The sequence below is a fragment of the Streptomyces sp. NPDC043427 genome (genome assembly GCF_056436655.1).
Genome location: NZ_JBWKCC010000008.1, coordinates 114,281 through 229,623 on the forward strand (window position 1 = coordinate 114,281; position 115,343 = coordinate 229,623).

Annotated in this window: 92 protein-coding genes and 1 tRNA gene (2 of these 93 running past the window's edge); 61 read left to right on the plus strand and 32 right to left on the minus strand. The window is 71.6% G+C overall.

Annotated features, from left to right (window positions below; translation table 11 throughout):
* On the plus strand, nt 1–55 hold the end of the coding sequence (locus AC067M_RS16350) for a maleylpyruvate isomerase family mycothiol-dependent enzyme (RefSeq protein WP_478697656.1). The gene continues 743 nt to the left of window position 1, outside the view; only the last 55 of its 798 coding nucleotides appear in the window; its start codon lies beyond the left edge, outside the window; it ends in the stop codon at nt 53–55.
* A 90-nt stretch (nt 56–145) separates the two neighbouring features.
* Here the strand turns inward: AC067M_RS16350 and AC067M_RS16355 are convergent, their stop codons facing one another.
* From AC067M_RS16355 to AC067M_RS16385, 7 genes are all read right to left on the minus strand, one after another.
* Nucleotides 146–880, minus strand: a complete 735-nt coding sequence (locus AC067M_RS16355; RefSeq protein WP_478697657.1) for an LAETG motif-containing sortase-dependent surface protein — start codon at nt 878–880, stop codon at nt 146–148.
* 160 nt (nt 881–1,040) lie between these two features.
* Nucleotides 1,041–2,162 (minus strand): LOG family protein, encoded by a 1,122-nt coding sequence (locus tag AC067M_RS16360; RefSeq protein WP_478697658.1) that lies wholly within the window; start codon nt 2,160–2,162, stop codon nt 1,041–1,043.
* Between the two features lie 24 nt (nt 2,163–2,186).
* Nucleotides 2,187–2,603 carry a VOC family protein gene (locus AC067M_RS16365; protein WP_478697659.1) on the minus strand — a complete coding sequence of 139 codons (417 nt, stop codon included), beginning with the start codon at nt 2,601–2,603 and terminating at the stop codon, nt 2,187–2,189.
* Nucleotides 2,604–2,707: 104 nt separating this feature from the next.
* Nucleotides 2,708–4,243, minus strand: coding sequence for a hypothetical protein (locus AC067M_RS16370; protein ID WP_478697660.1), 1,536 nt, complete (start codon nt 4,241–4,243; stop codon nt 2,708–2,710).
* Nucleotides 4,225–4,965 carry an ABC transporter ATP-binding protein gene (locus AC067M_RS16375; RefSeq protein WP_478697661.1) on the minus strand — a complete coding sequence of 247 codons (741 nt, stop codon included), beginning with the start codon at nt 4,963–4,965 and terminating at the stop codon, nt 4,225–4,227. Before AC067M_RS16375 ends, AC067M_RS16370 begins: the two co-directional genes overlap by 19 nt.
* A gap of 225 nt (nt 4,966–5,190) precedes the next feature.
* Nucleotides 5,191–6,555, minus strand: coding sequence for an aspartate aminotransferase family protein (locus AC067M_RS16380; RefSeq protein ID WP_478697662.1), 1,365 nt, complete (start codon nt 6,553–6,555; stop codon nt 5,191–5,193).
* A gap of 2 nt (nt 6,556–6,557) precedes the next feature.
* Nucleotides 6,558–7,076 carry an Lrp/AsnC family transcriptional regulator gene (locus tag AC067M_RS16385; protein WP_478697663.1) on the minus strand — a complete coding sequence of 173 codons (519 nt, stop codon included), beginning with the start codon at nt 7,074–7,076 and terminating at the stop codon, nt 6,558–6,560.
* A 164-nt stretch (nt 7,077–7,240) separates the two neighbouring features.
* Here AC067M_RS16385 and AC067M_RS16390 point away from each other — a divergent pair, with 164 nt between their 5' ends.
* Both AC067M_RS16390 and AC067M_RS16395 read left to right on the plus strand, forming a co-directional pair.
* Entirely contained in the window at nt 7,241–8,680 is a 1,440-nt protein-coding gene (locus tag AC067M_RS16390; RefSeq protein WP_478697664.1) for a gamma-aminobutyraldehyde dehydrogenase, read from the plus strand.
* A gap of 88 nt (nt 8,681–8,768) precedes the next feature.
* Complete coding sequence (locus tag AC067M_RS16395; protein WP_478697665.1) at nt 8,769–9,947, plus strand: polyamine ABC transporter substrate-binding protein; 1,179 nt, start codon at nt 8,769–8,771, stop codon at nt 9,945–9,947.
* Between the two features lie 311 nt (nt 9,948–10,258).
* Here AC067M_RS16395 and AC067M_RS16400 read toward each other — a convergent pair whose 3' ends face one another.
* Entirely contained in the window at nt 10,259–11,413 is a 1,155-nt protein-coding gene (locus tag AC067M_RS16400) for a serine hydrolase domain-containing protein (RefSeq protein WP_478697666.1), read from the minus strand.
* Nucleotides 11,414–11,709: 296 nt separating this feature from the next.
* Here AC067M_RS16400 and AC067M_RS16405 point away from each other — a divergent pair, with 296 nt between their 5' ends.
* Nucleotides 11,710–13,407 carry a sigma-70 family RNA polymerase sigma factor gene (locus AC067M_RS16405; protein ID WP_478697667.1) on the plus strand — a complete coding sequence of 566 codons (1,698 nt, stop codon included), beginning with the start codon at nt 11,710–11,712 and terminating at the stop codon, nt 13,405–13,407.
* On the opposite strand, the gene AC067M_RS16410 is transcribed toward AC067M_RS16405, so the two are convergent.
* Nucleotides 13,389–13,748: a winged helix-turn-helix transcriptional regulator gene (locus tag AC067M_RS16410; RefSeq protein ID WP_478697668.1), complete on the minus strand. Its 360-nt coding sequence runs from the start codon at nt 13,746–13,748 to the stop codon at nt 13,389–13,391. The genes AC067M_RS16405 and AC067M_RS16410 overlap by 19 nt on opposite strands.
* A gap of 78 nt (nt 13,749–13,826) precedes the next feature.
* Here AC067M_RS16410 and AC067M_RS16415 point away from each other — a divergent pair, with 78 nt between their 5' ends.
* Nucleotides 13,827–14,429: an NADPH-dependent F420 reductase gene (locus AC067M_RS16415; RefSeq protein ID WP_478697669.1), complete on the plus strand. Its 603-nt coding sequence runs from the start codon at nt 13,827–13,829 to the stop codon at nt 14,427–14,429.
* Nucleotides 14,430–14,528: 99 nt separating this feature from the next.
* On the opposite strand, the gene AC067M_RS16420 is transcribed toward AC067M_RS16415, so the two are convergent.
* Together AC067M_RS16420 and AC067M_RS16425 are read right to left on the minus strand one after the other, a co-directional pair.
* Entirely contained in the window at nt 14,529–15,212 is a 684-nt protein-coding gene (locus AC067M_RS16420) for a glycerophosphodiester phosphodiesterase (protein WP_478697670.1), read from the minus strand.
* A 20-nt stretch (nt 15,213–15,232) separates the two neighbouring features.
* The gene (locus AC067M_RS16425; protein ID WP_478697671.1) at nt 15,233–16,324 is read right to left on the minus strand and encodes an adenosine deaminase; all 1,092 of its coding nucleotides are present in this window, start codon (nt 16,322–16,324) and stop codon (nt 15,233–15,235) included.
* A gap of 453 nt (nt 16,325–16,777) precedes the next feature.
* On the opposite strand from AC067M_RS16425, the gene AC067M_RS16430 reads away from it, so the two are divergent.
* Together AC067M_RS16430 and AC067M_RS16435 are read left to right on the plus strand one after the other, a co-directional pair.
* Nucleotides 16,778–17,473, plus strand: coding sequence for a DUF4190 domain-containing protein (locus AC067M_RS16430; RefSeq protein ID WP_478697672.1), 696 nt, complete (start codon nt 16,778–16,780; stop codon nt 17,471–17,473).
* A 95-nt stretch (nt 17,474–17,568) separates the two neighbouring features.
* Nucleotides 17,569–18,021, plus strand: a complete 453-nt coding sequence (locus AC067M_RS16435; protein ID WP_478697673.1) for a DUF4190 domain-containing protein — start codon at nt 17,569–17,571, stop codon at nt 18,019–18,021.
* A 54-nt stretch (nt 18,022–18,075) separates the two neighbouring features.
* Here AC067M_RS16435 and AC067M_RS16440 read toward each other — a convergent pair whose 3' ends face one another.
* Nucleotides 18,076–18,639, minus strand: a complete 564-nt coding sequence (locus AC067M_RS16440; RefSeq protein ID WP_478697674.1) for an NADAR family protein — start codon at nt 18,637–18,639, stop codon at nt 18,076–18,078.
* Nucleotides 18,640–18,844: 205 nt separating this feature from the next.
* On the opposite strand from AC067M_RS16440, the gene AC067M_RS16445 reads away from it, so the two are divergent.
* From AC067M_RS16445 to AC067M_RS16475, 7 genes are all read left to right on the plus strand, one after another.
* Complete coding sequence (locus AC067M_RS16445; protein ID WP_478697675.1) at nt 18,845–20,380, plus strand: gamma-aminobutyraldehyde dehydrogenase; 1,536 nt, start codon at nt 18,845–18,847, stop codon at nt 20,378–20,380.
* Between the two features lie 61 nt (nt 20,381–20,441).
* On the plus strand, nt 20,442–21,689 hold the full coding sequence (locus AC067M_RS16450) for a polyamine ABC transporter substrate-binding protein (protein WP_478697676.1): 1,248 nt from the start codon (nt 20,442–20,444) through the stop codon (nt 21,687–21,689).
* Nucleotides 21,690–21,694: 5 nt separating this feature from the next.
* The gene (locus AC067M_RS16455) at nt 21,695–22,843 is read left to right on the plus strand and encodes an ABC transporter ATP-binding protein (protein WP_478697771.1); all 1,149 of its coding nucleotides are present in this window, start codon (nt 21,695–21,697) and stop codon (nt 22,841–22,843) included.
* The gene (locus AC067M_RS16460) at nt 22,843–23,772 is read left to right on the plus strand and encodes an ABC transporter permease (protein ID WP_478697677.1); all 930 of its coding nucleotides are present in this window, start codon (nt 22,843–22,845) and stop codon (nt 23,770–23,772) included. Before AC067M_RS16455 ends, AC067M_RS16460 begins: the two co-directional genes overlap by 1 nt.
* Nucleotides 23,773–24,579, plus strand: a complete 807-nt coding sequence (locus tag AC067M_RS16465; RefSeq protein WP_478697678.1) for an ABC transporter permease — start codon at nt 23,773–23,775, stop codon at nt 24,577–24,579. It abuts the gene before it with no gap.
* Nucleotides 24,580–24,591: 12 nt separating this feature from the next.
* Nucleotides 24,592–26,010, plus strand: a complete 1,419-nt coding sequence (locus tag AC067M_RS16470; protein WP_478697679.1) for an NAD(P)/FAD-dependent oxidoreductase — start codon at nt 24,592–24,594, stop codon at nt 26,008–26,010.
* A 132-nt stretch (nt 26,011–26,142) separates the two neighbouring features.
* Nucleotides 26,143–26,637 carry a bifunctional DNA primase/polymerase gene (locus tag AC067M_RS16475; RefSeq protein ID WP_478697680.1) on the plus strand — a complete coding sequence of 165 codons (495 nt, stop codon included), beginning with the start codon at nt 26,143–26,145 and terminating at the stop codon, nt 26,635–26,637.
* Here AC067M_RS16475 and AC067M_RS16480 read toward each other — a convergent pair.
* Nucleotides 26,576–27,253 carry a phosphatase PAP2 family protein gene (locus AC067M_RS16480; protein WP_478697681.1) on the minus strand — a complete coding sequence of 226 codons (678 nt, stop codon included), beginning with the start codon at nt 27,251–27,253 and terminating at the stop codon, nt 26,576–26,578. The genes AC067M_RS16475 and AC067M_RS16480 overlap by 62 nt on opposite strands.
* Before the next feature lie 365 nt (nt 27,254–27,618).
* Complete coding sequence (gene gabT, locus AC067M_RS16485; protein ID WP_478697682.1) at nt 27,619–28,953, minus strand: 4-aminobutyrate--2-oxoglutarate transaminase; 1,335 nt, start codon at nt 28,951–28,953, stop codon at nt 27,619–27,621.
* Between the two features lie 254 nt (nt 28,954–29,207).
* Between gabT and AC067M_RS16490 the strand changes: the two genes are divergently transcribed.
* The 3 genes from AC067M_RS16490 (at nt 29,208) to AC067M_RS16500 (ending at nt 34,009) form a co-directional block, all read left to right on the plus strand.
* Nucleotides 29,208–31,655, plus strand: a complete 2,448-nt coding sequence (locus AC067M_RS16490; protein WP_478697683.1) for a type IV secretory system conjugative DNA transfer family protein — start codon at nt 29,208–29,210, stop codon at nt 31,653–31,655.
* A gap of 138 nt (nt 31,656–31,793) precedes the next feature.
* Nucleotides 31,794–33,467, plus strand: coding sequence for a PucR family transcriptional regulator (locus AC067M_RS16495; RefSeq protein ID WP_478697684.1), 1,674 nt, complete (start codon nt 31,794–31,796; stop codon nt 33,465–33,467).
* A gap of 122 nt (nt 33,468–33,589) precedes the next feature.
* The gene (locus AC067M_RS16500; RefSeq protein WP_478697685.1) at nt 33,590–34,009 is read left to right on the plus strand and encodes a hypothetical protein; all 420 of its coding nucleotides are present in this window, start codon (nt 33,590–33,592) and stop codon (nt 34,007–34,009) included.
* Nucleotides 34,010–34,167: 158 nt separating this feature from the next.
* On the opposite strand, the gene AC067M_RS16505 is transcribed toward AC067M_RS16500, so the two are convergent.
* Nucleotides 34,168–34,548 (minus strand): hypothetical protein, encoded by a 381-nt coding sequence (locus AC067M_RS16505; RefSeq protein ID WP_478697686.1) that lies wholly within the window; start codon nt 34,546–34,548, stop codon nt 34,168–34,170.
* A gap of 427 nt (nt 34,549–34,975) precedes the next feature.
* Here AC067M_RS16505 and AC067M_RS16510 point away from each other — a divergent pair, with 427 nt between their 5' ends.
* Nucleotides 34,976–36,421, plus strand: coding sequence for an aldehyde dehydrogenase family protein (locus AC067M_RS16510; RefSeq protein ID WP_478697687.1), 1,446 nt, complete (start codon nt 34,976–34,978; stop codon nt 36,419–36,421).
* Between the two features lie 126 nt (nt 36,422–36,547).
* On the opposite strand, the gene AC067M_RS16515 is transcribed toward AC067M_RS16510, so the two are convergent.
* Entirely contained in the window at nt 36,548–39,385 is a 2,838-nt protein-coding gene (locus tag AC067M_RS16515; RefSeq protein WP_478697688.1) for a glycoside hydrolase family 3 C-terminal domain-containing protein, read from the minus strand.
* 326 nt (nt 39,386–39,711) lie between these two features.
* Here AC067M_RS16515 and AC067M_RS16520 point away from each other — a divergent pair, with 326 nt between their 5' ends.
* From AC067M_RS16520 to AC067M_RS16555, 8 genes are all read left to right on the plus strand, one after another.
* Nucleotides 39,712–41,400, plus strand: a complete 1,689-nt coding sequence (locus tag AC067M_RS16520) for an extracellular solute-binding protein (protein ID WP_478697689.1) — start codon at nt 39,712–39,714, stop codon at nt 41,398–41,400.
* A 27-nt stretch (nt 41,401–41,427) separates the two neighbouring features.
* Entirely contained in the window at nt 41,428–42,465 is a 1,038-nt protein-coding gene (locus AC067M_RS16525; protein WP_478697690.1) for an ABC transporter permease, read from the plus strand.
* The gene (locus AC067M_RS16530) at nt 42,462–43,400 is read left to right on the plus strand and encodes a carbohydrate ABC transporter permease (RefSeq protein ID WP_478697691.1); all 939 of its coding nucleotides are present in this window, start codon (nt 42,462–42,464) and stop codon (nt 43,398–43,400) included. The genes AC067M_RS16525 and AC067M_RS16530 overlap by 4 nt, the downstream gene beginning before the upstream one ends.
* 138 nt (nt 43,401–43,538) lie before the next feature.
* Nucleotides 43,539–45,752 (plus strand): 1,4-beta-glucanase, encoded by a 2,214-nt coding sequence (locus tag AC067M_RS16535; RefSeq protein WP_478697692.1) that lies wholly within the window; start codon nt 43,539–43,541, stop codon nt 45,750–45,752.
* Nucleotides 45,749–47,728: a beta-galactosidase gene (locus AC067M_RS16540; RefSeq protein ID WP_478697693.1), complete on the plus strand. Its 1,980-nt coding sequence runs from the start codon at nt 45,749–45,751 to the stop codon at nt 47,726–47,728. Before AC067M_RS16535 ends, AC067M_RS16540 begins: the two co-directional genes overlap by 4 nt.
* Entirely contained in the window at nt 47,725–49,917 is a 2,193-nt protein-coding gene (locus AC067M_RS16545; RefSeq protein WP_478697694.1) for a glycosyl hydrolase family 95 catalytic domain-containing protein, read from the plus strand. The genes AC067M_RS16540 and AC067M_RS16545 overlap by 4 nt, the downstream gene beginning before the upstream one ends.
* A 36-nt stretch (nt 49,918–49,953) precedes the next feature.
* A complete protein-coding gene (locus AC067M_RS16550) occupies nt 49,954–50,667 on the plus strand; it encodes a glycoside hydrolase family 12 protein (protein WP_478697695.1) in 714 nt (237 codons plus the stop codon).
* 65 nt (nt 50,668–50,732) lie between these two features.
* A complete protein-coding gene (locus tag AC067M_RS16555) occupies nt 50,733–51,329 on the plus strand; it encodes a chorismate mutase (protein ID WP_478697696.1) in 597 nt (198 codons plus the stop codon).
* Nucleotides 51,330–51,397: 68 nt separating this feature from the next.
* On the opposite strand, the gene AC067M_RS16560 is transcribed toward AC067M_RS16555, so the two are convergent.
* Together AC067M_RS16560 and AC067M_RS16565 are read right to left on the minus strand one after the other, a co-directional pair.
* Nucleotides 51,398–53,446 carry a glycoside hydrolase family 31 protein gene (locus AC067M_RS16560; protein WP_478697697.1) on the minus strand — a complete coding sequence of 683 codons (2,049 nt, stop codon included), beginning with the start codon at nt 53,444–53,446 and terminating at the stop codon, nt 51,398–51,400.
* A gap of 59 nt (nt 53,447–53,505) precedes the next feature.
* Nucleotides 53,506–54,522, minus strand: a complete 1,017-nt coding sequence (locus AC067M_RS16565) for a LacI family DNA-binding transcriptional regulator (protein WP_478697698.1) — start codon at nt 54,520–54,522, stop codon at nt 53,506–53,508.
* 249 nt (nt 54,523–54,771) lie between these two features.
* Between AC067M_RS16565 and AC067M_RS16570 the strand changes: the two genes are divergently transcribed.
* Complete coding sequence (locus AC067M_RS16570; protein WP_478697699.1) at nt 54,772–55,584, plus strand: GH12 family glycosyl hydrolase domain-containing protein; 813 nt, start codon at nt 54,772–54,774, stop codon at nt 55,582–55,584.
* A 137-nt stretch (nt 55,585–55,721) separates the two neighbouring features.
* Nucleotides 55,722–56,441, plus strand: a complete 720-nt coding sequence (locus AC067M_RS16575; protein WP_478697700.1) for a CDP-alcohol phosphatidyltransferase family protein — start codon at nt 55,722–55,724, stop codon at nt 56,439–56,441.
* Here AC067M_RS16575 and AC067M_RS16580 read toward each other — a convergent pair.
* Nucleotides 56,404–56,856: an FAD synthase family protein gene (locus AC067M_RS16580; RefSeq protein ID WP_478697701.1), complete on the minus strand. Its 453-nt coding sequence runs from the start codon at nt 56,854–56,856 to the stop codon at nt 56,404–56,406. The genes AC067M_RS16575 and AC067M_RS16580 overlap by 38 nt on opposite strands.
* A gap of 206 nt (nt 56,857–57,062) precedes the next feature.
* On the opposite strand from AC067M_RS16580, the gene AC067M_RS16585 reads away from it, so the two are divergent.
* Genes AC067M_RS16585 through AC067M_RS16595 form a run of 3 tightly spaced genes read left to right on the plus strand, consistent with a single transcriptional unit; the run spans nt 57,063 to nt 61,173 of the window.
* A complete protein-coding gene (locus AC067M_RS16585) occupies nt 57,063–58,322 on the plus strand; it encodes a glycosyltransferase (RefSeq protein WP_478697772.1) in 1,260 nt (419 codons plus the stop codon).
* The gene (locus tag AC067M_RS16590) at nt 58,319–59,953 is read left to right on the plus strand and encodes a P-loop NTPase family protein (protein ID WP_478697702.1); all 1,635 of its coding nucleotides are present in this window, start codon (nt 58,319–58,321) and stop codon (nt 59,951–59,953) included. Before AC067M_RS16585 ends, AC067M_RS16590 begins: the two co-directional genes overlap by 4 nt.
* Nucleotides 59,950–61,173: an MATE family efflux transporter gene (locus tag AC067M_RS16595; RefSeq protein WP_478697703.1), complete on the plus strand. Its 1,224-nt coding sequence runs from the start codon at nt 59,950–59,952 to the stop codon at nt 61,171–61,173. The genes AC067M_RS16590 and AC067M_RS16595 overlap by 4 nt, the downstream gene beginning before the upstream one ends.
* A gap of 62 nt (nt 61,174–61,235) precedes the next feature.
* Here the strand turns inward: AC067M_RS16595 and selD are convergent, their stop codons facing one another.
* Nucleotides 61,236–62,243, minus strand: a complete 1,008-nt coding sequence (selD, locus tag AC067M_RS16600) for a selenide, water dikinase SelD (RefSeq protein ID WP_478697773.1) — start codon at nt 62,241–62,243, stop codon at nt 61,236–61,238.
* Nucleotides 62,244–62,325: 82 nt separating this feature from the next.
* Here selD and AC067M_RS16605 point away from each other — a divergent pair.
* The 8 genes from AC067M_RS16605 (at nt 62,326) to AC067M_RS16640 (ending at nt 73,822) form a co-directional block, all read left to right on the plus strand.
* Nucleotides 62,326–62,420 (plus strand) — tRNA-Sec (locus AC067M_RS16605).
* 24 nt (nt 62,421–62,444) lie between these two features.
* Nucleotides 62,445–63,788, plus strand: coding sequence for an L-seryl-tRNA(Sec) selenium transferase (selA, locus tag AC067M_RS16610; RefSeq protein ID WP_478697704.1), 1,344 nt, complete (start codon nt 62,445–62,447; stop codon nt 63,786–63,788).
* Nucleotides 63,779–65,569 carry a selenocysteine-specific translation elongation factor gene (gene selB, locus AC067M_RS16615; RefSeq protein ID WP_478697705.1) on the plus strand — a complete coding sequence of 597 codons (1,791 nt, stop codon included), beginning with the start codon at nt 63,779–63,781 and terminating at the stop codon, nt 65,567–65,569. Before selA ends, selB begins: the two co-directional genes overlap by 10 nt.
* A 78-nt stretch (nt 65,570–65,647) precedes the next feature.
* Nucleotides 65,648–68,920 (plus strand): formate dehydrogenase, encoded by a 3,273-nt coding sequence (gene fdh, locus AC067M_RS16620; RefSeq protein WP_478697774.1) that lies wholly within the window; start codon nt 65,648–65,650, stop codon nt 68,918–68,920.
* Nucleotides 68,917–69,876, plus strand: a complete 960-nt coding sequence (locus AC067M_RS16625; protein WP_478697706.1) for a 4Fe-4S dicluster domain-containing protein — start codon at nt 68,917–68,919, stop codon at nt 69,874–69,876. Before fdh ends, AC067M_RS16625 begins: the two co-directional genes overlap by 4 nt.
* A gap of 31 nt (nt 69,877–69,907) precedes the next feature.
* Entirely contained in the window at nt 69,908–70,840 is a 933-nt protein-coding gene (gene nrfD / locus AC067M_RS16630; RefSeq protein ID WP_478697707.1) for an NrfD/PsrC family molybdoenzyme membrane anchor subunit, read from the plus strand.
* 395 nt (nt 70,841–71,235) lie between these two features.
* Nucleotides 71,236–73,050, plus strand: a complete 1,815-nt coding sequence (locus tag AC067M_RS16635) for an ABC transporter ATP-binding protein (protein ID WP_478697708.1) — start codon at nt 71,236–71,238, stop codon at nt 73,048–73,050.
* Between the two features lie 73 nt (nt 73,051–73,123).
* Nucleotides 73,124–73,822, plus strand: coding sequence for a hypothetical protein (locus tag AC067M_RS16640; protein WP_478697709.1), 699 nt, complete (start codon nt 73,124–73,126; stop codon nt 73,820–73,822).
* Between the two features lie 79 nt (nt 73,823–73,901).
* Here AC067M_RS16640 and AC067M_RS16645 read toward each other — a convergent pair whose 3' ends face one another.
* The 3 genes from AC067M_RS16645 to AC067M_RS16655 form a co-directional block, all read right to left on the minus strand.
* Nucleotides 73,902–74,432, minus strand: coding sequence for an SMI1/KNR4 family protein (locus AC067M_RS16645; RefSeq protein ID WP_478697710.1), 531 nt, complete (start codon nt 74,430–74,432; stop codon nt 73,902–73,904).
* A 36-nt stretch (nt 74,433–74,468) separates the two neighbouring features.
* Nucleotides 74,469–75,083, minus strand: a complete 615-nt coding sequence (locus AC067M_RS16650; RefSeq protein WP_478697711.1) for a dihydrofolate reductase family protein — start codon at nt 75,081–75,083, stop codon at nt 74,469–74,471.
* 91 nt (nt 75,084–75,174) lie between these two features.
* Nucleotides 75,175–76,650 (minus strand): hypothetical protein, encoded by a 1,476-nt coding sequence (locus AC067M_RS16655; protein ID WP_478697712.1) that lies wholly within the window; start codon nt 76,648–76,650, stop codon nt 75,175–75,177.
* 104 nt (nt 76,651–76,754) lie between these two features.
* On the opposite strand from AC067M_RS16655, the gene AC067M_RS16660 reads away from it, so the two are divergent.
* Both AC067M_RS16660 and AC067M_RS16665 read left to right on the plus strand, forming a co-directional pair.
* A complete protein-coding gene (locus tag AC067M_RS16660) occupies nt 76,755–77,321 on the plus strand; it encodes a WcaF family extracellular polysaccharide biosynthesis acetyltransferase (protein ID WP_478697713.1) in 567 nt (188 codons plus the stop codon).
* A complete protein-coding gene (locus AC067M_RS16665; RefSeq protein WP_478697714.1) occupies nt 77,318–78,451 on the plus strand; it encodes a glycosyltransferase in 1,134 nt (377 codons plus the stop codon). Before AC067M_RS16660 ends, AC067M_RS16665 begins: the two co-directional genes overlap by 4 nt.
* Here the strand turns inward: AC067M_RS16665 and AC067M_RS16670 are convergent.
* From AC067M_RS16670 to gmd, 4 genes are all read right to left on the minus strand, one after another.
* Nucleotides 78,430–79,107, minus strand: coding sequence for a hypothetical protein (locus AC067M_RS16670; protein ID WP_478697715.1), 678 nt, complete (start codon nt 79,105–79,107; stop codon nt 78,430–78,432). The genes AC067M_RS16665 and AC067M_RS16670 overlap by 22 nt on opposite strands.
* A complete protein-coding gene (locus tag AC067M_RS16675; protein WP_478697716.1) occupies nt 79,104–81,341 on the minus strand; it encodes a LamG-like jellyroll fold domain-containing protein in 2,238 nt (745 codons plus the stop codon). The genes AC067M_RS16670 and AC067M_RS16675 overlap by 4 nt, the downstream gene beginning before the upstream one ends.
* Nucleotides 81,342–81,440: 99 nt before the next feature.
* Complete coding sequence (locus tag AC067M_RS16680) at nt 81,441–84,194, minus strand: LamG-like jellyroll fold domain-containing protein (protein WP_478697717.1); 2,754 nt, start codon at nt 84,192–84,194, stop codon at nt 81,441–81,443.
* The gene (gmd, locus tag AC067M_RS16685) at nt 84,191–85,204 is read right to left on the minus strand and encodes a GDP-mannose 4,6-dehydratase (protein ID WP_478697718.1); all 1,014 of its coding nucleotides are present in this window, start codon (nt 85,202–85,204) and stop codon (nt 84,191–84,193) included. Before gmd ends, AC067M_RS16680 begins: the two co-directional genes overlap by 4 nt.
* A 115-nt stretch (nt 85,205–85,319) precedes the next feature.
* Here gmd and AC067M_RS16690 point away from each other — a divergent pair, with 115 nt between their 5' ends.
* Entirely contained in the window at nt 85,320–86,288 is a 969-nt protein-coding gene (locus AC067M_RS16690) for a GDP-L-fucose synthase family protein (protein WP_478697719.1), read from the plus strand.
* Nucleotides 86,289–86,332: 44 nt separating this feature from the next.
* Here AC067M_RS16690 and AC067M_RS16695 read toward each other — a convergent pair whose 3' ends face one another.
* Nucleotides 86,333–87,904 (minus strand): sugar transferase, encoded by a 1,572-nt coding sequence (locus AC067M_RS16695; RefSeq protein ID WP_478697720.1) that lies wholly within the window; start codon nt 87,902–87,904, stop codon nt 86,333–86,335.
* 337 nt (nt 87,905–88,241) lie between these two features.
* Between AC067M_RS16695 and AC067M_RS16700 the strand changes: the two genes are divergently transcribed.
* From AC067M_RS16700 to AC067M_RS16745, 10 genes are all read left to right on the plus strand, one after another.
* Nucleotides 88,242–90,176, plus strand: coding sequence for an acyl-CoA dehydrogenase family protein (locus tag AC067M_RS16700; RefSeq protein WP_478697721.1), 1,935 nt, complete (start codon nt 88,242–88,244; stop codon nt 90,174–90,176).
* A gap of 256 nt (nt 90,177–90,432) precedes the next feature.
* Nucleotides 90,433–91,701 carry a 1-deoxy-D-xylulose-5-phosphate reductoisomerase gene (gene dxr, locus AC067M_RS16705; protein ID WP_478697722.1) on the plus strand — a complete coding sequence of 423 codons (1,269 nt, stop codon included), beginning with the start codon at nt 90,433–90,435 and terminating at the stop codon, nt 91,699–91,701.
* Nucleotides 91,702–91,712: 11 nt separating this feature from the next.
* A complete protein-coding gene (locus tag AC067M_RS16710) occupies nt 91,713–93,005 on the plus strand; it encodes a M50 family metallopeptidase (RefSeq protein ID WP_478697775.1) in 1,293 nt (430 codons plus the stop codon).
* A gap of 170 nt (nt 93,006–93,175) precedes the next feature.
* Complete coding sequence (gene ispG / locus AC067M_RS16715) at nt 93,176–94,333, plus strand: flavodoxin-dependent (E)-4-hydroxy-3-methylbut-2-enyl-diphosphate synthase (protein WP_478697723.1); 1,158 nt, start codon at nt 93,176–93,178, stop codon at nt 94,331–94,333.
* 700 nt (nt 94,334–95,033) lie between these two features.
* A complete protein-coding gene (locus AC067M_RS16720) occupies nt 95,034–95,882 on the plus strand; it encodes a GNAT family N-acetyltransferase (RefSeq protein ID WP_478697724.1) in 849 nt (282 codons plus the stop codon).
* A gap of 65 nt (nt 95,883–95,947) precedes the next feature.
* Nucleotides 95,948–96,478, plus strand: a complete 531-nt coding sequence (locus tag AC067M_RS16725; RefSeq protein WP_478697725.1) for a GNAT family N-acetyltransferase — start codon at nt 95,948–95,950, stop codon at nt 96,476–96,478.
* A 72-nt stretch (nt 96,479–96,550) separates the two neighbouring features.
* On the plus strand, nt 96,551–98,254 hold the full coding sequence (locus AC067M_RS16730; protein WP_478697726.1) for a proline--tRNA ligase: 1,704 nt from the start codon (nt 96,551–96,553) through the stop codon (nt 98,252–98,254).
* 143 nt (nt 98,255–98,397) lie between these two features.
* Nucleotides 98,398–98,646 carry a hypothetical protein gene (locus AC067M_RS16735; RefSeq protein ID WP_478697727.1) on the plus strand — a complete coding sequence of 83 codons (249 nt, stop codon included), beginning with the start codon at nt 98,398–98,400 and terminating at the stop codon, nt 98,644–98,646.
* A gap of 79 nt (nt 98,647–98,725) precedes the next feature.
* Complete coding sequence (locus AC067M_RS16740; protein WP_478697728.1) at nt 98,726–99,133, plus strand: YciI family protein; 408 nt, start codon at nt 98,726–98,728, stop codon at nt 99,131–99,133.
* Between the two features lie 17 nt (nt 99,134–99,150).
* Nucleotides 99,151–100,296 (plus strand): RNA polymerase sigma factor, encoded by a 1,146-nt coding sequence (locus AC067M_RS16745; protein WP_478697776.1) that lies wholly within the window; start codon nt 99,151–99,153, stop codon nt 100,294–100,296.
* A 49-nt stretch (nt 100,297–100,345) separates the two neighbouring features.
* Here the strand turns inward: AC067M_RS16745 and AC067M_RS16750 are convergent, their stop codons facing one another.
* From AC067M_RS16750 to AC067M_RS16760, 3 genes are all read right to left on the minus strand, one after another.
* Nucleotides 100,346–101,245 carry an aminoglycoside phosphotransferase family protein gene (locus AC067M_RS16750; RefSeq protein WP_478697729.1) on the minus strand — a complete coding sequence of 300 codons (900 nt, stop codon included), beginning with the start codon at nt 101,243–101,245 and terminating at the stop codon, nt 100,346–100,348.
* Between the two features lie 56 nt (nt 101,246–101,301).
* The gene (locus tag AC067M_RS16755; protein WP_478697730.1) at nt 101,302–101,766 is read right to left on the minus strand and encodes a ferritin-like domain-containing protein; all 465 of its coding nucleotides are present in this window, start codon (nt 101,764–101,766) and stop codon (nt 101,302–101,304) included.
* 78 nt (nt 101,767–101,844) lie between these two features.
* Nucleotides 101,845–102,393 carry a hypothetical protein gene (locus tag AC067M_RS16760; protein WP_478697731.1) on the minus strand — a complete coding sequence of 183 codons (549 nt, stop codon included), beginning with the start codon at nt 102,391–102,393 and terminating at the stop codon, nt 101,845–101,847.
* A 204-nt stretch (nt 102,394–102,597) separates the two neighbouring features.
* Here AC067M_RS16760 and rimP point away from each other — a divergent pair, with 204 nt between their 5' ends.
* The 9 genes from rimP to AC067M_RS16805 all read left to right on the plus strand — a co-directional run bounded on the left by rimP (nt 102,598) and on the right by AC067M_RS16805 (nt 114,677).
* Nucleotides 102,598–103,101, plus strand: a complete 504-nt coding sequence (gene rimP, locus AC067M_RS16765) for a ribosome maturation factor RimP (RefSeq protein ID WP_478697732.1) — start codon at nt 102,598–102,600, stop codon at nt 103,099–103,101.
* Between the two features lie 2 nt (nt 103,102–103,103).
* A complete protein-coding gene (nusA, locus tag AC067M_RS16770; RefSeq protein ID WP_478697733.1) occupies nt 103,104–104,111 on the plus strand; it encodes a transcription termination factor NusA in 1,008 nt (335 codons plus the stop codon).
* Between the two features lie 116 nt (nt 104,112–104,227).
* Complete coding sequence (locus tag AC067M_RS16775; RefSeq protein ID WP_478697734.1) at nt 104,228–104,524, plus strand: YlxR family protein; 297 nt, start codon at nt 104,228–104,230, stop codon at nt 104,522–104,524.
* 148 nt (nt 104,525–104,672) lie between these two features.
* The gene (infB, locus tag AC067M_RS16780; RefSeq protein ID WP_478697735.1) at nt 104,673–107,759 is read left to right on the plus strand and encodes a translation initiation factor IF-2; all 3,087 of its coding nucleotides are present in this window, start codon (nt 104,673–104,675) and stop codon (nt 107,757–107,759) included.
* Between the two features lie 161 nt (nt 107,760–107,920).
* The gene (locus AC067M_RS16785) at nt 107,921–108,214 is read left to right on the plus strand and encodes a DUF503 domain-containing protein (RefSeq protein ID WP_478697736.1); all 294 of its coding nucleotides are present in this window, start codon (nt 107,921–107,923) and stop codon (nt 108,212–108,214) included.
* 46 nt (nt 108,215–108,260) lie between these two features.
* A complete protein-coding gene (gene rbfA / locus AC067M_RS16790) occupies nt 108,261–108,707 on the plus strand; it encodes a 30S ribosome-binding factor RbfA (protein WP_478697737.1) in 447 nt (148 codons plus the stop codon).
* Nucleotides 108,704–109,609: a tRNA pseudouridine(55) synthase TruB gene (gene truB, locus AC067M_RS16795; protein ID WP_478697738.1), complete on the plus strand. Its 906-nt coding sequence runs from the start codon at nt 108,704–108,706 to the stop codon at nt 109,607–109,609. Before rbfA ends, truB begins: the two co-directional genes overlap by 4 nt.
* Nucleotides 109,610–109,891: 282 nt before the next feature.
* Nucleotides 109,892–113,599 (plus strand): trypsin-like peptidase domain-containing protein, encoded by a 3,708-nt coding sequence (locus tag AC067M_RS16800; protein ID WP_478697739.1) that lies wholly within the window; start codon nt 109,892–109,894, stop codon nt 113,597–113,599.
* Nucleotides 113,600–113,729: 130 nt separating this feature from the next.
* Nucleotides 113,730–114,677 carry a bifunctional riboflavin kinase/FAD synthetase gene (locus tag AC067M_RS16805; protein WP_478697740.1) on the plus strand — a complete coding sequence of 316 codons (948 nt, stop codon included), beginning with the start codon at nt 113,730–113,732 and terminating at the stop codon, nt 114,675–114,677.
* Between the two features lie 91 nt (nt 114,678–114,768).
* On the opposite strand, the gene AC067M_RS16810 is transcribed toward AC067M_RS16805, so the two are convergent.
* Nucleotides 114,769–115,343, minus strand: the final stretch of a protein-coding gene (locus AC067M_RS16810; protein ID WP_478697741.1) for an SCO5717 family growth-regulating ATPase. It continues 2,998 nt past the right edge of the window; the window shows 575 of its 3,573 coding nt (coding positions 2,999–3,573); its start codon lies off the right edge, out of view — the gene reads right to left on this strand; its stop codon occupies nt 114,769–114,771.

Genomic DNA, 115,343 nt, shown 5'->3' on the forward strand with positions numbered 1-115,343 from the left:
CGTCGGGGAACGGGAGCTGCTGGAGTACTGGCTGGAAAGGGTCACCTTCGGCTGAGCGGACGTGCCTGTGGCCCGGCCCCGTGCGGGGCCGGGCCACAGACGCGTGCGGGCCGACGGGTGCCGGCGCCGCTACGGGCGTACGGGGTCAGCGCGTGCTGGCCCCGCGGCGGCGCATGCCGAAGAAGATCGCGCCGCCGCCGATCACGACCAGGGCGGCCGCGACGCCGGCGATCACACCGGTACGGGAGCTCGCGCCGGTCTCGGCGAGGTTCGACTCACCGGCCGCCGGCGAGGGGGCGCTGCTCACGGTGCCCGCGGGGGCGGAGCTGTCGCCCTCCGGGGCCGCCGGGGACGGGGGAACCGTCGGCTCGGCGGCCGGGGCCGACGCGGCGTCCGACGGCGACGCGCTGGTGGCCGACTGCGTCGGCGTGGGGGTCGGGGTGGAGGGCGGGGTGGGAGTCGGGCTCGCGCTTTCCTCGGCCTTGCAAGCGGTGGACGGCGTGGTCAGGTTGGGGGCGATGTCCACGTCGAGGTCCTTGCCGGCCTTGACGTGGATGCGGTAGACGGCGTTGGGCTCCCAGTCCTCCTCGAAGGTGACGGTGACGCCATCACTCGACCCCTTGACCTGCCGCTGGCCGACCTTCTTCACGTCGGCGCCGTTGTTCTCCAGGAAGACCGACACGATGGCCGGGGTGCCCTTGGGGTCCACGTCGGTGACCGTGATGACGCCCTTCGCGCCGTCGCACTTGGCTTCGGCGGAGAACTCGTCGATGGTGCTCGCGAGCGCGCTGCCGGCGGCACTGAGCGCGAGAGCGGACGAGGCGGTGGCGACACCGAGGATGCGCACGGAGCGTGCGACGGTACGGCGGGATATGGACACGTTTGTCCTTTACAGATGCGCAACTGCGGGGGGCTGAGGGGGTGATGACGCCCCGACTGGATGGAACAACACCGCCCCCACGAGTCTCCCAGGTCTATAAGCGTTCCATAAGGAGTGTCAATCCGAGCGCCCCTTTCAAGCCCCCGGTTTTGCCATCTCATTAACCTCCGAGGCGTTTCAGCGCGGCCGGAGCCTCCTCGATCCGGTCGACCAACGCGATGCGGGACTGCATCGACCGCTCCCGTGCCAGCGCCTGCAACAAAGGCCAGGTGGGCAGCCGTTGCGTCCAGTGCGCCCGGTCCACGAGCACCATGGGCGTGGGCTCGCCCCGCGACTCGTAGTAGTTGGGCGTCGCGTTGTCGAAGATCTCCTGTACGGTGCCGGCCGCACCGGGCAGGAAGACGACACCCGCGTTGGAGCGGGCCAACAGGCCGTCCTCGCGGGTCGCGTTGGCGAAGTACTTGGCGATGTGCGTGGCGAACGGGTTCGGCGGCTCGTGGCCGTAGAACCAGGTGGGGATGCCGACCGAGGCACCGCCACCCGGCCAACGCCCGCGCACCTCGAACGCGGTGCGCGCCCAGTCGGAGATCGACGGCGTGAAGGACGGGGACTTGGCGAGAAGCCGCAGCGCGTCGTCGAGCATCCCGTCGTCGAACGGGGCCGCGTACGCGCCGAGGTTCGCCGCCTCCATCGCGCCCGGGCCGCCGCCGGTGGCCACCGTGAAGCCGGAGCGGGCCAGTTCGCGGCCGAGACGCGCGGCACCGGCGTACGCCTCCGTGCCGCGCGCCATGGCGTGGCCGCCCATGACGCCCACCACCCGTGCGCCGACGAGGAGTTCGTCCAGGGCGTCCGACACGGAGTCGTCGTGGACCGCGCGCAGCATGGAGGTGAATATGTCCCGGTCCGCCTTCGTCCGCTGGAACCAGACGTACGCGAGCGCGTCGGGCGTGGACTCGTAGCCGTCCGACAGGGACGCGAACAGCTCGTCGGGGGAGTAGACCCGGCCCCGGTACGGATCGAAGGGCAGGTCCGGGATCGGCGGGAAGACCAGGGCGCCGTCCGCGCGGACCTTCGCCGCCGCGTCCTCGCGCATCGCGCAGCCGAGGAAGACGGCGCCCGCGGTGTCGGTGGTGAGCAGTTCGCGCGTACGGTCCGTCAGATCCACGGCCTGGACACGGAATCCGGTGAGGCTGCCGCGCGCCGAGACGGTCGCGTCGAACTCCTCCAGCGTCTCGATCTCACGGTCGTCGTGGTGGGCCGCATGGGCGGGCATCGTCTGCACCCGCCCATGCTGGCACAGCGGGGCTCAGCCCTCGATGGCCGCCGGGTTCATCCATACGACCTCCCAGGTGTGGCCGTCGAGGTCGTCGAAGGCGCGGCCGTACATGAAGTCCATGTCCTGGACCTTGTCCGACGCGGTGCCGCCGGCGGCGACGGCCTTCTCGACCAGCTCGTCCACCTTCTCGCGGGTCTCAGCGCTCAGACACAGCAGGACCTCGCTGGTCTTGGTGGCGTCCGCGATCTCCTTGCCGGTGAAGGTGGCGTAGAAAGGCTTGGTGAGCAGCATCGCCACGATGGTGTCACTGATCACGACGGAGGCCGCGTTCTCGTCGCTGAACTGCGGGTTGAGCGTGTAGCCCAGCTCCGTGAAGAACTTCTTCGAGGCGTCGAGGTCGTTCACGGGCAGGTTGACGAAGATCATCTGCTGGTACGTCGTGGTCATCGGAGTCTCTCCCGTCGGGCGTGTGCTGTTCGCTGGGGTAGACCGGGGGGTGGGGCGGAACTCATCGGCGGGCGGGGATTTTTTCGGGGTGATTTTTTGGGGCGTCAGCCGGCGAGGGGGAGGGCCGACAGTTCGGCCACGAGCAGGGTGAGTGGGGCGAAGAGGGCCAGGAGGGTGCCGGCGCGCAGGGCCGCGGCGCTGCGGAGCATCGTGGTGGGGGCGCCGAGGCGGAGCAGGGCGGCGGTGGTGTCGGCGCGGGCCTGGCGGGCCTCGATGGCGGCGGTGAGCAGCGTCGCGACCGTGCAGCCCGTCACGAGCAGCGTGCCGAGGGTGGTCAGAGGGCCGAACGCGGGGTCGTCCGGGGTGGAGAGGGCGGCCATCGTGTACGTGCCGGACGCGACCGCGCAGACCACGCCCAGGGGGCGGCCGATACGGGTGGCTTCCGCCATGAGGACACGGCCGGCGAGGAGGCGGAGGGCGCCGGGGCGGGCGGTCTGCAGGAGGCGGCCGCACAGGTGGGTGAGGCCGGGGCCGGCCAGGGCGAGGCCCACGGCGGTCAGGGTCCAGCCGATGAGGATGCTGAGGGGGCCGGAGGGCAGGCCGCCGGGGAGCGTGAGGTGGGTGGTCGCCCTGGTGTGGTTTCCGTACGCCTCCACGGCGAGGCCGGCGGCGAGGGTGGCGATGCCCCACGGGAGGCAGGTGGGGGCGGGACGGGGCGGTGGGGGGCCGTGAGGGTCCGGGTCCGGTGCTTGCGGGGGGCCGTCGTGCGCGGTGGCCGGGGGGTGGGTCGCGCCGCCCGGCGCCGGCGGGGGGCCGTCCTGTGGGACGGGAGCCGCCCCAGCGGCACGATGGCCCGCGGGATGACGGGAGGGGGTGGGAGCCGCGTCGGCGGCGCGGCTGTCCGCGCGGTGGCGGGAAGGTGCGTGGGCGGCGTCGGTTGCGGCGCGGCTGTCCGCGGGACGACGGGAGAGCTCGGAGGGCTCGGGGGCGGTGTCTGGTCTGGGCCTGACTCGGGGGCCCAGGGGCAGGTGAGTGCCGAATCTGGCGTATGTGCCGAAGGTTTCGCGGCTTGAGGTGCGGCTCCGGGTGCCGAAGCGGCCGGAGGTGGGGCGGCGGGTGGGGGTGTCGGGGTGTCGGGGGCGTAGGGAGAGGGCGACAGCGAAAGAAGCCGTGGTGGGGAGGAGGGAGAGGAGGGTCAGGGCCGCCGGGAGGGGGAGGGGGATGTCCGCGGCCAGGAACTCCGCGGCGGCGCCGTCGAAGGGCATGCCCGTGAGGTCGCCTCGCAGGTGGAGGAAGACCAGGAGCGCCAGCATCGAGCCCAGGGTGCAGGAGAGGGCTGTCGTCGTCGCCGCGACGGCCATCAGGCGGGCCGGGCCGAGGCCGATCGCCGCGAGGCCGGGGCGTGGGCGGGTGCCGGGGTCGGTGCGGGCCACGGCGAGGGCGAAGTAGACCGTGGCGGCGAGCGGGACGAGGCACCAGGCCAGGCGGAGCACCGAGCCGCCCGGGTCGTCGGGGTGGCTCATCGCGTAGCCGAGGGTGCACAGCAGAAGGAAGCCCGTGCCCGCCGAAGCCGCGGCCACCAGCAGGCGGCGGAGCTGGACGGCGGGATGGGAGCGGCGGGTCAGGCGGAGAGCGAGCACGAGGCCCGGCCTTCCGTCTCCTTGACCGGCGGCAGGTGCACCGTCCTGACGCACCGCCCGTCGAGCAGGGACACCGTACGGTCGGCGAGGGCCGCGGTCTCCGGGTCGTGGGTCGCGAGCACCACCGTGATGCCGTGCGAGCGGGCCGCCGTCGTCAGGGTGCGCAGGACGTGCGCGCGGTCCGCACGGTGCAGCGGCGCCGTCGGCTCGTCGGCGAACAGCACCGACGGCGCCGGGGCCAGCGCCCGGGCGATGCAGGCCCGTTGGCGCTCGGCCTGCGTCAGCTCGTGCGGCCGCTTGCGGGCCTTGTCGCCGACGTCGAGGCGCTCCAGCCACTCCACGGCGGCGACCTTGGCGCGCCGGCGGCTGGTGCCGCGCAGCATGAGGGGGAGCGCGGCGTTCTCCCAGACGTTCAGCTCCGGCACCAGCACCGGCGTCGTGTCGACCCAGCCGAAGCGGTCGCGGCGCAGCCGCTCACGGGTGAGGGGGCCCATGGTGTGCACGGGGACGCTGTTGAACCAGACCTCGCCGCGCCGGGCCGGCACCAGGCCCGACAGGCACCGCAGCAGCGTCGTCTTGCCGCTGCCCCGCGGGCCGCTGACGGCGAGGATCTCACCGTCGCGGACGCCGAGCGAGACGCCGCTGAGCGCGGGGGAGCCGTCGTCGTGGGTGAAGTGCAGCGACCGTGCCCAGAGCACGTCGTTGTCCGGCGGGGCCACCATGGGCAAACACCTCGTTCAGATCAGAAATGCCGTGCGCGATGCGCGAAATCCCCCGTGCGGGGGAACGAAGGCAGGGCCGATCGGTCACTGGCACGCTAGGCAGCCCATGACAGGCATTCGGACAGCACACGGCCCCGGGTCGCCGTTTCTCACTCGGACGGTCGACACCGGGGCCGGTGTTGATCACAGATTCAGTTGATCAGCTTCGTTGATCAGCCTCGTCGCTCACAGCTTCGTCCACGCCTCCGTCAGCGTCGCGCGCAGGATCTGCTCGATCTCGTCGAACGTTTCCTGGTGGGAGATCAGCGGGGGCGCGAGCTGGACGACCGGGTCGCCGCGGTCGTCGGCACGGCAGTACAGGCCGTTGTCGAAGAGGGCCTTGGACAGGAAGCCGTAGAGGACCCGCTCGGTCTCCTCCGCGTTGAAGGACTCCTTCGTCGCCTTGTCCTTGACGAGCTCGATGCCGTAGAAGAAGCCGTTGCCGCGGACGTCGCCGACGATCGGCAGGTCGTGCAGCTTCTGGAGGGTGGAGAGGAACGCGCCCTCGTTGTCGAGGACGTGCTGGTTCAGGCCCTCGCGCTCGAACAGGTCCAGGTTGGCCAGGCCCACCGCCGCGGAGACCGGGTGGCCGCCGAAGGTGTAGCCGTGCAGGAAGGTGTTGTCGCCCCTGTAGAAGGGCTCGGCCAGCCGGTCGGAGACGATGCAGGCGCCTATGGGGGAGTAGCCCGAGGTCATGCCCTTGGCGCAGGTGATCATGTCCGGGACGTAACCGAACTTGTCGCAGGCGAACATCGTGCCCAGGCGGCCGAAGGCGCAGATGACCTCGTCCGAGACCAGCAGGACGTCGTACTGGTCGCAGATCTCGCGGACGCGCCGGAAGTAGCCGGGCGGGGGCGGGAAGCAGCCGCCCGCGTTCTGGACGGGCTCCAGGAAGACCGCGGCGACGGTGTCCGGGCCCTCGAAGAGGATCTGCTGTTCGATCTGGTCGGCGGCCCAGCGCCCGAAGGCCTCCGGGTCGTCGCCGAAGATCGGCGCGCGGTAGATGTTGGTGTTCGGGACCTTGTGCGCGCCCGGGACCAGCGGCTCGAACGGGGCCTTCAGGCCCGGCAGGCCGGTGATGGACAGGGCGCCCTGCGGGGTGCCGTGGTAGGCGACGGCGCGGGATATGACCTTGTACTTGGTGGGCTTGCCGACGAGCTTGAAGTACTGCTTGGCGAGCTTCCAGGCGGTCTCGACCGCCTCGCCGCCGCCGGTGGTGAAGAAGACCTTGTTCAGGTCGCCCGGGGCGTAGTCCGCGAGCCGCTCCGCGAGCTCCACGGCCTTGGGATGGGCATAGGACCACACCGGGAAGAACGCCAGCTCCTGCGCCTGCTTGAAGGCGGTCTCCGCGAGCTCCGTGCGGCCGTGCCCGGCCTGGACCACGAACAGACCCGCGAGACCGTCGAGGTAGCGCTTGCCCTTGTCGTCGTAGATGTGGGTGCCTTCGCCCCGGACGATGGTGGGGACGGGTGCGTTCTCGTACGAGGACATGCGGGTGAAGTGCATCCACAGGTGGTCGTACGCGGACTTGCTGAGGTCCTTTGTGCTCACGGTTATCGGGTTCCCCACATGTAGGTCTGCTTCTTGAGCTTGAGGTAGACGAAGCTCTCGGTGGAGCGCACGCCGGGCAGGGCCCGGATGCGTTTGTTGATCACGTCCAGCAGGTGGTCGTCGTCCTCGCAGACGATCTCGGCGAGGATGTCGAAGGAGCCCGCGGTCATCACCACGTACTCGACCTCCGCCATGTCGCTCAGCGCGTCCGCGATGGACTCCACGTCGCCCTCGACGTTGATGCCCACCATCGCCTGCCTGCGGAAGCCCACGGTGAGCGGGTCCGTGACGGCGACGATCTGCATCACGCCCTGGTCGAGCAGCTTCTGCACGCGCTGGCGCACGGCGGCCTCGGAGAGGCCGACGGCCTTGCCGATCGCGGCGTACGGCCGGCGGCCGTCCTCCTGGAGCTGCTCGATGATGGCGAGGGAGACGGCGTCCAGGTGGGGGCTGCCGTTTTTTGACTCGCGCCCGGAGTCTCTCTGGTCTGCGCTTCGACTGGCCACGGCCTCACTGTGCACGAGGTCTCGTCGGTTCCGCAAGGTGCGACCGATGAAATTCGTTGTTACGAGCGTGCATCTCTGCGAATTCCGTAGCGGTGGCGCGATCAGGGGTGTTGAAAACGTCGAGGCACGGACTAGGCTGGTGTCTCAGTAACTGGACACCCGACCTTGGAGGGCCGGCAGTGAGCACCGAGCTGCGTCGTCTTCGCAATTACATCGACGGTGAGTTCCGGGACGCCGTCGACGGACGGACCACCGACGTGGTCAACCCGGCGACGGGCGAGGCGTACGCGACCGCGCCGCTGTCCGGGCAGGCGGACGTCGACGCCGCGATGGCGGCCGCCGCCGCGGCCTTCCCCGGCTGGCGCGACACGACCCCGGCGGAGCGGCAGAAGGCGCTGCTGAAGATCGCGGACGCCTTCGAGGAGCGCGCCGAGGAACTCATCGCGGCGGAGGTGGAGAACACGGGCAAGCCGATCGGCCTGACCCGCTCCGAGGAGATCCCGCCGATGGTCGACCAGGTCCGCTTCTTCGCGGGTGCGGCCCGGATGCTCGAGGGCCGTTCGGCCGGCGAGTACATGGAAGGGTTGACCTCGATCGTCCGCCGTGAGCCGGTCGGCGTCTGCGCGCAGGTCGCGCCGTGGAACTACCCGATGATGATGGCCGTGTGGAAGTTCGCCCCGGCGATCGCCGCGGGCAACACCGTCGTGCTGAAGCCGTCGGACACCACCCCCGCGTCCACCGTGCTGATCGCCGACATCGTGGGCTCGATCCTGCCCAAGGGCGTTTTCAACGTCATCACCGGCGACCGCGACACCGGCCGCCTCATGGTCGAGCACCCCACTCCGGCGATGGCGTCCATCACCGGTTCCGTGCGCGCGGGCATGTCCGTCGCCGAGTCGGCGTCGCGGGACCTCAAGCGGGTCCACCTGGAGCTGGGCGGCAAGGCGCCGGTCGTCGTCTTCGACGACACCGACATCGCCAAGGCCGTCGAGGACATCTCCGTGGCGGGCTTCTTCAACGCCGGCCAGGACTGTACGGCGGCGACCCGCGTCCTCGTCCAGGAGGCCATCCACGACGAGTTCGTCGCGGCGCTGGCGAAGGCCGCGTCCGAGACGAAGACCGGGCAGCCGGACGACGAGGACGTGCTCTTCGGCCCGCTGAACAACCCCAACCAGCTCAAGCAGGTCTCCGGTTTCATCGAGCGCCTCCCCGCCCACGCCAAGGTCGAGGCGGGCGGCCACCAGGTCGGCGAGCGCGGCTACTTCTACGCCCCGACCGTCGTCTCCGGCCTCAAGCAGGACGACGAGATCATCCAGAAGGAGGTCTTCGGACCGGTCATCACCGTCCAGTCCTTCTCCGACGAGGAGCAGGCGGTGGCCTGGGCCAACGGCGTCGAGTACGCCCTCGCGTCGTCGGTGTGGACCAGGGACCACGGGCGTGCCATGCGGATGTCCAAGAAGCTGGACTTCGGGTGCGTGTGGATCAACACGCATATTCCGCTGGTTGCGGAGATGCCGCATGGTGGGTTCAAGAAGTCCGGGTACGGCAAGGATCTTTCGGCGTACGGGTTCGATGACTACACGCGGATCAAGCATGTGATGACGTCTTTGGACGTGTAGTCCGGCTGCGGGTCCGTGGGGGCTTGTCGCGCGATTCCCCGCGCCCCTTCGGGGCGCGGGTGTGCGGCATGCTTTCCGGGTGCGCCCCTTGCTGAAGACCTCCCTGCCCCGCCGGTCCCTCCTGCGTGTGCTCGGTGGCGCCGCCGTTCTCGGTGGTCTCGGCGGCTGTGGGGTGCCCGCCGCCTATGTGCCGCCCCGGGAGCGGGCCGCCGTTGATCACTCAGGGGATGAGAAGCGGCTGAACTGGGCGAACTGGCCCCTCTATGTCGACACCGACGACGACAACCCGAACGTGCGGCCCACGCTGGAGGGGTTCGAGGAGCGGAGCGGGATTTCCGTCGACTATGTCGAGGAGATCAACGACAACGACGAGTTCTTCGGCAAGGTCAGCCCCGCGTTGATGAACCATCAGTCGACGGGCCACGACCTGATCGTCATCAGCGACTGGATGTGCGCGCGGTTCGTGCGGCTGGGCTGGGTGCAGGAGATGGACCGGGCGCGGCAGCCGAACGTCACCGAGCACCTCGACCCGCTGTTGCGGTCGCCCGCCTTCGACGCCGGGCGGCGGTTCACGGTGCCGTGGCAGTCCGGGATCACCGGGATCGCGTACAACCGGCGGAAGCTGGGCCGGGAGATACGCCATGTCTCCGACCTGTGGGCGAGCGATCTGAAGGGCCGGGTCACTCTCCTGTCCGGTCTCGACGAGGCGTTCGCGTTGCTGATGCAGGGCAACGGAGTCGACGTCACCCGGTGGACGGCCGACGACTTCCACGCCGTGTGCGACCAGGTGGCCGCGCAGGTGAGCACGGGGCAGATCCGCCGCTTCACCGGCAACGACTACACCAAGGACCTGGTCAGCGGTGATGTGCTGGCGTGCCAGGCCTACTCGGGTGACGTGATCCAACTCCAGGCGGACAACCCCGACATCCGCTTCGTCGTGCCCGAGGAGGGTGCGGAGCTGTGGTCGGACTCGCTGATGATCCCGAATCTGGCCCGCCACAAGGCGAACGCCGAACGGCTCGTCGACTACTACTACGAGCCCGAGGTCGCGGCCGGACTCGCGGCCTGGGTGAACTACGTGTGCCCCGTCCCGGCGGCCCGCGAGGTCCTGGCCGCCTCCGACGACGAGGACACGGCCGCCCTCGCCGACAACCCGCTGATCTTCCCGGACACGACGATGCGTGAACGCCTCGCGATCGCACGGGACATCACGGGCGCGGAGCGGCTGGAGTTCGCGAAGCGGTGGAACGCGATCGTGGGGTTGTGACTCCGCTGGTCGGAGAGCGCGACGCTCTCCAGCGGGCCCCGTCCCCCGCCTGGCCCGACGCCAGTTCCACCACCGTCACGTCCGAAGGTGCCCCGACCCGGGCCGGCGGGCCCCACGCGCCTCCCCGCCCCTGACCGAGGGCACGCCGGTGTGCGTCATCGCGGTCGCCGACCAGGGCCCGGGCTGCCGGAGAAGGAGGCCGAGCGGGCTCGCCCACGGCACCGGCCCCGCCTGACAGCCCTTTCCGACCGGCACGGCACGGACTGGCCGGCCTTCGTGGAGTGCTCACCCGAACACCGGCCCGGCGCTCGCTACTTGAGCGCCGCCTGCGCGATCCGCGTTGCCACCGGGTTCATGCCCTCACCCTTCGCGTCCGTGGAGTTGACGGAGTAGACGAGGGTTCGGCTCAGGTCGCGGGTGGCGCCGAGCATGGTGCTGTAGCCGTAGCGGGCGCCGGTCTTGAGCCAGTAGACGGTGCCCTTGTACTCGTAGCGCATCAGTCCGGCGGTCATCGTCGCTCCTTTGATGTCCGGCGGGAGCGTGAACATCTCGCGCAGCTGGGGCTCGGGAACGAGGTCGCCGCGGAACAGGCGCGTCAGCAGCCGCTCCAGATCGGCGGTCGTGGAGATCATGCCGCCCGCCGCCTCGTCGGCGGGGATCCAGTCGGTCACGTCGACGAACTCGGTCGTGCCGTCGGGGCGCTGCACCGCCTGGTACCCGTGGTGGTGCGGGCCCTTGATGCGGGCGTCGGTGCCGGGAAAGAAGGTGTGGTGCATTCCGGCGGGACCAAAGACGCGCCGCGCGGCCTCCGAGGCGTACGAGTGGCCGGTCACCTTCTCGATCAGCAGGCCCAGGACCGTGTAGTTGATGTTGAGGTAGTGCTGCTGGGCCCCCGGGGCGAACTCCGGGCCCTTCGCCGCCGCGGAGGCCACGACCGCCGGCGGGGTCCGGTACTCGAAGCGGTGCTCGTACAGCTCCTCGAAGGAGTTCCCGAGGCCGTCCCCGGGCTGGATGCCGCTGGTGTGGTTCAGCAGCTGCCGCACGGTGATCGGCTGGAAGCCCTCGCCGAGCAGACCGGGGAGATACCGCTGGACCGGCGCGTTCAGGTCGACCCGGCGCTCCGCGGCGAGCTGCAGGACGACGGCCGCCGTCACCACCTTCGTCGTCGAGCCGGCCCGGAAGCGTGCGTCGGGGTCGGCCGGGCGGCCGCTCTCCAGGTCGTGCACCCCCGCGCTGCCGTGCCAGCGGCCGCCGGTGCCGCCGACCCGGACGAGGGCCGCGGTCGCGTCCTTGTCCGGCAGCCCCTTCAGCGCGGCGCGCAGGGCCTCGCGGTCCAGTGCGTCCGTGCCCTGCACGGCGGTCCGGGGCGACGCCGACGCGGCGAACGCGGGGGCGGCGAGCGGGCCCGCCGAGAGGGCGAGGACGAGGGAGGCGGCGAGGACGGTGGTGCGGCTGCGTGCGTGCATCAACTGCTCCTGAGGAGGTCGGTGGAGGAATCGTGATCACCCTCCGGCCGTACGTCGCCGCGCGGATCGTCGCCGAGTAGGGTGCGCGCCCCTGGGTGAGCCCCGATCAAATGCCATGTGAGTCAAGGGGGTTGTCAGGGAGGCCCCCTACGGAGGCGAAAAAGTGTTATCGGCGCGGCCTTCACCCCGTCTCCTCACTGTGATGCCGGACATAGCCAACATCCCAGGTCGGCCTGAGAGGGTGCGTGCAGAAAAGTAGGGACATCAGCCACCGCACCAGCCACCGAAAGGGCCCCGTGGACACGCACGCCTGGCGCTCGACCATCGCCGCCGCGCAGGCCGGCGACCGGCAGGCGCTGGACGAGCTGGTCGAGGGCTGGCTCCCGCTCGTCTACAACATCGTCGGACGCGCCCTGAACGGTCACGCGGACGTCGACGACGTCGTCCAGGAGACGATGCTGCGGGCCGTCGACAACCTCGGTTCGCTGCGCGACCCGGACAGCTTCCGCTCGTGGCTGGTCGCGATCGCCATGCGGCAGATCCGGGACCGGGCCCGCCGCAGGACGCCCGACCGTCTGGAGGGGTCCGGGGCACAGGACGCCGCCGACTTCGCCGAACTCACCGTGCTGCGGCTCCAGCTGGAGGGGCAGCGGCGCGAGGTCGCGGAGGCGGTGCGCTGGCTGGACGACGAGGACCGGCAGCTGTTGTCGCTGTGGTGGCTGGAGGTCGCGGGCGAACTCACCCGGCGCGAGCTCGCCGCGGCCGTCGGGATCAGCCGGCAGCACGCCGCCGTACGCGTCCAGCGCATGAAGGAGCGCCTGGAGACCTCCCGCGGCATCGTGCGGGCCTTCGACGGCGCCTGCCCCGACCTCCGCGAGCTGACCGCCCGCTGGAACGGGCGGCCCGAATCGGTGTGGCGCAAACGGTTGGCCCGGCACATCCGGCGCTGCGGCCACTGCGGGGACACGCGGGAGTCGGTCGTACCGGCGGAGCGCCTGCTCGTCGGGATCGCGCTCGTCCCGGTCCCGGTCGGCTTCACCCTCTCGTTCGCCCTCGGCGGCAAGACGGCAGCGGCCGCCACCGCCGCCGGCACCTCGGCCGGCTGGTCCGCCAAGGTGCTGAGCGCGCTGACCAAGCCGGCCGTGGCGATGACCGCGGGCGCCACCATCGTGACGGGCGGCGCCTACGTCGTCGTACAGACCCCGGACGATCCGCCGCCCCGGGCCGCCGCCTCGCCCACGGCGGCGACCACCCCAGGACCGCCGTCGTCGCCCACCCCCCCGCCCAAGCCCTCGGCGTCACCGTCCCCCTCGCAGTCGCAGTCGCAGTCGCAGCCGCCCTCCACGGCACCGTCGAAGAAGGCCGACGTCTACGGCAGTGTCGTCGACGCGGTCGACCGGGCACCCGACCCGAACGCGAAGCCCGCGGCCCTGCCACACCGGCCGGAGACCGGCGTCACCAGCACCGGCGGCGCGCACGCCACCATGAACCACCGCGGCGACAACGTGACGCTCAGCGGCAAGGGCTACGTCCTCGTCCGCTGGCAGATCTCGCCGCAGTACCGGGCCGGCGGCCTGGTCATGCCGACCTGGACCGGCCTGAAGGGCAAGCTCTTCCACGTGGCCTCGGGCGGCGGCCGTCGCATGGACGACCCCGTCAGCAGCACCGACCCCTCCGCCACCGGCATGGGCAACTCGACCGTCGGCTACGCCGTCCCGCCCTCCGGCACCCAGCAGATGTGGCAGAACGAGTACTTCTACGTCGACGGCAGCGTCACCCTCACCGTGAACGAGCGGGGCGCCGACTACGGCCTGAGCGTCTTCCCCACGACCTGGGACAACGCGGAAAAGGACGTGCTGACCGGTCCCCCCGAGGGCGCCAGGCGCTACGGCCTCGTCCGCGACACCGGCGACGACGGCACCCCCGTGCCGCAGTACGTCACCCGTGCGACCCCGGCCGACCCGGCGACGGTGCCTCAGCGCTCGCGCGTGTAGCGGTCCTGGGCGGCCATCACCTCGTCCCCGTGGTCGTGCGCCCACACGCCGAAGGCTTCGATCGGCGCGATCAACGTCCGCCCCAGCTCGGTGAGTTCGTACTCCACACGCGGCGGCGACCCGCCGTACGCCCGCCGTGCGAGGAGCCCGTTGAACTCCAGTCGGCGCAGGGTCTGCGTCAGCACCTTCGGGCTGATCCCGCCGATGTGTGCCTGCAGCTCGCCGGGGCGCCTGGGGCCGTCCTTGAGGGCCCAGACCACCACGGGGTTCCAGGTGTTGGAGACGAGGTCGAAGGCGAGCCGGGTCCGGCAGTCGGCGAGGAACGTGTGGTCGATGGTCACTTACCGAATGGTGCCCGAGCGGCTTCCTAGTGTCGTGCGTGTCGTGCGGAACGTGCGGCACGGACTGGGGAGGCACGGATGCGCATAGGGATTCTCGGCACCGGTGGGATGGCGGACGCGCTGGGGACGCAGTGGCGGCGGGCGGGACACGAGGTCCTCGCAGGCGGCCGCCGCTCGGGCGGGCTGCGGGAGGCGGCGGAGTTCGGGACGGACGCGGTGCTGCTGGCGGTGCCGTACGAGGCCGTGGTCGACGTGGTCGCCGACCTCGCGGACGTGCTGTGCGGGCGGGTGCTGATCGACTGCACCAACCCCGTGGGCCCGGGCTTCCGCCTGCTCACCTCCGGCGGGCCCGCCGCGGCCGAACGCATCGCCGCCGCCGCGCCCAGCGCACACGTGGTGAAGGCCTTCAACCTCTGCCACGAGGACGTCTGGCGGCTCACCCCTCCCGTCTTCGACGGCCGGCCCCTGGCGGTACCGCTCTGCGGCGACGACCAGGGAGCGCTGTCGGTCGTACGCCACCTCGTCCGCGACCTCGGCTGCGAGCCCCTGGACGCGGGCGGCCTGGACCGGGCGGGCCTGGTGGAGGCGACGGCCGCATTGCTCATCGGACTGTGGGTGGGCGAGACGGCGGACGCCCAGGCGATCGCACCGCCGCTCTCCTTCGCGGTGCCGCGCGCCTAGGGCGCGACACGCGCTAGGTGTATTGACCCGCAGCGTTGTTCACGCGGCTGATCGCGCGGGCCGGGCCCCGTGTCTGCGGCGTGATCCACACGACAGGTCCTAGAGGTCCCGCAGTGCAAGGAGTACGTCGACGCGGTTGGTCGTGATCGAGTCGACGCCCATGTCCAGCAGGCGGCGCAGGGAGCGGCGGGTGTCCGGCGTCCAGACGGAGAGAAGGTGACCGTCGTGGTGGACGCGTTCGGTGAGGGTGCGGTCGACCAGCGTGAAGCGGTAGTTGAGCCAGCGGGGCCGTATCGCGGCGAGCAGCGCGGGTCGCGGTGGGGCCAGGGTCGTCCAGGTGAGGGCGATCTCGGCGGACGGGTCGGCGGCGCGGACGGCGAGCATGGCGGGGGCGCCGGCGCAGTAGTACACGCGGTCCTGCGCGCCGCTCTCGCGGATGACGTCCACGACCCGGCGGGCCGCCCGCACATCCGGCGTGCCCGGCAGGTCGAGCATCACCCGGCTGCCGTCGGTCGCCGCCAGCGCCTCCGCCAGCGTCGGCACCCCGCCCTCCGTCAGCTCGTGCACCTCGGCCGCCGACAGCGACAACAGCGGACGGTCCCGCTCCCACAGCCGCTTCAGCGTCTCGTCGTGCAGCAGCACCGGCACGCCGTCCCGGGTGAGCCGTACGTCGATCTCGACCGCGTCCGCGCCCCGTTCGAGCGCGGAACGCAGCGAGTCGACGGTGTTCTCACGGACGCGGTAGGGGTCGCCGCGGTGGGCCACGGCAGTCACGTTCTGCATGGGCCCCATTGTGGTGGTGGTCAGGAGGCGAGCCATCCGGAGGTGTAGGTCTTGATCTCGTCCTTGATACGGGACTTGCCGGCCGCGTCGAGGAACGACGCCTCCACCGCGTTGCCGGCGAGGTCCGCCAGGCCCCGCTCGTCGAGGTCGAGGAGGCGGGCGGCGACCGCGTACTCGTTGTTGAGGTCGGTGCCGAACATCGGCGGGTCGTCGGAGTTGATGGTGACCAGGATCCCGGCGCGCGTGAACTCCTTGATCGGGTGCTCGTCGAGGATGCGGACCGCGCGCGTGGCGATGTTGGAGGTCGGGCACACCTCCAGCGCGATCCGGTGCTCGGCGAGGTGCGCGAGGAGCTTCTCGTCCTGAGCGGAGCTCGTGCCGTGCCCGATGCGCTCGGCCCGCAGGTGGGTGAGGGCGTCCCACACCGTCTCCGGGCCGGTCGTCTCACCCGCGTGCGGCACCGAACGCAGCCCCGCCGCGATGGCCCGGTCGAAGTACGGCTTGAACTGCGGGCGCGGTACGCCGATCTCGGGCCCGCCCAGCCCGAAGGAGACCAGCCCCTCGGGGCGCAGGCGGTCGTCGGTGGCGAGCCGGGTCGTCTCCTCGGCGGCCTCCAGACCGGCCTCGCCGGGGATGTCGAAGCACCAGCGCAGCACGGTCCCGAACTCGGCCTCGGCCGCCTTGCGCGCGTCCTCGATCGCGTCCATGAAGGCCGCCTCGTCGATACCGCGCCGGGTGGAGGAGAACGGGGTGATGGTCAGCTCCGCGTACCGCACCTGCTGGCGGGCCAGGTCCCGGGCCACCTCGTAGGTCAGCAGCCGCACGTCCTCGGGGGTGCGGATCAGGTCGACGACGGACAGGTACACGTCGATGAAGTGGGCGAAGTCCGTGAAGGTGAAGTAGTCGACCAGGGCCTCGGGGTCGGTGGGGACCTTGGAGTCGGGGTGGCGGGCGGCGAGCTCGGCGACGATGCGGGGGGAGGCGGATCCCACGTGGTGGACGTGCAGTTCGGCCTTCGGCAGTCCGGCGATGAAGGCGTTCAGGTCACGCGGGGTCTGAGGGTCGACGAGGTGCTCGGTCAAGGGTGCCTCCCCGGGCAGGGCGCCGGGCACGTGTGGCGGTGCGGCGCGGGTGATCGGCTGATCGGTTGCAGGGTCATCGTAGGCCGGGGGCGAGGGGGCGAGGGGGCGAGGGGGCGAGGGGGCGAGGGGGCGAGGGGGCGAGGGGGCGAGGGGGCGAGGGGGCGAGGGGGCGAGACGGCGAGAGGGCGAGAGGGCGAGACGGCGAGACGGCGAGACGGCGAGACGGCGAGACGGCGAGAGGGCGAGGGGGCGAGAGGGCGAGAGGGCGAGACGGCGAGACGGCGAGAGGGTGAGACGGCGAGGGGGCGAGAGGGTGAGACGGCGAGGGGATGCGGTGGCGGGTGTGGAACCTCGCGGTGAGGTGCGGTCGTCCCGAGCAGTGAGGTGCGGTCGTCCCCGGGCGGTGAGGTGCGGTGGGACCAGGCATTCGAGCGTGTGTGGTGAGGCCGTAGCATGGCGGGACGATCGACAAGGGGGACGGACATGACAGACGCAGCGCAGCCGAGCGGGGATGCCGGGGGCGGTCACGACCCCTGGGCGCCGCCCGAGAGCAGGCCGTCCCTGAGCAAGGACCAGACGCCCGGCGCCCCGCAGCCGCCGTCCGTGCACGACCAGGCGACGATGGCCGCCCTGCCGACCGACGGTTTCGCCGCCCCTGGCCCCACCTCGGCCAACTACGCCCCGCCCGGCTACCCTCCGCCCGGTGCGACGCCTCCCGTCGGCGGCCCCGGCCCCGGCGTGCCGCCCCCGCCCGTCGCCCCCACGGGTCCCGCCACCTCCGGCGGATACGGCTACCCCGGCTACCCGCAGGGCTACGGCTGGTCCGGGATGCCGATGGCCCCGCAGAACGGCATGGGCCTCGCCGCGATGGTGCTGGGCATCCTGTCCTGCTGCCTGTTCTGCCTGTACGGCGTGGTCTCGCTCGTGCTCGGCATCCTCGCCGTGGTCTTCGGGGTCAAGGGCCGCCGCAAGGCTGAGCGCGGCGAGGCCAACAACCACGGCCAGGCCCAGGCGGGCCTGATCATGGGCGTCATCGGCATCGTCCTCGGTGTCGCCGTGATCGTCCTGCTGGCGATCGGGATCACGGCTGCGATCAACGACGATTCGAACTACGACGACGATGACTACTACGGCGCCTTCCAGCCCGCCGTGTCGGTGTCCGCACCCGTGAACCGCTGAGTACCGGCGGGTACCTTCGCAAGCTCCCCAAACGCTTTCCCCCGCGGTGAGCTGGGCCACTACGATGCTGGCTGTCAACGAGGGGAGAGCAGTTCATGTCTGACACCAATCCCGGCCCCGGTGGGTTCGGACCGCCGTCCCAGCCGCCGGCGGGGGGATACGCCTATCCGCAGCCCGGCCAGCAGCCCACCCCGGGCTACGGCTATCCGAACCAGGGTCCGTCCTACCCGGCCGCGCCTCCGGTTGGCTACCCGCAGGCGCCCGGCTACGGGATGCACCCGCAGCCGAGTAACGGTATGGGCACCACCGGACTGGTGCTGGGCATCATCGGCGTGGTGTGCAGCGTGACCTTCTTCCTGTGGTTCTTCGGGGTCATCCTCGGGATCCTGGCGATCATCTTCGGCGCAGTCGGCCGGGGGAAGGCCAACCGCGGGGAGGCGACGAACAAGGGCGCGGCGACCGCGGGGCTCGTCTGCGGCATCGTGGCCACGGTGATCCTGCCGCTGCTGGGGCTGCTGCTCTTCGCGAGCGTCATGAGCATGGCCTGACCTGCGCCCACGCGCGTATGTCAGCGGAGGGCCGGCCCATGGGCCGGCCCTTTCTCATGCCACCTGGCTCCGCAACCGCTCCCGCGCCTCCATCAGCGCGAACCCCAGCAGGTTCGGCCCCCGCCAGTGCTCGGGGTTTCCGGCACGCTCGTCGTCCGCGGCGAGCCCGATGCCCCACACCCGGTCCAGCGGGCTGGCCTCGACCAGCACCCGGCCGCCCGTCCCCAGCAGGAACTCCCGCAGGTCCGCGTGCGCGGCGAACTTGTGGACGCTGCCCTCGACGACGATCCCGAACCGCTCCCGCTCCCACACGGACTCGTCGAAGCCCCGCACCAGCCGCCCGGCCTTCTTGGCGACCGCGGGGCTCGCGGCGGCGACGGCTTGCCGCTGCGCCTCGGCATCCCCGAACAGCCGCGCCTTCGAGGCCATCATCCAGTGCTCCGCCGTCGCGTACTCCACCCCGTCCACCGTGAACGGCGACGGCCACCACTGGCTCAGGCAGCTCGCGCCCACCCGCCCGTCGGGCCGCGGCCGGTGCCCCCAGAAATGGAGGTACTTGACCCTCGCCCCCGCGCGGACCTCCCCGAGCAGGGTGTCCCAAGAATCGATCTTTCCCATGCCGGCGAGTCTGGCACGCACCACTGACACTCCGTCCTTTCTTTTCCGTGCCGACTCGACACCTGGTCGACAGATTCCGTCGCGTAACCAAAAGGCAACAACGGAATCCCTTGTTGCAGTGGCACGGCTCTGTCAGGATCGGCACTCAAATCGAGCTGGAGCTACGTCACCCGCCCCCGGACGGGGCGGCGGCGAGGAGAGCGACATGCAGAACCCGGGCACCGCCACCCCGGACCGATTTCCCGCCCAGGAGCGTTTCGCGGACGGCGCGCAGTACCTCGCGGGCCGCCTGACGAAGGGCACCTCGGGGCACACCCACACCGTGGTCGATCCGGCCACCGGCGAGGAGGTCTTCACGTACGACCTCGCGGGCGCCGACGACGTCGACGCGGCCGTCGCCGCCGCGCGCGAGGCGTTCCCGGGCTGGGCGGGTGCCACGCCGGGCGAGCGCTCCGACGCCCTGCACCGCTTCGCCGCGGTCCTCGCCGACCGCGCCGAGGACTTCGCCCGGGCCGAGTCGCTCCAGTGCGGCAAGCCGCTGAAGCTGACCCGCGAGTTCGACGTCCCCGGCACGATCGACAACACCGCGTTCTTCGCGGGTGCGGCCCGGCATCTCCAGGGGCAGTCCGCGGGCGAGTACTCCGGCGACCACACCTCTTATGTGCGCCGCGAGCCGATCGGCGTCGTCGGCTCCATCGCGCCCTGGAACTACCCCCTGCAGATGGCCGCCTGGAAGATCCTCCCGGCGATCGCGGCGGGCAACACGATCGTGCTGAAGCCCGCCGAACTCACCCCGCTCACCTCTCTGCTCTTCGCCCAGGCCGCCACCGACGCGGGCATCCCGGACGGCGTGATCAACATCGTCACCGGTACCGGCAGGGAGACAGGGGAGCACCTGGTCGGCCACTCCGACGTGGCGATGACGTCCTTCACCGGCTCCACCGCCGTCGGCAAGCGGGTCGCGGAGATCGCCACCGCCACCGTCAAGCGCCTCCACCTGGAGCTGGGCGGCAAGGCACCCTTCGTGGTCTTCGACGACGCCGACCTCGACGCGGCCGTCCACGGCGCGGTCGCGGGCGCGCTCATCAATACCGGCCAGGACTGCACGGCCGCCACGCGCGCGTACGTGCAGCGGCCCCTCTATGAGGCATTCGTCGAGAGGACGGCGGCCCTCATGGAGACCGTCCGGCTCGGCGACCCCTTCGCGCCCGGCACCGACCTCGGCCCGCTGGTCTCGCACGCCCAGCGCGACCGGGTCGCCGCCTTCGTCGACCGTGCGCGTGCCTACGCGCGCGTGGTCACCGGCGGTGAGGCGCCAGGAGGGGGCCTCGAGAAGGGCGCGTACTACCGGCCCACCCTCATCGCCGACGCACCCCAGGACGGCGAGGTCGTCCAGTCCGAGATCTTCGGCCCGGTCCTCGTCGTCCTGCCCTTCGACACCGACGACGAGGGCATCCGCCTCGCCAACGACACCCCGTACGGCCTCGCGGCCTCCGCGTGGAGCCGGGACGTCTACCGCGCGAACCGGGCCACGCGCGAGATCAAGGCGGGGTGCGTGTGGGTCAACGACCACATCCCGATCATCAGCGAGATGCCGCACGGCGGCTCCAAGGCGTCCGGCTTCGGCAAGGACATGTCCGCGTACTCGTTCGACGAGTACACCCAGATCAAGCACGTCATGTTCGACAACACCGCGGTGGTCCGCAAGGAATGGCACCGCACCGTCTTCGGGGACAGATAAGCACCGACAGCAGCGACAGGCCGCCGACCACGGCCGCTCCCTTGAAAGGGCAACCACGCGCATGGAGCAGTACGAGCCCGAACGCCTGTCCCCGGCCCAAGTGGCCGCCATCAGGCGCAGCTTGCGAAGCGGCCGGGCCGCCATGACCCGCCGTTCGCTGCTGCGCGCCTCCGCGGGCGGAGCGCTGGCGCTGGGCGGCCTGGGGACGCTGAGCGCCTGCGGGATCCCCGCGGCCGCCAAGACCGAGGGCGGCACGTCCGCCGAGGACCACTCGGCGAAGGAGAAGACGATCACCTTCTCCAACTGGACCGAGTACATGGACGTCGACGACAGCGGCAAGCACCACCCCACGCTGGACGCCTTCACCCAGCGCACCGGCATCAAGGTCAAGTACACCGAGGACATCAACGACAACAACGAGTTCTTCGGCAAGATCAAGCCGCAGCTCGCCGCGGGCCAGGACACCGGGCGCGACATCATCGTCCTCACCGACTGGCTGGCCGCCCGGCTGATCCGCCTGGGATGGGTCCAGAAACTGGACCCGTCCTTGCTGCCGCACGCCTTCGCCAACCTGTCCCAGCAGTTCCGCAGCCCCGACTGGGACCCGGGTCGCGCCTACTCGTACCCCTGGCAGGGCATCTCGACGGTCATCGCGTTCAACAAGAAGGCCCTCGACGGCGTCGAGGTGAAGTCGGTCTCCGACCTGCTCGACAACCCCCGGCTCAAGGGCCGCGTCGGCTTCCTCACCGAGATGCGCGACACCATGGGCATGACCCTGCTCGACATGGGCAAGGCCCCGGAGAAGTTCAGCGACGACGACTACGACGCCGCGATCGCCCGCCTCCAGAAGGGCGTCGACAACGGCCAGATACGCCGCTTCACCGGCAACGACTACACGTCCGACCTCGCCAAGGGCGACCTGGCCGCCTGTATCGCCTGGGCCGGTGACGTCGTCCAGCTCAAGGCGGACAGCCCCGACGTCGACTTCGTCATCCCCGACAGCGGCTATCTGACGTCCAGCGACAACATGCTGATCCCCAACAAGGCCCGTCACAAGACGAACGCCGAACGGCTCATGGACTACTACTACGAGCCGCGTCCGGCCGCCGAGCTCGCCGCCTACATCAACTACGTCTGTCCCGTCGACGGAGTGAAGGCCGAGCTTGCGAAGATCGACGAGGATGCGGCGACCAACCCGCTGATCATCCCCGACAAGGCCATGCAGGCGATGTCCCACGCCTTCCGCTCCCTGAGCGCGAAGGAAGAGACGGCCTACGAGGCGAAGTTCGCGAAGCTCACTGGGGCGTGACGACGATGAAGACGACCAACAGCGGCGGCGACGTCCGTCTCTCCGGGATCAGCAAGACCTACGGCTCCTTCACCGCCGTACACCCGCTCGACCTGACCGTGGCGCAGGGCTCCTTCTTCGCCCTGCTCGGCGCCTCCGGCTGCGGAAAGACCACCACCCTGCGGATGATCGCAGGGCTGGAGGAACCTTCCTCCGGGACCGTCCACCTCGGCGACCAGGACGTCACCGCGCTGCCGCCGTACAAGCGGCCGGTGAACACGGTCTTCCAGTCCTACGCCCTCTTCCCGCACCTCGACATCTTCGAGAACGTCGCCTTCGGTCTGCGCCGGCGCGGCATCAAGAGCGTGAAGAAGCAGGTCGAGGACATGCTGGAGCTCGTCCAGCTCGGTGAGCAGGCCCGCAAGAAGCCGCACCAGCTCTCCGGCGGCCAGCAGCAGCGCGTCGCCGTGGCCCGTGCGCTGATCAACACTCCCAAGGTGCTCCTCCTCGACGAGCCCCTCGGCGCCCTCGACCTGAAGCTGCGCCGCCAGATGCAGCTGGAACTCAAGCGCATCCAGACCGAGGTCGGCATCACCTTCGTGCACGTCACCCACGACCAGGAGGAGGCCATGACGATGGCCGACACGGTCGCCGTGATGAACGCGGGCCGCGTCGAACAGCTCGGCTCGCCCACCGACCTCTACGAGAACCCGCAGACCACGTTCGTCGCCAACTTCCTCGGCACGTCCAACCTGATCGAGGCCGAGGTCGACACCAGAAACGGCGACGACATCGTCCTGAAGGCGGGCGGCGGCAAGCTGGTGCTGCCCGAGGCGCGCTGCTCCGCGCCGACGACGACCGGCGGCAAGGTGCTCGTCGGCATACGCCCCGAGAAGATCACCCTCACCCACGCCGACGACGCCGGCGAGATAGCCGAGGGCCGCAACCGCGTCACCGGCCGCATCGCCGACTCCAGCTTCATCGGCGTCTCCACGCAGTACGTCGTCGACAGCCCGGTCTGCCCCGAGTTCGAGGTCTACGCGCAGAACATCGACCGCGACGCCCGGCTCGTCCCCGGCGCCGAGGTGGTCCTGCACTGGAACCCGGCCCACACCTTCGGCCTGGACGCGGCTCAGGACATCGACGCCGGGGTCGACGAGGGGGCGGCGGCCTGATGACGACCCTCACCGAGGCGCCACCGCCTCTCGCGCCGCCGGCACCGGAGAAGAAGCCCCCGCGCAGGAGGGGCCGCTGGACGCCGTACTGGCTGCTGCTGCCCGGCATCCTCTGGCTGCTGGTCTTCTTCGCGCTGCCGATGATCTACCAGGCCTCCACGTCCGTGCAGACGGGCTCCCTGGAGGACGGCTACAAGGTCACCTGGCACTTCGTGACCTACTGGGACGCCCTGAGCGAGTACTGGCCGCAGTTCCTGCGCTCGGTCGCCTACGCGGCCGCCGCGACCGTGCTGTGCCTGGTGCTCGGCTACCCGCTGGCGTACTTGATCGCCTTCCGCGCGGGACGCTGGCGCAACCTGATCATGATCCTGGTGATCGCACCATTCTTCACGAGCTTCCTGATCCGCACCCTGGCCTGGAAGACGATCCTCGCGGACGGCGGCCCGGTCGTCGGCGCGCTCAACACCCTGCACGTCCTCGACGTCACCAACTGGCTCGGCTGGACGGCCGGCGACCGCGTACTGGCCACGCCTCTCGCCGTCGTGTGCGGTCTGACGTACAATTTCCTGCCGTTCATGATCCTGCCGCTGTACACCTCGTTGGAGCGGATTGACGGGCGGCTCCACGAGGCGGCGGGTGACCTGTACGCGAGGCCGGTCACGACCTTCCGCAAGGTCACCTTCCCGCTGTCGATGCCGGGCGTGGTCTCCGGCACGCTGCTGACCTTCATCCCGGCGGCCGGCGACTACGTCAACGCCGAACTCCTCGGCTCCACCGACACCCGCATGATCGGCAATGTCATCCAGACGCAGTTCCTGCGGATTCTGGACTATCCGACGGCGGCGGCCCTCTCCTTCCTTCTCATGGCCGCGATCCTTCTCGTGGTCACCTTCTACATCCGCAGGTCCGGGACGGAGGATCTGGTCTAAATGCCCTTCGTCAACTGGCTCAAGAGAAATCTCGTCGTCATCGCGGGACTGCTCACGCTCGCGTATCTCCTGCTGCCCAACGTCGTCGTCACGGTGTTCTCCTTCAACAAACCGAAGGGGCGCTTCAACTACGAGTGGCAGCGGTTCTCCCTGGACGCCTGGAAGGACCCGTGTGGTGTCGCCGACCTGTGCGGCTCGCTGTCGCTCAGCCTCCAGATCGCGTTCTGGGCGACGCTCGGCGCCACCCTCCTCGGCACGCTGATCGCGTTCGCGCTGGTCCGCTACCGATTCCGCGCGCGGGGTGCCGTCAACTCGCTGATCTTCCTGCCGATGGCGATGCCGGAGGTCGTCATGGGGGCCTCGCTGCTGACCCTGTTCCTCAATCTGGGTGCGCAGTTGGGATTCTGGACGATCCTGATCGCGCACATCATGTTCTGCCTCAGCTTCGTCGTGACGGCCGTCAAGGCGCGCGTGATGTCGATGGATCCGAGGCTGGAGCAGGCCGCCCAGGACCTCTACGCCGGACCGGTGCAGACGTTCCTGCGGGTCACCCTGCCCATCGCGGCCCCCGGAATCGCCGCGGGTGCGCTGCTCGCCTTCGCGCTCTCCTTCGACGATTTCATCATCACCAATTTCAACGCGGGCTCGACCGTCACCTTCCCCATGTTCGTCTGGGGCTCGGCACAGCGCGGAACGCCCGTCCAGATCAACGTCATCGGCACGGCCATGTTCCTCGTCGCCGTGCTGTTGGTGCTGACCTCCATGGTCATCGGAAACCGCCGCAACAGAAGAGCATCGCACTTGTAGGGAGTTGAAATCATGGCCCCAAGCGCCATGAGCCGTTGGACGAAAGCACTTTCCGACGCCCGGCCGGTCCCGTACTGGCTCGAAGACCCCGGCAAACCCCACCCCGAGCCCGCGCTCACCGGCGCCGAGACCTGCGACCTGCTGGTCGTCGGCGGCGGCTACAGCGGGCTGTGGACCGCGCTCATCGCCAAGGAGCGCGATCCGCGACGGGATGTCGTCCTGCTGGAGGGCCGCGAGGCGGGCTGGGCCGCCTCGGGCCGCAACGGCGGCTTCTGCGCCGCCTCCCTCACGCACGGCCTGCCCAACGGCCTCGCCCGCTGGCCGGACGAGATCCACAAGCTGCAGGAGCTGGGCGCCCGCAACCTCGACGCGATCGAGAAGGCCGTCGCCCGGCACGGCATCGACTGCGACTTCGAGCGCACCGGCGAGATCGACGTCGCCACCGAGACGTACCAGGCGTGGGAACTGCGCGACTGGTACGAGGAGATGGAGCGCCGGGGCCTCGCCGACGGCGTGGAGTTCCTGGACGCCGACGCGGTCCGCGAACAGGTCGACTCACCGACCTTCGAGGCGGGCCTGTGGGACCGCCGCGGCGTGGCCATGCTCCATCCGGCCAAGCTCGCCTGGGGCCTGAAACAGGCCTGTCTGCGGCTCGGCGTCCGCGTCCACGAGCACACACCCGCCCTCACCCTGAAGTCGTACGGCGCCGGCATGGCCGTAAGCACTCCGTACGGCTCGGTCCGCGCCCGCAAGGTCGCGCTCGGTACCAACATCTTCCCGAACCTGGTCAGACGCGTCCGCGCGTACACCGTCCCGGTCTACGACTACGCGCTGATGACCGAGCCGCTGTCCGCCGGGCAACTCGGCTCGATCGGCTGGAAGAACCGGCAGGGCCTCGGCGACAGCGCCAACCAGTTCCACTACTTCCGCCTGTCCGCCGACAACCGGATCCTGTGGGGCGGCTACGACGCCGTCTACCCCTACGGCGGCCGGGTGCGCGCCGAATACGACGACCGCCCCGAGACGTACGCCAAGCTGGCCGGGCACTTCTTCACCTGCTTCCCGCAGCTCGAGGGCGTCCGCTTCACCCACGCCTGGGGCGGCGCGATCGACACCTGCTCGCGCTTCTCAGCGTTCTACGGCACCGCGCACCACGGCCGGGTCGCCTACGCGGCCGGCTACACGGGCCTGGGTGTCGGCGCGACCCGCTTCGGCGCGGACGTGATGCTGGACCTGCTGGCGGGGGAGCGTACGGAGCGCACCGAGCTGGAGATGGTGCGCAGGAAGCCACTGCCCTTCCCGCCCGAGCCGTTCGCCTGGACCGGGATCGCGCTCACCAAGTGGTCGCTGGCCCGGGCGGACGCGCACGGCGGGCGGCGCAACCTGTGGCTGCGGACCATGGACCGGCTGGGGCTGGGCTTCGACAGCTGACTGTGATCCAGGTCACGTGATCAGGCGGGGCAAACCCGCGTAATGCCTGCCGGGGACCTCCCTCTCTCCTCGTGACGCTCGTGACGCCTCAGGCGGCCACGAGAACCGCGAAAGATCAGGGAGGTCCCCGCCATGACTGGGGCGAAGACGGCGGTCGAGTGGCTCGCATCCGCCGCACCGGATCCCGAGGCCTGCCGCTGGGAGTGGGAGCGCAGTCCCCAAGGGGTCGCTCTGCTGCCTGCGGGAAGGGCCTGGGACGTGCTCATCCTGCCCGGTGACCTCGGCCACCCCACCCTGGACGTGCTCACCCGCATCCTCGACCGACCCGGCCCGGTGCTCGTCGACTTCGGCGACGCCCGCATGGGGTTCTTCGTGCCGCCGGGCATCGCGGCCTGCTGGCTCGGCACAGGCATCCGTACGGCCGGGGCCGGCACCTGGATCGTCGTACCGCACCCGGGCCGCTCGACCGGCGGAGTGCGCTGGCTGGTGGCACCGGACGGCTCCGGCACCCTCACCGACCCCTCGCTCCTCGAACTGGCCATGCACGAGGCGGCGGCGGAGCTGGTCACGAGGGAGGGGAGGCGGCAGAGGGAGTCGAGGCGGGACCGGGCGCAGTGGGAGGAGTGAGGCGGCGAGGGTGCGCACGGGAAGTGAGCAGCAGCCGCAAGGCGCCGAGCAGTACCGCGCACAGGCACCAACTGCCCACGACGTCCAGGGGCCAGTGATAGCCCCGCCTCACCAGCCCGAAGGACACGCCCAGCACCAGGGCGACGCAGGAGACGACGAGCGCGCGGCGGATCAGGGCCGAGCGCAGCCAGGGGAGCAGGAGCAGGGTCGCGCAGCCGTACGCGACGGCGGCCGTGGCCGTGTGGCCGGAGGGGTAGTAGCCGATGCCCGGCGGCATGACGGAGGTGCCGTGGCGGGCGGTCCAGTCCTTCAGCGGTACGACCAGCGCCGGAACCAGCGCCATCAGGACGGCCGCCGCGACGGGCGGCAGCCACCAGCGGTCCGTCCCCGTGGAGCGTCCTCGCCAGGCCGCATAGCCGATGGCGACGACCAGGACCGGGACCGCGACTGCGACGCTTCCGAGGTCGGAGAGGAAATCGGAGAGGCGGTCCGGGTGGAGAAGGGCACGGCTCACGTGCTCGTCGGCGCGCAGCAACGGCCCGTCGGCGAGGACCTGCCAGGTGATCAGGGCGAACAGGAGGGCCGGCGAGCCGAGCAGGAGGACGGCGAGGGACATGGGCCCCAGCCTGTCAGGCGAAGCGGAGAAGGAGGTCGGCCACCCCGGAACAGGGGGGTGGTTCCGGGGTGGCCGTCCGGATCGGAACGTCGCGCGCCCCGGGGGGTTTGGGGCGGGCGACTGTCCGATCGGTGAGGAGATCCGGAGCCGTCAGGTCCCGGTTGTGTGCGCGAGGGCACGACCAGGTCGAAGCTGGGGAGGCCCCGGCCTGGGGTTCGCCCACAGTCCCCTGTGAGCGGGTGTATCTCTCATCTCGGTAGAACCTACGGCAGTGAATGGCGCTACGACAGGCACATCCGCCTCCCGACATCCACCTCGCACACCTTCTTCACACGCTCTGCCGCTCGCCCCACCAGGCCCCGCGATCAGATGCGCGCGAAGGCCTGCTCGATGATGTCGAGGCCCTCGTTCAGCAGGTCCTCGCCGATCACCAGCGGGGGCAGGAACCGCAGCACGTTGCCGTAGGTGCCGCAGGTCAGGACCAGCAGGCCCTCCTGGTGGCAGGCCTTGGCGAGGGCGGCGGTCGCCTCCGGGTTCGGCTCCTTCGTCGTGCGGTCCTTGACCAGCTCGATGGCGATCATCGCGCCGCGGCCGCGCACGTCACCGATCACGTCGAACTTCTCGGCGATGGCGGCCAGACGCGCCTTCATGATCGCCTCGATGTTCTTGGCCTTGGCGTTGAGGTCGAGCTCCTTCATGGTCTCGATGGAGCCGAGCGCGCCCGCGCAGGCGACCGGGTTGCCGCCGTAGGTGCCGCCGAGGCCGCCCGCGTGCGCGGCGTCCATGATCTCGGCGCGGCCGGTGACGGCGGCGAGCGGCAGACCGCCCGCGATGCCCTTCGCCGTGGTGATCAGGTCCGGCACGATGCCCTCGTCCTCGCAGGCGAACCACTGGCCGGTGCGGCAGAAGCCGGACTGGATCTCGTCGGCGACGAAGACGATGCCGTTGTCCTTCGCGAACCGGCTGATCGCCGGCAGGAAGCCCTTGGCCGGCTCGATGAAGCCGCCCTCGCCGAGCACCGGCTCGATGATGATCGCGGCCACGTTCTCCGGGCCGACCTGCTTGGTGATCTGGTCGATGGCCTGCGCGGCGGCCTCCGGACCCGCGTTCTCCGGGCCGGTCGGCCAGCGGTAGCCGTAGGCCACCGGCACGCGGTACACCTCGGGCGCGAACGGGCCGAAGCCGTGCTTGTACGGCATGTTCTTCGCCGTCAGTGCCATGGTGAGGTTCGTACGGCCGTGATAGCCGTGGTCGAACACGACGACCGCCTGGCGCTTGGTGTACGAACGCGCGATCTTGACCGCGTTCTCGACGGCCTCGGCACCGCTGTTGAACAGCGCCGACTTCTTGGCGTGGTCGCCCGGGGTCAGCTCGGCGAGGGCCTCGGCGACCTCCACGTAGCCCTCGTACGGCGTGACCATGAAACAGGTGTGGGTGAAGTCGGCGAGCTGCGCGGACGCACGGCGTACGACGGCCTCGGCGGAAGCACCCACGCTGGTGACCGCGATGCCGGAGCCGAAGTCGATGAGGCGGTTGCCGTCGACGTCCTCGATGATGCCGCCGCCCGCGCGCGCGGTGAACACGGGCAGCACCGAGCCCACGCCCTGTGCGACCGCGGCGACGCGGCGGGCCTGCAGCTCCTGCGACTTGGGGCCGGGGATGGCGGTGACGACGCGGCGCTCCTGCGGAAGTGCGGTCATGAGGGGCTCCAGGGGTTTTCGCGGACGGGGGACGTGCGGATGCTTGCCTTCCTTTCCCGCAGGCTAGAACCGGGGGACGGGTGGAGGCATGCTCCATGTGGGCGTTGTCGGCGCATCCGGTTGTCCGTGGTGGACATGGCGCCGCCGGGGCGCTTACCCGCCGCATCGGCCGCGTAAGCGGTGAACTCCCCAGGGGACCACGTTAGATTGACTCGCTGACGGTGGACGGAACGGCAGGTCAGGGGGCAAGCCCGATGGAGAGCGACGGGACGCAGGACGCGCGGGGTACGCATGCGAATCCTGTGCCGCGCCCGGCGGCACCGCCGAACCCGCCCGCGGTGCCACCGCGGCCGGCCCGCGCGCCGCAGGGGGCCGAGCAGGGCGGACAGCTTCCGCTCGGTGGGCAACACCCGCAGGGCGCGCCGTCGCGTACGGCCGTCGCCGACTGGCTGGACGCGCCCCGGCCCGCCGTGCAGCCCGGCATCTGGCGTCACGGATACCGCCTGCCCAAGGCCGCGCAGTCCGCGGAGCGGCTGGCCCCGGTCACCATCGTCGGCCTGCTGATCCCGCTGGCGGTGGCGCTCCTGCTGTGGTCGCTGTGGCGCGACGGCGGCATGCCCTACCAGTGGGTGCTGCTGAAGCTGTTCACCCCGGACGACTGGTGGTGGACCGGCACCGTCTCGCCCAAGGGGATGGAGGGCGCCGAGGCCCGAGTGGTCTACGACGGCGTCTTCTTCGCCGTGCTCGTCTACGCCGCCGGCCACCTGGGCAGCTGGCCCGACGTCCTGCGCCACTTCATCGGACGCCGACCGCAGCCCGCGCGGGCGCTGCTCGCCGCCCTGGCCGCGCTGGTCGCGCTGAGTCTGGTCTTCCCGAACGCCTTCCCCGGTGTCGGCTGGGACGCCCTGCCCGTCGTCGACCCCGTCTTCTCCCTCGTCGTGCTGATCTCCGGCGGCTACGAACTGTTCCAGTCGCAGCTGTACACCAACCTCCTCTACACCCTCGTCACCCTGCTCGTGGTGTGGCCGTTCGCCCGGATCGGCGGCTGGTGGGGCTACGCGAAGGCCTGGCTCGCCGCCCGGCGCGCCCACCGCGACCCCACCGCGCCACCCGCCCCCGACCTGCCGCGCTCGCAGTGGCCCGACCTGCGGGAGGCCGGCCAGTACGAGGCGGCCGACCTGCTGACCGCCGAGGTGGCGGGCGGCCGGATGAACGACGTGGACTGCGCCCGGGTGGAGCACGCCTGGGCCGCGGCACGGCGCGGCGCGAACCTCGCCGCCTTCCGGGACACCGTGCTCCGACAGGGCGGCGCGGCCTGGACCCACCCGTCCGGCGCCCGCGACCTGCCCCACCGCACCGCCCGCCACGACCTGCTCGCCGGCCAGGTCCGCATCGGACGGTGGACGCCCGCCGAGCGGACCCCGCGCGCCTACCACGACGCGGGCGCGGCGCTCGGCCCCGAGGTGCTGGGCACCTCGCTCCTCGCGGTCGGACCCTCCGGCTCCGGCAAGACCCGCAACCTGATCGAGCCCCTGACCGAGGCGCTGGCCCTGCAGGCCCTCACCGGACAGTGCGCCCTCGTCGCGGTCTCCGCCGCGGGCAGCCCGCTCGCCTCCGACGCCACGTTCGACGTGATCGTGCGGCTCGGCGACCGCGCCTCCACCCACGACCTGGACCCGTACGCCGACAGCGACGACCCCGACGAGGCCGCCGCCCTCCTCGCCGAAGGACTCGTGGGCGACCTCGACACCGTCACCGGCCAGAGCGCCGCCACCGCCCTCGCCCAGCTGCTCGCCCCCTACCGCGCCGTCCACGGCCGCTTCCCGGCCCTGCCGGTGCTGCGCGAACTCCTGGAGGGCGAGCCGACCGCGCTGTCCGCCCTGCGCGACGCCCTCACGGGCGACGAGCACGCCGTGCTGCGCCGCGAACTCGACGCCCGCGTCCGCCAGGCGGGCACCCCCGGCGACGCGGGCCGCGCCCTCGCCGACCGACTCGCCCTGCTGAACCGGCCGGCCTTCGAGAGCTTCTTCGGCGGGGGCGGGGAAAGGGCCCGGGAGGACGGGCCCCGGCTGTTCTCGCTGCGCTCGACGGCCCACCACCCGCTGCGGGTCCGCATCGACCTGCCCGAGCAGGGCCACGAGGAGGCCGCCCGGCTGATCACGCGGCTCGTCCTCGCCCAGTTCGCCGCCGTCGTACGGGACGGTCGGCGCCCCCACTTCGCCTGTCTGCTCCTCGACGACGCCACCGGCGCCGTCACCACCGACTCGGTGCGCCGCATCCAGCGCATGCGCTCCCAGAACGCCGGTGTCGTCCTCGCCCTGCGCAGCATCGCCGACGTCCCGGAGGCGCTGCACGGCCCGCTGTACGGGGCTGTCGGCTGCCGGATGGCGTTCTCCGGCGTGACGACGTGGGACGGCGGCCGGTTCGCCCAGGCCTGGGGCACCGAGTGGGTGGAGACACGGGACGTGGCCAAGCACACCGTCTTCGCCGACCAGCCGATGACCCGCGCCCTCCACGCCCTGCGCAAGCTCGTCACCGGCAAGGCCGTGACCACGGACGCGGTGACCGTGCGCCAGGTCGAGCGGGAGCGCTGGTCGGCGTCCGAACTGGCCCACCAGGTGCCGCCCGGCCACGCGGTGCTGTCGCTGACGACGGTCCAGGGCGAGCACGCGCCGCCGCTGCTGCTGGACCTGCGTGGCTGAGCGTCACGTTCCGGCCATGACGGCGGATGGGGTCGGCCGTGGGGTCACGCCGGGACCGTACGGTGAGGCAGAATCGACACAGGTCGTTCATACGTGGCGGCCAAAAGGTCACAGAGTTCTCACCGACATGAAGGCCCCATGCCTCCCACGCTCGCCTCGCTCGTCCACCACTCCGCGCTCAAGCTGACGGTCCGCGCGGGCGAGGACCGCCTGGACGTGCCCGTGCGCTGGGCGCACGTCAGCGAGCTCGCCGACCCCGTGCCCTACATGGAGGGCGGGGAGCTGCTGCTCATCACCGCGCTCAAGCTGGACGCGGAGGACCCCGCGGCGATGCGGCGCTATGTGAAGCGCCTGGTCGCGGCGGGCGTCGTCGGACTCGGTTTCGCCGTCGGGGTCAACTACGAGGAGATTCCGAAGGCCCTCGTCGACGCGGCCCGCGAGGAGGGACTGCCGCTGCTCGAGGTGCCGCGCCGCACCCCCTTCCTGGCGATCAGCAAGGCGGTGTCCGCGGCGATCGCGGCCGACCAGTACCGGGCCGTCACGGCGGGCTTCGCCGCCCAGCGCGAACTGACGAGGCACACGCTCACCGACGGCCCCGAGGGGCTGCTCGCCGCACTCGCCGCCCAGGTCGACGGCTGGGCCGCGCTCTACGACGCCTCGGGTGCCGTCGTCGCGGCCGCGCCCGAGTGGGCGGGGCGGCGGGCCGCGCGCCTCACGGCGGACGTCGAGCGGCTGCGGGAGCGGCCCGCACCGGCCTCTTCCGTGGTCGGCGGACCCGAGAACGACGACCGCGTCGAACTCCACTCCCTCGGCACCGGGCGCCGCCCGCGCGCCGCGCTCGCCGTCGGCACGGCGGCCGCCCCCGGCACCGCCGAGCGGTACGCCGTCCACTCGGCCATCGCCCTGCTGACCCTCACGACGGAACGATCGCGGTCGCTCCAGGAGGCGGAACAGCGGGTGGGCGCGGCGGTGCTGCGCATGCTGCTCGCGGGCGAACCGGACCATGCCCGCGCGGTGGCCGGCAGCCTCTACGGCGGTCTGCTGGACGCGCCGTTCCGGGTGATCGTCGCCGAATCGGCGTCCGCGTCGGCCGCCCGGGCCCACGCCGAGGGGCAGACACGCGCGCGCGTGCCCGCCGCCAAGCCGTCGGCCGCCGCGCTGGCCGCCGCCGACGCCGGGGGCGATCCGCTGGGCGGGCTCGGCGAGGTCGCCGAGGCCGCGGCGGCGCGCGCCGGGGAGGCCGTGCTCGTCGTGCCGGACGGGGAGCGGCTGGTGATGCTGGCCGCGGACGGGGGCGCCGCGGTGGCCGCCTGCGCGGAGTACGCGGCGGCGTTGGAGGCGGCGCGGGCCGGTGGGGACGTACGGGAGGTGGCGGGTGGCGAGGAGGCCGAACTGGTAGTCGGCGTGTCCACGCCGGCCGGGCCGATCGCCGCGGCCGCGGCCTACAAGCAGGCCGAGCAGTCCCTGTCCGTCGCCCGGCGGCGGGGGCGGGTGCTGGTGGAGCACGAGCAGTTGGCGGCGGGGTCCGTGGTGCCATTGCTCGCCGACGACGCGGTGAAGGCGTTCGCGGACGGGTTGCTGCGTCCGCTGAACGAGCATGACGCGACCGGGCGGGGGGACCTGGTCGCGTCCCTGCGGGCGTGGCTGTCCCGGCACGGCCAGTGGGACGCCGCCGCCGCGGACCTCGGTGTGCACCGGCATACCTTGCGGTACCGGATGCGGCGCGTGGAGGAGATCCTCGGGCGTTCGCTGGACGAGGCGGACGCGCGGATGGAGCTGTGGCTGGCGCTGAAGGCCACGTCGGCGGAATAGGCACCCTGTGCTGGTGAGGGCGCCCCTGGGGGCTCCGCCCCCAGAACCCCGGCCGGCAAGCGCGGCGGGTCCGATCGAAAAGAACACGCGCTGCCACCAGGGCATCTGTCACTCTGAGGCCCATGCCCGCCCGTAACCGCCGCCTGCCGCGCGATCTGTCGTGGCCGCTCACCACATCGGACATCCGCGCCGCTCTCGGTGAGCAGGTGACCAGTGCCACCGAACTGGTCTTCGACAACCGCCCACACAGCGACGGCACTCTCCTGCACGTCGAGTGGATCCCACCGATCTCCTCCAACTACGGCAGCGGCATCCACCCCACCTTGTGGTCCAGCGTGCGGATCCGCGTCGCCCCGCTTCCGGCTGCCGAACGGGCCGCCGCCCGCCACGCGCTGCGGCAGCACGCCCTGCCCGAACTCGTTGCATGGATCGTTGCCGCGCGGCACGCGCCGGAGGCCTGGACCCTGACCCGGCGCAGCCGCTCCTGGCGACTGACCGCGAACACCCCTGCCTATCGGGACGACTGGCAGCCATACCGATGACGAACCGTCGCGCGGTCGACCCTTGTCGAGACAGAGCAGCTTCGCGAAATGATTTCGCTGAAACCTCAGTGGCTACGGAGCCGACTCCTTACAGCCGATCACAAGCCCGCATGCCGAAGAAAGGTCAGCAGGTCCGCGTCAGAAACTCCGCCAACTCCTTAGGGCCGTTGGTTGCTGAGGGCCGAGAGCGGGACGGGATTGCGGTTCAGGGCACGCGTCGCGTCGAGGTTCGGCACCGCGGGGAACTCCCACAGAAACCCGTCAGGGTCATCCTGGATCTCGTACGGTCGGCCCTCCACTTCGGCCATGGCAGCGACGATGCCACGGGGGAGTCTGAAGTACACCCAGAGGCGGTCACCGGGCTTGATGTGACGCTTCACCCTGAGCCCCCAGTACTGCGTGTGTCCCGTCTCGGCGCACTTCAGGTAGCGGTCCGGCGTGGGCGGTTCTCCGTCCCTGTCCGCCGTCTTCGGGTCCACTGGGTAGAGCCATTCCCGCATCGTGTCACCGTCCTCTCCCGCACGGTTCTCTGCGCCCATTGAACCGTGCTGATGGCACGTTGGTCCCCTCTGTACTGCGTCACAGAGAGGACGCGGCCCGCCCGGGCCGACCAACTCGTCGGCATCGGGATGCGGCCAAATCGCTTTCTGACTCATCAGAACGGCTCACGGCGGCAGAGCACGTGATGCTGTGGCGCGCGGTCGTTCTCTCGTTGCCGTCGTGCTGGTCGGTCGCAGACCGCTGACGGCCTGAATTGTCCTGGGGGACGCGCAGGTACTCGCGGCCACTGAGTGGGGCTGTGCGCGTGCCTCCCCGGAGCCCCAGGATGCCCACGCCGGCGCGCAGTGCCAATTCGGCGCACAGCAACCCCCCACTACTCCACCCCGGACAAACGACCCTCCGCCCCCACACCCCTACCGTGGACCCCGAGAACCACGCACCCCGACGGAAGGGCCGGACCCGAACATGACTTCCACCCACGCCTTCTGGCTTGCCGGCCGCCAGGTCACCGGCGAGGACACCTTCGACGTGACGTCCCCCTGGGACGGCCGGCTCGTCGCCCAGGTGAGCGTGCCGACCGACGCCCAGGTGGAGGAGGCCGTCGCCGCCGCCCACGCCGTCCGCGAGGACTTCGCCGCCACCCCGGCCCACGTCCGCGCCGCCGCCCTCGACCACGTGAGCCGCCGCCTCGTCGAACGCACCGAGGACATCGCACGGCTCATCTCCGCCGAGAACGGCAAGCCGATCAAGTGGGCCCGAGGCGAAGTGGGGCGGGCCGTGTCCGTGTTCCGGTTCGCCGCCGAAGAGGCCCGCCGGTTCAACGGCGGCGAGGCGCAGCGGCTGGACACCGACGCCGGAGGACAGGGCCGCCTCGCCCTCACCCGCCGCTTCCCCAAGGGCGTCGTCCTCGGCATCGCGCCCTTCAACTTCCCGCTCAACCTGTGCGCCCACAAGATCGCCCCGGCGATCGCGGCGGGTGCGCCGATCATCCTGAAGCCCGCGCCCGCCACCCCGCTCTCCGGACTGGTCATCGGCGAACTCCTCGCCGAGACCGACCTCCCGGCCGGTTCGTGGAGCATCCTGCCGGTCTCCAACGACCGCATGCCCGCGCTCGTGCAGGACGAGCGGCTTCCGGTCATCTCCTTCACGGGATCCGAGAAGGTCGGCTACGCGATCATGGACTCGGTGCCGCGCAAGCACTGCACCCTGGAGCTGGGCGGCAACGGCGCGGCCGTCGTCCTCGGCGACTACGCGAGCGACGCCGACCTCGACTGGGCGGCCACCCGCATCGCCACCTTCTCCAACTACCAGGGCGGCCAGTCCTGCATCTCCGTGCAGCGCGTGATCGCCGACGCCTCCGTGTACGACCGGTTGCTGCCGCGCATCGTCGCCGCCGTCGAGGCCCAGGTCGCCGGCGACCCGTCCGACGAAAAGACCGACGTCGGCCCGCTGGTCAGCGAGGACGCGGCCAAGCGCGTGGAAACCTGGGTCCAGGAGGCCGTCGACGCCGGGGCGAAACTGCTCACCGGCGGCAAGCGCGACGGCGCCTCCTACGCGCCGACCGTTCTCACCGACGTACCGGCATCCACCACGCTCTCCTGCGAGGAGGTCTTCGGGCCCGTCCTCACCGTGCAGAAGGTGGACGGGGAAGCGGCGGCCTTCGCGGCCGTCAACGCGTCCAAGTACGGCCTCCAGGCGGGCGTGTTCACCCACGACCTCCAGGTCGCCTTCCGTGCCCACCGCGCCCTGGAGGTGGGCGGTGTCGTCATCGGCGACGTGCCGTCCTACCGCGCCGACCAGATGCCGTACGGCGGCGTCAAGCAGTCCGGCGTGGGTCGCGAGGGCGTGAAGTTCGCGATGGACGACTACACCTACGAGCGGGTGCTGGTCCTCACCGGGCTCGCCCTCTAGTCCACCCCTGCCCGCGAAGGGACCTCTAGCACATGGGAACCATTTTCAGATAAGGTCCCGGAAGAGGGCCCGGCACCGATGCCTTCCGGTGCCGGGCCCCTTCTTGTGTCGGATTGTTCCGGACCCTCAACCGGAGAAGCCGACACGCGCGAGCCGCAGCGGGCCGCGCAGCCTGAGGTGGACGTCGTGCACGCCCCGGGCGGTGATCCCGGCGCTCAGGGTGGTGTAGTCGTACGGTCCCGATGTCGCGGTCTGCGGCGACAGCGTGGCCAGGGCCGGGCCGCCGTCGAGGGACACCTCGACCGTGCCCCCGCCCGACACCTCGACCGTCACTCGCGTGGCATCCGAGCCGAAGTCGCAGGCCCGGTAGACCAGTTCGCCGGAGCCGCCCGCCACGGGTGTCACCGCGTCGCCGGACACCTTGGTTCGGTCGACGATCTCCGTGCCGCTCTGCTCGTCGAAGTCGGCCGCGGCCAGGCCGTGCTCCAGCACAGGCCGCGGTGCGCCGGGCTCGCCGTCCAGGAGCACGCTCGTCCGCAGGCGGACGTCCTCGCTGGAGGCGCCGGCCAGCAGCTCGTACGGGCCCGGCTCCACACGCCACCGGCCCTGGGCCACGTCCCAGAAACCGAAGGCGGCCGGCGGGAGCACGAAGGACAGCTCTTCCTTCGCGCCGGGGGCGAGCGTGACGCGGCGGTGGTCCACCAGCTCTCGGCGCGGGCGCACCACCGACGGTTCGACGGCGCGGGTGTAGAGCTGAGCCACCTCGTCGGCGGCCGTGTCACCGGTGTTGGTGACCGTGAACGAGACATGCACCGCGTCGCCGTCGACCCGCGCCGACAGGTCCCCGTAGGTGAAGGACGCGTAGGACAGGCCGTGTCCGAAGGGGAAGAGCGGGGTGCCCTCGAAGTAGAGGTACGTCTGCCGGGCGCCGATCACGTCGTAGTCGAGCAGGTCGGGCAGGTCGGAGTCGTCGGCGTACCAGGTCTGCGGGAGGCGGCCCGCGGGGGAGACGTCGCCGGCCAGGACGCGGGCGAGGGCGGTGCCCGCCGCCTGGCCGCCGTGCGCGGTCCACAGCACCGCGGGCAGCTGCCCCGTATCCACCGCGTACGGGTAGGCGGACACCAGCGCCAGCACGGTGTGGGGGTTCGCGGCGCGGGCCGCGCGCAGCAGACGCTCCTGGTGGGCGGGCAGGCGCAGCGTCGTACGGTCCTCGGTCTCGCGTCCGTTGATGTGCGGGTCGTTGCCCGCCACCACCACGACCACATCCGCCTGGGCCGTGACCTGGGTCACTGCGCTTTCGCCGCTTTCGGTGACGATGAGCTCGAAGACCTGCGGATTCTCCTCGGCAACCTTGACGCCGTCGGCGGCGACACAGACGTGGCGACCCGTGCCGACATGCCGGAGGAGGTGACCGTCGTCGTGGGGTTCCAGGCGGAACGTCTCCTGGACGATCCAGCCGCCGGGCCGGTCCGCGGAGGCGCGGAGGTAGCCGTCGTCGGCGACCGAGAGATAGCGGCCGTCCGGCGCGCGCAGCGTGAGGATGCCCTCGCCCCAGTCGACGAGTGCGAGCTCCGTGCCCGTGGCGTCGGTGGTCAGCGGCGGCAGGTCGGTGCGGCCGGCGAGCAGCGCCGGGTCCAGGGCGCCCTCGGCGCCGCGTGTCTCGTCGGCGGCGTCCTGCGCCTCGGGCACCTTCAGGAACGTGCCCTCGGCGGTCTTCAGCAGGACCCGGTCGACGCCCTCCGCGAACTCGACACGGTCGGCGCCGAACCGCTCGTACAGGCCCTCCAGCGGGGTGGAGCGGTGGATGAGGGTGCCGCTGTACCAGTCGAGCTTGCACTCGTCGGCGAGCAGGCCGACGACGGCGATCCGGGTGGCCGGGGCGAGCGGCAGCAGGCCGTCGTTCTTGAGCAGCACGATCGCCTGCTCGGCCGCCTCCTGCGCGAGCGCCCGGTGGGCCGGGGTGTCGAACTCCCCGGTGCCCGCGTGCGGGTCGTAGAGCGGGTCGAACTCGCCGAGGCGGAAGCGGACCGAGAGCTGGCGGCGGACCGCGAGGTCGATGTCGGCCTCGGTGAGGAGCTTCTGCTCGTGGGCGCCGCGGACGCGCGCGACGATCTGCGAGCCGTCCGTGCCGTGGTCGGTGAAGCTGTCGACGCCCGCCCTGAGTGCGGCCGCGGTGGCCTCCTCATGGGTGTCGAAGTAGTGCTCGGAGTCCACCAGGTTGCTGGGGGCGCCGGCGTCGGAGCAGACCAGCAGGTCCTCGTCGGTCCAGGCGCGCAGGTGCTCGTCCAGGTACGGCGAGACGTGGTTCGGGCGGCCGTTGACCAGGTTGTACGCCGGCATCACCCCGGCGACCGCGCCCGCCTCGACCGTCTCGCGGAAGGCCCGCAGGTCGTACTCGTGCAGCACGCGCGGGCGCACCGAGCTCGACGACGTGGCCCGGTCGGTCTCGTTGTTGTGGGCCAGCCAGTGCTTGAGGACGGGGGCCGTGCGCCAGTACGTCGGGTGCTCGCCGCGCAGGCCGTGGGTGTAGGCGGTGGCGATGGCGGAGGTCAGCTTCGGGTCCTCGGAGTAACCCTCCTCGTTGCGGCCCCACAGGGGGTGGCGCAGCAGGTTCACCGTGGGCGACCAGACGTTGAGGCCGACGCGGTCGTCGCGGGCGCGCATCGCGCGGGTCTCCTTCGACACCGCCTCGCCGACCCGGCGTACGAGGTCGGTGTTCCAGGTCGCGCCGAGGCCGACGGCCTGCGGGAACACCGTCGCCGGGCCCATCCATGCGACGCCGTGCAGCGCCTCCTGGCCGGTGCGGAACTCGGCGATGCCGAGCCGCTCGACGGCGGGCGCGAACTGGTGCAGGAAGGAGATCTTCTCGTCGAGGGTGAGCCGCCCCAGCAGATCGTCGACGCGCTTCGCGAACGGCAGCTGCGGATCGCGGAACGGCTCGGTGGGCGGTGTGTGTGCGGTCACGTGGGGATCCCCTTGCGATGGATCGGCGAGGCGCTTTCGAAGCGCTTCGATGCTCATTCGACGAGGGGCCGGGTGTCAAGGGACTCACGCCGCCACTTCAAGCAGCGCATAAGGAAAGGTCGCATCCCATACCTCCGAGGAAACTTGGAAACGACCCTTGTGCACCCCGAGGTGTTCACTTAACCTCACAGCAACATCGAAGCGCTTCGACTAGAGAAACCCCAGTGAGGTCGAAGGCGCGCTTCAGCTCAGCCAGTTCCACTCAAGACACCGCAGCCGACGGCTCCACCGCCGGGTGTCCTGGTGCGCCATGAAGGGTTGACGCAATGACGCCGAACGCCGCTTCCGCTTCCTCCCCGAGCCGGAGAAGCTTCCTCGCCTCCACTGCGGTCGCCGCCGCAGCGGTGGCGGGCGGGATGCCGCTGCTCGCCGCCTGCGGCGGATCGGACAGCGGCTCGCGCGACGGCACCACGTCGGGCAAGGACGCGAAGAAGCTGTTGCCGGCCTTCGTCGCCAGCAACGTGGTGACCCCGGACCTCCCCTCGAAGAACGGCTCACCGCTCGGCTTCACCAGCAAGCTCGACCTCGCGGACCTGAAGACCTCGGTCCCCCAGAAGCTGGGCAAGGGCAGCAAGGTCACGATCATGTCGCCGTTCTGGGGCTCCCCGCCCAAGGGGGACAACCCCTACTACCAGGGGATGAACGGCCTGATAGGCGTCGACGTCGTCTGGCAGAACCAGGACGGCAACACCTACGACCAGAAGCTCGGCGCGGTCCTCGCCTCCAGTGACATCCCGGACGTGGTGGTGGTCCCGAGCTGGAACATGAGCGGCCGGATACCCACCGCCATCATCAACAAGTTCGCCGATCTCGGCCCCTACCTGTCGGGCGACGCGGTCAAGGAGTACCCGAACCTCGCCGCCATCCCGACCGACGCCTGGCAGCGCTGCATCATCGGCGGCAAGCTGCGCGGCCTGCCGCAGCCCTCCCCGCCCATCACCGGCATTGTGCCCCTCTACCGCAAGGACATCTTCGACAAGGAGGGCTACGAAGTCCCGCGCTCCGCCGACGAGTTCATGTCCCTCGCCAAGGAGATCACCAACGCCAAGGCCCGGCGGTGGGCCTGCCTGGACATGAAGTGGACCGCCTTCCAGATGTTCAGCGTGTTCTCCGGCAGCGAGAAGCCGCTGTGGTGGAACCTCCAGGACGGCAAGATGGTCTGCCGCGTCGAGACCGAGCAGTACCTCGAAGCGCTGGAGTGGACGCGCAAGCTCTTCGCCGCAGGTGTCGTGCACCCCGACTCCATGATGGGCAAGAACGCCCCCGACCCGGGCCCCAAGTTCGCGGCCGGCGAGTTCCTGATCTACCCTAACAACATCAGCCAGTGGTGGAGCCGCACCGCCGAACAGGCCACCCAGAACCCGGACTTCAAGATCTGGGGCATGGACGTCTACAACCACGACGGCGGCGACCCGACCATCTGGGCCGAACAACCGGCCGGCATCTTCGCCTATGTCAACAAGAGCGCCTCGGAGTCCGTGATCCGTGACGTGCTGGCCGTCGCCAACGTCACCGCCGCGCCGTACGGCACCAAGGAATACATGATGACCAACTACGGTGTGGAGGGCACCCACTACACCGTCAAGGACGGCGTGCCGGTCAAGACCACCGCGGGCAACAACCAGGTCCTCAACGCCTACGTCATGGTCGCGAGCCCCGCCGCCACCCTCGCCCACCCCGACTTCCCCGACGTCGCCAAGGCGCAGGTGGAGTGGTACCAGCGGATGGGCTCCTTCACCAAGAAGTCCAGCTTCTACGGCCAGATGATCACCGAGCCGACCCGCTACACCAACCTCGGCAACGACTTCGAGCAGCTTGAGGACGACATCACCCGCGGCCGCAAGAAGATCAGCGACATGCAGCAGGCCGTGTCCACCTGGAAGAGCCAGGGCGGCGACAAGCTGCGCGACTGGTACCACAAGCTCCTCGACGAAAACGGCTCGGCGGCGAGCTGACCAGGCGCTGAGGCAAGGAGAACAACCGTGTCACACAGCACGGTGCCTCGCAGCAGGGCCGAGGCAGACGACAGGGCGCAGAAGACTCCGGCGGCGTCCGGCGGCGCTGCCGGAACCCCGCGGGAGAAGAAGAACGGGAAGCTGCGTCTGCGGCTGAGATTCAGACGCGACCGCGTCCTGCTCCTGATGACGCTGCCCGCCGTCCTGCTCCTGCTGGTCTTCAACTACCTGCCGATCCTCGGCAACATCGTCGCCTTCCAGGACTACGACCCCTACGTCAGCAGCAACGGCATTGTCGCCATGCTGCACAGCCCCTGGGTCGGCGTCGAGAACTTCCAGCGAATGTTCGAGGACCCGGACTTCTGGAACGCGGTCCAGAACACCCTGGTGCTGTTCTTCCTGCAACTCGTGCTGTTCTTCCCGATCCCGATCGGGCTCGCGCTGCTCATCAACAGTGTGGTCAGGCCACGGGTGCGGGCGATCTCCCAGGCGATCCTCTACCTCCCGCACTTCTTCTCCTGGGTGCTGGTCATCGCCGTCTTCCAGCAGCTCTTCGGCGGCGCGGGCATCCTGTCGCAGCTGCTGCGCGACCACGGGTACGACGGGCTGGCCATCATGACCGACCCGTCCACCTTCAAGTTCCTGGTGACGGCGGAGGGCATCTGGAAGGACGCCGGCTGGGGGGTCATCGTCTTCCTCGCGGCCCTGTCCTCGGTCAGCCCCGACCTGTACGAGGCGGCGGCGATGGACGGGGCCGGACGTTGGCGCCGGATCTGGCATGTGACGCTGCCCGCGCTGCGCCCGGTGATCGCGCTGCTGCTGGTGCTGCGCGTGGGTGACGCGCTGACGGTCGGATTCGAACAGATCCTGCTCCAACGCGACGCCGTCGGACCAGGGGCCGCGGAGGTCCTCGACACCTTCGTGTGGTGGAACGGCGTGCGCAACCAGGACTTCGGCTACGCGGCCGCCGCCGGCCTCGTCAAGGGCGTGGTCAGTCTCGGACTGGTCCTCGCCGCGAACAAAGTGGCCCATCTCATGGGCGAGCAGGGGGTGTACAAGAAGTGACCGCCGTCATCGACAAGCCGCCCGTACCCCAGCGGTCCCGGTGGGCCGCCCCGCCCCGCCCGACATGGGAGGAGGAGCCCAGCAAGGCCGGTGTCGCCGGCAAGGGCCTCGTCCTGGGCCTGGCCTGCTTCGCGATCCTCTTCCCGCTGTGGATCGTGCTGGTCACCAGCCTGTCCTCCCGCAAGACCATCGACGAGGCGGGCGGACTGGTGATGATCCCCAAGGGCATCACGTTCATCGCCTACAAGGAACTGCTGAGCGGCGGGCAGGTCACCCGGGCCGCGATCATCAGCGTGCTGATCACCCTCGTCGGCACGCTGTTCTCGATGGCCGTGTCGGTGCTGTGCGCCTACGGCCTCTCGCGCGTCGGATCGCTCGGACACCGCTGGCTGCTGATGCTGCTGCTGGCGACGATGTTCTTCAGCGCAGGGCTGATCCCCACGTATCTGCTGGTGCAGTCACTGGGCCTGACCGACAGCTATCTCGCGCTGATCCTGCCGAGCGCGATCAGTGTCTTCAACATCCTGGTGCTGCGCGGGTTCTTCATGGGGATCTCGCAGGAACTCACCGACAGCGCGCGTATCGACGGCGCCGGTGACCTCCGCATCCTCTGGCAGATCGTCATGCCGCTCTCGCGTGCCGTGCTCGCGGTGATCACGCTGTTCTACGCCGTCGGGTACTGGAGCGCCTGGTTCAACGCGTCCCTGTATCTCAACGACCAGGGCATGATGCCGCTCCAGAACGTCATGATCCAGCTGGTGCAGAAGCAGGAGGCGCCGGTGGGGCTGGGGCAGGCGATCAAGACCGGTGAGCTGTCCGGGCTGGCGATTCAGATGGCGGTCATGGTCATGGCTCTGCTGCCGGTGGCCGTGTTGTCTCCCTTCGTGCAGAAGCACTTCAAGAAGGGGATGTTGACCGGCGCGGTCAAGGGCTGACGCCCTGGCAGGACAGGCCGCCTTTCGAGTGCGGTTGTGTGCGGAGGGTCGCGCCCACGCGGCGGAGCCCGTGGTCAGGGCCCCGCGCCCCTGAGGTATCTCCCCCCGATCTCCTTCTTGTACAGCGAGGTATGTGTCATGTACGCGTCCCGTCTTAGTCGTCGTGCCGTCCTGGCGGGTACCGCGGCCGCCGCGGCCCTCACCACCGTCTCCGCGCTCGAAGGCCGCGCCCACGCCGCCGAGCCGGCCGCCCCGGCCTACCGGTGGCGCAACGCCGTCATCGGCGGGACCGGGTTCGTCACGGGTGTGTTGTTCCACCCGGCCGTGCGGGGGCTCGCCTACGCCCGCACCGACATCGGCGGCGCCTACCGGTGGGACGAACGGGCCGCCCGCTGGATCCCGCTCATCGACCACCTCGGGTGGGACGACTGGAACCTCACCGGCGTCGAGGCCATCGCCGTGGACCCGGCGCACCCGAAGCGGGTCTACCTCGCGCTGGGCACCTACGCCCAGACCTGGGCCGGCAACGGGGCGGTGCTGCGGTCCGAGGACCGGGGGGCCACCTGGGCCCGTACCGATCTCACCGTGAAGCTCGGGGGCAACGAGGACGGGCGGGGGGCGGGGGAGCGGCTGCTCGTCGATCCCCGGGACAGCGACACCCTGTGGCTGGGCACTCGCCATGACGGGCTCCTGAAGTCCACCGACCGGGGGGCCACCTGGTCGGCCGTCACCGGGTTCCCGGCGACGCCCAGCGCCTCCGGGCAGGGCGTCACCCTCCTCGTCGCCGCCGGGCGCACCCTCTACGCCGGGTGGGGCGACTCGGACGGGACCTCCGCCAACCTGTACCGCACCAGCGACGGCACCACGTGGGAGGCCGTCCCCGGACAGCCCTCCGGCGCCTCGGCCAAGGTCCCGATCCGGGCCGCGTACGACTGCCACACGCGTGAGCTGTACGTGACGTACGCCAACGCGCCCGGGCCCAACGGGCAGTCCGACGGCAGTGTGCACAAGCTCGCCACCGTCGGTGGCAAGTGGACCGAGGTGACCCCGGCCGCGCCGGGCGGGACCACCAGTGACGGCTCCGCCGACACCTTCGGCTACGGGGGTGTCGCCGTCGACGCCCGGCGCCCCGGCACCGTCGTCGTGTCCACCAACAACCGCTGGGCCGCGGTCGACACCCTGTACCGGAGCACCAACGGGGGCCGCACCTGGACGTCCCTGAAGGACTCCGCGGTTCTCGACGTGTCCGAGACGCCGTTCCTCACCTTCGGCGGTGAGCGGCCGAAGTTCGGCTGGTGGATCCAGGCCCTCGCCGTCGACCCGTACGACTCCCGGCACATCGTGTACGGCACCGGCGCGACCCTGTACGGCACCCGGGACCTGAAGCACTGGGCGCCACAGATCCGCGGCCTGGAGGAGACCTCCGTACGCCAGCTGATCTCGCCGCCGACCGGCGAGGCACACCTGATCAGCGGGCTTGGGGACGTCGGCGTGATGTACCACGAGCGGCTCACGGCGTCGCCGTCGCGCGGCATGGCGAACAACCCCGTGTTCGGTACGGCGACGGGACTCGCGCAGGCCGCGGCCAAGCCGTCGTACGTCGTGCGCACCGGCTGGGGAGACCACGGCAACGGCGCGTATTCCAACGACGGCGGCAGGACCTGGGCGCCCTTCGCGGCCCAGCCGGCCATCGCCAAGGACGCGCCGGGGCCGATCGCCACCAACACCGACGGCAGCGTGCTGCTGTGGACCTTCGTGCACTGGGACGGCACCAAGTACCCCGGCCAGCGCTCCACCGACAACGGAGCCACCTGGTCCGAGGTCTCCTCCTTCCCCAAGGGCGCCACACCGCTCGCCGACCCCGCCGACCCGAAGCGCTTCTACGCCTACGACACCGACACGGGGACGCTGTTCGCCAGCAGCGACGGCGGCGTCACTTTCACCAGGGGCGCGACCGGACTGCCCGCGGGCGACAGCCAGTTCCAGCTGGCCGCGGCCCCGGGGCGCTCCGGCGACCTGTGGCTGAGCACCAAGGGGAACGGGCTGTACCGGTCCACCGACGGCGGCGCGAGCTTCTCGAAGGTCACCAGCTGCTGGGCCTCGTACACCCTGGGCTTCGGCAAGGCCGCACACGGTGCCGACTACCCGGCGATCTACCAGGTCGGCTCGACGGAGACCATCACCGCCGTGTACCGCTCGGACGACGGGGCGAAGAGCTGGGTGCGGATCAACGACGACCAGCACCAGTGGGGGTGGACCGGCGAGGTCATCACCGGCGACCCGCGGGTGTACGGCCGGGTCTACCTCGCCACCAACGGGCGCGGCATCCAGTACGGGGAGCCCGTCCGATGACCGCCCGGAAACAGCCGGGGCTCGCGGACGCCACGCGCGGCCGTGTCCTCTTCGGGGGCGACTACAACCCCGAGCAGTGGCCCGAGGAGACCTGGCACGAGGACGTCCGGCTGATGCGGGACGCCGGCGTCAACTCCGTCACCCTCGGCGTCTTCTCCTGGTCCAAGCTCGAACCGCACCCGGGGGCCCGGGAGTTCGGCTGGCTGGACACGCTGATGGACCTGATGCACGACAACGGCATCGGCGTCGTCCTGGCCACCCCCACCTCCTCGCCCCCGCCCTGGATGGGCCGCCTGCACCCGGACACCCTGCCGGTCACCGAGGACGGCCGCACCGAGTGGTGGGGCGGTCGGCAGCACTTCTCGCACTCCAGCGCCACCTACCGCCGCTACGCCGCCGCCATCACCGAGGACCTGGCCGCCCGCTACGGCAACCACCCCGCCCTCACGATGTGGCACATCAACAACGAGTACTGCACCTTCGACCACGGCGACGAGGCGGCCGCCGCCTTCCGCCGCTGGCTGCGCGAGAAGTACGGCACCCTCGACGCCCTCAACACCGCCTGGGGCACGGCCTTCTGGAGCCAGGGCTACGACAGCTGGGACGGCATCCTGCCGGCGCGCGCCCCGCACTACCTGAAGAACCCCGCCCAGGTGCTGGACTTCCGGCGCTTCACCTCCGACATGCTGCTGGAGTGCTGCGTCGCCGAACGCGACATCGTCCGCCGCCACACCCCGCACATCCCGGTCACCAGCAACTTCATGCCGCTGTGGATCGGCCAGGACGCCTGGCGCTGGGCCGAGGAGGAGGACGTCGTCTCCGTCGACCTCTACCCCGACCCGCGCGATCCCCTCGCCGCCCAGTACGCGGCGATGGTCCAGGACCTGACCCGCTCCCAGGCACGCGGCCCGTGGATGCTGATGGAGCAGGCGGCCGGACCGGTCAACTGGCGCGGGGTGAACCACCCCAAGCCGCGCGGCATGAACCGCCTGTGGTCCCTGCAGGCGGTGGCCCGGGGAGCGGACGCCGTCTGCTACTTCCAGTGGCGGCAGTCCCGGCAGGGCGCGGAGAAGTTCCACTCCGGGATGGTCAGCCACGCGGGCGAGGAGGGCCGCACCTTCCAGGAGGTCAAGCAGCTCGGCGCCGACCTCGCGAAGCTGGGCCCGCACGCGGCGGACCGGCACATCACCTCCGACGTCGCCGTCCTGCACGACTGGCACGCCTGGTGGGCCGGCGCACAGGACGGCCGGCTGTCCACGCGGGTCGACCACCCCGAGCTCCTGAAGGCCTGGCACCGCGCCCTCTGGGAGAGTCACCTCACCACCGACTTCGCCCACCCCGAACACGACCTGTCCGCCTACAAACTGGTCGTCGTCCCGCAGCTCTACCTCCTCACGGACACGGCGATCGACAACCTCCTGGCCTACGTGCGCGGCGGCGGCACCCTCGTCAGCGGCTTCCTCACCGCAGTCGCCGACCAGGACGACCGGGTGCGCCCCGGCGGCATGGACGCCCGGCTGCGCGAGCTGTTCGGCATCCGCACGCTGCACGAGTGGTGGCCGCTGGACGCCGGGGAGAACGTCGAGTGCGACGGCTTCCGGGGGACGCTGTGGTCGGAGGAGATCGAGGCCGACGACCCGGACCACACCGTCCCCTACAAGGGCGGGGAGCTCGACGGACTGCCCGCCGTCCTGCGCCGGGGCCGCGCCTGGTACGTCTCGACCCTCCCGGAGCCCGAGGCGCTGAGCGAGCTGCTCGCCCGCGTGGCCGCCGACGCCGGTGTCAGGCCGGTGCTCGACGGCCTCCCGGCCGGCGTCGAGGCGGTGCGCCGAGGAGAGCTGCTGTTCGTGCTCAACCACGGGCGCGAGCCGGTCACCGTCGAGGTGCCCGGCACCCGCACCGACCTGCTGACCGGAGCCGCCCACGAGGACCGGCTCACCCTCGGCCGCTACGGCGTCGCGGTGCTGACCTCATGACCGGCGGCCCCGTCCACGGCACCTGGGAGCCGCAGCCGGCCGCCCGCTGGGAGGACGGCTTCCTCAGCGGCAACGGCCGGCACGGCGCCCTGGTGTTCGGCGATCCCGACGACGACCGCGTGATCGTCACGCACCACACCCTCGTCCGCCCCAACGGCGGCGAGGACGCCCGCCCGCCACGGCTCGCCGACAGCCTGTCCGAGCTGCAGGACCGCCTGCTCGCCGGTGACCTCACCGCCGCCGAGGGCTTCACGGACGGACGGCCGTTGCAGTGGGTGCAGCCCTTCCACCCCGCCTTCCAGACCCGGCTGCGCGGGCCCGGCGGAACCCGCGGTCGCTATCGCCGCTCCGTGGACTTCACCACGGGCGAGACCGTGGCCGGGTGCGCGGGCTGGAGCAGCCGTGTCTTCGTCTCCCGCGCCGACGACGTGATCGTCCAGCACGTCACCGCCCCCGACCTGGACATCTCCCTCGACCACCGGCTCCCGGGCGCACCGGCCGACCTCGCCGTCGGCCACGGCGCCGTCCTGACCACCGACGGCGCCCTGCTCACCCTGCGCGCCCGCTATCCCGGCAGCGACCGCGCCTACACGGGGGCCACCCTCGTCGTCGTCACCGGTGGCCGCACCGAGCTGGCCCGGCCGGGCCTGCGTGTCACCGGCGCCGAGTCCGTGCTGCTGCTGACCCGCGTGCGACGCCACACCGGCCGCCTGGACGTCACCGAGGAACGGCGCGCCCTGACCGCCCTGTGCGCAGGCCGTTCCTACGCCGACCTCCTCGACCGCCACCTCGCCGGGCACCGCACGGCCTATGAGCGTGTCACCCTCGACCTGCACGCCGACCCGGCGGACCGCGCCCTCCCAGGCTCCGACCTGCTCAAGCGCCCCGACAGCCCGGCCCTCCTCGAACGCCTCTTCGCCGCCGGCCGCTACCACCTGCTGTCCTCCTCCGGCCTCAACCCGCCCCGCCTGCCCGGCCTGTGGACCGGCGACTGGGACACCGCGTGGGCCGGCGCGTTCACCAACGACGCCAACGTCAACCTCCAGACCGCCTCCGCCACGGCCGCCGCCCTCCCCGAAGTCACCGAAGCCCTGGCCTCGCTGATTTACCGTCAGATACCCGACTGGCAGGACAACGCCCGCGCGGTCTTCGGCGCCCGGGGCGTGGTCGCGCCCGCGCACACCGACGGCGAGTCCGGGCACGCGTACCACTTCAACCGCGAGTACCCGCTGCACCTGTGGACCGCGGGCGCCGACTGGCTGCTCAAGCCCCTCGTCGACCACGACGAGACCCGCGGTGAACAGGACCCGCGCACCGCCGCCGCCCTCGCCGAAGTCGCCCGGTTCTACGAGGACTTCCTCACCCGCACCGACGACGAAGGGCGTGTGGCCGTCGTCCCCTCCTACTCGCCCGAGAACCGGCCCGCGAACGCGAGCTGGGGCGCGATCAACGCCGCCATGGACCTGTCGGCCGCCCGGCACGCCCTGCTCACCGCCACCGCGTACCACCCGGACACCCCGCGGGCCGACCGCTGGCGCGCCCTCGCCGACCGCCTCCCCCCGCACCGGACCAACGCCGACGGCGCCCTCGCCGAATGGGCCTGGCCCGGCCTCGACGACACGTACGACCACCGCCACCTCAGCCACCTCTACGGCGTGTGGCCGCTCGACGAGATCAACCCCTACGACACCCCCCACCTCGCGGCCTCGGCCCACCGCGCGCTCCAACTGCGCGGCGCCGAGAACGACTCCGCGCACGGCCACCTCCACCACGCCCTGATCGCGGCCCGCCTCCGGGACGGCCACCGGGTCGCGCACGCGCTCGCCAACGTGCTGGAGGGCGACTTCTTCCACGCCTCCCTGATGAGCGCCCACTACCCGAAGCGCGACGTCTACAACGCGGACGCCGCCCACACCCTGCCCGCCGTCGTCATCGAGACGCTGGTGCAGTCCACCCCCGACCGCCTGGTCCTGCTGCCCGCGCTCCCGGCCGCCCACCCCAAGGGGCGACTGCGGGGCGTCCGCACGAGGTTCGGTGCCACGCTCGACCTCGACTGGACCCCGGACGGTCTGCGGGCCGTCCTGAGACCGACGCGCACCCACCGCGTCGAACTCCGTACTTCCTCCGGCGTGCGGGAGCTCGACCTCGTCGCCGGAGAAGACCACGTCCTCACGTCGGGGGCGTGGTAATCCCCCCATCTCCCCCCACCCATGGAAAGGGACACCATGGCATCACGCACGCTGAGCAGAGTCACCAAGGCCCTGCTCGCCCCCACACTCGCGCTCGGCGCCACCATAGGCCTCGCCTCCGCCCCCGCCCAGGCCGCCGTCTGGAACACCTGCGACCAGTGGGGCAACACCAGCCTGAACGGCTACACGCTCTACAACAACATCTGGGGCTCCGGCGCGGGCAGCCAGTGCATCTGGGCCAACTCCGGCACCAACTGGGGCGTCTGGGCCAACCACCCCAACACCGGCGGCATCAAGTCCTACCCCGACGCCAAGAAGGTGATCAACAAGTCGATCACCTCCCTCGGCTCGCTCTCCAGCAGCTACAACGTCACGGTCCCGTCGTCCGGCGCGTACAACACGTCGTACGACATCTGGGACACCGACTACGACTACGAGATCATGCTCTGGGTCAACAAGACCGGAGCCGTCGGGCCCCTCGGCACCTCGCAGGGCAATGTGACGCTGGGCGGTCACACGTGGACCGTCTACAAGGGCACCAACGGCGCGAACGAGGTCTTCTCGTTCATCCGCACCTCCAACTCCAGCTCCGGCACGGTGAACATCCTGCCGATCCTCAAGTGGATCAAGGACACCAAGCGCTGGTTCGGCGACGAGACCATCGGTGACGTGCAGTTCGGCTACGAGATCACCTCGTCGAACGGCGGGCTGAACTTCACCACCAACAACCTGACGGTAAGCAGTAGTTGAGAATCCGGGGAGCCGTCCGTGGGGCGGCTCCCCACCCGAGTGCGGGGTGCGGTTTCATGGGCCCCATGCGTATCGCAGCCCCCCTCCGCCACACGCTCCTCGCCGCAGCCGCCACGGCCGCCCTCCTCACCGTCCCGGGCACCGCCACCGCGGCCCCCTCCCCCCACTCCGCACCCGTCGCGGCGTCCGCCCTGCGCCCCGTGGCCGGCTTCGCCGCCGAACGCCTCGCCACCGCCGACCTGGTCGCCGCCGCCAAGTGGGGCACCGACAGCCCCATCGACGACCCCGCCCGCGAGCAGCAGGTCCTCGACACCGTGGCCGCGCAGGCACAGGCGATCGGTGCCGATCCGGACGAGGTCCGGCGGATCTTCCGGGACCAGATCGAGGCGAACAAGATCGTCCAGCGCGGCCTGTACCAGCGGTGGACCGCCCACCCCGAGCAGGCCCCGACCACCAAGCCGGACCTGGCCGTCGTCCGTCAGACGATCAACCGCATCAACACCGGCCTGGTCCAGGCCCTGGCCGACTCGGCCCCCGTGCGCACCGCGCCCACGTGCCGGCCGGAGCTCGCCCTGGCGGCCCTCCAGGTCCACCACGAGCAGCACCCGGACGGACTGCACACCCGCGCCCTCGTCCGCTCCCTGGCCTCCGTCTGCCGCTGACTCGCGACACGAGTGTGCGGCCGGTCCCTCCCCTACGGGGACCGGCCGCACACCCGCGCACGACGCGGCTACTCCGCTACAGGCAGCCGCGCCCCGTCCCGCAGGAACAGCGGGATCCGGTCCAGTGGGGCGTCGACCGTCACGGTCGCACCGCCCTCGTACGACTCACCCGTCCACGCGTCGGTCCAGCGCGCACCCGCCGGCAGGTACACCGTCCACTCCGTGGCGCCCGCCGCGAGCACCGGGGCGACCAGCAGATCGCGGCCGAAGAGGTAGGCGTCGTCGACGCTCCAGGCCTTCGGGTCCTCGGGGAACTCCAGGAACAGCGGCCGCATCGGCGGCAGCCCCTCCTCGTGGGCCTCGCGCATGACCTCGAGGACGTACGGCTTGATGCGCTCACGCAGCCGCAGGTACTGCGCCAGGATCGCGCCCGCCTCCTCCCCGTACGACCACACCTCGTTCGGCCCGCCGGTCATGTCCGGACCCAGCGGCATGCCCGGGTCGCGGAAGCCGTGCAGGCGCATCAGCGGGGACAGCGCGCCGAACTGGAACCAGCGGACCATGACCTCGCGGTACGCCGGGTCGTCCGGATCGCCGCCGTGGAAGCCGCCGATGTCGGTGTTCCACCAGGGGATGCCGGACAGCGAGGTGTTGAGACCGGCGGCGATCTGGCGGCGCAGGGTCGGGAAGTCGGTGCCGATGTCGCCGGACCACAGGGCGGCGCCGTAGCGCTGGCTGCCCGCCCACGCCGAGCGGTTGAGGGTGATGATCTCGTCGTCGCCGGAGCCGGACGCCCGCAGGCCCTCGTAGAAGGTGCGGGCGTTCTCGACGGGGTAGATGTTGCCGACCTCCAGGCCGGGGCCCGCCCAGTAGCGCAGGTTCTCCTGGAAGCCCGGCTTCAGCTCCGGCTCGCAGGCGTCCAGCCAGAACGCGGTGATGCCGTACCGGGTCAGGTAGTTGTCGCGGACGCGCGACCACACGAACTCGCGGGCGTCCGGGTTCGTGGCGTCGTAGAAGGCGACCTGGACGGTGGAGGCGACCTCCTTGTCCGGCCAGTCGGCGTGCGCCATCGGGCCGTACTGGGTGCCGATGAAGTAGCCGCGCTGCTCCATGACGGGGTGGTTCTCGCTCAGGGGCGACACGGACGGCCAGACGCTCACCACCAGCTTGATGCCGAGCTCCTCCAGCTCGCGCACCATCGCCGCCGGGTCCGGCCACTCGTTCAGGTCGAACTTCCACTCGCCCAGGTGGGTCCAGTGGAAGAAGTCGCAGACGATGGCGGTGATGGGCAGGCCCCGCCGCTTGTACTCGCGGGCCACCGACATCAGCTCGTCCTGGGTGCGGTAGCGCAGCTTGCACTGCCAGAAGCCGGCCGCCCACTCCGGCAGCATCGGCGTCCGGCCCGTCACCGCGCTGTAGCGGCGCTGGGCCTCGGCCGGGGCGCCCGCGGTGATCCAGTAGTCGATCTGGCGGGCGGAGTCCGCCACCCAGCGGGTGCCGTTGTGTGCCAGCTCCACACGGCCGATCGCCGGGTTGTTCCACAGCAGGGTGTAGCCGCGGCTGGAGGTGAGGACCGGGATGCCGACCTCGGCGTTCCTCTGGACGAGGTCGAGGACCAGGCCCTTCTGGTCGAACCGGCCGTGCTGGTGCTGGCCGAGGCCGTACAGCTTCTCGTCGTCGTAGGCGGCGAAGCGCTGCTCAAGGCGGTGGTAGCCGTTGCCGACGGCCGTGTAGAGACGCGGGCCCGGCCACCAGAAGTGGGCGCGCTCCTCGGCGAGGATCTCGACGCCGTCCTCGGTGCGCAGGAAGCGGACCATGCCCTCGGCGTCGACCATCACGGTCAGCGCGCCGACGGTCAGCGTGCCCAGGCCGTCCTCGATCTTGACGCTGCTCTCGGTCGGCGGGGCGTCCTCCAGCAGCGCGCCCGGCAGCCCCTGCAGGACCGGCCCGCCGAGCCGGGCACGGACCCGGACCGCGTCCGGCCCCCACGGCTCGACGAGCACGGTCTCCTGGCGGCCGCTCCACTCCAGCGCGCCGTCCCGCTCGCGGAACGTGCCGACGGTGGGAGACGACTGCGCGAGGCTGACCTGGGACTGGTTTTCGGCAGGCTGATTCACGTGGGGTGCTCCTGGAGGAGTGCAGACAGGGGATGCCCCATGGGGCAGCGTAAGTCGGATCAGGAAGCGGTGGCCGGGGCCGGACCCGTGCTCGACCGGACGGTCAGTTCGGGGGCGATCAGCACGACGTCGTCGCTGCCGCGCCCGTCGAGCTTGGCGACCAGGCGTTCCACGGCGTGCCGCCCCATCTCCTGGGCGGGGATGGCGACGGACGTGAGTCGGACGGAGGCCTGGTTGGCGACCTGGTCGGGGCAGATCGCGACCACGGACACGTCCTCGGGCACGGCCCGGCCCTGCTGGCGCAGCAGGGCGAGCAGCGGCTCGACCGCCGACTCGTTCTGCACGACGAAGCCCGAGGTGCCGGGGCGTTCGTCGAGGACACGGGCGAGGGTCGCGGCCATTGCGTCGTACCCGCCCTCACAGGGGCGGTGCAGCACCCGCAGGTCGAGCTCCCGGGCACGCGAGCGCAGGCCGTCGAGGGTGCGCTCGGCGAACCCGGTGTGCCGTTCGTAGACCGCGGGGGCCTCGCCGATGACGGCGATGTCACGGTGGCCGAGCTTCGCCAGGTGCTCCACGCACAGCGCACCCGTCGCGTTCCAGTCCAGATCGACGCAGGTCAGGCCGCTGGTATCGGCGGGGAGGCCGATGAGAACCGACGGTTGGTCGGTGCCGCGCACCAGCGGCAGCCGCTCGTCGTCGAGCTGGACGTCCATCAGGATCATCGCGTCGGCGAGCCCGCTGCCGGTGACGCGGCGCACGGCGTCGGGGCCCTCCTCGCCGGTGAGCAGCAGGACGTCGTAGCCGTGGGTGCGGGCCGTGGTGGCGACCGCGATGGCGATCTCCATCATCACCGGCACGTACATGTCCGTGCGCAGCGGGATCATCAGCGCAACGATGTTCGACCTGCTGCTCGCCAGGGCGCGGGCGCCCGCGTTCGGGTGGTAGCCCAGCTCGCGGATGCTCTGCTCGACCCGCTGCCGGGTGGTCGCGGAGATCGACCGCTTGCCGCTGAGGACATAGCTCACCGTGCTCGCCGAGACTCCGGCGTGCTGGGCGACCTCGGCGAGGGTGACCATCCAGCTCTCCAAGCTTTGTGAAGCGCTTCGACAGTGCGCAGTATGGACAAGGGCGGGTGAGGGTGGTTCGACAGTAGCTCTAGCGGGGGTGGGTGTCCATAGGTTGTCGAAGCGCTTCGACGGAATCTCCGGGAGCGGTTTCCCGCGGTGACTTTCCGCGGAGAACACGGCGGAGAGTACGGCAACCGTCCGGGGCGTCGGCGGCCACTGAGGAGCGGTAACACGAACCGTCCCCCGGAAGGACCCCCGATGCAACACCGTCGTCCCCGCCTGACGAAGAAGACGAAGACCCTCACCGCCGCCGGGGTCGCCCTCGCGGCCGCCGCCGGGGTCACCGTCGCCCAGGCGGGCGAGTCGAGCAAGAAGTGCACGGCCTTCGACACGATCACGCTCGGCAAGTACTACGTGAACAACAACCTCTGGGGCCAGGACAAGGCCACCGGCAGCCAGTGCGTCTGGGACGACGACACGGCTTCCGGGTCCGCGATCTCCTGGGGCACGGACTACACCTGGGCCAACAACAGCAAGGGCAAGGACTACGACGTGAAGTCCTACGCCAGTACGGTCCTCGGCTGGCACTGGGGCTGGAAGGTCGACAAGGCGAAGACCGGTCTGCCGATCCGGGTCGGCGACCGCAAGCCGGTGAAGACCAGCTGGGAGTTCTCGGTCAGCTCCCACCCCGGCACCATGAACGTCGCCTACGACCTGTGGCTGCACGCCAAGAACACCGCCGACTGGCAGGACCAGCCCACCGACGAGATCATGATCTGGCTCAACCGCCAGGGCGGCGCGGGCCCGCTGGGCACCAAGTACGGCAGCGTCCGCCTCGGCGGCGCGATGTGGGACGTCTACCGGGGCGACATCGGCTGGAAGGTCTTCTCCTTCGTCCGCCGCGCCAACACCACCAAGGCCACGCTCGACCTGGACGACTTCACCCAGGCCCTCGTCCGCCGCAAGCTGCTGAGCAACGACAAGTACGTCTCCGGCATCGAGTCCGGCACCGAGGTGTTCAAGGGCGCGGGGCGGCTGGACACCAAGACGTACTCGGTCGGCGTCGGCTGAGGAGACCCGGCTTCGGGGTGGGCGCCTGTCGTTCCGAGTGCCCCCTCGAACACCCGCCCGCCCCTGTTCGCCGCGTGTCATCATTGCGTTCACTGTGGCGCCGGGGGCGGTGCCGCACGGGGACACGAGGGGGGCTCGTGAGTACATCCGTGTTGGGGGCACTGCGGGGGGCACAGAAGTCGGCGAAGGGTGTGTCGCTCTACTCGCGGTACGTGAACCGGCCGGCCGGGCGGGTGCTGGCGGCGGGCGCGTACCGGATCGGGCTGACGCCCAATCAGGTCACCCTGGTCAGTGCCGCGTTCACCTTCGCCGCCATCGCGTCCGTCGCGCTCGTACGACCCTCCTGGCCGCTCGCGTTCGCGGTGTACGCCGCCCTGGTGGTCGGCTTCGCCTTCGACTCCGCCGACGGGCAGCTCGCCCGGCTCACCGGCAAGGGCGGCCCGGCGGGGGAGTGGCTCGACCATGTCGTGGACTGCGCCAAGATGGTCGCGCTGCACACCGCCGTACTGATCGCCTTCTACCGCTTCTTCGACCTCCCCGGCGACGGCTGGCTGCTGCTCCCGCTCGGCTTCCAGCTCGCCGCGGTGCTCACCTTCTGCGCCGGCCTGCTGACCGAACAGCTCAAGCGGGGGCGCGCCGGGGGGAACACCCCGGCCGCTCCGCCCTCCCGGCTGCGGGCCATCGCCCTGCTGCCCGTGGACTACGGGGTGTTCTGCCTGGTCTTTCTCACGCTGGGCGCGCCACAGGTCTTCCGGGCGGCCTACGCCGTCCTCGCCGTCGTCCACGGCCTGTTCCTGCTGGCGTTCCTCGCGAAGTGGTTCAGGGAGCTGTCCGCGCTTCCCCGGAACCCGGTGTGACCAGCGCGGCCAGCGCCCTGCCCAGCAGGGTGCTGGACGTGTGGACGGTGTACGGGAAGTAGACGACCTCGACGCCGACGCTCGCGAAGTCCCGCTCGAGCTTCTCGCCCCTCTCGGTGCCCCGCCAGTCGTCGCCCTTGAAGATCACGTCGAAGCGGACCTGCTGCCACGTCTCCAGCTTGTCGGGGACGGTCTCCACGAACGCGGCGTCCACGTGCCGGACGCTGCGCACGATCTCCAGGCGCTCCGGCAGCGGGATCACCGGCCTGCGCCCCTTGGCGCGTTCGGCCATCTCGTCCGAGACGACCCCGGCGACCAGATAGTCGCACTGACTGCGCGCGTGTCTGAGGATGTTGAGGTGCCCGATGTGGAACAAATCGTACACACCGGGTGCATAACCGACACGATGGACCATGCGTTCTCCCCCCACGGATGAACGTCAACCCCCGCTGACGGCAGTTGATGGTCCGCAGACTCTACTGTGAAGCCCACCTGGAGATCCGGTGAACGGTTAAGGTGGGCAAGCATCACTTTCCGGGGGGAAGGGGACCGGCTTTGACCGGATTCGAGCCCGCGCATGCCCTGACGCCGCACAGCAGCTTCGCCGGACGCTGCCTGCTGCTGGTGTCCACGAACTACGCGCCCGAGCACACGGGCATCGGCCCCTACGCCACCCAGCTCGCCGAACACTGGGCGGCCCGCGGCGCCGACACCCACGTCCTCGCGGGCATGCCGCACTACCCGTCCTGGCGGCTCGACCCGGAGTACGCGCGACGCTGGCGGGTGCGAGAGCAGCGCGGCGGGGTCACCGTGCACCGCCGTGCCCACACCGTCCCCGCCCGGCAGACCGCCCTGCGCCGGGCCCTGTTCGAGGCCTCACTGCTCGCCCACCAGCTCGCCGCCCCGCCCCGCATGCCCCGCCCGCACGCGGTCGTCGCCCAGATGCCGAGCCTGGCGGGCGCGGTCGTGGCGGCCCGGATCGCCGCCCGGCGCCGGGTCCCTTTCGTGCCCGTCGTCCAGGACCTCATGGGCGCCGCGGCAGCGCAGAGCGGCATCAGCGGTGGCGACAAGGCGGCCGCGGTGGCCGCGCGCGCCGAGCGGTACGCGCTCGGCCGGGCCACCCTCGTCGGCGTCATCCACGACACCTTCCGGCCCCGCGTCGAGGCCATGGGGGTCGACCCCGGGCGCATCCGGCTCGTCCCCAACTGGTCTCACGTGGCCCGCCCTTCGCGTCCACGCGCCGAGACGCGGGCCCGGCTGGGATGGGCCAAGGATCGCCAGGTCGTCCTCCACTCCGGGAACATGGGCCTGAAGCAGGGCTTGGAGGTGCTCGTCGACGCGGCTCGGCTCGAACCGGCCGTCGACTTCGTCCTCATGGGCGACGGCAATCAGCGCACGGAGTTGCAGAAACGTGCCTCCTCGCTGCCCAACCTGCACTTCCTGCCGGCCGCCGACGAGGCCGACTTCCCCGAGGTCCTGGCCGCCGCGGATGTCCTCGCGGTCACACAGCGGGCCTCCGTCCTCGACATGAGCGTCCCCTCCAAGCTCACCTCCTACTTCGCCGCCGGGCGCCCCGTCATCGCCTCCGTCGCGGCCGAGGGCGGCACCGCCGACGAGGTGCGCCGGTCGGGCGCCGGGGTGCTGGTCGCCCCGGAGGACCCGGCCGCGCTGCTGACGGCGGTGCGGGAACTGGCGGCCGACCCGGCGCGGGCGGGCCGGCTGGGGGCCCGCGGGCCCGCGTACGTGGACGAGCGGCTCAGCCGCGCGGCCGGACTCGGCCGCCTGGACGACCTGCTCGCCGAGGCACTGGAACGGGGCACCACCGGGCACGGCCGGGCCCACCGGAGCACCCCAGGGCAAGAAGGAGCGGCACGCGCATGAACGATGAGGCACGCGGGCAGCAGGACGAGCCGGAACTCCTGCGCGACCAGGTCCAGCAGATCCTGCGCCATCGCGTCCTGGTGGCCGGCGGTCTGATCGCCGGCCTGCTCGGCGGGGCCTGGTTCGCCTTCGGCTCGGCGCCGACGTACGAGTCCTCCAGCGAGGTCCTGGTCCGGGCGGCCACCATCAACCCGTACGCGACCAGCGGCGTCTCCGCCGACAAGCAGATCAACATCGGCAGCGAGCGGCAGACCGCCGCGGGCAACGCGGTCGCCGAACGCGCCGCCGAGAAGCTCGGCCGCAGCGCCGACGACGCCGGGGCCCTGCAGAGCCACATCCAGGTGACCAACCCGCCGGAGACGCTGGTGCTGAAGTTCAGCTACGTCGCCGGCACCCCGACGGAGGCCGCCCGCGGCGCCGGGGCCTTCGCGCAGGCCTACCTCGACTACCGCGAGAAGATCACCTCCAGCACCGTCAACAGCATGATCGCGGGCTACAAGAAGCAGCTCGACCCGCTCGCCAAGCAGCGCGAGAACCTTCTCGACCAGATCGACCGGCTGGCGACCGACACCGAGAAGAGCACCGCGCTGGCCGCCCAGGCCAACCTGCTCAGCCAGATCACCGAACTCACCAACGACATCAGCGAGCTGAAGGCCCTGGACACCACTCCGGGCTACATGACCGTCAAGGCCGAACCGCCCGCCAAGGCGGAGGGCCTCGGCACCCCGATGCTGATCGCGCTCGGCGGCCTGGTCGGCCTCGCCCTCGGTCTGCTCGGCGCCTGGCTGAGGATGCTGTTCGACCCCGCCGCCCGCTCCGCCGAGACCGTCGCCCGCGCCCTGCGCGCCCCCGTGCTCGGCAGCCTGCCGCGGGTGCCCGAGGAGTCGCTGCTCACCACCGACGGCGCGCTCGCCGAGCAGTACCGCTCGGCCGCCTTCCGACTGGCGTACGACCGGCACTTCGCCGACCGCCGACGCCTGCTCGTCGTGGAACCGGGCGGCGAGGGCACCGCGGCCGCAGCCGTGGCCGTCAACCTCACCGCCTGCTTCGCCGAGACCGGCACATCGGCCCTGCTCGTGGAGGCCGACCTGCGCCACCCGCACCTCGCCCAGCGGCTGCCCGAGGCGCCGGGACCCCGTCCCGGCTGGGCGGACCGGGCCCTCTTCGACGGCGGCTCCACCTGGCCCGGCGGCCGGATCGTCGTGGACGCGGGGGAGTCCGGCACCTTCGACCTCGTCCCCGGCACCCACGTCCAGCACGTCGCCCGCACCCTCACCTCCGCCGCCACCACCCGCCTCATCGAACAGGCCAACGCCCCCGGCACCACGGTCGTGGTCCTCGCCCCGCCCGTCCTCTCCTACGCCGACGCGCTCGCCCTCGTCGACCGCGTCGACGGCGTGGTCGTGGTCTGTGACCCGCGCCGGGTGACCCGTGCGGCGCTGGAGCGCATCCGCGAGCTCATCGACGGCGCCGGCGGTCAGGTCCTCGGCGCGGTACTGCACCCGACGGCCCGCCCGCGCAGGGGGCGCCGCCAGGCCGGTACGAGCACGCCCGCACCCGTGAAGGAGCAGTCCGTACTGCCGGTGGACCCGGTGACCGCCCCGAACTCGTTGTCCTCGGGCACCCGGTGAGAGGCCGTACGGCCGCCCTGTGCTCCGTCCTCGACCAGGCGGTGAGCGCGCTCACCAACATCGCCGTCCTGGTCCTGGTCGCCCGGCACAGCGAGGCCGACACGTTCGCCCTGTTCGCCACGGCGTACGTCGTCTTCACCGTCCTGCTCGGCGGCTTCGGGGCCTACGTCGGCCAGGAGCTTGTCCTGTACCGCGGCGAGGGCCAGGACCTGCGACAGGCCTGCCGCGGGGCGGCCGCGTTCACGGCGGGCTCCTCGACGGTGCTGGGGGCGCTGCTCGCGGGCGGCGCGGTGCTGGTGACGGACGACGCCTCGGTGTTCGCGGCGCTGGGCCTGGTCCTGCCGGTGACGCTGACCCAGGACACCCTGCGCTACTGCTTCTCCGTCCTGCGCAAGCCCCACCTGGCCCTCGCGGCGGACCTGTTGCGGCTGGCCGCCGCGCTCCCCCTCCTGGCCCTCCAGCCGAACGACACCTCCGCGGCCCGCACGACGCTGGTGTGGGGCCTGTCCGCGCTCCCCGCCCTGCTGCTGTCGCTGGCCCTGCTACGGCCGCATTTACGAGGCGCCCGAACGCCCGTGAAGCGCTACGTCTCCCGAGGCCACCTGGGCCGCCGCTTCCTCGTCGAGTTCGGCGTGGGCAACGCCACCAGCCAACTCGCCGTCCTGGCCCTGGGTCTCTTCGCGACCCCCCTCGCGGTCGGCGCCCTGCGCGGCGCCACCACCCTCTTCGGCCCCCTCAACGTCACCTTCAACGCGGCCACCGGTTTCGGCCCACCCCTCCTCACCCGCCACCCCACCCCCCGCCGAGCGGCCCTACTGGCGGGCACGGCCCTCGCGGTGGTGGCGGCAGCGTGGGGAGCGGCGCTCTACGCTCTCCCGTCCTCCTGGGGCCGCCAACTCCTCGGCGACACGTGGGAGTCGGCCGCTCAGGTGCTCCCCGCGACGGGTGCCCAGTACGCGGCGATGGCCTTCGGCGTCTGCGGCCTCCTGGCGCTGCGCGTCCTGACGCCGCGCGCCACGCTGCCCGTCCAGCTGCTCTTCTCCCCGGTCTCGGCGGGCCTGCTGCTCGCGGGCTACGCCTGGACCGGCGTCGAAGGCGCCGCGTGGGGGCTGTGCCTGGGTTCGGTGCTGAAGGGGGCAGCGGCCTGGGCATGGGCGGCACGGGCCGAGGGAGCACCGGTGGGGGCGGCTGCGGCCGGGGCACCGGGAGTGGTGTCGTGAGCGCGGGCGGGCGGCGTCGAGCGTACCGCGGCCGGTCCGGTGAGACCGGGCCGCCCGTCGGCTCAGCGGATCACCAGGACGTGGTGGCCGCGCGGCAGCAGCTCGCCCACGACGGGCGCGCCGGGGATCTCACCGGCCACCAGCAGCCCGCCGGAGGTCTGCGCGTCGGCCAGGAGCAGTGCCTCGTCCCCGCTCACTGACGACAGGTCGCTGAGCGGGCGTACCCATTCCAGATTGCGCCGGGTGCCCCCGCTGACGTATCCCTCGCGCAGCGCCTGCCGGGCGCCGTCCAGGTAGGGCACGGCGGCCGAGTCGATCAGCGCGGTGACCCCGCTCGCCCGTGCCAGCTTGTAGGCGTGTCCGAGCAGCCCGAACCCGGTGACGTCCGTCGCGCAGGTGAGCCCGGCGGACACCGCCGCCTCGGCCGCCTCCCGGTTGAGCCGCGTCATGACCTCGACGGCCTGCGGGAACACCTCGCCGGTGGCCTTGTGCCTGCTGTTCAGCACACCGATGCCGAGGGGCTTGGTCAGCGACAGCGGTACACCTGGCCGGCCGGCGTCGCTGCGCAGCAGACGGTCCGGGTCGACCAGGCCGGTGACGGCCATGCCGTACTTGGGCTCGGGGTCGTCCACGCTGTGGCCGCCGGCGACGTGGCAGCCGGCGGCCGCGGCCGTGTCCAGGCCGCCGCGCAGCACCTCACGGGCCAGTTCGAGGGGGAGCACGTCCCGCGGCCAGGCCAGCAGGTTCACGGCGAGCAGCGGACGGCCACCCGTGGCGTACACGTCCGACAGCGCGTTCGCCGCCGCGATCCGGCCCCAGTCGTAGGCGTCGTCGACCACGGGCGTGAAGAAGTCGGTCGTCGCCAGCACCGCCGTGCCGTCCCGCAGCCGCACCACGGAGGCGTCGTCGCCCTCGTCCAGCCCGACCAGCAGTTCGCCCAGGGGATCACGGACCGGGACGGCGGCCCCGAGACCCCGCAGCATTTCCTCCAGTTCCCCGGGCGGGATCTTGCAGGCGCATCCGCCGCCGTGCGCGTACTGGGTGAGGCGGACGGTTTCCCGGGGCGACATCAGTGAGGTCACGTGGCCATGCTTCCGTACATACCTATTAGCGGCTAGATATGGCATTTGCGAAGATGGCCCCGTGGTACAGGGAGGCGTATCCGGCCTGGTGACCGGCCCGGTCCTCAAAACCGTTGAACGGCAGGAGCTGCCGTTGGCGGGTTCGATTCCCGTCCGCCTCCGCCACCCACGGCGAGCAGAAGAGGTGCCATGAGCGATCCGCGCCGGCTCATCCCGGGCACCGACTCCGTACTGGCCGATCCGCGCATCGCCCCCGCCGTACGGACGCTGGGGCGGCCCCTGGTGAAAGCGGCGGTCGCCGAGGCCCAGCGCCTCGCGAGGGCCGGTGAGATCGCCCCCGAGGACGTGGTGGACGCGGCGGTCGGCCACCTGCCCGAGCGGGCCTGCGGCCTGCGGCCGGTGATCAACGCCACCGGCGTCCTGGTGCACACCAACCTCGGCCGCGCGCCGCTGTCGAATGCCGCCCGGGACGCCGTGATGGCCGCGGCAGGATGTACGGACGTCGAGTTCGACCTCGAGGAAGGCCGCCGGGCCCGCCGCGGACGCGGGGCGCTCGCCGCGCTGGCCGAGGCCGTACCCGACGCGGGAGCGGTGCACGTGGTGAACAACAACGCGGCCGCGTTGCTCCTGTGCGCCCTGGCGATGGCACCCGGACGGGAGATCGTCATCAGCCGGGGGGAGCTGGTCGAGATCGGCGACGGGTTCCGCATCCCTGATCTGCTGGCGTCCGCCGGCGCGCGGCTGCGCGAGGTCGGCACCACCAACCGGACCCACGCGCGTGACTACGCGGAGGCCATCGGCCCCGACACCGCCTTCCTGCTCAAGGTCCACGCCTCCAACTTCCACATCAGCGGTTTCACCGCGGCAGCGGACGTGGCCGAGGTGGCGGCGCTCGGACCCCCGCTGGTGGTGGACATCGGTTCCGGCCTGCTCGCCCCGCACCCTTCGCTCCCCCGGGAACCGGACGCCGCCACCGCACTGCGCGCGGGGGCGGCGCTGGTGACCGCCAGCGCAGACAAGCTGCTCGGCGGTCCGCAGGCCGGGCTGCTGCTCGGCGAAGAGGGACTGGTCGAACGACTGCGACGGCATCCCGCAGCGCGGGCCCTGCGGGTGGACAAGCTGACCCTGGCCGCGCTGGAAGCGACACTGCGCGGTCCGGAGCCACCGGTACGCACCGCGCTCACCGCCGACGAGGCCGCCCTGCGCGAGCGCGCCACCCGGCTGGTCGAACGGCTGAGGGCCGAGGGAGTACCGGCGGAGGTGCTGCGCACTCAGGCGGCCGTGGGCGGCGGCGGCGCGCCGGGGGTCACCCTGCCCAGCGCGGCCGTCGGCCTGCCCGCACGGTACGGCCCGCTGCTGCGCACCGGTGCGGTCCCGGTGATCGGCCGGCTGGAGCACCGACGTTGCCTGCTGGATCTTCGCACGGTCGGGGCGGAGGAGGAGCAGTCGGTGCTGGAGGCCGTACTCGCTGCGCGGCGGTCCCACACCGACGGCGAGGGTGACGACCACGGGAGTGAGCGACCGTGCAGGTGATCGCCACGGCCGGTCACGTCGATCACGGCAAGTCGACGCTGGTGAGACTGCTCACCGGGATGGAGCCGGACCGCTGGGAGCAGGAGCGCCGGCGCGGTCTGACCATCGACCTCGGTTTCGCCTGGACCACCCTCCCGGGCGGACCGGAGGTGGCGTTCGTCGACGTCCCGGGCCACGAGCGGTTCGTGCCCAACATGCTCGCCGGAGTCGGCCCGGTCCCCGCAGTGCTGTTCGTGGTCGCCGCCGACGAGGGATGGATGCCGCAGTCGGCCGAGCATCTGGAGGCACTCGGTGCGCTGGGCGTGCGGCACCTACTGCTCGCCGTCACCCGCTGTGACCTGGCCGACCCGGAACCTGCCCGGCAGCAGGCGCTGGCCCGCATGGCGGCGGCCGGCCTGGGACCGGTCGACTCGGTGACGGTGAGCGGGCGCACCGGCGAGGGCCTGGACCGGCTGCGCGCCGGGCTGGCGCGGCTGGTGGGAGCCCTGCCACCGGCCGACCCGGAGGCCGACGTCCGGCTGTGGGTGGACCGCTCGTTCAGCATCGTCGGCGCGGGCACGGTGGTCACCGGGACACTGACAGCCGGCACCCTGCGCGCGGAGGCGGAGCTTCAACTGGCGTCCACCGGGGCGGTGGTGCGCGTGCGCGGGCTGCAGGCGCTGGGCCGGGACACGCCCGAGGTCCGCGCCGTGGCCCGAGCAGCGGTGAATCTGCGCGGCGTCGAGCAGCACGCGGTCGGCCGCGGCGACGCGCTGCTCACCACGGGCAGGTGGCTCAGGACGGCCGAGGTCGATGTCGCCCTGCGGGGCACAGCCGATGCCGGTGAGCGCCATGACCTCCCCCGAGAGCTCGTCCTGCACGTGGGATCCGCGTCCGTCCCCGCCAGGGTCCGGCCGCTGGGCGTCGACAGCGCCCGGCTGCGGCTGGCCCGGCCCTTGCCCCTGCGTATCGGCGACCGCGCGTTGCTGCGCGACCCCGGTCGGCACCGCATCGTCGCCGGTGTCGACGTACTCGACGTGACGCCCCCCGAGCTACGCCGACGGGGAGCCGCGCGGTCGCGCGCCGCGGAGCTGGCCGCTCTGGCCGACGCGCCACCGAAGGCGGTGGCCGAGGCGATACTGCTGCGGCGGCGCTTCGCGACCGCGGGCGATTTGCACGCCATGGGGCTGCCCGAGGTGGGCGAGCCGGTGGGTGACGGTCTGAGGGTGCACGCGCGCGTGTGGCGCGAGCTGCTCGCCCCCGTGCGTGCCGTGGTCGACCAGTGGCGCGACGATCACCCGCTGGAGTCCGGCATGCCCGTGGAGGCGGTACGGCAGCGGCTGCGGCTGCCCACCGCCGGGGTGGTGGAACGGCTTGCCGGGGCCGCGTCACTGCACGTGGTGGGCGGACGGGTGTGCGTGCCGGGCCGCCTGGCGGTGCTACCGGGACCCGTCGAGGCGGCGGTGGCCGCACTGACCGCCGCGTTGCGCGATGCCCCGTTCGCGGCGCCGGACGCCGCCAGGATGGCGGAGCTGAGGCTGGGGCCCAGGGAACTGGCCGCCGCGGTGCGCGCCGGCCGCCTGCTGAAGGTGGCCGACGGTGTCTTCCTGCTGCCGGACGGCGACACACGGGCCGGCGAGGTGCTCGCGGAACTGCCCCAGCCGTTCACCCTCAGCCAGGCAAGGCAGGCGCTGCACACCACCCGGCGGGTCGCGGTACCCCTGCTGGAGTTGCTCGACCGCCGGGGGGTCACCGAGCGGCTGGCGGACGACACCCGTCGGGTCCGCACCACACCGACGTGACCGATGCTCGACATGCCACCCGCGAGCCCCGGCGTTACGTTGGCTGCGACAGCGAAGGCCGCGAGGCGGGAGATCGCCATGGGCCTGCGGCAGTGGATCGACGGCTGGCCGGTGTACCGGCAGCTCACCGGCGACGACACGCTGGGCAGGGGGAGCGCGGCACGCTCGCGCGGCACCGAGCGGCTGTCCGCCCGTACCGAGCAGGCCGACCGGGTCGTACGGTCCGTGTGCCCGTACTGCGCTGTGGGCTGTGGCCAGAAGGTCTATGTCAAGGACGAGAAGGTCACCCAGATCGAGGGCGACCCGGACTCCCCGATCTCACGCGGACGGCTGTGCCCGAAGGGCGCGGCGAGCAAGCAGCTGGTGACAGGCCCGGGCCGCATCAGCACCGTCCTCCACCGGCCCGCGCACGGCACGGGGTGGGAGCGCATCCCGCTGGACCGGGCGATGGACATGATCGCCGACCGGGTCGTGCGGACCCGCCGGGAATCCTGGCAGGACACGTGGCACGGTGTTCCCGTCCGGCGCACGCTCGGCATCGCCTCGCTCGGCGGAGCGACGCTGGACAACGAAGAGAACTACCTGATGAAGAAGCTCTACACGGCGCTGGGCGCGATCCAGATCGAGAACCAGGCGCGGATTTGACACTCCGCCACGGTCCCCGGTCTGGGGACCTCGTTCGGCCGTGGCGGAGCCACGACGTTCCAGCAGGACCTGGCCCGCGCCGACTGCGTGGTCATCCAGGGTTCGAACATGGCCGAGTGCCATCCGGTCGGATTCCAGTGGGTGATGGAAGCCAAGGAACGAGGTGCGACGATCATCCACGTCGACCCCCGCTTCACCCGCACCAGCGCGCTGGCGGACGTCCACGTGCCGCTGCGGGCCGGGACGGACATCGCCTTCCTCGGTGCCCTGGTCAACCATGTGCTGAGCAACGGCAAGGACTTCCGCGAGTACGTGGTCGCCTACACCAACGCGCCGGCGATCCTGCGGGAGGACTTCGCCGACACCGAGGACCTGGACGGGCTGTTCTCCGGCTTCGACCCCGAGAGCCACCACTACGAGACGACCAGCTGGATGTACGAGGGCGCGCAGGCCTCGGCCGCGGCCGGCGACCGGGACCGGTGGGGGACACCGGAGGGCACCCCGGCCCGGCAGCACGGAGGCAGGGAGCCGCACGAGAGCGGCCGCGCGCACTCGTACGGCAGCGGCGGCCCCGCCGTGGGCGCGAAACCGGCCATGGACCCGACCCTGCGCCACCCCCGCTGCGTGTACCAGGTACTCAGGCGTCACTTCGCCCGCTACACGCCGGAGCTGGTCGAGGACGTCTGCGGCATCCCCCGCGAGCTGTTCGCCCGGGTGGCCGAAGCGATCACCGCCAACTCGGGACGCGAGCGGACCACGGCGCTGTGCTACTCCGTCGGCTGGACCCAGCACACGGTCGGGGTGCAGTACATCCGTACCGCGGCCATCCTGCAGGCGCTGCTGGGCAACATGGGGCGGCCCGGTGGCGGCATCCTGGCCCTGCGCGGACACGCCAGCATCCAGGGCTCCACGGACGTCCCCACGCTGTTCGACCTGCTGCCCGGCTACATCCCCATGCCGCACGCCCACCAGCACCAGAACCTGGACGCGTTCGTGGCCGCGGACGCCGGCACGACCGGCTTCTGGGGCAACATGCGCGCGTACGTGGTCAGTCTGCTCAAGGCCTGGTGGGGAGAGGCGGCCACCGCCGAGAACGACTACCGCTTCGACTGGCTGCCCCGGCTGACCGGCGACCACGGTACCTACCGGACGGTGCTGAACCAGCTCTCCGGGGAATGCAAGGGCTACTTCCTCGTCGGGGAGAACCCGGCGGTCGGTTCGGCCAACGGCAAGCTGCAGCGGCTGGGCATGGCGAACCTGGACTGGCTGGTGGTGCGGGACCTCAGGATGATCGAGAGCGCGACCTTCTGGAAGGACGGGCCGGAGATCGAGACCGGTGAACTGCGCACCGAGGAGATCCCGACGGAGGTGTTCTTCCTGCCGGCCGCGGCGCACACGGAGAAGGACGGCAGCTTCACCAACACCCAGCGACTGCTGCAGTGGCACCACGCCGCCGTCGCCCCGCCGGGGGACGCCCGCAGCGACCTGTGGTTCTTCTACCACCTCGGACGCGTCATCCGGGAGAAGCTCGCCGGCTCCACCGACCCCCGCGACCGCCCGCTCCTCGGCCTCACCTGGGACTACCCCACCGAAGGCCCACGGGCCGAACCGAGCGCCGACGCCGTGCTGGCCGAGATCAACGGACACGGGCCGGACGGGCAGCCGCTGTCGTCGTCGACCCAGTTGCGCGACGACGGCTCCACCGCCTGCGGGGTCTGGATCTACTGCGGGGTCCGCGCCGACGGGCACAACCACGCGGCGAACCGCCGGCCGGGCGCCGAGCAGAGCCGGGTCGCCCCCGACTGGGGCTGGGCGTGGCCCGCCAACCGCCGCATCCTCTACAACCGGGCGTCGGCAGACCCCGAGGGAAGGCCGTGGAGCGAGCGCAAGCGGTACGTGTGGTGGGACGCCGAACAGGGCCGGTGGACCGGGGAGGACGTCCCGGACTTCGAGGTGGACAAGCCGCCCGGCTACCGGCCGCCGCCGGGCGCGAAGGCCCAGGACGCCCTGGCCGGCACCGACCCGTTCATCATGCAGAGCGACGGCCGCGCCTGGCTGTTCGCGCCGGCCGGGCTGGCCGACGGCCCACTGCCGGCGCACTACGAGCCGCAGGAGTCGCCGGTGGACAACCCGCTGTACGGGCAGCAGACGAACCCGGCGCTCCAGGCCCACGACCGTCCGGCCAACCGGTACCACCCGGCCGGCAGCGAGGTGTTTCCGTACGCGTTCACCACCTACCGGCTCACCGAGCACCACACGGCCGGCGGCATGAGCCGGACCCTGCCCTACCTGTCCGAGCTGCAGCCGGAGTTCTTCTGCGAGGTCTCCCCGGAACTCGCCGCCGAGCGCGGCCTGGAGCACCTGGGCTGGGCGACCGTCATCACGGCCCGCACGGCGGTCGAGGCGAGGGTGCTGGTGACCGACCGGATCAGACCGCTGCGGGTGCGGGGCCGCACCATCCACCAGGTGGGGTTGCCCTACCACTGGGGCCCGAACGGGCTGTCCACGGGCGACGCGGCGAACGAGCTGCTGTCCGTGGTCCTCGACCCGAACGTGCGCATCCAGGAGTCCAAGGCGGCGACCTGTGACATCCAGCCGGGCAGGCGTCCACGGGGCTCGGCGCTGACCGCCCATGTGGCGGCGTACCGGCGGCGCGCCGGCCTCCCCGACGACACCCCGCCGGGTACAGGAGAGGGACGACGATGAGCTCCCACCGCAACAGGCTGTCCGGCCCGATGGCCGACCCCAGCGCGGACGCGGGGTACCCGGAGACCCACCCGCCCCGGATGGGGTTCTTCACGGACACCTCCGTCTGCATCGGCTGCAAGGCGTGCCAGGTGGCGTGCAAGGAGTGGAACCTTCTGCCGGCCGAGACCGGGGAACTCGACCTGCTGGGGCAGTCGTTCGACAACACGGGCGCGCTGAGCGCCGACAACTGGCGGCACGTGGCGTTCATCGAGCAGAAGACCCAACAGAAGACCGAGCAGAAGACGGCACCGGCCTCCGACCGGCCGCCGGTCGATCTGGGCATGCCGGCGGTGGGGCCGCCCGGGCACGACGCCGGGGCCGCTGAGGGCCAGGTGCGCTGGCTGATGTCCAGCGATGTGTGCAAGCACTGCACCCACGCCGCCTGTCTGGACGTCTGCCCGACCGGGTCGTTGTTCCGCACCGAGTTCGGGACCGTGGTGGTGCAGGAGGACATCTGCAACGGCTGCGGGTACTGCGTACCGGCGTGCCCGTACGGCGTGATCGACATCCGCCCGGGCGACGGCCGGGCCTTCAAGTGCACACTGTGCTACGACCGGTTGGGGGCGGGGCGGGAACCGGCCTGTGCTCAGGCGTGCCCGACCGACTCCATCCAGTTCGGCCCGCTGGAGGAACTGCGCGAGCGCGCGGACCAGCGGGTCACCGAGCTGCACGAGCGCGGCGAGGACCAGGCACGGCTGTACGGCCGGGATCCGCAGGACGGCGTCGGCGGTGACGGCGCGTTCTTCCTGCTGCTCGACGAGCCCGAGGTGTACGGGCTGCCGCCGGACCCGGTGGTCACCACCCGTGACCTGCCGTCGATGTGGCGGCACGCGGCCACGGCCGCCGTCGGTGTGGCGGTGAGCGTGGCGCTGTCCTTCTTGGGGCGGGGAACCGTCCGCGGGCGGCAGCGATGAGGGACCGGGGCAGTGCGGAGAGGAGGAAGCCGTGACGGGGAGCGGTGAGCGGGAGCAGCCCGTGGTCGGGCGCGCGGAGTTCCGGTCGTACTACGGCCGGCCGATCCTCAAGCGTCCCACCTGGAAGGTGCCGGACGTGCCGGGCTATCTGTTCCTCGGGGGGACGGCCGGTGCGTCGGCGTCCATGGCGGCGGTGGCCGAGCTGGTCGGGCGCCGGGAGCTGGCCGGGGCGGGCCGGTGGGTCGCCGCAGCTGCGTCGGTGACCAGCGTCGCCGCCCTGGTTCATGACCTCGGCCGTCCCGAGCGCTTCAGGCACATGCTGCGCGTGTTCAAGCCGACCTCCCCGCTGTCGGTGGGTTCCTGGATCCTCGCGCCGTTCGCCACGCTCGCCACCGCCTCCGCCGCTTCGCAGGCCACCGGACGGCTGCCCGGGCTGGGCCGGCTCGCCGGACTCGGCTCCGGCGCGCTGGGGCCGGCGATGTGCACCTACACCGCGGTGCTGCTCTCCGACACCGCGGTGCCGGCGTGGCACGAGGCGTATCCGCAACTGCCGTACCTGTTCGCGGGCAGCGCGCTGACCAGCGCCGCGGGTGCCGCACTGCTCTGCGCACCCGGCGCGGACCACGGGCCACCGGCCCGGATGGGCCTGCTGGGCGCGGGCATGGAACTCGCCGCGACGCGCCGCATCGAACGGCGGCTCGGACTGGTCGGTGAGCCCTACGTCACGGGCCGGCCCGGCCGACTGCTGACCCTGAGCAAGGCCCTGACCGTGGCCGGAGCAGGGCTGTCGCTTCTCACGGGCCGCCGGGCGGCCCCGCTCCTGGCCGGAGGGGCGTACCTGGCAGCGGGACTGTGCACCCGGTTCGGCGTCTTCGCGGCGGGCATGGCCTCCGCCCAGGACCCGGCGTACGTGGTGACTCCGCAGCGCGCGCCTCGGGCCGGGCGCGGCCTGAGGGCCCCTTAGGGGTCCTTGCACTATGCCCGCCCGGGTCGCGCGGCCTGGCACCGCACCTCGCCGCGTTGCCGAAAAGCCCTGGTAGCTCCGCTGCGAGGACTTTCCGGCGCCTTGCGATGTACGGCACCAGACCACGCGACCTCAGCGGGCGCTCATTGCAAGGACCCCTGGGCGCGACAGAGGGCGCACACGGCGTGGACGGAGCGCTCGCGAGGGGTGAGGGGCACTTCGGGGGCACCGGGTGCTGCTGAACGACCCCCACCGATCCGGAAATGCTTGGACTCCGCAGGCACCGCCGCGGGACACTGCCGTACTCGAACCAAAGCTCCACACGGCCGTTGCGGCGCCGTCCCCTGCCCGCGCAAACGCGTGGCGGGTGGCTGCCGCGGGACGACAGGGGTGGGATGGGAACGTCTGAATCGCGCGGGGTTCAGCCGGGCCAGGGCCCGGTGATCCTCGCTCTTCGCCACTACGGACGGGAGTTGGCCCGGCTGCGCCGGCTGACGGCCCCCGCGATGCTGCTGCCGGCGCTCGGCAACATCGGTATCAACTACCTCGCGCCACTGGTCGTCGCGAAACTCGTCGGCCGGATCGCCGGCGACGCCGAGGTCAGCATCGCCTCGTCGCTGCCCTACGTCCTCGGCTTCGCCGGCGTCCTGCTGGTGTCGGAGGCGCTGTGGCGGCTGGGCCTGCACTGCCTGAACCGCCTCGACGCGCTCGGCGTCGAGCACCTGTACGTGATCGGCATGGACGAGCTGTACGCCAAGGACGCCGCGTTCTTCCACGACAACTTCGCCGGGTCGCTGACCAAGAGGGTGCTGAGCTTCGCCTCCCGCTTCGAGGAGTTCGTGGACACGCTGACCTTCCAGGTGTTCGGCAAGCTGGTGCCTCTGGTGTTCGGGGCGGTGGTGCTGTGGCGCTACGAACCGCTCCTCGTCGTCGGGCTCGTGGTGATGATCACGCTGACGGCACTGTGCGTGGTGCCCCTCATCCGTCGCCGCCAGGCGCTCGTCGACCAGCGCGAGGAGGCGATCGCCCGGGTCTCGGGCCATGTCGCCGACAGCCTGATGAACATGGACACGGTCCGGGCGTTCGCCGCCGAGGAGCGCGAGGCGGCCGAGCACCGGTCGCGGGTCGCGGAGTCGCGGCGGCTCACGCTGCGCTCCTGGGACTACGGCAACCTGCGCATCGACACGCTGGTCGCGCCGATGTCCGTGCTGACCAACGGGCTGGGCCTGCTGCTCGCGGTCACGCTCGGCGTAGGCGGTCACGGCGTGGAGGCGATCGTGGTCGCGTTCACGTACTACTCGAACGCGACGCGGATCATGTTCGAGTTCAACCAGATCTACCGCCGTCTGGAGAGCTCGATGACGGAGGCCGCGCAGTTCACCGAACTGCTGCTGAACCCGCCGACCGTGCTCGACCCGGCGACGCCGCAGCCGCGGCCGTCCGGGGCCGCAGACGTCCGCTTCGAGCGAGTGACCTTCACTCACCGGGGAGCGGAGGCGCTTTTCGAGGGACTGGATCTGGCCGTGCCCAGCGGGGCGAAGATCGGGCTGGTCGGCCGGTCCGGCGGGGGCAAGACCACGCTCACACGGCTGCTGCTGCGGATGAAGGACATCGACGCCGGCCGCATCCTCATCGGTGGTCGGGACATCAGCAGGATGCGCCAGTCCGACCTGCGCAGCCTGATCGCGTATGTGCCTCAGGACCCGGCGATGTTCCACCGCACCCTGCGGGACAACATCGCGTTCGCCCGCCCGGACGCCACCGACGCCGAGATCCGCTGCGCGGCCGAGGCGGCGCATGTCACCGAGTTCGCCGACCTGCTGCCGGACGGCTTCGACACCATGGTGGGCGAGCGCGGCGTCAAGCTGTCCGGCGGACAGCGCCAGCGGGTCGCACTCGCCAGGGCGATCCTTCGCGACGCGCCGATCCTGCTGCTGGACGAGGCCACCAGCGCCCTGGACTCCGAGAGCGAGATTCTCGTCCAGGCGGCGCTGTGGCGGCTCATGGAGGGGCGGACGGCGCTCGTGGTGGCGCACCGGCTGAGCACGGTCGCAGGCATGGACCGGCTCGTCGTCCTCGACCGGGGGCGGATCGTCGAGCAGGGCACCCACCAGGAACTCCTCGCGTCGGACGGCGCCTACGCCAAGCTGTGGCAACACCAGTCCGGTGGCTTCCTCGACGACACCCCGGCGCGGGCTGAGTTGCCGTGAACGGCGAGCCCGACGGGGTGGCCCGCCGCCTTCCGGCCTCTGTTGTCAGACCCTGCCGTTACGGTCCCTGGTCATGGCAGAAGACGATGGAATCGCATGGCTCGGCGAGCGGTGGCCGGGCGGTGGCCAGGCCGACCCCGTCTTTGGGGGACAGGCTGGTCTCGTGTTCGCGGAAGGTATGGCGCCGCAGGATCTGGCGGTGGTCTTCGGGGCCGTTCCCTGGGAGATTCCCGAGCCGGTGAGTGCCGAGGCCAAGGCCATCAGCGAGCGGACCCACCCCCAGACACGGCTCCCTGATGACCCCCTCGTGACCGTCTACGGAAAGGAAGGCGACTGGTCCTTCCTCGCCGGGAACTTCGACTATCTGATCCACTTCCGCCGAGGCTTCACGCTGCCGCCGGGAACCGGCCGAGTCGTCCTCCTGTACAACATCGCAGCGAAGGGCATGTACTGCATGGCCTACTTCGAGAACGGCCGACAGGTGTGGAGCGACGAGATCTCCGGCTGCTTCGGCGACGACACGCAACTGACCGGGGGACACTTCTTCGACCACGCGCCGGAGATGTCCTTCCTCAACTGGGCCATGCACGACGCGGGATGCCGCCCTGAGGTCCGTTACGTCGACGGGCGTCCCGTCTTCGAGGACGAAGGCTGGATACCCGACTGGCGGAAGCGGTTCCTCAAGGGCCTGGAGATCGCGTTCGGGATCTCCGTGTGCCAGGAGACTTTCGACGCGGGCGGATACCCGCTGGCCAACGTCTACTGGACCTGATCAGCAGCGACCGTATGAGCCGTTCGAAGCGGTGACAGGAAGTTCGCAAGGACGCTCAGCGTCATGCCGGCTGCGCCGGTCACAGATGTCCGGGGTCGCCGTCGGTGACGAACCTGGTCAGGGACTGCTCCAGCAGCTCCAGGAACTGCCGCAGGTCATCGGTGACCCTGTCGAGCTCCGGTTCGTCGAGCGATGCTGTGCGCGTGCGGTAGACCGCTCCGTCGGGGCCAGTGACGTACGACAGGCCGCCACCGTTCGAGCCAATGACCAGGCCGCGGGGTTCCTGGTTCGCGCTGATACCGACAGCTCCGTACTCCGCGAGCCGACGCAGGACATCACCGGCGGGGTCGACGAAGTAGCCGTTGCCGACGTCCGCCCAGGTGATGGCGGCGATGCTGTCGTAGAAGGTGACCAGGTCGGCCGCGACGAAGCCCACTCGGCCCAGAGCGCGGGCCGCGCCCTGGTCGTCAGGGCCGGCCTGCCGGACCTGGTTGGTGCCCGGGGGGAAACCGTGCCGCCGCTCGAACCCTTCCGTCATCGCGCTCAGGGCGCCCGAGACCCTGCTCGCCCACGAGCACAGCCAGGCAGGCGACAGTGAACGATCACTCATGAGGCCGGATCATGGCATGCCCCTGCCCGGGCCGGGTCACTTCGGGAAGCGGTACTTCAGGTGGGTGGCGAGGGGTGTGCTCACCACCCTGATCGGCTCGAGGTCTCGCCGACCCGCGCCCAGGCCCTCGAAAAGCCGCAGTCCGTCACCCAGGAGCGCGGGAACCACGTGGAGTTGGAGTTCGTCGACGAGGCCCGCCCGGAGGTACTGCTGCACCGTGCTCGCCCCGCCGGCGATGTCGACGTTCCTGTCGCCGGCGGCGGCCTTGGCCTGGGTGAGGGCGCTGTGGATGCCGTCGGGGACGAAGGTGAAGATGGTGCCGCCCTGCTTGACCAGGGTGGGGCGGGGGCGGTGGGTCAGCACGAAGACCGGGGTGCAAAAGGGAGGGGTCTCGCCCCAGAAGGCCTCGCCCGTGTCGTACATCATGCGGCCCATGACCACCGCTCCGGTCGCGTCGAACCACTCGCGCATCAGCTCGGAGTCGCGGTTCTCCTCCCCGCCGGTCATGCCCTTGCGTTCCCGCCAGCTCGCGAGGTTGTGGATCCACTCGAAGAGCGGCTCGGCGCCGTCGCCGCCCGGGTTGTCGAGGGTGACGTCGGTGCCGGCGATGTAGCCGTCGAGGGAGATGGCCAGGTCCGCGGTTACGGTCATGAGGGTGCTCCTGAGGTGCTGGGACGGGATGCCTTCACTCTCACGTCGATCGGGAACCGGCGTGTTCGACATGCCCGGTGACACGCGCCGCTCAGCGAAGTCGCCGCCACCTCTCCGGCCGCAACGTCGTGATCAGGACCAGGCACATGATGCCGATGGCGACGCGGCCGGAGGCCTGGAGGAGGGGGCCGCGCAGGAGGATGAAGGAGTAGCCGGCGACGAGGGGGACGGCCAGGGTGAGGATGGTCGTCGGGCCGGGGCGGGACACCGCCTGGGCATAGCGGCGGTCCACGCGGGCCGCGACCCAGCCGAGGAGGCCGAAACCGGCCGTCATGCCCAGCGGGCCGAAGTCGATCCACAGCTCGGCCCAGAGAGGGGACGAGCGGTTGGTGTTCGTTGCCGCCATCCACTCGCTGACCATCACGCCGGTGTCCTTCGGCTTGTCGGTCCACACCGAGCGGGGGACGAAGAACAGGGCCGAACCGGCGAGCTGACGGCCGAGGGTGTGGCCGTTGCCCGCGTCGGCGTACGTGATCGTGTTGGCGAACATCGCCATCTGGTCGTAGTCCTTCAAAACCAGTGGGTCGAGGACCGAAGTGGTCTGCGTGGTGCGGGTGTTGGCCTCGTCGTAGCGGAACTTGTCGGCGAACGGGAAGATCAGTACCGCTGCCGCGACGCCCAGCGACAGTGCCGCCCGGTACATCGTCGGGCTCTGCGGGAACACCGTGAACAGCAGCGCGAGCAGCACGGTCAGGAACCAGTACCGCGGGTTCGAGATCGGGTTGTTGACCACACCGTTCAGGGCGACCAGCGCCACCAGCGTCAGCCACGGCAGCGGGCGGCGCCGCACCCGGGGCGAGGTGATCAGCCAGCGGGTCACCACCATCAGCGCCAGCAGCGCCGGCACCGTGCCGAAGCCGCGCAGGATCGCCGTACCGGCCTGCGAACCGGCGCTGGAGACGCCGCTGCCCGCGATCGACTCGTTGATCTCCATCCGGCTGGCGAAGAACACCCCGAGCCCGCCGAGCTTCAGCACGAACAGGCCGCTCCCGACGAACGCCATGCCCACCAGCACCGCCGTCCGCCGCCGCGCGACCATCGCCGGGCGGAACACCGTACGGGCCGTCGACCGCGCCCCCGGCCGCACCAGCAGTGCCCCCGCGTCGAAGGCCACGCACGCCACCAGGACCAGCGCCACGGCCGACGCGAGGTCGGAGCGCGAGCCCGCCACCGGCACCGGTGTCTTGCCCACGACGACCTGCGCGAGCGCGGCGATGCCCATCGCCATGTAGACGAACAGCCAGAACGTGCCCTGGAGCAGCTTGCGGTGCCGGCCCAGGATCATCGCGGACAGCCGGACCCCGGAGTACACCGTGAGCACCAGTTGGAGCCAGTACACCTGGTCGCGCAGCCCCGCGCCGGGCTGGAGCGCCACGAACGCGGGCAGCGCGACGGTCAGCCCGAGGACCAGCGGCAGCGCCAGCACCCGGCGCAGCGCGCCCCGCCCCCGCGTGTCGGGCCCGTGGGCGTGCAGCGGCCGTACGAGAGCCGGAGTTCCCGCCGCCATAAGCCCCCCTCTACTTTTCGTTCACAGAGTCTACGGATTTGTGTGCGAACCGGAGGTCCGAATCCCTAGGGTGTGTACAAGAGGGGGCAAGAGGGGGGTAATTCATGCGCGACCTTCGAACGTTCACCCTGTCCGGATACGACAAGGGGCGCGGGATAGCGGTCCAGGCGCTCTGGTTCTGCGTGATGAACACGCTGTTCATGGCGTGGTTCTGCCCGGCCCGGCTGCGCGTCGCACTGCTGCGGGCCTTCGGCGCGCGGATCGGCGAGGGGGTGCTGATCCGGCACCGGGTGCGGATCCTGTGGCCGTGGAAGCTCAGCGTCGGCGACCACACCTGGATCGGCGAGGGGGCCTGGCTCCTCAACCTCGAACCCGTCACCCTCGGCTCCCACGTCTGCGTCTCCCAGGAGGCGCTGCTGTGCACCGGCAGCCACGACCACCGCACCACCGACTTCCGGTACCGCAACGCGCCCATCCGCGTCGAGGACGGGGCGTGGATCGCGGCCCGTGCGACCGTGCTCGCGGGCGTGACGGTCGGGCGGCACGCGGTGGTGTCCGCAGGCACGGTCCTCGGGCGTGACCTGCCGGAACTCACCCTGCACACCGCCGACGGCACCCGTGTCCTCAAGGAGCCGGGGACGCGCCCCGTCGCGAAGGAGCGCACCTCGTGAAAGCCCTCCACGCCGTCACCCTGCACACCCCCACCCAAGCCTTCGGCGGTCCCGTCCGGGTCGCCGTCAACCTCACCGGCGGCCTGGTCAAGCACGGCGTCGACAGCAGGATCGTCGCCCTCGGCTCCGGCTTCGACGGACCGCTCCCGGACGACGTGGACGGGCGCCCCGCCCGCCTCTACCCGGCCCGGCGTGTCCTGCCCGGTGCCGGCTTCAGCGGCATCACCTCGCTTGCCTTGCTCGCCGACGCCCGCCGCCTGGTCCGCGACGCCGACGTGGTCCACGTCCACCTCGCCCGCGACCTGGTGACCCTGCCCGTCGCCCTGGCCGCCCTCAGCGCCGGGCGTCCGCTGGTCGTCCAGACGCACGGCATGGTCGACCCCAGCGACAAGGCGCTCGCCAAGCTGCTCGACCTCGTAGCCGTACGCCGGGTGCTGCGCCGCGCGGACGCGGTCCTGCATCTCACCGCGTACGAACGCAAAGGCCTCGACGCCGTCCTCGGCGGCGCCGACCCCGGCAACGGCGTCCGTCTCGTCAACGGTGTGCCCGGGCAGGAGCGCAGGTCCCGCCCCGAAGGACCGCCCCGGCTGCTCTACCTGGCCCGGATGCAGGCCCGTAAACGCCCCGCCGACTTCGTCGCCGCCGCCCCCGAGGTGTTGCGGCACCACCCCGACGCCCGCTTCGTGCTGGCCGGGGCCGACGAGGGCGAACTCGGCGGCGCGATGCGGCTCGCCGAGTCGCTGGGGGTGTCCGACTCCGTGCAGTACATCGGCAGTCTGGCCCCCGGAGACGTACTCGGCGAACTGCGCCGCACCCATGTGCACGTGCTGCCCTCCGTGGACGAGCCGTTCCCGATGTCGGTGCTGGAGGCCCTGTCCGTGGGCGTCCCGTCGGTCGTGACCCCGACCAACGGCCTCGCGGACGACCTCGCCCGCTCCGGCGCGGGGCGGGTGGCCAGGACCCCGGAGGCCCTGGCCACCGAGATCCTCGCCCTCCTCGATCCCGCCGCGGGTGACACCGCCTCGGAGGCGGCCTGGGTGCTGTCGCGTACGTCGTTCTCGTTGGAGGCGGTCGCCGACCGCCTCCACGCGCTGTACGACTCGGTGGTTCAGACCCGCGCCCAGGCGTAGCAGCCGCTGGACGTGAAGGTCTTGGCTCCCTTCTTGACGGTGATCCGGTGTCCGGTGCCCGAGGCGCTGTCGACGGACCACGAGCAGTCCTTCAGCGGCGTCAGGGCCCGGTAGGTGCCGGGCGCGGGGTCGGTGTACGTGCCGTCGGCGTACCCGCCCTCGGCCTCGTCGGTGAGCGGCTTCAGGTCCGGGCACAGGCCCTTCACCGCCTCCTCGGCGCCTTTGATCTCGCCCGCGATGATCGCGCCCACGGTCGCGTCCCGGTCGATCTTCGCCGTGGCGGCGAGCTTGTCGCAGGTCTCCTGACCGGCCTGCAGGATCGCCGCCGGATCGGCGCCCTTGGGCACCCGCCCGGACAGGTACTTCTTCTCCTTCTTGGTGAACGACCCGGTGGCCGGGGTGAGTTGGGAGTCGGGGACGGTGTTCTTCGGACCCTGTGCAGCGGCCTTCCGTGACGGACTCGCAGCGGACGGCGAAGAGGGCGCCGGCGACTGCGACGACGGGGACGGGGACGACGGCTCCGCCGAGGCGGCCGCGCGCGGAGTGCTCGCGGCCGCCTCGGTGTGCTCGCCGCCACCGCCCTCGCCCCCGCCCCCGCTGCCGCACGCGGCGAGCAGGGGCAGGAGCAGCAGCGCCGCCAGGGACTGGCGCCTCACGGGGCCGTCCCGATCGAGTAGTGCTGGGAGACCTGGGTCGACGTCAGGACCTTGTTGTAGACCGCGACCTCGTCGATCTGCCCGGTCAGGAACCGGCTCGTAGGACGGTTCGGCCAGTTGTCGAGGTTGTCTCCGCCGACCCGCCAGAAGCCGCTGAAGTTCTCACTGCTGGTGATCAGCGCGTTGGACGCCCGCAGTGCTCCGTCGACGTACAGCTTCATGCCGTCGGCGCCCTGGGTGGCGACCACGTGGTGCCACTGGCCGTTGTTGTAGGCCTGCGTCGTGTTGATGGTCCGCGTGCCGCCGGTGTAGACGCCGAACGAGAGCCGACCGTTGTTGAGCAGATAGATCTGCTTGTCGTACTGAGTGGACACCAGTTGCACCTTGTTCCCGAACCCGATGAGCTTGCCGCCGGAGGCGCTGGTGGTCTTGAACCACAGCTCCAGGGAGTACGCCGACGGCGTGGAGTGCCGCTTGTCGGTGTACGTCCACTCGCTCTGGGAGCCGGTGTAGCCGACGGAGGAGGCCGACCCGGCGGCCCCGTCCGCGACGGCCAGGGTCGGCGCGTTCCAGTGCACGCCGCTGTCGTTGCCCGCGGAGCTGTCGGCCGCGTAGGCGTTGGCCGTTTCGTTGAAGCGCCAGTACAGTCCCGCGCCGTCCGAGCGCACCTTGGCCGCGTAGGCGTCCGCCGTGCCCGCCACGGTCACCGACTGGGCCGTCGTCTTGGACGTCGCGTTCGTGCCGTCGGAGGCGGTGAGCCGGTAGGAGTGCGTCTCACCCGCGGCCACGCTCGTGTCGGTCCAGGTCAGCTGGGGCCGTGACCAGGGCAGCGAGTCGGCGGACACCTCGTAGACCGGGGTCGTCGCGCCGTCCTTGTAGACGCGGTACGTGAGGTGACTGTCGTCGGTGTCGTAGCTGGAGCGCCAGTGCACGGCGACCTTGCCGGGCTCGATGCTCTCCACCCGCACCTGCGGCAGCGTGGGCGCGCCGGTGTCGGGGCCGGAGGAGACCCGGGTCAGGGACTGCTGGGCGGTGCCGTCGACGGTGGTGAACTCGCCGCCCACCCAGAGGTAGTCGGTGCCGCCCTTGGGCGCGAGGGCGAACACGCGCGGGCCGATGCCCTCGCCGATGCCGTCGTTGGTGTCCGGGGCCCAGCCCACGAGCGCCGGGTCGGATGTGCCCTGGGCGAGCAGGTGGCGGCGCTGTCCGTCCGGGTACTCACCCATCGAGGAGCAGTCGTGGGCGTGCGAGGCGCTGTAGACGAGCCCCTTGTAGAGCTGGAGGGCCTGGGTGGCGCCCAGGCAGGTGTCGCGCCAGCGCTGGTTGAAGGTGTCCGGCTCGAACGCCGTACGCCCGTCGAACACACCGCCGCCGGTGCCCTCGTTGCCGGTGTAGACGCCCGAGGCGTCGGAGGTGACGGCCTTGACGACCGAAGTGTCCGGGAAGAAGCCCCGCGGGTAGGCCCGGGTCACCGCGCCGGTGGTGGCGTCGGTGACGGCGAGGGCGTGCGAGTCGGCGCCGTTGACGGTGAAGAAGTCGCCACCGACCACCACGTGCTGCCCGTCCGCGGTGACCGCGACCGCCCGCCCCGGCTCGTCCGCGTTCACGGTCCAGCCGGTCGACGCGCCGTCCGTGTCCACGGCGGCGAACCGCTCCCGGGTCTGCCCGTTGACGGTGCCGAAGTCACCGCCGAAGTAGATCGTTGTGCCGGTGGTGGCCAGCGCCCGCACGGTCGCGGACACGGAGGGGTGGAAGTCGGTGCGGGGCGTGCAGGTGGCGATGTCGATCGCGGCCAGGCTGCTCACGCCGACCCCGTTCACCGCCCCGAAGTACCCGCCCGCGTACAGCGTCTGCCCGTCCGGCGAGACCGCGAGCGCGCGCACCGTCGCGGTGCCGCTGCCGACCGTGAAGGACAGCTTGCAGCCGGTGGGCGCACCGGTCGCCGCGTCGAAGGCGGCGAAGTTCAGGGCCGGCTGCTCGGACGCGTCCCCCGCGGCCGTCCCGGCGGGCCGGATCTCCGAGAAGGTGCCGCCGGCGAACACCGTGCCGCCGGCCTGCGCGAGCGTGTACACGACGCCGTTGGTCTGCCAGGTCGACAGGTCGTCGGCGGTCAGGGCCACGGGCGGGGTGAGCGCGGAGGCGCCCGGCGCCACGAAGGGGACGGCCAGCAGTGGGGCGGCGAGCGCGAGCGCCACGAAGGCGGCTCTGCGACGGGGTCTGGATCTGTGGTGCATCAAATCTCCTAGCGGTACGGACAGGTGAGGCGTGGGGGGTAAGACAGGGGCCGGGCGGCCCGGGGAGGGGGAACCGGGCTGCCCGGCAGGGGGAGTGGCTCAGGACGGGCCGAAGGTGAGGACGAGTGAGGGCCGGAAGTCGGCGGTGGTGACCTCGCTCGACCACAGCCACAGGGCGTCGGTGCCGCTGCCGGTCAGCGCCAGCGACGACGTCGAACCGAGCAGGCCGCTCAGCCCGGTGGGACTGAGACTGACCTCGTAGTCGGTCGACACCGCGCCGGGAGCGGCCAGCGTGCCCAGCACGGTCGAGGACAGGGCGGGACGGTTCGCGTAGGTGATGCCCGCCTCGTCCCAGGACCCGGTCACCGGCACCACGTCGAACGAGTCCGCCGAGCCGGCCGTCGACAGGGACGTCGTACGGAGGCGGAGCACCGCGCTCGCCAGCTTCGTGCCGCTGGGCGCAGCCGGCAGCGGGAAGCGCAGGAAGCTGACGTAGGCGCTGGTGCCGCGCACCGCGAGCGAGGTCGACGTGCCGTAGTTCGTGGCCGTCGCCGCGCCGTTGACGTACGTGTCCTCGGTGGCGGCGACCGTCACGGTGGACCCCTCGCCCCCGCCCGAGCCGGTGCCGACCGCGTGATGTGCGGCGACCCGGGCGGCGGTGAGGGCCGTCGGGTACACGGCCGTCTCGTCCACCGTGCCCGCGAAGAACACGCTCGTCGGGTTGGACGGCCACCCGCTGAGGGTGTCCGCGCCCACCCGCCAGAAGCCGGTGGTGTTCAGGGCGGTGGTCACCGTGTTGGAGGCGGCCAGTACGCCGTCGACGTAGAGCCGCATGCCCTGCGAACTCTGCGTGGCGGCCACGTGGTGCCAGGCGCCGTCGTTGTACGCGGCGCTCGTCAGCAGGGTCGCCTGGTTCCCGGTGCGCACGCTGCCCGTGCCGAAGCCGAGCCGTCCCGCGTTCGTCATGTAGACGAGCCGGTCGGAGTTGCGGCTGAAGTACCCCGGCCCGGAGCCGAAGTTGTCGCCGAAGCCGAGGATCCGCCCGCCGTTGGTGGTGGTGGTCCGCAGCCAGGTCTCCACCGTGTACGTGACCGGCCTGCTGTGCCGCTTCTCGCTGTACACGTACTCAGAACTGCCGTTGAGCCCGAGCGCCGTGCTCGATCCGGGCACCGCCGCCGGAGTCTGCCGGTACGACGGCGCGCTCACATAGCCGCCCCCGTCGTCGTGGCCGCTGCTGTCGGAGGCGAAGGTCCCGGCCGACTCGTCGTAGCGCCAGTACAGCGATGCTCCGTCGCCCTGCACCGCGTCCGCGTAGGCGTCCGTCGTGCCCGCCGCCGTGACCGTACGGGCCGTGGACAACGCGCTGGTGTTGGTGCCGTCGCTCGCCGTGATCCGGTACGAGTACGTCGTCCCGGCGGTCACCGAGGTGTCCGTCCACGACAACTGGGGCCGCTCCCACGGGAGGGAGTAGGCAGTGGTCGTATGGATGGGGGTGCTCGACCCGTTGCGGTAGACGCGGTAGGTCAGGTTGCCGTCGTCGAGGTCCTGGCTCGCCTGCCAGCGCACGTCGACACGGCCCGGGGTGTCGCTGGAGGCCCACACCGCGGGGGTTCTCGGCGCGCCGGTGTCCGGGCCGGTGCCGAACCGGGTCAGGCTCTGCTGCGCGGAGCCGTTGACGGTGGTGAACTCGCCCGCCGCCCACAGGAACTCGGCCCCGCCGTCGTTCGCGAGGGTCAACGCGCGCGGGCCGAGCTGCTCGCCCGTGCCCTCGTTGGTGTCCGGCGCCCAGGACAGGAGCGTCGGGTCGTTCACGCCCTGCGCGATGAAGTGCTTGCGCTCGACGTTGGGGAACCATCCGTTCGCCGAGCAGTCGTGGGTGTGGTTGCCGCTGTAGAGCACCTGCTCGTACACCGCGAGTGCCTGGTTGGCGCCCGCGCAGTTGTCCCGCCAGCGCTGGCCGAAGTCGTCGGTGTCCAGGGCGAGCCGCCCGTCGAAGGAGCCGCCGCCCATGCCCTCGCCGGCCGCGTAGACCCCGGTGCCGTCGGTCACCAGGTCCTTGACGACGGCCGTGGCGGGGATGAATCCGGTCGGGTACGCCCGCTCCAGGGCGCCGGTGCCGCTGTCGACCACGGCCAGGGCGTGCGAGCCGGTGCCGGCGACGGTGGTGAAGTCACCGGCCAGCACGACGTGTTCACCGTCCCGGGTGACCTGGACCGCCCGCCCCGACAGGTCCGCGTTCGCCGTCCACGGGGTGAGCGCCCCGCCCGGCGTGAGCGCGGCGAACCGCTGTCGGGCCGTGCCGCGCACGCTGGTGAAGTCGCCGCCGGTGTACAGGGTGCCGTCGGCGGCCACGTCGATGGCGCGCACGGTCGCGTTGAAGGCCGGGTTGAAGGAGGCCACGGGCCTGCAGGTGTCGATGTCGATCGCGGCGAGCCCGTTGACGGCGACCCCGCTCACAGCGGTGAAGTAGCCGCCCGCGTAAAGGGTCTCACCGTCCGGTGACACCGCCAGGGCGCGCACGGTCGCCGTCCCGGTGGTCCGGGTGAAGGACAGCGAGCAGCTCGTCGGCGCCCCGGTCGAGGCGTCGAAGGCGGCGAAGTTCACCGCCGACCGCGTCCCGGTGCCGCCCGAGGCAACTCCGGGCGGCCGGATGGTGGAGAAGGTGCCGCCCGCGAAGACGACGCCGTCGCTCTCGGCGAGCGCCCACACGATCCCGTTGGTCTGCCAGGTGTCCAGGTCGTCCGCGGTGAACGCGACCGGGGAGGTGACCGCGGACGCCGAGGGCGCCGTGGCCGTGGCACCGCCCAGCAGGCCCGCCGTCAGGGCGAGCACACCGGCCAGTGCCCGTTTCATCTGTCCACCCGCACGGCTGTACCGGCCAGCTCACACTCCAGCTTGGCCATGTCGGCGTCCACCATGATCCGGGCCAGCTCGTGCACCCGCACCGACGGCTTCCAGCCCAGCAACTCCTCCGCCTTGGAGGCGTCCCCGATGAGCGCGTCGACCTCGCTGGGGCGCTCGTACTTCGGGTCGTAGCGGACGAACTCGGCCCAGTCCAGGCCGACGTGATCGAAGGCGACCTCCAGGAACTGCCGCACGCTCGCCGCCTCGCCGGTGGCCACCACGTAGTCGTCGGGCTGGTCGCGCTGGAGCATCCGCCACATCGCCTCGACGTACTCCGGCGCGTACCCCCAGTCGCGCACCGCGTCGAGGTTGCCGAGGTAGAGACGGTCCTGGAGACCGGCCTTGATCCGGGCGACGGCACGGGTGATCTTGCGGGTCACGAAGGTCTCGCCGCGGCGGGGCGACTCGTGGTTGAAGAGGATGCCGTTGACCGCGAACATGTCGTACGCCTCGCGGTAGTTGACCGTCGCCCAGTAGCCGAAGACCTTCGCGCAGCCGTACGGGCTGCGGGGGTGGAACGGGGTCTTCTCGTTCTGCGGCGGCGGGGTCGCGCCGAACATCTCCGAGGACGACGCCTGGTACAGCCGCGTCCCGACGCCGCTCGCTCGCACCGCCTCCAGAAGACGGATCGCGCTCAGGCCGGTGACGTCCCCCGTGTACAGCGGCGCGTCGAAGGAGACCCGGACGTGCGACTGCGCGCCCAGGTTGTACACCTCGTCGGGCCGGAGGTCGCGCAGCAGGTTCACCAGCGCCACACCGTCCGAGAGGTCCGCGTGGTGCAGCACGAACGAACGCTCCGGCTGGTCCGGGCCCTGATAGATGTGATCGATCCGCTCCGTGTTGAAGCTCGACGATCTGCGTATCAGACCGTGCACCGTGTAGCCCTTGCCGAGCAACAGCTCCGCCAGGTAGGAGCCGTCCTGGCCGGTCACCCCAGTGATCAGCGCCGTCTTGCCCATCCGAACCCCCTCCGATGCGACCCAAGGGTCGCCGCTTTCATGTGAATTGCCCCGAATTTCGCTGGATTTCGCTGGAACGTCACCTGGGAGCCCGCGTCGCTGGCACAATCCGCGCATGACAGCTGACGCTTCGCCCAAGCCCGCTCCCCCCCTGCTCCCGCGCCCGGCCCGGGTGTTCGTCGCGGGCCATCGCGGCCTGGTGGGGTCCGCCGTGGCCCGTCGGCTCCAGGCCGACGGCCACGAGGTGATCACCCGCACCCGGGAGCAGCTCGACCTGCGCGACGCCGCGCTGACCGAGTCCTTCCTGCGCGACGTCCGCCCGGACGCCGTCGTACTGGCCGCCGCCAAGGTGGGCGGGATCATGGCCAACAGCACCTACCCGGTGCAGTTCCTGGAGGACAACCTGCGGATACAGCTGAGCGTCGTCGCCGGCGCGTTCGCCGCCGACGTCCCGCGCCTGCTCTTCCTCGGCTCGTCCTGCATCTACCCGAAGCTCGCCGAGCAGCCGATCCGCGAGGACTCCCTGCTCACCGGGCCCCTGGAGCCCACCAACGAGGCGTACGCCATCGCCAAGATCGCCGGCATCAGCCAGGTCCAGTCCTACCGCCGCCAGTACGGCGCCGCGTACATCAGCGCCATGCCGACCAACCTCTACGGCCCCGGCGACAACTTCGACCTCGCCACCTCGCACGTACTGCCCGCCCTGATCCGCCGCTTCCACGAGGCTCGCGTCAGCGGCGCGCCCGAGGTCGTGCTGTGGGGCACCGGCACCCCCCGCCGGGAGTTCCTGCACGTCGACGACGTGGCGGCGGCCTGCGCCCTGCTCCTGGAGCGCTACGACGACGAGGGGCCGGTCAACATCGGCTGTGGCGAAGACCTCCCGATCAGCGAACTCGCCGAGATCGTGCGGGACGTCACCGAGTACCGGGGCGAGATCGTGTGGGACACGAGCAAGCCCGACGGCACCCCGCGCAAGCTGCTCGACGTCTCCCGGCTCACCGCGCTCGGCTTCAAGCCGGCCGTCGAACTGCGGGACGGCATCGCCTCGACGTACGCGTGGTGGCTCGGTCAGAACGGCGGCTGAGCACGGTCTGTCACCCGAGGGGTGTCTGTCCATGGCGGACCCCCTCAGTACGCCCCGCGGCCGTCGACGACGGCGCGCAGGGTGCGGGTCATGATCTCCACGTCGGTGGCCACCGACCAGTTGTCCACGTACCAGAGGTCCAGTGCCACCGTCTCGTCCCAGGACAGGTCGGAACGCCCGCTGACCTGCCACAGCCCGGTCATGCCGGGCTTGACGGCCAGGCGGCGCAGCTCGACGCGGCTGTAGCGGGCCACCTCGTCCGGCAGCGGCGGACGCGGCCCGATCAGGGACATGTCGCCACACAGGACGTTGAGCAACTGCGGCAGCTCGTCCAGGGACATCCGGCGCAGCACCGAGCCGAGCGGGGTGATCCGCGGGTCGCGCCGCATCTTGAACATGTGCCCGTCGTGCTGGTTGGCCCCGGTGCGCGTGAGCTCGGCCCGGCGGGCCTCGGCGTCGGCGACCATGGTGCGGAACTTCCACATGGTGAACGGCCGTCCGCCCACCCCGCAGCGCGTCTGCCGGTGGAAGACCGGCCCCGGCGACGAGCAGCGCACCGCCAGCGCGAGCGCCCCGAACAGTGGTGCCAGGAGCAGCAGTCCGAACGCGGCCCCGGCCCGGTCGGCCAGCGCCTTCAGCCACGGCTGTCCGAACTCGTGGGCGGGCGGCGCCACCTGAAGCACCGTCAGTCCGGCAGCCGAGGTGGGCTGCACCCGCTCCTGGGCGACCTCGGTCAGCCCCGGAACGACCGCGAGCTGTAGTCCGGCGCCGTGCAGTTCCCAGGAGATGTGCCGCAGCCGGTCCCCGGTCATCCGCAGTCCCGGCACCACCAGAGCCACGTCGGCCTCGGTCTCCTCGGCGGCGCGCAGCACCACCTTGGCGTCCTGCGGGTGGTCCGTGGGCAGGGCGGGCAGCAGGTCCGTGACCGGCATGCCGCAGCCCAGCGTCTGGAAGCCCACCGGCACCACGCCCACCACCACGTAAGGGTGGTCCGTGCGCGAGGCGAGCCGTCCCACCACGTGGTCCACGGCCGCCGGCTCGCCGACCACCAGTGCCCGCCGGACCGCCCGCGCCTCCCGGCGCTGCCGGCTGAGGTGCAGCCGGATCAGCGGCGCGACCGCCGCCGTCAGTGCGAGACCCGGCACCAGCGCCGCCAGGGCGACCGTGGGCCGCGGCCCGTTCTCCAGGTCGGCCAGGATCAGCACCAGGGCCAGCACTCCGGCCAGCAGCACCCAGTCCCGTACGGCCGCGAGGACCCCCCATGACTCGCCGATCCGCTGGGCGGCGTACCGGCGCCTGACCGCCCGGATGGTCGCCCACGCGCCCGCGCCGATCAGCCCGCCGAGGAAGGGCAGGCCCTGACCCTCCGTGTCCAGGGCCGCAGCCAGCGGGAACCCGATCCCGCAGCTGTCTGCGGCCACCGCGAGCGGTCGGTACCAAACGGCCTTGCCGTCACCCGAACGGGCCCCGGGCCCCCTCCGAACCGGCCGAGCCCGGTCGGACGCGCCCCCCTGAACTACCTGAAGATTCGTTTCTTCGCTTCTCTGACCAGCCGTTTCACCGGTGGTGTCCGTTGTCGGCTCCCCTGTGGATTCCGACACGCCGACTTCGCGCATGCGCCCCCCAGCCATACGTCGTCGCCATGAGTCGTATCTGTCCCGGGCGTCCCCTTCGGACCGATACGACCAAGTGATCGAGGACTGTATGGCACAGCTGTGCCCTTTGGATGCTGTTTTCGAGGAATTCACTGAAATCCGGTGAAGAAGCTGAAGTCGTGTCTTCACATCACGGGCACGTGATGCGGGGCGAAACGCGCCGGAAACGGGAGCAGACCGGCGGGCGTCACGGACGTGAGGGGTGGTGGGCGCGCCCGGTATCGGGTACATACGATCCGGTAGGACTGATCAGTAACGCACGGTCCCCTTGATCCCTATTCGCGGCGAGGTGAGCCTCATGTCCGCCCCAACCGCCAACAAACCAACCGTCACGGAGCGTGAGGCACGCCAGGTCGCCGAGGCGGCCCGCGAGCAGGACTGGCGCAAGCCGAGCTTCGCGAAGGAACTCTTCCTGGGCCGATTCCGGCTCGACCTCGTCCACCCCCACCCGCTCCCGGCGGACGAGGACACCCAGCGCGGCGAGGAGTTTCTCGCCAAACTGCGCGACTTCTGCGAGACGAAGATCGACTCGGCGGTCATCGAACGGGACGCCCGCATCCCGGACGCCGTGATCAACGGGCTCAAAGAGCTCGGCGCCCTCGGCATGAAGATCGACACCAAGTACGGCGGCCTCGGCCTGACGCAGGTGTACTACAACCGGGCCCTCGCCCTGGTCGGCTCCGCGAACCCGGCGGTCGGCGCCCTGCTCTCCGCCCATCAGTCGATCGGCGTACCGCAGCCGCTGAAGATCTTCGGCACTCAGGAGCAGAAGGACACCTTCCTGCCGCGCTGCGCCCGCACCGACATCTCGGCGTTCCTCCTCACCGAGCCGGACGTCGGCTCCGACCCGGCCCGCCTGGCCACCACGGCCGTCCCCGACGGCGACGACTACGTACTCGACGGGGTCAAGCTGTGGACCACCAACGGCGTGGTCGCCGACCTCCTCGTCGTCATGGCCCGCGTGCCGAAGTCCGAGGGCCACAAGGGCGGCATCACCGCCTTCGTCGTCGAGGCCTCCGCCGAGGGCGTCACGGTCGAGAACCGCAACGCCTTCATGGGCCTGCGCGGCCTCGAGAACGGCGTCACCCGCTTCCACCGGGTGCGCGTCCCGGCGGCCCACCGCATCGGCCCCGAGGGCGCGGGCCTGAAGATCGCGCTCACCACGCTCAACACCGGCCGGTTGTCGCTTCCGGCGATGTGCGTGGGCGCCGGCAAGTGGTGTCTGAAGATCGCCCGCGAGTGGTCGGCGGTGCGCGAGCAGTGGGGCAAGCCGGTCGCCCTGCACGAGGCGGTCGGCTCGAAGATCAGCTTCATCGCGGCGACGACGTTCGCGCTGGAAGCGGTCCTCGACCTGTCGTCCCAGATGGCCGACGAGGACAGGAACGACATCCGCATCGAGGCCGCCCTCGCCAAGCTGTACGGCTCCGAGATGGCCTGCCGGATGGCCGACGAACTGGTCCAGATCCGCGGCGGACGCGGCTTCGAGACGGCGGCGTCCCTGGCCGCCCGCGGGGAGCGCGCGGTACCGGCCGAACAACTCCTGCGCGACCTGCGGATCAACCGCATCTTCGAGGGTTCCACCGAGATCATGCACCTGCTGATCGCCCGCGAGGCGGTCGACGCCCACCTCTCCGTCGCCGGTGACCTCATCGACCCCGAGAAGTCCCTGTCGGACAAGGCCAAGGCAGGCGCCAACGCGGGCGTCTTCTACGCGAAGTGGCTGCCGAAACTGGTCGCGGGACCCGGACAACTCCCCACTGCATTCGGCGAGTTCAAGCACGAGGTCGACCTCTCCCCGCACCTGCGCTACGTCGAACGCCACGCCCGCAAGCTCGCCCGCTCCACCTTCTACGCCATGTCCCGCTGGCAGGGCCGCATGGAGACCAAGCAGGGCTTCCTCGGCCGGGTCGTCGACATCGGGGCGGAACTGTTCGCGATGAGCGCGGCCTGCGTACGCGCCGAACTCCTGCGCGGACAGGGCCAGAACGGCCGCGAGGCCTACCAACTCGCGGACGCCTTCTGCCACCAGGCCCGCATCCGCGTCGAGGAACTCTTCGCCCGCCTGTGGACCAACACCGACGATCTCGACCGCAAGGTCGTCAAGGGCGTCCTCTCCGGCACCTACGAGTGGCTGGAACACGGCATCGTCGACCCGTCGGACGACGGGCCCTGGATCGCCGAGGCCACCCCCGGCCCGTCCACCCGGGAGAACGTCCACCGCCCGATCCGCTGAGCGCCGGCCGCCTGCCGCCTGCCGTTCGTCGTGGGTCGGGGCCGCGGTGGTGCGTCGAGCCCGTCGCTGGTCTGGCCCCTCTGTCCGTTGCCACGGTGGGGCGGCGGGGGACCGGCTGTGCGACGGGCTGCGACGCACCACCGCGGCCCGCTCCCGCGCGTCGGCGGGCTGCGGGCCGGGGGTGCGTTCCCTGCTACGACACCCCTGAGAGGGACGCCCTGTCCTCTCCCGTCGTCCGGGCGGACACAATGGGGGGATGAGCGACAGTCCAGCCCCCCTCGCTGATCCCCACCTCGTCTTCGACCCCGTCGTGGGAGACGGGCCGAAGGACGTGGTGATCCTCGGTTCCACAGGGTCGATCGGCACTCAGGCCATCGATCTCGTGCTGCGCAACCCCGACCGGTTCCGGGTGACCGCGCTCTCCGCCAACGGCGGACGTGTCGGACTTCTCGCCGAGCAGGCGCACCGGCTGCGGGTGCGGACCGTGGCGGTGGCCCGTGAGGACGTCGTACCGGCGCTGCGGGAGGCGCTCGCCGCGCAGTACGGCGCCGGGGAGTCGCTGCCCGAGATCCTCGCCGGACCGGACGCGGCCGCCGAGGTCGCCGCCTCCGACTGCCACACCGTGCTGAACGGCATCACGGGCTCCATCGGCCTGGCGCCCACCCTCGCCGCCCTCCAGGCGGGCCGCACCCTCGCGCTCGCCAACAAGGAGTCGCTCATCGTCGGCGGCCCGCTGGTCAAGGCGCTCGCCAAGCCCGGACAGATCATCCCGGTCGACTCCGAGCACGCCGCCCTCTTCCAGTCCCTCGCCGCAGGCACCCGCGCCGACGTCCGCAAACTCGTCGTCACCGCCTCCGGCGGCCCCTTCCGCGGCCGTACGAAGCAGGAACTGGCCCACGTCACCGTCGAGGACGCCCTCGCCCACCCCACCTGGGCCATGGGCCCGGTGATCACGATCAACTCCGCGACCCTCGTCAACAAGGGCCTGGAGGTGATCGAGGCCCACCTGCTGTACGACATTCCCTTCGATCGCATTGAGGTGGTCGTGCACCCGCAGTCGTATGTCCACTCGATGGTTGAGTTCACGGACGGATCGACACTGGCGCAGGCGACGCCCCCCGACATGCGCGGGCCCATCGCCATCGGCCTCGGCTGGCCCGAACGCGTCCCCGACGCGGCCCCCGCCTTCGACTGGAGCACCGCCTCGACGTGGGAGTTCTTCCCGCTCGACAACGAGGCGTTCCCCTCCGTCGGCCTCGCCCGGCACGTGGGCGAGCTCGCGGGCACCGCCCCCGCGGTGTTCAATGCCGCCAACGAGGAGTGCGTGGAGGCCTTCCGCCGGGGCGCACTGCCCTTCAACGGGATCATGGAGACCGTCACCCGGGTGGTTCAGGAACACGACACGCCGGTGACGGGAACTTCACTGACCGTGTCGGACGTCCTCGAAGCAGAGCGCTGGGCCCGCGCCCGGACACAGGAACTGACAGCACTGACCGCACAGACGGCGACCGCGGAGGCCCGTTGATGACGTCCCTGATGATGATCCTCGGCATAGTCGTCTTCGTGGTCGGCCTGCTGTTCTCGATCGCGTGGCACGAGCTGGGGCATCTGTCCACGGCCAAGCTCTTCAAGATCCGCGTGCCGCAGTACATGGTCGGCTTCGGCCCGACCATCTGGTCGCGCAACAAGGGCGAGACCGAGTACGGCATCAAGGCCATCCCGCTCGGCGGTTACATCCGCATGATCGGCATGTTCCCGCCCGGCGAGGACGGCAGGGTCACGGCCCGCTCCACCTCGCCCTGGCGCGGCATGATCGAGGACGCCCGCTCGGCCGCCTTCGAGGAGCTCAAGCCCGGCGACGAGAACCGCATGTTCTACACGCGCAAGCCGTGGAAGCGCGTCATCGTGATGTTCGCGGGCCCCTTCATGAACCTGGTCCTGGCGGTGGCCCTGTTCCTCGTCGTCCTCATGGGCTTCGGCATCTCGCAGCAGACCACCACCGTGAGCTCCGTCTCCAAGTGCGTGATCGCGCAGAGCGAGAACCGCGACGACTGCCAGAAGTCCGACCCCGCCTCCCCGGCCGCGGCCGCCGGGCTCGAGGCCGGCGACAAGATCGTCTCCTTCGACGGGGTGAAGACGGACGACTGGAACCAGCTCTCCGACCTCATCCGCGCCGCCCCCGGCAAGGAGGTGCCGATCGTCGTCGACCGCAAGGGCGAGCAGGTCACCCTCACCGCGAAGATCGCCGACAACCAGGTCGCCAAGAAGGACTCCAGCGGCCAGATCGTCCAGGGCGAGTACGTCAACGCCGGCTTCCTCGGCTTCAGCGCCGCCACCGGAATCGTTCGCCAGGACTTCGACGAGTCCCTGACCTGGATGGGCGACCGCATCGGCGAGGCCGTCGACTCCATCGCGAGCCTGCCCGCCAAGATCCCGGCCCTGTGGAACGCCGCCTTCGACGGCGCCCCCCGCGAGCCGGACTCCCCGATGGGCGTGGTCGGCGCGGCCCGCGTCGGCGGCGAGATCTTCACCCTGGACATCCCGCCCACCCAGCAGCTGGCCATGGCCCTCATGCTGGTCGCCGGCTTCAACCTCTCCTTGTTCCTCTTCAACATGCTCCCGCTGCTCCCGCTCGACGGCGGGCACATCGCGGGCGCCCTGTGGGAGTCGCTGCGCCGCAACCTCGCGAAGGTGCTGCGCCGGCCGGACCCCGGTCCGTTCGACGTGGCGAAGCTGATGCCGGTGGCCTACGTGGTGGCCGGGATCTTCATCTGCTTCACCATCCTGGTGCTGATCGCGGACGTGGTTAACCCGGTCAAAATCTCGTAGTCGCACGGCGTTCGCGGCGGCCGGGAACCTTCGGGTTCCCGGCCGCCTCCCATCGAGTGGCTTCGCGGGTGGGATGTGCTCGGCGCAGCGCCCGTGCCGTAATCTCGAAGCCTGGAGCCCGCCGCTGACGGGACCTGGGCCTTGATCCACGACTTGGGGTTGCACAGCAGATGACTGCGATTTCTCTCGGTATGCCGACCGTTCCGACCAAGCTCGCCGAGCGCCGGAAGAGCCGGCAGATCCAGGTCGGTTCCGTGGCGGTCGGCGGCGACGCCCCGGTCTCCGTGCAGTCGATGACCACGACCCGTACGTCCGACGTCGGCGCCACGCTTCAGCAGATCGCCGAACTCACCGCGTCCGGCTGCCAGATCGTCCGCGTGGCCTGCCCCACGCAGGACGACGCCGACGCCCTCGCGACCATCGCCCGCAAGTCGCAGATCCCGGTCATCGCCGACATCCACTTCCAGCCGAAGTACGTCTTCGCCGCGATCGAGGCCGGCTGCGCCGCTGTCCGTGTGAACCCGGGCAACATCAAGCAGTTCGACGACAAGGTCAAGGAGATCGCCAAGGCGGCCAAGGAGCACGGCACCCCGATCCGCATCGGCGTCAACGCCGGTTCGCTCGATCGCCGCCTGCTCCAGAAGTACGGCAAGGCGACGCCGGAGGCCCTCGTCGAGTCGGCGCTGTGGGAGGCCTCCCTCTTCGAGGAGCACGACTTCCGCGACATCAAGATCTCCGTCAAGCACAACGACCCGGTCGTCATGATCGAGGCCTACCGCCAGCTCGCCGCCCAGTGCGACTACCCGCTCCACCTCGGCGTCACGGAGGCGGGCCCGGCGTTCCAGGGCACGATCAAGTCTGCGGTGGCTTTCGGCGCGCTGCTCTCCGAAGGCATCGGCGACACCATCCGCGTATCCCTCTCGGCCCCGCCGGTCGAAGAGGTCAAGGTCGGCAACCAGATCCTCGAGTCCCTCAACCTCAAGCAGCGTGGCCTCGAGATCGTCTCCTGCCCGTCCTGCGGCCGCGCCCAGGTCGACGTCTACAAGCTGGCCGAGGAGGTCACCGCCGGCCTCACCGGCATGGAAGTCCCCCTCCGCGTCGCCGTCATGGGCTGCGTCGTCAACGGCCCCGGCGAGGCCCGCGAGGCCGACCTCGGCGTCGCCTCCGGCAACGGCAAGGGCCAGATCTTCGTCAAGGGCGAGGTCATCAAGACCGTCCCCGAGTCCAAGATCGTCGAGACCCTCATCGAGGAGGCCATGAAGCTGGCCGAACAGATGGAGGCAGACGGAGTCCTCTCGGGCGAGCCGTCGGTGTCGGTGGCTGGCTGAGGGCCTTTCCAGCACCGCCCGGCGACATCAGTCGGTGAGCTCGGGCGCGTCGGTTGCTGGTCTCAACCCCTGGGCTCGGGGGCGCCGGTTGCTCGTCTCAGCCCTCTGGGCTCGGCGGCGTCGGTTGCTCGCTGTGAGCCCTTTTCTTGGGGTGCGGTCGGTGAGGTTCAGCTCCGTGGGCTTGTGGGTATCGGTCGTTGGCTTCGGCCGGTTGGCCTGGGGTGCGGTCGGTGTCGTCCGGCCCGGGGGCTTGGGGGCGCCGGTCGCTGACATCGGCCCGTAGGGCGTGGGAGCCGCGGTCGGTGATGTCGGCCCGTCGGGCTTGGGACGTCAGCCGGTGACATCAGCCCGTCGGGCGTTGGAGCGTCGGGCGATGACGTCAGGCCGGGGGCTTTCGAGCGCCGGGAGGCGAAATTCGGCCGGTCCGGCGTCTGGAAACGAGCGTTTGCCGCCCCGAACTCTGCCCACCCATAGGGGGCGCTGCCTTTGGGGCGCCGGTCCAGGCAATCCCAGCCCGTCCGGCGTTCGAGGACGAGGCCGTGAGGCCGACGGCGGGGGTCTGGGGGCGGCAGCCCCCAGGGGCGGGACACCAGGCCCACGCCCACCGGCAAGCGAGCGGTACCACCCACAGGGCGGCGCGCCCCAGCTTCCGCAGGTACAGTGCGGAGATCAGCAGACCCCAAGGTGTGAGGCCCCGCACGTGTTGACCCAGACGACTTCCCGGGTCCTCGAACCGAGCGACCTGGACGCCGCGCTCGCCGTCCTCGACCGCGAGCCCGTCGCGAACGCCTTCGTGACGTCCCGCGTCCAGGTCGCGGGCCTCGACCCCTGGCGGCTGGGCGGCGAGATGTGGGGTTGGTACGAGGACGGCATGCTCACGTCCCTCTGCTACGCCGGCGCCAACCTCGTCCCGATCTGCGCCACCCCGCGCGCCGTCCGCGCCTTCGCCGACCGCGCCCGCCGCGCCGGCCGCCGCTGCTCCTCCATCGTCGGCCCCGCCGCACCCACCGCCCTGCTGTGGCGCCTCCTGGAACCGCACTGGGGCCCGGCCCGCGAGACCCGCGCCCACCAGCCCCTCATGGTCACCGACCGCATGCCCACCCACATCGCCCCGGATCCGTACGTCCGCCGTATCCGCAAGGACGAGATGGAGACGATCATGCCGGCGTGCGTGGCCATGTTCACCGAGGAGGTCGGCGTCTCCCCGCTCGCCGGTGACGGCGGCCTCCTCTACCAGGCCCGCGTCGCCGAACTCGTCGGCTCCGGCCGCTCGTTCGCCCGCCTCGACGAACACGGCAAGGTCGTCTTCAAGGCGGAGATCGGCGCCGCCACGGCCCAGGCCTGCCAGATCCAGGGCGTCTGGATCGCCCCCGAACACCGGGGCAAGGGTCTCGCGGCCCCCGGCATGGCAGCGGTCCTGCGCTACGCACTGGCGGACGTGGCCCCGGTGGTGAGCCTGTACGTCAACGACTTCAACACGGCGGCGAGAAGGACGTACAGCCAAGTGGGCTTCCAGGAGGTCGGCGCCTTCATGAGTGTCCTGTTCTGATCGCCGCCGACCCCGTACAACCCGCGCCCGGCCGTAAAGCCGAACCCCCCTGTAGGCTCCCCGACATGGACCTCGTGATCGGCCCCCTGGACCTCTCAACCCACGTGGACGAGGCCCTGGCTGTCCAAGCGGTGGCCTTCGGCCTCGGCCCGGAAGAAGTGGCCGTACGCCGCCAGATCGTCCTCCGCCACATGGCCTACCCCGGCGCGAGAGCCCTCGGCGCCACAACGGCCGGCCGCCTCGTCGGGTTCGTCTACGGCATGCCCAACGACCGTACCCACTGGTGGTCCACCGTCGTGGAGCCCTACCTCCGCGCCCAGCACCACGACGACTGGCTCGACGGCTCCTTCGTCATCACCGAGCTGCACGTCCACCCGGCCTACCAGAACAAGGGCATCGGCCGCTCCCTGATCACCAGGATCACCGACAGCGCCGCCGAACCCCGCTCGATCCTCTCCGCGATCGACGTCGAGAGCCCGGCCCGCGGCCTCTACCGCTCCCTCGGCTACGTCGACCTCGCCCGCCAGGTCCTCTTCCCCAGCGCCCCGAAGCCGTACGCGGTGATGGGCGCCCCTCTGCCCCTGCGCCGCCGATAACGGATTTCCACCGGAACCGGCCCCCCGGCTAACCTCCAAGCCATCACCCTTACGCAGCAGGAGTACGGAACCATGGCGAACGCACCGGTCCAGCGCATGTCCCAGTTGATGGCGAAGACGCTGCGCGACGACCCGGCCGACGCCGAGGTCCTCAGCCACAAGCTGCTCGTCCGCGCCGGGTACGTCCGCCGCACCGCGGCCGGCGTGTGGACGTGGCTGCCGCTCGGCAAGAAGGTCCTCGCCAACGTCGAGCGGATCGTCCGCGAGGAGATGGACGCGATCGGCGCCCAGGAGGTGCTGCTCCCCGCCCTGCTGCCGCGTGAGCCGTACGAGGCGACCGGCCGCTGGGACGAGTACGGCCCGGAGCTCTTCCGCCTGCAGGACCGCAAGGGCGGCGACTACCTCCTCGGCCCGACCCACGAGGAGATCTTCACGCTGATCGTGAAGGACCAGGCGTCCTCCTACAAGGACCTGCCGGTCATCCTGTACCAGATCCAGACGAAGTTCCGTGACGAGGCCCGCCCCCGCGCCGGCATCCTGCGCGGCCGTGAGTTCCTGATGAAGGACTCCTACTCCTTCGACCTGGAGGACGAGGGCCTCGCCCGGTCGTACGCCCTGCACCGCGAGGCCTATCAGAAGGTGTTCGCGCGCCTCGGCCTCGACTACCGCATCTGCGCGGCGACCGCCGGCGCGATGGGCGGCTCGAAGTCGGAGGAGTTCCTCGCCCCGGCCGGCGCCGGCGAGGACACCTTCGCGGACTGCCCGAACTGCGACTTCGCGGCGAACACCGAGGCGATCACGTACGAGCTGAAGCCCGTGGACGCTGAGGGCGTACCGGCCGCCGAGGACATCCCGACCCCCGACACCCCGACCATCGAGACCCTCGCGGCCCACCTCGGCGTGGCGGCCTCCGCCACCCTCAAGAACCTCCTCGTGAAGGTCGACGGCGAGATCGTGGCCGTCGGCGTCCCCGGTGACCGCGAGGTCGACATGGGCAAGGTGGAGGCGCACTTCGCGCCGGCCACGGTCGAGCTGGTGACGGCGGAGGACTTCGTCGGCCGCCCGGACCTGGTCCGCGGCTACGTCGGCCCGCAGGGCCTGGGGGAGAAGGTCAAGTACCTCGCCGACCCGCGCGTGGCCCCCGGCACCGCCTGGATCACCGGCGCCAACAAGGAGCACACGCACGCGAAGAACGTCGTCGCGGGCCGTGACTTCGAGGTGGACCAGTACGTCGACGTCGTGGTCGTCCAGGAGGGCGACCCCTGCCCGAAGTGCGGCACCGGGCTCAAGCTGGACCGCGCCATCGAGATCGGCCACATCTTCCAGCTGGGCCGCAAGTACACCGACGCCCTCAAGCTCGACGTCCTCGGCCAGAACGGCAAGCCGGTCCGCGTGACCATGGGCTCCTACGGCATCGGCGTCTCCCGCGCGGTCGCGGCCCTCGCCGAGCAGAGCGCCGACGACAAGGGCCTGTGCTGGCCCGCCGAGGTCGCCCCGGCCGACGTGCACGTCGTCGCCGCCGGCAAGGCCCTGCAGATCGAGCTCGCCCTCGAGGTCTCCGAGAAGCTGCGGTCGGCCGGCCTGCGCGTCCTGGTCGACGACCGGGCCGGCGTCTCCCCGGGCGTGAAGTTCACGGACTCCGAGCTGATCGGCGTACCGAAGATCCTGGTGGCGGGCCGCCGCTCCGCGGAGGGCGTCCTGGAGCTCAAGGACCGCAGGACGGGCGAGCGCGAGGAGCTCACCGTGGACGAGGCGATCGCACGCCTCACCGCCTGATGTAAAGGCACCTGTACCGCGCGGATGCCGGCGGAGGCGGCATCCGTGCGGGGTCCTGGTGAGCCTGGGCGGCGACACCTCCGCCCGCCGGGGAGCCCCCGGCGGGCGGCTGGCAGATCCGCGTCCAGGACGCCACCGGCCCCGTGGACGAGACGCCCGCGCGGGGCCCGTACGCCACGGCCGGTCTGCGCGGCGGCGGTCCGGCCACGTCCGGTACGACGGCCCGTCGCCGGCGGCGCGGTGGCCACGACCTGCATCCACATCGTGGCCCCGAGCACCGGGCGGCCCGTCCGCTCCCCGTGGCGCACGGTGTCCGCGTCGCAGCGGCCGACTGCCCGGCGCTCGCCGGCAGACGGGGGTCCGACTACTCGCAAAAAAATTTCCGCCAGTGATGTCGAGAACCCGCGTCCGGCTCCGTCCCCGTGGTGAAGGCGGCCACAATGGGCCGCACCAGCACCCAGGAGACACACCATGGCCAAGTACCTGCTGCTGAAGCACTACCGCGGCGCCCCGGCTCCGGCGAACAACGTGCCGATGGACCAGTGGACGCCGGAGGAGATCTCGGCGCACATGCAGTACATGCAGGACTTCGCGGCCCGGCTCGAGAAGACCGGCGAGTTCGTCGACGGCCAGGCACTCGCCCCCGAGGGGCAGTGGGTCCGGTACGACGGTGAGGGGCGCCCGCCGGTCACCGACGGCCCGTTCGCCGAGACCAAGGACCTCATCGCCGGCTGGATGATCATCGACGTCGACAGCCACGAACGCGCCGTCGAGCTGGCCGGGGAACTGTCGGCCGCGCCCGGGGCGGGCGGGAAGCCCATCCACGAGTGGCTCGAGGTACGCCCCTTCCTGGCCGCGCCGCCCACCATCACGGATTGACCTCTCAGGTGTCCCAGATGAACGAGGCCCTGCTCCGGAGTCTCACGCCGAGCGTCCTCGGAATCCTCGTCCGCCGCGGAGCAGACTTCGCGGCGGCCGAGGACGCCGTGCAGGACGCGCTGGTCGAGGCGGTCCGCGTCTGGCCGTCCGACCCGCCCCGTGACCCGAAGGGCTGGCTGGTCACCGTGGCCTGGCGCAAGTTCCTGGACGCGACCCGGGCGGACGCCGCCCGCCGTCGGCGCGAGGACCGCGTCGACGAGGAGCCCGCGCCCGGGCCCACGCCCGACGCGGACGACACGCTCCAGCTCTACTTCCTCTGCGCCCACCCCTCGCTCAGCCCGTCCTCCGCCGTCGCCCTCACCCTGCGCGCCGTCGGCGGGCTCACCACCCGCCAGATCGCCCAGGCGTACCTCGTCCCCGAGGCGACGATGGCGCAGCGCATCAGCCGGGCCAAGCGCACCGTCTCCGGCGTGCGGTTCGACCAGCCCGGCGATGTCGCCACCGTGCTGCGCGTCCTCTACCTGGTCTTCAACGAGGGCTACTCCGGGGACGTCGACCTCGCCGCCGAGGCCATCCGGCTCACCCGGCAGCTCGCGGCCGCGATCGACCACCCCGAGGTGGCGGGCCTGCTCGCCCTCATGCTGCTCCACCACGCCCGGCGCGCCACCCGGACCGGGCCCGACGGCAGCCTGGTGCCGCTCGCCGAGCAGGACCGCGGCCGGTGGGACACCGGGTCGATCGCCGAGGGCGTCGAGATCCTGCAGGCGGCCCTCGCCCGCGACCGACTGGGCGAGTTCCAGGCCCAGGCGGCCATCGCGGCACTCCACGCCGACGCGCCCACCGCAGAGGAGACCGACTGGGTGCAGATCGTCGAGTGGTACGACGAGCTCGCGCGCCTGACCGACAGCCCCATCGTCCGGCTCAACCGCGCGGTGGCCGTCGGCGAGGCCGACGGACCGCGCGCCGGCCTGGCGGCGCTCGCCGCGCTGAACGACGCACTGCCCCGCCACACCGCTGTGGCGGCCTACCTCCACGAGCGCGACGGCGACCTCGCGACCGCGGCACAGCTGTACGCCGAGGCGGCCCACAAGGCATCCAACCTCGCCGAACGCGACTACCTGACACGCCAGGCCGCACGGCTCAACACCCGCCGCGGTCGCTGACGGTTCGGCTGTTGGTGACGCGGCTCGCCCAGGACACCCCCGAGCCGCCCTACAACCAGCCCGCGAACTCCAGCAGCAGCTCCGCATCCTGCGGCCGCCCGACCCTTCGCGCCCGCACCCCGGACTCCACGGCCCGGAACAGCGTCCAGCCCCGCAGTCGTTCCTGGTCCACGTCCAGCGACTCGGCGAGGCGCTTCACCCGGCGCCGGGTCGTCGCGGCGCCGGAGGGTGAGGCGATCAGGTCCTCCACGCGGTCCCGGACCAGTCGGGCCAGGTCGAAGGCACACTCGCCGACCACCGGATCGGGGCCCACGGCGAGCCACGGCATCCGCTCACCCGAAAGCACCTTGCTCTGCCGGAACGTGCCGTGCAGCAACCGGTGCTCGGGCGGCGCGGCCAGGAGTTCCTCCCGGGCCCCGAGGGCCGCGTCGACGAGCGGCGCCACCTCGGCGTCGGCCGCCGCGCTCGCCCGCATCGCCTCGGCCTGCCGCCCGGTCCGCTCCGCGACCGTCTCGAAGGTGTGCCCGTCCGGCGGCTCCACCCACAGCCGGCGCAACGTCCCCGCTGCCTCCAGCAGCGCCTTCGCCTCCGGCAGGGACCGCACGGACACGTCCGGATGCAGCCGCTCCAGGAGCAGCACACCCGGGGTCGTCACCGGCTCGATGAGCTGTACGGCGCCCAGGCCGCCCCAGTGCGCCAGCGCGGCCCGCTCGCTCTCCGGCCGTGCCCGGGGCGGGGCCAGCTTCAGCACGGCAGGCGTCGCGTCAGCCCGCCGTACGAGCACGACCAGGCTGCTGCGGCCACCTGGCACCTGCACCCGCTCCACGGTCAACTCGCGTAGAGCGATGGCCTGTTGGACCGCCGCAGGCAGCTTCTCCAACCAGTCGTCACCGTCCGGTGCGGTCTCACCGAGCGCCCGCACCAGACGCCGCGGCGGTTCGAAAGCCATACGCGAGTCGCTCCCTTTCTGTCCGGTCCCGTCCGGTCCCGTCCGGTTCCTCCGGTTCACACCGGCGGTGCCGCCGACACCGAGGCCTTACCGGCCCGCTCGGCGAGCCCAGGGAAGGCTACGCTCTCCCCGCGCCAGCGCACCGCCCGCACCGCCGCCTCCCGCAGTGCCGTGGCCGCCTCACGCCGCCGCGCGTCCCCGGTCGCCCGGACCAGGTCCGAGTAGACCCCGGCCACGCGTTCCTCCAGCTCGCCGGCGAGCCGGACCGCCGTCGCCGAGTCCGACACGGGGAAGGGGAGCACGTACCCGGCGCTCGCGGCGACCGGCGCGGCGCCCAGGTCGCGCAACTCGCGCACCAGCGCGTCACGGCGCGCCCGGTGAGCGTCGTACGCAGCCCGCGCCTCAATGCGCCGCCCTTCCTGGATCCGCCCGCCGACGACCCCGTACCCGTACACGGCCGCATGCTCCGCCGCGAGCGCCGCCTGCAACGCCCGCAACTCCCGGTCCTTCGCCTCGCTCACCCGACACCCTCCATCAGCTCGACGCCGTACACCCCGGTCACCCGGCACACCTCGCTCACCCGACGCCGTTCGCCCCGCTCACGGGGCACTCTCCGTCAACAGATACGCGTGCGCCGCCCCGGCCGCAGCCACCGACGCCAGCAGGCGGGCCAGCTCGCCCGGTACGGTCGCGAGCGCCGTGGTCCGCCGGTCCGCCAGAGTTCGCTCGGCGGCGGCGAGGTCGGCGAGGGCGTCCTTCTCGTTCCCCGGGACGGACGCCGTGGGCGATACCGAAGGGGACGCCTTGGAACCCGCCCCGGGCGACGGAGAAGCTGTCGGCGACCCCGACCCGCCCGCGTCCCCGAACGCCTCCCTGTGCCGCACGGCCTCCGCCCGCAGCGGTCGCAGTCGCTCCGCCAGTGCAGGATGGACGGTGATCACGGCGTCGTACCGCTCCACCAGCCTTGCACTGTCCCGGGCCGCACGCGCGCGTGCCCGCTCGGCAGCCGAGGGACCACGGCGTGTGCCGCTGTCGGAGTCGTCGTCGGGGGAGGAGCAGCCCACGAGCAGGGCGGCCCCGGCGGCCGAGGCGAGCAGGGCTCTTCTGCGCGGCCCCGAGGGGGTGCGCGACGGCGAGGGGAACGGCACGGCAGACGTCCTCGGGGAACTCGTACGAAAGAAAGACCACGACGGGCGGCACGCCCGTGATCACCGTACCCGCGGTATCGCCCGTCGCCACTCACCGGCACCGCCCGTGCACAGGTGGACGGCAACACTCCCCGCGACCGGATACCCTTTGACCTGACACGCGACCCATCCCACAACAGCACACGCGGCCGAGGAGTCACCCGGATGAGCACCACCCAGAGCGAGAGGCTGCGAGAACTGCTGGAACCGCTCGTCACCTCCCAGGGCCTGGATCTCGAAGAGATCGCCGTGGACTCCGTCGGACGCAAGCGGGTGCTGCGCGTCGTCGTCGACTCCGACACGGGTGCGGACCTGGACCAGATCGCCGATGTGAGCCGCGCGCTCTCGGCGAAGCTCGACGAGACGGACGCGATGGGCGAGGGCGAGTACACCCTCGAGGTCGGCACGCCGGGCGCGGAGCGCCCCCTCAAGGAACACCGGCACTATGTGCGCGCCACGGACCGGCTGGTGAAGTTCCAGCTGGTCGAGGGCGGCGAACTGGTCGCCCGGATCATCGAGGTCGACGACGACGGGATCGACGTCGAGGTGCCCGGAGTCAAGGGCCGCAAGGCCACGACCCGCAGACTCGCCTTCCCGGACATCGACAGGGCGCGCGTCCAGGTCGAGTTCAATCGCAAGGACAAGAACGAGAAGGAAGAGGAGGCGTAGCCGTGGACATCGACATGAGCGCCCTGCGGGGCTTGGTACGGGAGAAGGAGATCTCCTTCCCCCTGCTGGTCGAGGCGATCGAGTCGGCCCTCCTCATCGCCTACCACCGCACCGAGGGAAGCCGCCGTCACGCGCGCGTGGAGCTCAACCGGGAGACCGGACATGTGACCGTGTGGGCGAAGGAGGACCCCGAGGACCTCGAGGAGGGCCAGGAGCCCCGCGAGTTCGACGACACGCCGTCCGGCTTCGGCCGTATCGCCGCCACCACGGCCAAGCAGGTGATCCTGCAGCGCCTGCGCGACGCCGAGGACGACGCGACGCTGGGTGAGTACGCCGGCCGTGAGGGCGACATCGTCACCGGCGTGGTGCAGCAGGGCCGCGACCCGAAGAACGTGCTCGTCGACATCGGCAAGCTGGAGGCCATCCTGCCGGTGCAGGAGCAGGTGCCGGGGGAGACGTACCAGCACGGGATGCGGCTTCGGTCGTACGTCGTCCGGGTGGCGAAGGGCGTGCGGGGACCGTCGGTCACCCTCTCGCGCACGCACCCCAACCTGGTGAAGAAGCTCTTCGCGCTGGAGGTGCCGGAGATCGCCGACGGGTCCGTCGAGATCGCCGCCATCGCGCGTGAGGCCGGCCACCGTACGAAGATCGCCGTCCGGTCCACCCGTTCGGGCCTGAACGCCAAGGGCGCCTGCATCGGCCCCATGGGCGGGCGGGTGCGCAATGTGATGGGCGAGCTGAACGGTGAGAAGATCGACATCGTCGACTGGTCGGACGACCCGGCCGAGATGGTCGCGAACGCCCTGTCACCCGCTCGAGTGTCCAAGGTGGAGGTCGTCGACCTCGCGGCCCGCTCCGCGCGCGTGATCGTGCCGGACTACCAGCTGTCGCTGGCGATCGGCAAGGAAGGGCAGAATGCCCGGCTTGCGGCCCGTCTGACCGGCTGGCGGATCGACATCCGGCCGGACACCGAGCAGCCGTCCGAGCAGGCGCCCGGGCAGCCCTCGTAGGGGTGCACGGACCGGCGGGGGAATAGATCCCAGCCGCAGCCCGCTTAGATCACGACAACAACCGTTCGATTCCTGCCCCAAAGGGGTGAGGTCGGTGCGGGGAGGTAGACTTAACAGTGTCTGGCCGGACGCATGCCCGAGCATGCCCTGAGCGCACCTGTGTGGGGTGCCGGGAGCGAGCGGCCAAGGACGATCTGCTGCGGACCGTGGCGATCAAGGACGCATGCGTCCCCGATCCTCGCGGTACGCTGCCCGGCCGGGGTGCGTACGTACACCCCGCCCTGGTCTGTCTCGACCAGGCGGTACGCCGTCGGGCGTTCACGCGGGCACTGCGCGCCCCGGGACCGCTCGACACAAAGGCGTTGCGCCGACACATCGAGCGGACAACAGTTGCCGAGCAGGCAACGCCGTAAGACGTGCCGCACGGAAGCCCCCGTGCGGTTCTGGTACCTCGCGAGTCGAAAGCAGGTCGAGATTGCGATGAGCACTCGATGAGTACGCGATGAGTACGCCCATGAACTAGCGACGGTCCGGACGCAACCCGGACCTCAAAGGAGCGAAGTGGCTAAGGTCCGGGTCTACGAACTCGCCAAGGAGTTCGGTGTCGAGAGCAAGGTCGTCATGGCCAAGCTCCAGGAACTCGGTGAATTCGTCCGTTCGGCGTCTTCGACGATCGAAGCGCCCGTCGTACGCAAACTGACTGACGCCTTCCAGGGCGGTGGCAACGGCAAGTCCGCCGCGAAGCCCGCCCCGCGCAAGGCCGCCCCCAAGCCCGGCGCGCCCTCCCCGGCGCAGTCGGCACGTCCGGCTGCCCCGCGGCCGGCCGCACCCAAGCCCCCGGCTGCCCAGCAGCCCGCGGCTCCGTCGGCTCCGACGACCCCGTCGGCCCCGGCGCCGACCCCTTCGCCGGCCCCCGGCCCGCGTCCGGGCCCCAAGCCCGCGCCGCGTCCGGCCCCGGCCGCGCCGGAGTTCACCGCTCCGCCGTCGGCCCCGGCTGCGTCCGGTCCCAAGCCCGGCGGTGCCCGTCCCGGCCCCGGTGCCCCGAAGCCCGGCGGTCGTCCCGCCGCGCCCGGTCAGGGTCAGGGCCAGCGTCCCGGTGGCCAGGGCCAGCGTCCCGGCGGTGGCCAGGGCCAGCGCCCCGGTGCCCGTCCGTCCGGTCCGCGTCCGGGTAACAACCCCTTCACCTCCGGCGGCAACGCCGGCATGGCGCGCCCGCAGGCGCCCCGTCCGCAGGGCGGCCCGCGCCCGGGTGGTCCCGGCGGCGCCCCCGGCGCCGGCGCCGGTCCCCGTCCGCAGGCTCCCGGTGGCCAGGGCGGCGGTCCCCGTCCGCAGGCTCCGGGCGGCTCGCGTCCGACCCCGGGCGGTATGCCTCGTCCGCAGGGCGGTCCTCGTCCCGGCGGCGGCCCCGGCGGCCCGCGTCCCAACCCCGGCATGATGCCGCAGCGCCCGGCTGCCGGCCCGCGTCCCGGCGGCGGTGGCCCCGGTGGTCGCGGTCCCGGTGGCGGTGGCGGTCGCCCCGGTGGCGGTGGCGGCGGTCGTCCCGGTGGCGGCGGCGGCTTCGCCGGTCGTCCCGGTGGCGGTGGCGGCGGCTTCGCCGGTCGTCCCGCGGGTCCCGGTGGCGGTGGCGGCGGCTTCGCCGGCCGTCCGGGTGGTCCCGGCGGTGGCGGCGGCGGTCGTCCCGGCTTCGGTGGTCGTCCCGGCGGTCCCGGCGGCCGTGGTGGCACGCAGGGCGCCTTCGGTCGTCCCGGCGGTCCCGCGCGTCGTGGCCGCAAGTCGAAGCGGCAGAGGCGCCAGGAGTACGAGGCCATGCAGGCCCCGTCGGTCGGCGGCGTGATGCTGCCTCGCGGCAACGGCGAAGCCATTCGCCTGTCGCGCGGTGCGTCCCTCACCGACTTCGCGGAGAAGATCAACGCCAACCCGGCGTCGCTCGTCGCGGTCATGATGAACCTCGGCGAGATGGTCACGGCCACGCAGTCCGTCTCCGACGAGACGCTGCAGCTCCTCGCCGGCGAGATGAACTACACGGTTCAGATCGTCAGCCCCGAGGAGGAGGACCGCGAGCTGCTCGAGTCCTTCGACATCGAGTTCGGCGAGGACGAGGGCGACGACGAGGACCTGGTGGTCCGCCCGCCGGTCGTCACCGTCATGGGTCACGTCGACCACGGTAAGACCCGACTGCTCGACGCCATCCGCAAGACGAACGTCATCGCGGGCGAGGCCGGCGGCATCACCCAGCACATCGGTGCCTACCAGGTCTCGACCCAGGTCAACGAAGAGGACCGCGCGATCACCTTCATCGACACCCCGGGTCACGAGGCGTTCACCGCCATGCGTGCCCGTGGTGCCCGGTCGACGGACATCGCGATCCTGGTCGTCGCGGCCAACGACGGCGTCATGCCGCAGACGGTCGAGGCCCTCAACCACGCCAAGGCGGCCGAGGTCCCGATCGTCGTCGCGGTCAACAAGATCGACGTCGAGGGCGCCGACCCGACCAAGGTGCGCGGCCAGCTCACCGAGTACGGGCTGGTGGCCGAGGAGTACGGCGGCGACACCATGTTCGTCGACATCTCCGCCAAGCAGGGTCTGCACATCGACTCCCTGCTGGAGGCCGTCGTCCTCACCGCCGACGCCTCGCTCGACCTGCGGGCCAACCCGCACCAGGACGCGCAGGGCATCTCGATCGAGTCCCGTCTCGACCGCGGCCGTGGTGCCGTGGCGACGGTCCTCGTCCAGCGAGGCACGCTGCGGGTCGGCGACACGATGGTCGTGGGCGACGCCTACGGTCGTGTGCGCGCCATGCTCGACGACAACGGCAACAATGTCGCCGAGGCCGGCCCGTCGACGCCGGTCCAGGTCCTGGGCCTGACCAACGTCCCGGGTGCGGGTGACAACTTCCTGGTGGTCGACGAGGACCGTACGGCCCGTCAGATCGCCGAGAAGCGTGCCGCCCGCGAGCGCAACGCGGCCTTCGCCAAGCGCACGCGTCGTGTCTCCCTCGAGGACCTGGACAAGGTGCTCAAGGCCGGCGAGGTCCAGCAGCTCAACCTCATCATCAAGGGTGACGCTTCTGGTTCCGTCGAGGCCCTCGAGTCCTCCCTGCTCCAGCTGGACGTCGGCGAAGAGGTCGACATCCGCGTCCTGCACCGCGGTGTCGGTGCGGTCACGGAGTCGGACATCGACCTGGCGATGGGCTCGGACGCCATCGTGATCGGCTTCAACGTCCGTGCGGCCGGCCGTGCCGCGCAGATGGCCGAGCGTGAAGGCGTGGACGTCCGCTACTACTCGGTCATCTACCAGGCGATCGAGGAGATCGAGGCGGCCCTCAAGGGCATGCTCAAGCCGGAGTACGAAGAGGTCGAGCTCGGCACGGCGGAGATCCGCGAGGTCTTCAAGTCGTCCAAGCTGGGCAACATCGCCGGTGTCCTGGTCCGCTCCGGCGAGGTCAAGCGCAACACCAAGGCGCGCCTCATCCGCGACGGCAAGGTGGTCGCGGAGAGCCTCACCATCTCCGGTCTGCGCCGCTTCAAGGACGACGTCACCGAGATCCGCGAAGGGTTCGAGGGCGGTATCAACCTCGGCAACTTCAACGACATCAAGATCGACGACGTCATCGCGACGTACGAGATGCGGGAGAAGCCGCGCGTGTAAGCGCTCGGGCTTCCGTTTCTGAGACGGTCCGGTCCGGGGCCGGTCGGCGGAGAGTAAACTCCGTCGATCGGCCCCGGCCGTTCGTTGTACGGTTCTGATGTCCCCGCCACGTGGATGGCGGGGCCATCGATCCCGTACCGGCGGGTGAACCGGTTACACACATGTATGTGGGGACGCTGTCCTTCGACCTGCTCCTCGGCGACGTTCGGTCGCTGAAGGAGAAGCGCTCCGTCGTCCGCCCCATCGTCGCCGAGCTCCAGCGCAAGTACGCGGTGAGCGCGGCCGAGGTGGATCACATGGACCTCCACCGCAGGGCCTCCATCGGCCTCGCGATGGTGTCCGGCGACGCGGGGCACCTGACCGACGTGCTCGACCGGTGCGAACGGCTGGTCGCCGGGCGCCCCGAGGTGGAGTTGCTGTCCGTCAGGCGGCGCTTCCACGGCGAAGACGACTGACGACCCCAGAGAACGACCCAGACAGGAAAGAACGGGAGACGGACCAGTGGCCGACAACGCGCGGGCCAAGAGGCTGGCGGACCTCATCCGGGAAGTGGTGGCCCAGAAGCTGCAGCGCGGGATCAAGGACCCGCGGCTCGGCTCGCACGTCACCATCACGGACACCCGGGTCACGGGTGATCTGCGGGAGGCGACCGTCTTCTACACCGTGTACGGGGACGAGGAGGAGCGGAAGGCGGCAGCCGCCGGACTGGAGAGCGCCAAGGGCGTCCTCCGCTCCGCGGTCGGCGCAGCGGCAGGCGTGAAGTTCACGCCGACGCTGACGTTCGTGGCCGATGCGCTGCCCGACACCGCCCGGACCATCGAGGACCTCCTCGACAAGGCGCGCCAGTCCGACGAGAAGGTGCGCGAGGTCTCGGCCGGCGCCACCTACGCCGGCGAGGCGGACCCGTACAAGAAGCCGGGTGAAGACGAGGACGACACCGCCGAATGACCCAGAAGCCCACCCCGCCCGACGGCCTTGTCATCGTCGACAAACCGTCGGGCTTCACTTCGCACGACGTCGTCGCCAAGATGCGGGGCATCGCCAGGACCCGCCGCATCGGCCACGCCGGCACCCTCGACCCGATGGCCACGGGCGTCCTCGTCCTCGGCGTCGAGAAGGCGACGAAGCTCCTCGGGCACCTCGCCCTCACGGAGAAGGAGTATCTGGGGACCGTCCGCCTCGGACAGACCACCCTCACCGACGACGCCGAGGGCGAGATCACGGCGTCGGCAGACGCCTCCCGCGTCACTCGCGACGCCATCGACGCCGGCATCGCCAAGCTGACCGGCGACATCATGCAGGTGCCGTCCAAGGTCAGCGCCATCAAGATCAACGGCGTGCGCTCGTACAAGCGGGCCCGCGACGGCGAGGAGTTCGACATCCCCGCCCGGCCCGTCACCGTCTCCTCCTTCGCGGTGTACGACGTCCGGGACGCCGTCGCCGAGGACGGCACACCTGTCCTGGACCTGGTGGTGTCGGTGGTCTGCTCCTCCGGCACGTACATCCGCGCCCTCGCCCGCGATCTCGGCGCCGACCTCGGCGTCGGCGGGCACCTCACCGCCCTGCGCCGCACCCGCGTCGGCCCCTACAAGCTGGACTCCGCCAAGACGCTGGACCAGCTCCAGAACGAGCTGACGGTGATGCCGATCGCCGAGGCGGCCGCCGCCGCGTTCCCGCGCTGGAACGTCGACGCCAAGCGCGCCCGGCTGCTCATCAACGGCGTACGGCTGGAGATGCCCGACGAGTACGTGGGCGGCGGGCCCGTGGCCGTCTACGACCCCGAAGGACGGTTCCTCGCGCTCGTGGAGGAGCACAAGGGCAAGGCGAAGAGCCTGGCCGTCTTCGGCTGACCTTTCCGGGCCCACACGGGTTCGCTCGGCCCCCTGCGGGCTCGGATCCGCCCGTGGAGCGGCGATCACGGGGTCGTCCACTGTCGCCGCTCCACGGTCCCCCCTCGGTTCCCCCACCCATAGGGTTATCCAGCCGCCGCCGTCCATTCACCCGTCCGGGCAGGCGCTCGGAGTGAACCGAGGGAGTGCACGGGGGCGCGTTCGACGCATGATCTGTCCCGCCGATCATCCCGCGCCTACGGTCGAACACAGGGCACGCGTGTACGGCGGGGAGGCACGACCATGGCGGAACGGGCCGCGCGGGACCGCTTCCGGTGGGTGGATGAGGAAAAGGGCGGCCGGTTCCAGTGGGTGGATGAGGCAGAAAGCGGTGGGAGCGCCGCGCGAGAACCAGGCCCGGGCGTCGCGGCGGAGCAGCGGCCGTGGGACGGTCTCGACGCCGCCCTCGTCCGCATCCACGACCTGGCAGGCCGCCCCCGCGGCCTGGGCTTCGTCGCGGACCACCACGGCACGGTGATCACCGCCCACGAGACCGTCGACGGCCTGCCGCGCCTCCTCCTGCACACCGCCGAGGACCGGCACTGCCTCGTGACCGCGACCGACGTCACCCCGCTGCCCGCCCGGGGACTGGCCCTCGTACGCGCCGAGGGGCTCGGCGTGGCCCCCCTCCCCGTCACCGCGCGGGACCGTATCGACACCGGCACCTACGTCCGCCTCGCCGCCGGCTGCTGGCGCGAGGCACGGGTCCTGGGCGCGACCTCGGTGACGTACACGGCCACGGACCGCTTCCATCGCATCGACGACGCCCTCGAGTTGGCGATCGGCACGGCAGGCCGGGACGCGCTGCGGCTGGGCGGCGGAGCGGCCGGAGGACCGGTCCTCGACGCAGAGACGGGCGCCGTGCTGGGCGTCCTCGGCACCGCGCTGCAGTCCGACGCGCGCGACTGCGGGTTCGTCGTACCCCTGCACCCCCGGGCCCTCGGCCTCACCCGACCCGGGGAGACTTCCACCGCCGGACCGGGCCCGCTCGCCGAACTGCTCGCCCGCAACGCGGCGACGGTCCCCGCCTACGGCGCCGACCTCAACCTCGCGGGGGTCCTGGAACTCACGGCCACCTCCGTGGCGCAGGACGGCCCGCGGACCGGTACGGAGGGCACCGTCGCGGTGGCCGAGCCGGTCGAACGCACCGACCTCGCCCGCCAGTTCGCCGCCTTCACCGAGAGTCCGTACGCCGTCCTCGGCCTCGTCGGCCCACCCGGCAGCGGCCGTACGACGGAACTCGCGACCCTCGCCGCCCGCCGCCACCGGGGCCCCGACCCGGCCCCCACCCTCTGGCTGCGCGGAGCCGACCTGAGGGAGGACGACGAGTCCCTGGCGGACGCGGCACGCCGGGCCCTGCACCGGGCGGCGCGCATCGTGGCCTCCTCCTCACCGGCCTCCCCGGTCGAGCTGGGCGACGTCGCACCGGAGCTGTTGGCTCGGCCGGCCCGTGCCGCCGGTCGCCCCTTGCTTCTGCTGCTCGACGGGCCGGAGGAGATGCCTCCGACGCTGGCGCATCGGCTCGGCGCGTGGACGCGGGGCACGGTGAGGTGGCTGGGGGAGACGGGGGCGCGGTTGGTGGTGGCGTGCGGGGAGGAGTACTGGGAGGAGGCGGAGTTCCCGAGGGAGGTGCTGTATCGGGAAGACACCTCAGCGGCGCCGGGTGACATTCCAGCCGGTCCGGCGTCTGAGGACGAGGCCGTTCGGGCCGAAGGGGAGCCCGCGGGCCCGCCCCCCGGGGACGGGACGGGAAGGGGCGCCGAGGGCGACAACCCCCCTCGGCGGCTCCCGCCCTGTGTCCGCCTCGGCGACCTGCGGGATGCGGAAGCCGCCCAGGCACGCGCGCGCTACCGCATCCCGGACGGAAGCCTCCGCGACACCGACGCCCGTCATCCCCTCACCCTCCGCCTCCTTGCCGAGATCCGCGCCGCGCTCCCCGACGCCCCCGTCACCCCGCTCGACCGCGACGATGTCTTCGCGGCCTACCTGGACCTGATGTGCCTGCGCATCGCGGTGCGGCTGGCCGCGGACGGCGGCCTGCGCGGCACAGCCGTCCGCCGGCTCGCGGCGAGGGTCTCCGGCCAGATCCACGAGGCCGCCCGGCGCAGCCTCGGCCCCGGACAGGGCGAACTGGACCGCGAGACGTTCGAGTCGGTGTTCCCGTGGGGCCCCGCCCCGGCCCGCCTCGGCGGCGGCACCGGATGGGCCTCGGCCGTCCTCACCGAGGGTCTCGTGGTCCCCGCGGGCGGCGGTTATCGCTTCGCCCACGAGGAACTCGCCGACTGGATCCAGGGAACCCACCTCGACCTGGACGAGGCTCTGCACGCCCTCGTCCACCGCCGCCGCACCCAGGACGGCACGCAGCACCCCCTCCCCGTCCCGCACCACCGCATCGGCCCCGTCGTCCAGTCCCTGCTCTTGCTGGCCCGTCAGCACGGCGAGCGCCAACTCGCCTCCCGCCTGGCCGACCTGGTGCACGCCCTGGACGCCGACCCGCACTCCTGGTGGGCCGCCCGCCTGCTCTCCCGCACCCTGCTGCGCGTGCCCGACGCGACGCCGTACACCGCCGTCCTGCGCCTGCTCGCCGACCGTGTCGTCGCCTGGCGACAGCGCGGGCAGCACGTGCCCGAGGAGTTCGGCCCCGTCTTCTGGAGCGAGCTGCGCCTCCCGCAGGACCGCCGCTTCGACCTGCTGCGCCGACTCGTCCTCGCCGACCCCGCGCCGCGGGACACCGACACCCCCCGCTACCTCGACGCGGCCGCCCGGTTCCTCGCCGCCGACGCCACCGCCGTACAGCCTTTCCTGACCCGCTGGTTCGACGACGAGCGTCCACTGCCCGCGACCCCGCACGCCACCGTGGCCACGGCCGCGCAGGCCCTGCTGCACACGCACCGGCACCGGGCGATCGACCATCTCACGGAGGTCCTGGTCGACCGCGGCCACCGGCGCGCCGACGAGCTGCTCGCCGTCCTCGCCGAGGAGGAGCCGTCCGTGATCTGCCGAGCCGTCGACCGCTGGGTGTGCGACGAACGGCCGGACCGGAGGACGGCGGCGGTGGCGTACGGGCTGCGGGCCGCCGCACACGTACGCACGGAGGCCGACCGCGAGCTGTTGCGCCACGCCGCCCTCTCCCTGATCGCCCGCCCCGCCGACTGCACCCTGCACGGCGGCGCGCTCGCCCTCCTCGTAAGGGACCCGCACACCAGGGACGCCCACCTCCCGCGGGCGCTGGAGCGTTTCGCCGCCGGGGACCCGCAGTTCCCGCCGAGCGCGCTGGCCGTCGCGCTGCACACCCGTCCCGAGCCGGTCCTGGACGCCTTTCGGGCCCGGCTGCGCCGAGGACCGGACACCGGGGAGACCCTGCGCACGCTCGCCGACGCCACCCCACCCGCCCTCGCCGGCCCGGTCGCCGCGCTCGTCCGCGAGGCGGTGCGGGAGCGGCCGGAGGCCGCCGACCACGTGGCCGCGTACGTCGACCGCCGCCTCGACCTGGACCACGGACCGACCGCGCAGGCCGTCCTCCATCCGCTGGTCACCGGCCTGCTCGACGGCGGCGGCCCGGAGCGGGTGCGGGTCGCGCTGGCCGCGGTCCTTGCCGCTCCTGGCAACCCCGGGGCCCCGGGCTCCTCCCTGCGCCATGAACTGCGCGAGTTCCTCCTGGTCCAGGAGCACGCCCCCGCCGTCCTGGACGCCGTGCTGGACGCCGCCGTCCAGCACGGCGTCGAGGACCTGCGTGACGTCGTGCACCGCGTCGGCCTGCGTCTCGTCCGCACCCCGGACGGCGCGACCCGTTTCGATCGCGCCCTCGTCGACCTGAGCCGTACCGTCCCCGGCTTCGCCGCGCTGATGGCCGGCTGGCTGACCGGCGCTCCCGCGGACTGGGCCGTGGTGGTCGGGCCCAGCACACGGCGGACGATCGAGAATCTGGCGGGGCCGCGCGTCCCGGCTTGAGACAGGCCCTTCGCGTGCGCCCCGTCACAGGACACATGCCGATGCGGGCCGACAGCACGCGGCATGGCACCCTTAGACCTGCGTAAGAGGTCGAAGGTAACTACGGACAAGGGTTCGAGGAGCGGTCACAGTGCAGCGCTGGCGTGGCTTGGAGGAGATCCCCCAGGACTGGGGGCGCAGCGTCGTCACCATCGGCTCCTACGACGGAGTGCACCGCGGACACCAGCTGATCATCAGGCACGCGGTGGACCGCGCGCGTGAGCTGGGCGTTCCTGCGGTCGTCGTCACCTTCGACCCGCACCCCAGCGAGGTCGTCCGCCCCGGCAGCCACCCGCCGCTGCTGGCGCCGCACCACCGCCGCGCCGAACTGATGGCGGACCTCGGCGTGGACGCCGTCCTGATCCTTCCCTTCACCACCGAGTTCTCGAAGCTGTCGCCGGCCGACTTCGTCGTCAAGGCCCTCGTCGACAAGCTGCACGCCAAGGCGGTCGTCGAGGGCCCCAACTTCCGCTTCGGCCACAAGGCCGCCGGCAACGTCGAGTTCCTCACCGAGCTGGGAAAGGTCTACGACTTCGAGGTCGAGGTCGTCGACCTGTACGTCACCGGCGAGGCGGGCGGCGGCGAGCCCTTCTCCTCGACCCTGACCCGGCGCCTGGTCGCCGAGGGCGATGTCGCGGGCGCCGGGGAGATCCTCGGTCGGCCGCACCGGGTGGAGGGCGTGGTCGTACGCGGCGCTCAGCGGGGGCGGGAACTGGGCTTCCCGACCGCCAACGTCGAGACACTGCCCCACACCGCCATCCCCGCCGACGGCGTGTACGCCGGGTGGCTGCACGTGGGCGGCGAGGCGATGCCCGCCGCGATCTCCGTCGGCACGAATCCGCAGTTCGACGGCACGGAGCGCACGGTCGAGGCGTACGCCATCGACCGGGTGGGCCTCGACCTGTACGGGCTGCATGTCGCCGTCGACTTCCTGGCGTTCGTGCGGGGGCAGGCACGGTTCGAGACGTTGGAGGCTCTGCTGGAGCAGATGGCTGAAGACGTGAAGCGGTGCAAGGAGTTGGTGGCCGCGGCGGAGTAGCCGACGGCGAGTTCGGCTCCACGACGGCGAAGGGCGGCCAGTGCCTTGGAGGCACTGGCCGCCCTTTGTTCTGCCGTGAGGGGCCCCGGGGTTACTGCTGAGGGGGCGGGGGAGGGGGAGGGGTCTGGCCGTCGGGGTGCGGGGGCTGGGGGGCCGGTGCTTGTGGTGCTTGCGGGGCCGGGGGCTGGGGGGCGTGGGGAGTCTGGGGGGCCTGGGGGTAGCCGTAGCCGGCGGGGTAGCCGGGCTGACCCGGTTGGCCGGGCTGGCCCGGGTGGGCCGGTTGACCCTGCTGCGGTGGGTAGGGCTGGCCGGGCTGCTGGTACGGCTGGCCCGGCTGGGCGGGGGCCTGTCCTGGGGGGAACTGCCCGGGCTGGGCCTGCCCCGGTGGGACCTGTCCGGGCTGCGGGTACGGCTGGCCCGGGGCGTACGGCTGGCCGGGGTGCGGGGGCTGGGGGTAGGCGCCGGGCTGGCCGGGGTGCTGCTGTCCGGGGGCCGGCTGGCCCGGCATCTGCTGGCCTGGGACCTGCTGGCCCGGGGCGGGGTGCCCGGGGAACGGCTGCCCGGGACCGGGCTGGCCCGGGTACTGGCCGGGGTACGGCTGACCCGGGTACGGGCCGGGCATCTGCTGGTCCGGGCCGGGCATCGGCGGGGCGGCCACCGGGGGCG

What these genes read in the sequence shown, in the direction of transcription:
- gmd (WP_478697718.1), bottom strand. Translation starts at nt 85,204, where the DNA reads ATGGGCAAGACGGCGCTGATCACTGGGGTGACCGGCCAGGACGGCTCC.
- AC067M_RS16540 (WP_478697693.1), top strand. Translation starts at nt 45,749, where the DNA reads ATGACCGCCCGGAAACAGCCGGGGCTCGCGGACGCCACGCGCGGCCGT.
- rimP (WP_478697732.1), top strand. Translation starts at nt 102,598, where the DNA reads ATGAGCACCACCCAGAGCGAGAGGCTGCGAGAACTGCTGGAACCGCTC.
- AC067M_RS16590 (WP_478697702.1), top strand. Translation starts at nt 58,319, where the DNA reads ATGAACGATGAGGCACGCGGGCAGCAGGACGAGCCGGAACTCCTGCGC.
- truB (WP_478697738.1), top strand. Translation starts at nt 108,704, where the DNA reads ATGACCCAGAAGCCCACCCCGCCCGACGGCCTTGTCATCGTCGACAAA.
- AC067M_RS16675 (WP_478697716.1), bottom strand. Translation starts at nt 81,341, where the DNA reads ATGCACCACAGATCCAGACCCCGTCGCAGAGCCGCCTTCGTGGCGCTC.
- AC067M_RS16690 (WP_478697719.1), top strand. Translation starts at nt 85,320, where the DNA reads ATGACAGCTGACGCTTCGCCCAAGCCCGCTCCCCCCCTGCTCCCGCGC.
- AC067M_RS16475 (WP_478697680.1), top strand. Translation starts at nt 26,143, where the DNA reads ATGACTGGGGCGAAGACGGCGGTCGAGTGGCTCGCATCCGCCGCACCG.
- AC067M_RS16695 (WP_478697720.1), bottom strand. Translation starts at nt 87,904, where the DNA reads ATGCGCGAAGTCGGCGTGTCGGAATCCACAGGGGAGCCGACAACGGAC.
- selD (WP_478697773.1), bottom strand. Translation starts at nt 62,243, where the DNA reads ATGTCGCCCCGGGAAACCGTCCGCCTCACCCAGTACGCGCACGGCGGC.
- AC067M_RS16420 (WP_478697670.1), bottom strand. Translation starts at nt 15,212, where the DNA reads ATGCAGAACGTGACTGCCGTGGCCCACCGCGGCGACCCCTACCGCGTC.
- AC067M_RS16785 (WP_478697736.1), top strand. Translation starts at nt 107,921, where the DNA reads ATGTATGTGGGGACGCTGTCCTTCGACCTGCTCCTCGGCGACGTTCGG.
- AC067M_RS16570 (WP_478697699.1), top strand. Translation starts at nt 54,772, where the DNA reads ATGCAACACCGTCGTCCCCGCCTGACGAAGAAGACGAAGACCCTCACC.
- AC067M_RS16415 (WP_478697669.1), top strand. Translation starts at nt 13,827, where the DNA reads ATGCGCATAGGGATTCTCGGCACCGGTGGGATGGCGGACGCGCTGGGG.
- AC067M_RS16745 (WP_478697776.1), top strand. Translation starts at nt 99,151, where the DNA reads ATGAACGAGGCCCTGCTCCGGAGTCTCACGCCGAGCGTCCTCGGAATC.
- AC067M_RS16460 (WP_478697677.1), top strand. Translation starts at nt 22,843, where the DNA reads ATGACGACCCTCACCGAGGCGCCACCGCCTCTCGCGCCGCCGGCACCG.
- AC067M_RS16655 (WP_478697712.1), bottom strand. Translation starts at nt 76,650, where the DNA reads ATGGCGGCGGGAACTCCGGCTCTCGTACGGCCGCTGCACGCCCACGGG.
- AC067M_RS16635 (WP_478697708.1), top strand. Translation starts at nt 71,236, where the DNA reads ATGGGAACGTCTGAATCGCGCGGGGTTCAGCCGGGCCAGGGCCCGGTG.
- AC067M_RS16800 (WP_478697739.1), top strand. Translation starts at nt 109,892, where the DNA reads ATGGCGGAACGGGCCGCGCGGGACCGCTTCCGGTGGGTGGATGAGGAA.
- AC067M_RS16495 (WP_478697684.1), top strand. Translation starts at nt 31,794, where the DNA reads ATGCCTCCCACGCTCGCCTCGCTCGTCCACCACTCCGCGCTCAAGCTG.
- AC067M_RS16680 (WP_478697717.1), bottom strand. Translation starts at nt 84,194, where the DNA reads ATGAAACGGGCACTGGCCGGTGTGCTCGCCCTGACGGCGGGCCTGCTG.
- AC067M_RS16520 (WP_478697689.1), top strand. Translation starts at nt 39,712, where the DNA reads ATGACGCCGAACGCCGCTTCCGCTTCCTCCCCGAGCCGGAGAAGCTTC.
- gabT (WP_478697682.1), bottom strand. Translation starts at nt 28,953, where the DNA reads ATGACCGCACTTCCGCAGGAGCGCCGCGTCGTCACCGCCATCCCCGGC.
- AC067M_RS16430 (WP_478697672.1), top strand. Translation starts at nt 16,778, where the DNA reads ATGACAGACGCAGCGCAGCCGAGCGGGGATGCCGGGGGCGGTCACGAC.
- AC067M_RS16565 (WP_478697698.1), bottom strand. Translation starts at nt 54,522, where the DNA reads ATGGTCACCCTCGCCGAGGTCGCCCAGCACGCCGGAGTCTCGGCGAGC.
- AC067M_RS16465 (WP_478697678.1), top strand. Translation starts at nt 23,773, where the DNA reads ATGCCCTTCGTCAACTGGCTCAAGAGAAATCTCGTCGTCATCGCGGGA.
- AC067M_RS16510 (WP_478697687.1), top strand. Translation starts at nt 34,976, where the DNA reads ATGACTTCCACCCACGCCTTCTGGCTTGCCGGCCGCCAGGTCACCGGC.
- AC067M_RS16650 (WP_478697711.1), bottom strand. Translation starts at nt 75,083, where the DNA reads ATGACCGTAACCGCGGACCTGGCCATCTCCCTCGACGGCTACATCGCC.
- AC067M_RS16490 (WP_478697683.1), top strand. Translation starts at nt 29,208, where the DNA reads ATGGAGAGCGACGGGACGCAGGACGCGCGGGGTACGCATGCGAATCCT.
- AC067M_RS16400 (WP_478697666.1), bottom strand. Translation starts at nt 11,413, where the DNA reads ATGCACGCACGCAGCCGCACCACCGTCCTCGCCGCCTCCCTCGTCCTC.
- AC067M_RS16640 (WP_478697709.1), top strand. Translation starts at nt 73,124, where the DNA reads ATGGCAGAAGACGATGGAATCGCATGGCTCGGCGAGCGGTGGCCGGGC.
- AC067M_RS16535 (WP_478697692.1), top strand. Translation starts at nt 43,539, where the DNA reads ATGTACGCGTCCCGTCTTAGTCGTCGTGCCGTCCTGGCGGGTACCGCG.
- AC067M_RS16700 (WP_478697721.1), top strand. Translation starts at nt 88,242, where the DNA reads ATGTCCGCCCCAACCGCCAACAAACCAACCGTCACGGAGCGTGAGGCA.
- AC067M_RS16625 (WP_478697706.1), top strand. Translation starts at nt 68,917, where the DNA reads ATGAGCTCCCACCGCAACAGGCTGTCCGGCCCGATGGCCGACCCCAGC.
- AC067M_RS16555 (WP_478697696.1), top strand. Translation starts at nt 50,733, where the DNA reads ATGCGTATCGCAGCCCCCCTCCGCCACACGCTCCTCGCCGCAGCCGCC.
- AC067M_RS16375 (WP_478697661.1), bottom strand. Translation starts at nt 4,965, where the DNA reads ATGGTGGCCCCGCCGGACAACGACGTGCTCTGGGCACGGTCGCTGCAC.
- AC067M_RS16445 (WP_478697675.1), top strand. Translation starts at nt 18,845, where the DNA reads ATGCAGAACCCGGGCACCGCCACCCCGGACCGATTTCCCGCCCAGGAG.
- AC067M_RS16480 (WP_478697681.1), bottom strand. Translation starts at nt 27,253, where the DNA reads ATGTCCCTCGCCGTCCTCCTGCTCGGCTCGCCGGCCCTCCTGTTCGCC.
- AC067M_RS16740 (WP_478697728.1), top strand. Translation starts at nt 98,726, where the DNA reads ATGGCCAAGTACCTGCTGCTGAAGCACTACCGCGGCGCCCCGGCTCCG.
- AC067M_RS16435 (WP_478697673.1), top strand. Translation starts at nt 17,569, where the DNA reads ATGTCTGACACCAATCCCGGCCCCGGTGGGTTCGGACCGCCGTCCCAG.
- AC067M_RS16750 (WP_478697729.1), bottom strand. Translation starts at nt 101,245, where the DNA reads ATGGCTTTCGAACCGCCGCGGCGTCTGGTGCGGGCGCTCGGTGAGACC.
- AC067M_RS16365 (WP_478697659.1), bottom strand. Translation starts at nt 2,603, where the DNA reads ATGACCACGACGTACCAGCAGATGATCTTCGTCAACCTGCCCGTGAAC.
- AC067M_RS16645 (WP_478697710.1), bottom strand. Translation starts at nt 74,432, where the DNA reads ATGAGTGATCGTTCACTGTCGCCTGCCTGGCTGTGCTCGTGGGCGAGC.
- dxr (WP_478697722.1), top strand. Translation starts at nt 90,433, where the DNA reads ATGAGCGACAGTCCAGCCCCCCTCGCTGATCCCCACCTCGTCTTCGAC.
- AC067M_RS16710 (WP_478697775.1), top strand. Translation starts at nt 91,713, where the DNA reads ATGATGATCCTCGGCATAGTCGTCTTCGTGGTCGGCCTGCTGTTCTCG.
- AC067M_RS16730 (WP_478697726.1), top strand. Translation starts at nt 96,551, where the DNA reads ATGGCGAACGCACCGGTCCAGCGCATGTCCCAGTTGATGGCGAAGACG.
- AC067M_RS16450 (WP_478697676.1), top strand. Translation starts at nt 20,442, where the DNA reads ATGGAGCAGTACGAGCCCGAACGCCTGTCCCCGGCCCAAGTGGCCGCC.
- selA (WP_478697704.1), top strand. Translation starts at nt 62,445, where the DNA reads ATGAGCGATCCGCGCCGGCTCATCCCGGGCACCGACTCCGTACTGGCC.
- AC067M_RS16545 (WP_478697694.1), top strand. Translation starts at nt 47,725, where the DNA reads ATGACCGGCGGCCCCGTCCACGGCACCTGGGAGCCGCAGCCGGCCGCC.
- AC067M_RS16505 (WP_478697686.1), bottom strand. Translation starts at nt 34,548, where the DNA reads ATGGGCGCAGAGAACCGTGCGGGAGAGGACGGTGACACGATGCGGGAA.
- AC067M_RS16500 (WP_478697685.1), top strand. Translation starts at nt 33,590, where the DNA reads ATGCCCGCCCGTAACCGCCGCCTGCCGCGCGATCTGTCGTGGCCGCTC.
- AC067M_RS16455 (WP_478697771.1), top strand. Translation starts at nt 21,695, where the DNA reads ATGAAGACGACCAACAGCGGCGGCGACGTCCGTCTCTCCGGGATCAGC.
- AC067M_RS16470 (WP_478697679.1), top strand. Translation starts at nt 24,592, where the DNA reads ATGGCCCCAAGCGCCATGAGCCGTTGGACGAAAGCACTTTCCGACGCC.
- AC067M_RS16580 (WP_478697701.1), bottom strand. Translation starts at nt 56,856, where the DNA reads ATGGTCCATCGTGTCGGTTATGCACCCGGTGTGTACGATTTGTTCCAC.
- AC067M_RS16550 (WP_478697695.1), top strand. Translation starts at nt 49,954, where the DNA reads ATGGCATCACGCACGCTGAGCAGAGTCACCAAGGCCCTGCTCGCCCCC.
- AC067M_RS16660 (WP_478697713.1), top strand. Translation starts at nt 76,755, where the DNA reads ATGCGCGACCTTCGAACGTTCACCCTGTCCGGATACGACAAGGGGCGC.
- AC067M_RS16725 (WP_478697725.1), top strand. Translation starts at nt 95,948, where the DNA reads ATGGACCTCGTGATCGGCCCCCTGGACCTCTCAACCCACGTGGACGAG.
- ispG (WP_478697723.1), top strand. Translation starts at nt 93,176, where the DNA reads ATGACTGCGATTTCTCTCGGTATGCCGACCGTTCCGACCAAGCTCGCC.
- AC067M_RS16440 (WP_478697674.1), bottom strand. Translation starts at nt 18,639, where the DNA reads ATGGGAAAGATCGATTCTTGGGACACCCTGCTCGGGGAGGTCCGCGCG.